This is a genomic window from Microbacterium sp. M4A5_1d (assembly GCF_053345465.1).
In genome coordinates, this window is sequence record NZ_JBKFAD010000002.1 from 445,433 (window position 1) to 557,869 (window position 112,437).

General features: G+C 70.8%; 107 protein-coding genes (2 of these 107 only partly in view). 66 read left to right on the forward strand and 41 right to left on the reverse strand.

What is annotated here, in order from left to right; translation table 11 throughout:
• From ACLBWJ_RS10360 to ACLBWJ_RS10385, 6 genes are all read left to right on the forward strand, one after another.
• Nucleotides 1-336, forward strand: the 3' portion of a protein-coding gene (locus tag ACLBWJ_RS10360) for a hypothetical protein (RefSeq protein ID WP_282501627.1). The gene continues 129 nt to the left of window position 1, outside the view; the window shows 336 of its 465 coding nt (coding positions 130-465); its start codon lies off the left edge, out of view; its stop codon occupies nt 334-336.
• Nucleotides 337-458: 122 nt separating this feature from the next.
• Nucleotides 459-938 carry a hypothetical protein gene (locus tag ACLBWJ_RS10365; protein WP_447660257.1) on the forward strand — a complete coding sequence of 160 codons (480 nt, stop codon included), beginning with the start codon at nt 459-461 and terminating at the stop codon, nt 936-938.
• Between the two features lie 128 nt (nt 939-1,066).
• Nucleotides 1,067-1,459 (forward strand): hypothetical protein, encoded by a 393-nt coding sequence (locus ACLBWJ_RS10370; protein WP_447660258.1) that lies wholly within the window; start codon nt 1,067-1,069, stop codon nt 1,457-1,459.
• Between the two features lie 29 nt (nt 1,460-1,488).
• The gene (locus tag ACLBWJ_RS10375; RefSeq protein WP_447660259.1) at nt 1,489-1,935 is read left to right on the forward strand and encodes a hypothetical protein; all 447 of its coding nucleotides are present in this window, start codon (nt 1,489-1,491) and stop codon (nt 1,933-1,935) included.
• Nucleotides 1,936-1,964: 29 nt separating this feature from the next.
• Nucleotides 1,965-2,429 carry a hypothetical protein gene (locus tag ACLBWJ_RS10380; protein ID WP_282501622.1) on the forward strand — a complete coding sequence of 155 codons (465 nt, stop codon included), beginning with the start codon at nt 1,965-1,967 and terminating at the stop codon, nt 2,427-2,429.
• Nucleotides 2,426-2,950: a hypothetical protein gene (locus tag ACLBWJ_RS10385; protein WP_274179299.1), complete on the forward strand. Its 525-nt coding sequence runs from the start codon at nt 2,426-2,428 to the stop codon at nt 2,948-2,950. The genes ACLBWJ_RS10380 and ACLBWJ_RS10385 overlap by 4 nt, the downstream gene beginning before the upstream one ends.
• Before the next feature lie 43 nt (nt 2,951-2,993).
• Here the strand turns inward: ACLBWJ_RS10385 and ACLBWJ_RS10390 are convergent, their stop codons facing one another.
• Nucleotides 2,994-3,920 carry an SDR family oxidoreductase gene (locus ACLBWJ_RS10390; RefSeq protein WP_274179298.1) on the reverse strand — a complete coding sequence of 309 codons (927 nt, stop codon included), beginning with the start codon at nt 3,918-3,920 and terminating at the stop codon, nt 2,994-2,996.
• Between the two features lie 94 nt (nt 3,921-4,014).
• Nucleotides 4,015-4,857, reverse strand: a complete 843-nt coding sequence (locus tag ACLBWJ_RS10395) for a helix-turn-helix transcriptional regulator (protein WP_447660260.1) — start codon at nt 4,855-4,857, stop codon at nt 4,015-4,017.
• Nucleotides 4,858-5,114: 257 nt separating this feature from the next.
• Between ACLBWJ_RS10395 and ACLBWJ_RS10400 the strand changes: the two genes are divergently transcribed.
• A complete protein-coding gene (locus tag ACLBWJ_RS10400) occupies nt 5,115-6,143 on the forward strand; it encodes a S41 family peptidase (protein ID WP_274179296.1) in 1,029 nt (342 codons plus the stop codon).
• A gap of 20 nt (nt 6,144-6,163) precedes the next feature.
• On the opposite strand, the gene ACLBWJ_RS10405 is transcribed toward ACLBWJ_RS10400, so the two are convergent.
• The 5 genes from ACLBWJ_RS10405 to ACLBWJ_RS10425 form a co-directional block, all read right to left on the reverse strand.
• Nucleotides 6,164-7,021: a hypothetical protein gene (locus tag ACLBWJ_RS10405; RefSeq protein WP_274179295.1), complete on the reverse strand. Its 858-nt coding sequence runs from the start codon at nt 7,019-7,021 to the stop codon at nt 6,164-6,166.
• On the reverse strand, nt 7,014-7,562 hold the full coding sequence (locus ACLBWJ_RS10410) for a hypothetical protein (RefSeq protein ID WP_274179294.1): 549 nt from the start codon (nt 7,560-7,562) through the stop codon (nt 7,014-7,016). Before ACLBWJ_RS10410 ends, ACLBWJ_RS10405 begins: the two co-directional genes overlap by 8 nt.
• Nucleotides 7,555-8,166, reverse strand: a complete 612-nt coding sequence (locus tag ACLBWJ_RS10415; protein ID WP_274179293.1) for a hypothetical protein — start codon at nt 8,164-8,166, stop codon at nt 7,555-7,557. The genes ACLBWJ_RS10410 and ACLBWJ_RS10415 overlap by 8 nt, the downstream gene beginning before the upstream one ends.
• A 34-nt stretch (nt 8,167-8,200) precedes the next feature.
• The gene (locus ACLBWJ_RS10420) at nt 8,201-9,325 is read right to left on the reverse strand and encodes a hypothetical protein (RefSeq protein WP_447660261.1); all 1,125 of its coding nucleotides are present in this window, start codon (nt 9,323-9,325) and stop codon (nt 8,201-8,203) included.
• A 134-nt stretch (nt 9,326-9,459) separates the two neighbouring features.
• On the reverse strand, nt 9,460-9,765 hold the full coding sequence (locus tag ACLBWJ_RS10425; RefSeq protein ID WP_274179291.1) for a hypothetical protein: 306 nt from the start codon (nt 9,763-9,765) through the stop codon (nt 9,460-9,462).
• A gap of 127 nt (nt 9,766-9,892) precedes the next feature.
• Here ACLBWJ_RS10425 and ACLBWJ_RS10430 point away from each other — a divergent pair, with 127 nt between their 5' ends.
• Both ACLBWJ_RS10430 and treS read left to right on the forward strand, forming a co-directional pair.
• Nucleotides 9,893-10,552: a YoaK family protein gene (locus ACLBWJ_RS10430; protein ID WP_274179290.1), complete on the forward strand. Its 660-nt coding sequence runs from the start codon at nt 9,893-9,895 to the stop codon at nt 10,550-10,552.
• Nucleotides 10,553-10,614: 62 nt separating this feature from the next.
• Nucleotides 10,615-12,912 carry a maltose alpha-D-glucosyltransferase gene (treS, locus tag ACLBWJ_RS10435; RefSeq protein WP_274179289.1) on the forward strand — a complete coding sequence of 766 codons (2,298 nt, stop codon included), beginning with the start codon at nt 10,615-10,617 and terminating at the stop codon, nt 12,910-12,912.
• Nucleotides 12,913-13,038: 126 nt separating this feature from the next.
• Here the strand turns inward: treS and ACLBWJ_RS10440 are convergent, their stop codons facing one another.
• A complete protein-coding gene (locus tag ACLBWJ_RS10440) occupies nt 13,039-14,283 on the reverse strand; it encodes a maltokinase N-terminal cap-like domain-containing protein (protein WP_282501613.1) in 1,245 nt (414 codons plus the stop codon).
• Nucleotides 14,284-14,444: 161 nt separating this feature from the next.
• On the opposite strand from ACLBWJ_RS10440, the gene ACLBWJ_RS10445 reads away from it, so the two are divergent.
• Complete coding sequence (locus ACLBWJ_RS10445) at nt 14,445-14,720, forward strand: hypothetical protein (protein ID WP_282501612.1); 276 nt, start codon at nt 14,445-14,447, stop codon at nt 14,718-14,720.
• Here ACLBWJ_RS10445 and ACLBWJ_RS10450 read toward each other — a convergent pair.
• Nucleotides 14,717-16,006 carry an MFS transporter gene (locus ACLBWJ_RS10450; protein WP_282501610.1) on the reverse strand — a complete coding sequence of 430 codons (1,290 nt, stop codon included), beginning with the start codon at nt 16,004-16,006 and terminating at the stop codon, nt 14,717-14,719. The two genes, ACLBWJ_RS10445 and ACLBWJ_RS10450, sit on opposite strands and share 4 nt — an antisense overlap.
• 70 nt (nt 16,007-16,076) lie before the next feature.
• Here ACLBWJ_RS10450 and ACLBWJ_RS10455 point away from each other — a divergent pair, with 70 nt between their 5' ends.
• Nucleotides 16,077-16,685, forward strand: coding sequence for a TetR/AcrR family transcriptional regulator (locus ACLBWJ_RS10455; RefSeq protein WP_282501608.1), 609 nt, complete (start codon nt 16,077-16,079; stop codon nt 16,683-16,685).
• On the forward strand, nt 16,682-17,383 hold the full coding sequence (locus ACLBWJ_RS10460; protein ID WP_447660262.1) for a FadR/GntR family transcriptional regulator: 702 nt from the start codon (nt 16,682-16,684) through the stop codon (nt 17,381-17,383). Before ACLBWJ_RS10455 ends, ACLBWJ_RS10460 begins: the two co-directional genes overlap by 4 nt.
• Nucleotides 17,384-17,390: 7 nt before the next feature.
• Here the strand turns inward: ACLBWJ_RS10460 and ACLBWJ_RS10465 are convergent, their stop codons facing one another.
• The gene (locus tag ACLBWJ_RS10465) at nt 17,391-17,582 is read right to left on the reverse strand and encodes a hypothetical protein (RefSeq protein ID WP_274179284.1); all 192 of its coding nucleotides are present in this window, start codon (nt 17,580-17,582) and stop codon (nt 17,391-17,393) included.
• 186 nt (nt 17,583-17,768) lie between these two features.
• Between ACLBWJ_RS10465 and ACLBWJ_RS10470 the strand changes: the two genes are divergently transcribed.
• From ACLBWJ_RS10470 to ACLBWJ_RS10480, 3 genes are all read left to right on the forward strand, one after another.
• Nucleotides 17,769-19,199, forward strand: coding sequence for a four-carbon acid sugar kinase family protein (locus ACLBWJ_RS10470; RefSeq protein WP_274179283.1), 1,431 nt, complete (start codon nt 17,769-17,771; stop codon nt 19,197-19,199).
• A gap of 20 nt (nt 19,200-19,219) precedes the next feature.
• Nucleotides 19,220-20,116 carry an NAD(P)-dependent oxidoreductase gene (locus ACLBWJ_RS10475; protein ID WP_274179282.1) on the forward strand — a complete coding sequence of 299 codons (897 nt, stop codon included), beginning with the start codon at nt 19,220-19,222 and terminating at the stop codon, nt 20,114-20,116.
• A gap of 370 nt (nt 20,117-20,486) precedes the next feature.
• On the forward strand, nt 20,487-20,696 hold the full coding sequence (locus ACLBWJ_RS10480) for a DUF3072 domain-containing protein (RefSeq protein ID WP_447660358.1): 210 nt from the start codon (nt 20,487-20,489) through the stop codon (nt 20,694-20,696).
• Here ACLBWJ_RS10480 and ACLBWJ_RS10485 read toward each other — a convergent pair whose 3' ends face one another.
• The 4 genes from ACLBWJ_RS10485 to ACLBWJ_RS10500 are packed head-to-tail and all read right to left on the reverse strand — an operon-like array spanning nt 20,697 to nt 23,048.
• Nucleotides 20,697-21,167: a BLUF domain-containing protein gene (locus ACLBWJ_RS10485; protein WP_274179281.1), complete on the reverse strand. Its 471-nt coding sequence runs from the start codon at nt 21,165-21,167 to the stop codon at nt 20,697-20,699. It abuts the gene before it with no gap.
• Nucleotides 21,164-21,406, reverse strand: coding sequence for a hypothetical protein (locus ACLBWJ_RS10490; RefSeq protein WP_274179280.1), 243 nt, complete (start codon nt 21,404-21,406; stop codon nt 21,164-21,166). The genes ACLBWJ_RS10485 and ACLBWJ_RS10490 overlap by 4 nt, the downstream gene beginning before the upstream one ends.
• Entirely contained in the window at nt 21,403-21,759 is a 357-nt protein-coding gene (locus tag ACLBWJ_RS10495) for a DUF6804 family protein (protein ID WP_274179279.1), read from the reverse strand. Before ACLBWJ_RS10495 ends, ACLBWJ_RS10490 begins: the two co-directional genes overlap by 4 nt.
• 59 nt (nt 21,760-21,818) lie before the next feature.
• Nucleotides 21,819-23,048 carry an ROK family protein gene (locus ACLBWJ_RS10500; RefSeq protein WP_447660263.1) on the reverse strand — a complete coding sequence of 410 codons (1,230 nt, stop codon included), beginning with the start codon at nt 23,046-23,048 and terminating at the stop codon, nt 21,819-21,821.
• An 88-nt stretch (nt 23,049-23,136) separates the two neighbouring features.
• On the opposite strand from ACLBWJ_RS10500, the gene xylA reads away from it, so the two are divergent.
• A complete protein-coding gene (gene xylA / locus ACLBWJ_RS10505) occupies nt 23,137-24,324 on the forward strand; it encodes a xylose isomerase (RefSeq protein ID WP_114588790.1) in 1,188 nt (395 codons plus the stop codon).
• Nucleotides 24,325-24,371: 47 nt separating this feature from the next.
• Nucleotides 24,372-25,688, forward strand: coding sequence for a xylulokinase (gene xylB, locus ACLBWJ_RS10510; RefSeq protein WP_274179277.1), 1,317 nt, complete (start codon nt 24,372-24,374; stop codon nt 25,686-25,688).
• A 6-nt stretch (nt 25,689-25,694) separates the two neighbouring features.
• Here the strand turns inward: xylB and ACLBWJ_RS10515 are convergent, their stop codons facing one another.
• On the reverse strand, nt 25,695-26,540 hold the full coding sequence (locus ACLBWJ_RS10515) for an NAD-dependent epimerase/dehydratase family protein (RefSeq protein ID WP_274179276.1): 846 nt from the start codon (nt 26,538-26,540) through the stop codon (nt 25,695-25,697).
• Nucleotides 26,541-26,593: 53 nt separating this feature from the next.
• On the opposite strand from ACLBWJ_RS10515, the gene ACLBWJ_RS10520 reads away from it, so the two are divergent.
• The gene (locus tag ACLBWJ_RS10520) at nt 26,594-27,133 is read left to right on the forward strand and encodes a YaeQ family protein (protein WP_269268216.1); all 540 of its coding nucleotides are present in this window, start codon (nt 26,594-26,596) and stop codon (nt 27,131-27,133) included.
• Here the strand turns inward: ACLBWJ_RS10520 and ACLBWJ_RS10525 are convergent.
• Nucleotides 27,118-27,969 (reverse strand): hypothetical protein, encoded by an 852-nt coding sequence (locus ACLBWJ_RS10525; protein WP_274179275.1) that lies wholly within the window; start codon nt 27,967-27,969, stop codon nt 27,118-27,120. The genes ACLBWJ_RS10520 and ACLBWJ_RS10525 overlap by 16 nt on opposite strands.
• Nucleotides 27,970-28,061: 92 nt before the next feature.
• Between ACLBWJ_RS10525 and ACLBWJ_RS10530 the strand changes: the two genes are divergently transcribed.
• On the forward strand, nt 28,062-30,404 hold the full coding sequence (locus tag ACLBWJ_RS10530) for a helix-turn-helix transcriptional regulator (RefSeq protein ID WP_323986711.1): 2,343 nt from the start codon (nt 28,062-28,064) through the stop codon (nt 30,402-30,404).
• Here ACLBWJ_RS10530 and ACLBWJ_RS10535 read toward each other — a convergent pair.
• The gene (locus ACLBWJ_RS10535; protein WP_274179273.1) at nt 30,311-31,495 is read right to left on the reverse strand and encodes an MFS transporter; all 1,185 of its coding nucleotides are present in this window, start codon (nt 31,493-31,495) and stop codon (nt 30,311-30,313) included. The genes ACLBWJ_RS10530 and ACLBWJ_RS10535 overlap by 94 nt on opposite strands.
• Before the next feature lie 179 nt (nt 31,496-31,674).
• On the opposite strand from ACLBWJ_RS10535, the gene ACLBWJ_RS10540 reads away from it, so the two are divergent.
• The 6 genes from ACLBWJ_RS10540 (at nt 31,675) to ACLBWJ_RS10565 (ending at nt 38,816) form a co-directional block, all read left to right on the forward strand.
• Entirely contained in the window at nt 31,675-34,587 is a 2,913-nt protein-coding gene (locus ACLBWJ_RS10540; protein WP_447660264.1) for a DUF7507 domain-containing protein, read from the forward strand.
• Between the two features lie 190 nt (nt 34,588-34,777).
• Entirely contained in the window at nt 34,778-36,088 is a 1,311-nt protein-coding gene (locus tag ACLBWJ_RS10545) for a hemolysin family protein (RefSeq protein ID WP_274179271.1), read from the forward strand.
• 78 nt (nt 36,089-36,166) lie between these two features.
• Nucleotides 36,167-37,429: a Na+/H+ antiporter NhaA gene (gene nhaA, locus ACLBWJ_RS10550; RefSeq protein WP_354451949.1), complete on the forward strand. Its 1,263-nt coding sequence runs from the start codon at nt 36,167-36,169 to the stop codon at nt 37,427-37,429.
• Between the two features lie 127 nt (nt 37,430-37,556).
• Nucleotides 37,557-38,111 (forward strand): MarR family winged helix-turn-helix transcriptional regulator, encoded by a 555-nt coding sequence (locus ACLBWJ_RS10555; protein WP_240309765.1) that lies wholly within the window; start codon nt 37,557-37,559, stop codon nt 38,109-38,111.
• A gap of 74 nt (nt 38,112-38,185) precedes the next feature.
• Nucleotides 38,186-38,437, forward strand: coding sequence for a hypothetical protein (locus tag ACLBWJ_RS10560; RefSeq protein ID WP_269268212.1), 252 nt, complete (start codon nt 38,186-38,188; stop codon nt 38,435-38,437).
• Nucleotides 38,438-38,498: 61 nt separating this feature from the next.
• Complete coding sequence (locus ACLBWJ_RS10565) at nt 38,499-38,816, forward strand: DUF7882 family protein (RefSeq protein ID WP_112617734.1); 318 nt, start codon at nt 38,499-38,501, stop codon at nt 38,814-38,816.
• Nucleotides 38,817-38,866: 50 nt separating this feature from the next.
• Here ACLBWJ_RS10565 and ACLBWJ_RS10570 read toward each other — a convergent pair whose 3' ends face one another.
• The gene (locus ACLBWJ_RS10570) at nt 38,867-39,211 is read right to left on the reverse strand and encodes a DUF7882 family protein (protein ID WP_112617735.1); all 345 of its coding nucleotides are present in this window, start codon (nt 39,209-39,211) and stop codon (nt 38,867-38,869) included.
• Between the two features lie 88 nt (nt 39,212-39,299).
• Here ACLBWJ_RS10570 and ACLBWJ_RS10575 point away from each other — a divergent pair, with 88 nt between their 5' ends.
• Genes ACLBWJ_RS10575 through ACLBWJ_RS10585 form a run of 3 tightly spaced genes read left to right on the forward strand, consistent with a single transcriptional unit; the run spans nt 39,300 to nt 40,797 of the window.
• Complete coding sequence (locus tag ACLBWJ_RS10575; protein ID WP_162815491.1) at nt 39,300-39,440, forward strand: hypothetical protein; 141 nt, start codon at nt 39,300-39,302, stop codon at nt 39,438-39,440.
• A gap of 10 nt (nt 39,441-39,450) precedes the next feature.
• Nucleotides 39,451-40,314 carry a transposase gene (locus ACLBWJ_RS10580; protein ID WP_447660265.1) on the forward strand — a complete coding sequence of 288 codons (864 nt, stop codon included), beginning with the start codon at nt 39,451-39,453 and terminating at the stop codon, nt 40,312-40,314.
• A 9-nt stretch (nt 40,315-40,323) separates the two neighbouring features.
• A complete protein-coding gene (locus tag ACLBWJ_RS10585; protein ID WP_112617737.1) occupies nt 40,324-40,797 on the forward strand; it encodes a glutaminase in 474 nt (157 codons plus the stop codon).
• Nucleotides 40,798-40,836: 39 nt separating this feature from the next.
• Here ACLBWJ_RS10585 and ACLBWJ_RS10590 read toward each other — a convergent pair whose 3' ends face one another.
• The 5 genes from ACLBWJ_RS10590 to ACLBWJ_RS10610 form a co-directional block, all read right to left on the reverse strand.
• Entirely contained in the window at nt 40,837-41,880 is a 1,044-nt protein-coding gene (locus tag ACLBWJ_RS10590) for a YihY/virulence factor BrkB family protein (protein WP_447660266.1), read from the reverse strand.
• Between the two features lie 146 nt (nt 41,881-42,026).
• Nucleotides 42,027-42,602 carry a DUF3618 domain-containing protein gene (locus tag ACLBWJ_RS10595; protein ID WP_114588803.1) on the reverse strand — a complete coding sequence of 192 codons (576 nt, stop codon included), beginning with the start codon at nt 42,600-42,602 and terminating at the stop codon, nt 42,027-42,029.
• Entirely contained in the window at nt 42,599-43,015 is a 417-nt protein-coding gene (locus ACLBWJ_RS10600; RefSeq protein ID WP_323986707.1) for a phage holin family protein, read from the reverse strand. The genes ACLBWJ_RS10595 and ACLBWJ_RS10600 overlap by 4 nt, the downstream gene beginning before the upstream one ends.
• Nucleotides 43,005-43,835, reverse strand: coding sequence for a hypothetical protein (locus tag ACLBWJ_RS10605; protein ID WP_323986705.1), 831 nt, complete (start codon nt 43,833-43,835; stop codon nt 43,005-43,007). The genes ACLBWJ_RS10600 and ACLBWJ_RS10605 overlap by 11 nt, the downstream gene beginning before the upstream one ends.
• Nucleotides 43,836-44,045: 210 nt before the next feature.
• The gene (locus ACLBWJ_RS10610; protein ID WP_447660267.1) at nt 44,046-45,443 is read right to left on the reverse strand and encodes a DUF222 domain-containing protein; all 1,398 of its coding nucleotides are present in this window, start codon (nt 45,441-45,443) and stop codon (nt 44,046-44,048) included.
• Nucleotides 45,444-45,652: 209 nt separating this feature from the next.
• Here ACLBWJ_RS10610 and ACLBWJ_RS10615 point away from each other — a divergent pair, with 209 nt between their 5' ends.
• The 7 genes from ACLBWJ_RS10615 to ACLBWJ_RS10645 all read left to right on the forward strand — a co-directional run bounded on the left by ACLBWJ_RS10615 (nt 45,653) and on the right by ACLBWJ_RS10645 (nt 55,634).
• Nucleotides 45,653-45,940 (forward strand): WXG100 family type VII secretion target, encoded by a 288-nt coding sequence (locus ACLBWJ_RS10615; RefSeq protein WP_112617469.1) that lies wholly within the window; start codon nt 45,653-45,655, stop codon nt 45,938-45,940.
• A gap of 164 nt (nt 45,941-46,104) precedes the next feature.
• A complete protein-coding gene (locus ACLBWJ_RS10620) occupies nt 46,105-47,421 on the forward strand; it encodes a hypothetical protein (RefSeq protein ID WP_323986701.1) in 1,317 nt (438 codons plus the stop codon).
• A gap of 89 nt (nt 47,422-47,510) precedes the next feature.
• Nucleotides 47,511-48,275, forward strand: a complete 765-nt coding sequence (locus ACLBWJ_RS10625; protein WP_447660268.1) for a hypothetical protein — start codon at nt 47,511-47,513, stop codon at nt 48,273-48,275.
• Nucleotides 48,276-48,402: 127 nt separating this feature from the next.
• Nucleotides 48,403-50,616 (forward strand): glycogen debranching protein GlgX, encoded by a 2,214-nt coding sequence (glgX, locus tag ACLBWJ_RS10630; RefSeq protein WP_114588808.1) that lies wholly within the window; start codon nt 48,403-48,405, stop codon nt 50,614-50,616.
• On the forward strand, nt 50,613-53,018 hold the full coding sequence (gene treY / locus ACLBWJ_RS10635; RefSeq protein ID WP_447660269.1) for a malto-oligosyltrehalose synthase: 2,406 nt from the start codon (nt 50,613-50,615) through the stop codon (nt 53,016-53,018). Before glgX ends, treY begins: the two co-directional genes overlap by 4 nt.
• Nucleotides 53,015-54,751 carry a malto-oligosyltrehalose trehalohydrolase gene (gene treZ, locus ACLBWJ_RS10640; RefSeq protein ID WP_447660270.1) on the forward strand — a complete coding sequence of 579 codons (1,737 nt, stop codon included), beginning with the start codon at nt 53,015-53,017 and terminating at the stop codon, nt 54,749-54,751. Before treY ends, treZ begins: the two co-directional genes overlap by 4 nt.
• 31 nt (nt 54,752-54,782) lie before the next feature.
• Nucleotides 54,783-55,634, forward strand: coding sequence for a tryptophan-rich sensory protein (locus ACLBWJ_RS10645; protein WP_447660271.1), 852 nt, complete (start codon nt 54,783-54,785; stop codon nt 55,632-55,634).
• Nucleotides 55,635-55,752: 118 nt separating this feature from the next.
• On the opposite strand, the gene ACLBWJ_RS10650 is transcribed toward ACLBWJ_RS10645, so the two are convergent.
• Entirely contained in the window at nt 55,753-56,478 is a 726-nt protein-coding gene (locus tag ACLBWJ_RS10650; protein ID WP_282501579.1) for a glutamine amidotransferase-related protein, read from the reverse strand.
• 75 nt (nt 56,479-56,553) lie between these two features.
• Here ACLBWJ_RS10650 and ACLBWJ_RS10655 point away from each other — a divergent pair, with 75 nt between their 5' ends.
• Nucleotides 56,554-56,853, forward strand: coding sequence for a hypothetical protein (locus tag ACLBWJ_RS10655; RefSeq protein WP_274179253.1), 300 nt, complete (start codon nt 56,554-56,556; stop codon nt 56,851-56,853).
• A gap of 28 nt (nt 56,854-56,881) precedes the next feature.
• Here the strand turns inward: ACLBWJ_RS10655 and ACLBWJ_RS10660 are convergent, their stop codons facing one another.
• Both ACLBWJ_RS10660 and ACLBWJ_RS10665 read right to left on the reverse strand, forming a co-directional pair.
• Entirely contained in the window at nt 56,882-57,643 is a 762-nt protein-coding gene (locus tag ACLBWJ_RS10660; protein WP_447660272.1) for a LysR substrate-binding domain-containing protein, read from the reverse strand.
• A gap of 22 nt (nt 57,644-57,665) precedes the next feature.
• Nucleotides 57,666-58,073 carry a UDP-3-O-(3-hydroxymyristoyl)glucosamine N-acyltransferase gene (locus ACLBWJ_RS10665; RefSeq protein WP_023953942.1) on the reverse strand — a complete coding sequence of 136 codons (408 nt, stop codon included), beginning with the start codon at nt 58,071-58,073 and terminating at the stop codon, nt 57,666-57,668.
• Between the two features lie 230 nt (nt 58,074-58,303).
• Here ACLBWJ_RS10665 and ACLBWJ_RS10670 point away from each other — a divergent pair, with 230 nt between their 5' ends.
• Complete coding sequence (locus ACLBWJ_RS10670) at nt 58,304-58,951, forward strand: YitT family protein (protein WP_112617752.1); 648 nt, start codon at nt 58,304-58,306, stop codon at nt 58,949-58,951.
• Between the two features lie 35 nt (nt 58,952-58,986).
• Here the strand turns inward: ACLBWJ_RS10670 and ACLBWJ_RS10675 are convergent, their stop codons facing one another.
• The 4 genes from ACLBWJ_RS10675 to ACLBWJ_RS10690 form a co-directional block, all read right to left on the reverse strand.
• Nucleotides 58,987-59,760, reverse strand: a complete 774-nt coding sequence (locus ACLBWJ_RS10675) for a DNA-formamidopyrimidine glycosylase family protein (protein ID WP_404568942.1) — start codon at nt 59,758-59,760, stop codon at nt 58,987-58,989.
• Complete coding sequence (locus tag ACLBWJ_RS10680) at nt 59,753-64,588, reverse strand: Lhr family ATP-dependent helicase (protein WP_447660273.1); 4,836 nt, start codon at nt 64,586-64,588, stop codon at nt 59,753-59,755. Before ACLBWJ_RS10680 ends, ACLBWJ_RS10675 begins: the two co-directional genes overlap by 8 nt.
• A gap of 189 nt (nt 64,589-64,777) precedes the next feature.
• On the reverse strand, nt 64,778-66,448 hold the full coding sequence (locus ACLBWJ_RS10685) for an ABC-F family ATP-binding cassette domain-containing protein (protein ID WP_447660274.1): 1,671 nt from the start codon (nt 66,446-66,448) through the stop codon (nt 64,778-64,780).
• A 216-nt stretch (nt 66,449-66,664) separates the two neighbouring features.
• Entirely contained in the window at nt 66,665-67,318 is a 654-nt protein-coding gene (locus ACLBWJ_RS10690) for an alpha/beta hydrolase (protein ID WP_282501574.1), read from the reverse strand.
• Nucleotides 67,319-67,375: 57 nt separating this feature from the next.
• On the opposite strand from ACLBWJ_RS10690, the gene ACLBWJ_RS10695 reads away from it, so the two are divergent.
• Nucleotides 67,376-67,987, forward strand: coding sequence for an NUDIX hydrolase family protein (locus ACLBWJ_RS10695; protein WP_269268189.1), 612 nt, complete (start codon nt 67,376-67,378; stop codon nt 67,985-67,987).
• A 26-nt stretch (nt 67,988-68,013) separates the two neighbouring features.
• Complete coding sequence (locus ACLBWJ_RS10700) at nt 68,014-69,933, forward strand: M3 family metallopeptidase (protein WP_404568938.1); 1,920 nt, start codon at nt 68,014-68,016, stop codon at nt 69,931-69,933.
• Between the two features lie 23 nt (nt 69,934-69,956).
• Here ACLBWJ_RS10700 and ACLBWJ_RS10705 read toward each other — a convergent pair whose 3' ends face one another.
• A complete protein-coding gene (locus tag ACLBWJ_RS10705; RefSeq protein ID WP_447660275.1) occupies nt 69,957-70,931 on the reverse strand; it encodes a helix-turn-helix transcriptional regulator in 975 nt (324 codons plus the stop codon).
• A gap of 100 nt (nt 70,932-71,031) precedes the next feature.
• On the opposite strand from ACLBWJ_RS10705, the gene ACLBWJ_RS10710 reads away from it, so the two are divergent.
• Complete coding sequence (locus tag ACLBWJ_RS10710) at nt 71,032-71,487, forward strand: VOC family protein (RefSeq protein ID WP_282501571.1); 456 nt, start codon at nt 71,032-71,034, stop codon at nt 71,485-71,487.
• Nucleotides 71,488-71,568: 81 nt separating this feature from the next.
• Here ACLBWJ_RS10710 and ACLBWJ_RS10715 read toward each other — a convergent pair whose 3' ends face one another.
• Both ACLBWJ_RS10715 and ACLBWJ_RS10720 read right to left on the reverse strand, forming a co-directional pair.
• Nucleotides 71,569-72,696 (reverse strand): threonine aldolase family protein, encoded by a 1,128-nt coding sequence (locus ACLBWJ_RS10715; RefSeq protein ID WP_447660276.1) that lies wholly within the window; start codon nt 72,694-72,696, stop codon nt 71,569-71,571.
• 47 nt (nt 72,697-72,743) lie between these two features.
• Entirely contained in the window at nt 72,744-74,231 is a 1,488-nt protein-coding gene (locus tag ACLBWJ_RS10720) for a DUF6421 family protein (RefSeq protein WP_447660277.1), read from the reverse strand.
• Nucleotides 74,232-74,479: 248 nt separating this feature from the next.
• Between ACLBWJ_RS10720 and ACLBWJ_RS10725 the strand changes: the two genes are divergently transcribed.
• Together ACLBWJ_RS10725 and ACLBWJ_RS10730 are read left to right on the forward strand one after the other, a co-directional pair.
• Nucleotides 74,480-75,163 carry a transketolase gene (locus ACLBWJ_RS10725; RefSeq protein WP_447660278.1) on the forward strand — a complete coding sequence of 228 codons (684 nt, stop codon included), beginning with the start codon at nt 74,480-74,482 and terminating at the stop codon, nt 75,161-75,163.
• The gene (locus ACLBWJ_RS10730; RefSeq protein WP_282501568.1) at nt 75,163-76,035 is read left to right on the forward strand and encodes a transketolase family protein; all 873 of its coding nucleotides are present in this window, start codon (nt 75,163-75,165) and stop codon (nt 76,033-76,035) included. Before ACLBWJ_RS10725 ends, ACLBWJ_RS10730 begins: the two co-directional genes overlap by 1 nt.
• On the opposite strand, the gene soxR is transcribed toward ACLBWJ_RS10730, so the two are convergent.
• Nucleotides 76,030-76,512: a redox-sensitive transcriptional activator SoxR gene (gene soxR / locus ACLBWJ_RS10735; protein ID WP_114588822.1), complete on the reverse strand. Its 483-nt coding sequence runs from the start codon at nt 76,510-76,512 to the stop codon at nt 76,030-76,032. The two genes, ACLBWJ_RS10730 and soxR, sit on opposite strands and share 6 nt — an antisense overlap.
• Before the next feature lie 190 nt (nt 76,513-76,702).
• Between soxR and ACLBWJ_RS10740 the strand changes: the two genes are divergently transcribed.
• The 5 genes from ACLBWJ_RS10740 to ACLBWJ_RS10760 all read left to right on the forward strand — a co-directional run bounded on the left by ACLBWJ_RS10740 (nt 76,703) and on the right by ACLBWJ_RS10760 (nt 81,955).
• On the forward strand, nt 76,703-77,689 hold the full coding sequence (locus tag ACLBWJ_RS10740; RefSeq protein WP_274179239.1) for a diacylglycerol/lipid kinase family protein: 987 nt from the start codon (nt 76,703-76,705) through the stop codon (nt 77,687-77,689).
• 72 nt (nt 77,690-77,761) lie between these two features.
• Nucleotides 77,762-78,958, forward strand: coding sequence for a histidine kinase (locus ACLBWJ_RS10745; protein ID WP_274179238.1), 1,197 nt, complete (start codon nt 77,762-77,764; stop codon nt 78,956-78,958).
• The gene (locus tag ACLBWJ_RS10750; RefSeq protein ID WP_112617765.1) at nt 78,955-79,611 is read left to right on the forward strand and encodes a response regulator; all 657 of its coding nucleotides are present in this window, start codon (nt 78,955-78,957) and stop codon (nt 79,609-79,611) included. The genes ACLBWJ_RS10745 and ACLBWJ_RS10750 overlap by 4 nt, the downstream gene beginning before the upstream one ends.
• A gap of 95 nt (nt 79,612-79,706) precedes the next feature.
• Nucleotides 79,707-80,468, forward strand: a complete 762-nt coding sequence (locus ACLBWJ_RS10755; RefSeq protein WP_114588824.1) for an ABC transporter ATP-binding protein — start codon at nt 79,707-79,709, stop codon at nt 80,466-80,468.
• Complete coding sequence (locus tag ACLBWJ_RS10760; RefSeq protein WP_112617767.1) at nt 80,465-81,955, forward strand: ABC transporter permease; 1,491 nt, start codon at nt 80,465-80,467, stop codon at nt 81,953-81,955. Before ACLBWJ_RS10755 ends, ACLBWJ_RS10760 begins: the two co-directional genes overlap by 4 nt.
• 34 nt (nt 81,956-81,989) lie before the next feature.
• Here the strand turns inward: ACLBWJ_RS10760 and ACLBWJ_RS10765 are convergent, their stop codons facing one another.
• Both ACLBWJ_RS10765 and ACLBWJ_RS10770 read right to left on the reverse strand, forming a co-directional pair.
• Nucleotides 81,990-82,544, reverse strand: coding sequence for an N-acetyltransferase family protein (locus ACLBWJ_RS10765; protein WP_447660279.1), 555 nt, complete (start codon nt 82,542-82,544; stop codon nt 81,990-81,992).
• Nucleotides 82,545-82,551: 7 nt separating this feature from the next.
• The gene (locus ACLBWJ_RS10770; protein WP_447660280.1) at nt 82,552-83,082 is read right to left on the reverse strand and encodes a hypothetical protein; all 531 of its coding nucleotides are present in this window, start codon (nt 83,080-83,082) and stop codon (nt 82,552-82,554) included.
• Nucleotides 83,083-83,114: 32 nt separating this feature from the next.
• On the opposite strand from ACLBWJ_RS10770, the gene ACLBWJ_RS10775 reads away from it, so the two are divergent.
• Nucleotides 83,115-83,762 carry a 2-phosphosulfolactate phosphatase gene (locus ACLBWJ_RS10775; RefSeq protein WP_447660281.1) on the forward strand — a complete coding sequence of 216 codons (648 nt, stop codon included), beginning with the start codon at nt 83,115-83,117 and terminating at the stop codon, nt 83,760-83,762.
• A gap of 89 nt (nt 83,763-83,851) precedes the next feature.
• Here ACLBWJ_RS10775 and ACLBWJ_RS10780 read toward each other — a convergent pair whose 3' ends face one another.
• The 3 genes from ACLBWJ_RS10780 to ACLBWJ_RS10790 form a co-directional block, all read right to left on the reverse strand.
• Nucleotides 83,852-84,340: a SprT-like domain-containing protein gene (locus ACLBWJ_RS10780; RefSeq protein WP_112617770.1), complete on the reverse strand. Its 489-nt coding sequence runs from the start codon at nt 84,338-84,340 to the stop codon at nt 83,852-83,854.
• Between the two features lie 43 nt (nt 84,341-84,383).
• Complete coding sequence (locus tag ACLBWJ_RS10785) at nt 84,384-84,911, reverse strand: hypothetical protein (RefSeq protein ID WP_112617925.1); 528 nt, start codon at nt 84,909-84,911, stop codon at nt 84,384-84,386.
• A 79-nt stretch (nt 84,912-84,990) separates the two neighbouring features.
• Nucleotides 84,991-85,854, reverse strand: coding sequence for a spermidine synthase (locus ACLBWJ_RS10790; protein ID WP_114588825.1), 864 nt, complete (start codon nt 85,852-85,854; stop codon nt 84,991-84,993).
• 173 nt (nt 85,855-86,027) lie between these two features.
• On the opposite strand from ACLBWJ_RS10790, the gene ACLBWJ_RS10795 reads away from it, so the two are divergent.
• The 3 genes from ACLBWJ_RS10795 (at nt 86,028) to ACLBWJ_RS10805 (ending at nt 89,738) form a co-directional block, all read left to right on the forward strand.
• Complete coding sequence (locus ACLBWJ_RS10795; protein ID WP_112617772.1) at nt 86,028-87,701, forward strand: ABC transporter substrate-binding protein; 1,674 nt, start codon at nt 86,028-86,030, stop codon at nt 87,699-87,701.
• Between the two features lie 82 nt (nt 87,702-87,783).
• A complete protein-coding gene (locus tag ACLBWJ_RS10800) occupies nt 87,784-88,788 on the forward strand; it encodes an ABC transporter permease (protein ID WP_447660282.1) in 1,005 nt (334 codons plus the stop codon).
• Nucleotides 88,785-89,738: an ABC transporter permease gene (locus tag ACLBWJ_RS10805; RefSeq protein WP_112617774.1), complete on the forward strand. Its 954-nt coding sequence runs from the start codon at nt 88,785-88,787 to the stop codon at nt 89,736-89,738. The genes ACLBWJ_RS10800 and ACLBWJ_RS10805 overlap by 4 nt, the downstream gene beginning before the upstream one ends.
• A 156-nt stretch (nt 89,739-89,894) precedes the next feature.
• Here the strand turns inward: ACLBWJ_RS10805 and ACLBWJ_RS10810 are convergent, their stop codons facing one another.
• A complete protein-coding gene (locus ACLBWJ_RS10810) occupies nt 89,895-91,586 on the reverse strand; it encodes an ABC transporter ATP-binding protein (RefSeq protein ID WP_282501564.1) in 1,692 nt (563 codons plus the stop codon).
• A 218-nt stretch (nt 91,587-91,804) separates the two neighbouring features.
• On the opposite strand from ACLBWJ_RS10810, the gene pxpA reads away from it, so the two are divergent.
• The 7 genes from pxpA (at nt 91,805) to ACLBWJ_RS10845 (ending at nt 103,996) form a co-directional block, all read left to right on the forward strand.
• A complete protein-coding gene (pxpA, locus tag ACLBWJ_RS10815; protein ID WP_282501563.1) occupies nt 91,805-92,551 on the forward strand; it encodes a 5-oxoprolinase subunit PxpA in 747 nt (248 codons plus the stop codon).
• A 73-nt stretch (nt 92,552-92,624) separates the two neighbouring features.
• The gene (locus ACLBWJ_RS10820) at nt 92,625-94,232 is read left to right on the forward strand and encodes a 5-oxoprolinase subunit B/C family protein (RefSeq protein WP_447660283.1); all 1,608 of its coding nucleotides are present in this window, start codon (nt 92,625-92,627) and stop codon (nt 94,230-94,232) included.
• Between the two features lie 70 nt (nt 94,233-94,302).
• Nucleotides 94,303-94,947 carry a hypothetical protein gene (locus ACLBWJ_RS10825; protein WP_447660284.1) on the forward strand — a complete coding sequence of 215 codons (645 nt, stop codon included), beginning with the start codon at nt 94,303-94,305 and terminating at the stop codon, nt 94,945-94,947.
• 98 nt (nt 94,948-95,045) lie between these two features.
• Complete coding sequence (locus ACLBWJ_RS10830) at nt 95,046-95,654, forward strand: hypothetical protein (RefSeq protein WP_447660285.1); 609 nt, start codon at nt 95,046-95,048, stop codon at nt 95,652-95,654.
• Between the two features lie 250 nt (nt 95,655-95,904).
• Nucleotides 95,905-99,399: a DNA-directed RNA polymerase subunit beta gene (gene rpoB, locus ACLBWJ_RS10835; RefSeq protein WP_447660286.1), complete on the forward strand. Its 3,495-nt coding sequence runs from the start codon at nt 95,905-95,907 to the stop codon at nt 99,397-99,399.
• A gap of 41 nt (nt 99,400-99,440) precedes the next feature.
• Nucleotides 99,441-103,313, forward strand: a complete 3,873-nt coding sequence (locus ACLBWJ_RS10840; RefSeq protein ID WP_112617781.1) for a DNA-directed RNA polymerase subunit beta' — start codon at nt 99,441-99,443, stop codon at nt 103,311-103,313.
• 95 nt (nt 103,314-103,408) lie between these two features.
• Nucleotides 103,409-103,996, forward strand: coding sequence for a hypothetical protein (locus ACLBWJ_RS10845; RefSeq protein WP_112617782.1), 588 nt, complete (start codon nt 103,409-103,411; stop codon nt 103,994-103,996).
• Nucleotides 103,997-104,035: 39 nt separating this feature from the next.
• Here the strand turns inward: ACLBWJ_RS10845 and ACLBWJ_RS10850 are convergent, their stop codons facing one another.
• Nucleotides 104,036-104,683: a hypothetical protein gene (locus tag ACLBWJ_RS10850; RefSeq protein ID WP_447660287.1), complete on the reverse strand. Its 648-nt coding sequence runs from the start codon at nt 104,681-104,683 to the stop codon at nt 104,036-104,038.
• A 129-nt stretch (nt 104,684-104,812) separates the two neighbouring features.
• Between ACLBWJ_RS10850 and ACLBWJ_RS10855 the strand changes: the two genes are divergently transcribed.
• The 8 genes from ACLBWJ_RS10855 to tuf form a co-directional block, all read left to right on the forward strand.
• Nucleotides 104,813-105,928 (forward strand): ABC transporter, encoded by a 1,116-nt coding sequence (locus ACLBWJ_RS10855; RefSeq protein ID WP_282501558.1) that lies wholly within the window; start codon nt 104,813-104,815, stop codon nt 105,926-105,928.
• On the forward strand, nt 105,928-106,401 hold the full coding sequence (locus tag ACLBWJ_RS10860; protein WP_447660288.1) for a hypothetical protein: 474 nt from the start codon (nt 105,928-105,930) through the stop codon (nt 106,399-106,401). Before ACLBWJ_RS10855 ends, ACLBWJ_RS10860 begins: the two co-directional genes overlap by 1 nt.
• A gap of 45 nt (nt 106,402-106,446) precedes the next feature.
• The gene (locus ACLBWJ_RS10865) at nt 106,447-107,109 is read left to right on the forward strand and encodes a spermidine/putrescine ABC transporter substrate-binding protein (RefSeq protein WP_112617786.1); all 663 of its coding nucleotides are present in this window, start codon (nt 106,447-106,449) and stop codon (nt 107,107-107,109) included.
• Between the two features lie 40 nt (nt 107,110-107,149).
• Nucleotides 107,150-108,826 (forward strand): DUF5684 domain-containing protein, encoded by a 1,677-nt coding sequence (locus ACLBWJ_RS10870; protein WP_274179226.1) that lies wholly within the window; start codon nt 107,150-107,152, stop codon nt 108,824-108,826.
• Between the two features lie 261 nt (nt 108,827-109,087).
• On the forward strand, nt 109,088-109,456 hold the full coding sequence (gene rpsL, locus ACLBWJ_RS10875; RefSeq protein ID WP_018187369.1) for a 30S ribosomal protein S12: 369 nt from the start codon (nt 109,088-109,090) through the stop codon (nt 109,454-109,456).
• A gap of 5 nt (nt 109,457-109,461) precedes the next feature.
• On the forward strand, nt 109,462-109,932 hold the full coding sequence (rpsG, locus tag ACLBWJ_RS10880; RefSeq protein WP_023954027.1) for a 30S ribosomal protein S7: 471 nt from the start codon (nt 109,462-109,464) through the stop codon (nt 109,930-109,932).
• 69 nt (nt 109,933-110,001) lie between these two features.
• Nucleotides 110,002-112,116 carry an elongation factor G gene (gene fusA, locus ACLBWJ_RS10885; RefSeq protein ID WP_112617787.1) on the forward strand — a complete coding sequence of 705 codons (2,115 nt, stop codon included), beginning with the start codon at nt 110,002-110,004 and terminating at the stop codon, nt 112,114-112,116.
• Nucleotides 112,117-112,260: 144 nt separating this feature from the next.
• Nucleotides 112,261-112,437, forward strand: partial view of an elongation factor Tu gene (tuf, locus tag ACLBWJ_RS10890; RefSeq protein ID WP_023954029.1) — the 5' end (the start) only. It continues 1,017 nt past the right edge of the window; the window shows 177 of its 1,194 coding nt (coding positions 1-177); it begins with the start codon at nt 112,261-112,263; the stop codon falls past the right edge of the window.

The following is a 112,437-nucleotide window of genomic DNA, read 5'->3' on the forward strand; positions in this document are numbered from 1 at the left end:
CGCGTCGCGGATGAGGTTCCCGGCGGGGTTCCGGAGGTTCGGCCGTCCGACTCGCCCTATTGGAAGTGCGCCGAGAGCTCTTTCTACTACTCAACGCGCTGGACAGTTGCCCCCGAAGAAGGGTTCAACGGTCCGGCCTTTATCGAAGCGCTCCCGGCTCGTCTGGGCGACGGGTTCCGCAAGTTCGAGACGGTCGAGGTATCGGTGCCCGCCATCGCATTGAAGCACTCCAGCGGTATGCTCCTCGACGTCCAAGTGATCGATCTGGATGGCCGCACGGTCGTCTCCCTGCTGGGCGTCTCTGCGTGTGGTGAAGGGAAACCGCCGGCGGAGTAGCCGAAACCGCCTGTCGCGGCGGTTGTCCAGGTGGGACGCAATGCCTCGCATTGCTCCGACCGACAGATGACCCAGTGGGTATTGACCGGCATAACGATGGGGGGTGTGAGGGGATGCCGCCGATGAGCCTTCGCGCGACCTCACCTAGACGCGTCTTCTCGGCCATTGTTGTTCTGGTGCTGGCCGCTATGACGATGGTGGGGTGCGCGATGGCGGATCAACTGACGCTCGAGCAGGCGAAGGCTGAAACCGAGGTTGTCATGCAGCAGATCGCGGACGAGGTCCCGGGCGGCGTTGTGGAGGTCGCCACCCCTGACCCGACCCACCTCGCATGCGGCGACGAGACGTACTACGCCACTCTTCGTTGGGGCGTGACGCCGGGGCCTGAGTTTGACGGGGAGGCGTTTGTCGATGCCCTCCCCGGTCGCGTCGGCAAAGACTTCGTGGTCGCTGAGACCGTGGACATCACATCACCTGCTGTCGCTCTCGATCACGCCAGCGGCGCCCTGCTCGACGTGAAAGTTCTCGAGGTCGACGGAGGCATTGTCGTCGATCTGCTCGGTCTGACTCCCTGTGGGGTGGGGGAGCCTCCGGCGAAATGATCTCGACCTTTGCGACACGACCGGGCGGCGCAGACGCCGCTTCCGCGATGCCTCACTGGAGGCGGGCGAGAGGCGTCGCGCTTTCGGCACTCCTCACGTTGGCGGCGACGACGATGGCGGGGTGTGCGATGGCAGGACGACCGACGCTCGAAGAGGCGCGGGCCGAGACTCAGGCCGTGTTGCAACAGATTGCGGACGAGGTTCCCGATGGTGTTGTCGAGGTCCGTACCCCTGATTCGGCCTACCTGGCCTGTGACGGTGGCGGGTATTACTCGATCAACCATTGGGTCGTAACGCCGGGGCCCGAGTTCGACGGTGAAGCGTTCGTCGACGCGTTGCCCGCGCGATTGGGTGATGGCTTCGTTGTTGCCGAGGTGGTGGACATCAAGTCCCCGGCCGTGGCCCTCAACCACGTCAGCGGCGCGGTCCTCGACGTCGTGGTTCTTGAGTCGGACGGCGGTGTTGTTGTCGACCTTCTTGGACTCACGCCATGCGGCGATGGCGAGCCGCCGACCGAATGAGCAGCGAATCGATGAGGCGGTCCCGTGCAGTGTCGGTCACTGCAGTTCTGACGCTGGCGGGCATGACGATGGTGGGGTGCGCGATGGCAGGAAGACCGACGCTCGAACAGGCGCGAGCGGATACTGAGGCAGCGATGCAACGAATCGCGGACGAGATCCCCGGAGGTGTCGTCGAGGTGCGAACTCCCGACTCGGCTTACCTGGCTTGCGATGGCGGTGGGTATTACTCCATCAACCGTTGGGCGGTCACTCCACAGCCTGGTTTCGACGGCGAAGCATTCGTTGATGCGCTGCCCGGCCGCCTTGGCTCTGATTTCGTGGTCGCCGAGACGGTGGACATCAGGTCCCCAGCCGTGGCCTTTGATCACGCCAGCGGGGCTGTCCTCGACGTCAAGGTACTGGGAGTTGAAGGAGACATTGTCGTGGATCTTCTCGGTCTCGCGCCATGCGGTGATGGCGATCCTGAGGGAGTGTGATGGGGTGTCACCTGCGAACGGATTTTCTTATGACAGCCACGCGCACCTCGTCGGCCGCCCTCATCGGCGCGCTGGCAGCCGTGGCCCTGTCGGGGTGTGCAGTGGCGGAGCGACCGACGCTCGAAGACGTGCGGGCTGAGACCGAGGCTGTCATGCAGCAGATCGCGGACGAGGTTCCGGGTGGGGTTGTGGAGGTCGCCACCCCTGACCCGTCTTACGTTGCGTGCGGCGACGACACGTACTGGGCCACTCTTCATTGGGGGGTCACGCCGGGCCCCGGGTTTGACGGGGAGGCGTTCGTGGAGGCTCTTCTTAGTCGCTTAGGCGAGGACTTCGTGGTCGCTGAGACGGTGGACATCACGTCGCCCGCCGTCGCTCTGGATCACGTCAGCGGTGCCCTGCTCGACGTGATAGTTCTCGACGTCGATGGAGGCCTCGTTGTCGACCTGCTCGGTCTGACTCCCTGCGGGGTAGGACAGCCTCCGGCGAGATGATCCCCACCCTGGAAAGACCACCGTACGGCGCAAACGCCGCTTCCGAGATGCCGCCCTCGAGGCGCGCGAAAGGCGTCGCGCTTTCAGCGATACTCGCGTTGGCAGCGACGACGATCACTGGTTGTGTCATGACAGGTCGGCCGACGATCGATGAGGTGCGTGCTGATACGGACGCGATGATGCAGCGCGTCGCGGATGAGGTTCCCGGCGGGGTCCCGGAGGTCCTGCCGTCCAACTCGCCCTACCTGGAGTGCGCCGAAAACTCCTTCTACTACTCGACGCGCTGGACCGTTGCCCCCGAAGCGGGGTTCAACGGATCGGCCTTCATCGAAGCGCTCCCGGATCGTCTGGGTGACGGGTTCCGCGAGTTCGAGACGGTCGAGGTATCGGTGCCTGCCATCGCATTGAAGCACTCCAGCGGCATGATCCTCGATGTCCAGGTGATCGATCTGGACGGCCGCACGGTCGTCTCCCTGCTGGGCGTCTCTGCGTGCGGTGAAGGGGAACCGCCGGCGGAGTAGCCGAGACCGCCCGTCGCCCATGGCCACCCCGCGCCCGTCCCGCTCAGATCGCGAACCGCTCGCCGATCATCTCGAGCGAGGCATCCCACAGACGCGGTCCGTCGGTGAGGTCGCGGAACGGCGCCCAGAACTCCTGGCGACGCGGTGCACCCGCGATGACGCGACGTGGGCCGTAGAACTCGTCGCCGCGGGAATCGGGGCCGGCTGCCGCGACCAGCGCGGGCTCCGCCGCGCCCGGCACGGTGCCGGCGAGCCCCACGCGCGAGAGCGCGACGATCAGCGCCCGGCCCGGAGACGCCTTCGCCCGGCCCATCCCGGGCTGCGCCGCGAGCAGATTCGTCGGGCTGACGCCGGGGTGTGCGATGTTGCTCGACACGCCCCATCCGCCGGCGCGGCTGCGCGCGTCGAGCTCGCGGGCGAAGAGGGCGACGGCGATCTTCGACTGCCGGTACGCGGCCATGTCGTCGTAGCCGCGCCGCCAGTCGAGGTCGTCCCAGTTCAGCCCGCCCGAGCGGGCCGCGACGCTCGTCTGGTGCGTCACGCGCGCTCCGCCGGCGCGCAGCAATGGCAGCAGTCCGAGGGTGAGCGCCACGTGGCCGAGGTGGTTCACGCCCCATTGCAGCTCGAAGCCTTCCGCGGTGGGTCGCCGTGAGCCGGGGTGCATCACACCGGCGTTGTTGACGAGCAGATCGACGGGTCGGCCCGCCGCCACGAGGTCGCGCGTGAACGCGGCGACCGAGTCGAGCGAGGCGAGATCGAGCGGACGCGTCGTGACCTCGGCGCCCGGCACGGCACGGCGGATGCCGTCGAGGGCTGCCTCGGCTTTGGCGGGGGACCGTGCCGGCAGGACGACGGTCGCTCCGGCGGCCGCCAGCCGTGTCGCGATCACCCGGCCGATGCCGTCGGTCGCGCCGGTGACGACGGCGAACCGTCCATGCAGGTCGGAGAGGGGAGCGGTGCCGCGGGTCATGGTTCCTCCATCGTTCGCGCGGACCGGGCGGTCCGCTCGTCCCATGCTGATCGCGGCGCGCGGCGGCATCCAGAGCCGGCTCATCCACTGATCGTCAGGTCGCCCCTGCGCCGGCGCCGATGACGGCCAGCAGCTGCAGCTTGTCGTGACTCTCGCTCCCGGGCGCCGCGGTGTAGACGAGCAGGCGGTGCGACTGATCGGGGTCGAGGAGGGTCTGACACTGCAGCTCGAGCGCGCCGACCTCCGGATGCCGGAACCGCTTGACCTCGGGCGGAGCGATGCCGACCTGCTGGGCATCCCAGAGAGAGCGGAACTCCGCGCTGCGTTCTCTGAGCGACGCCGCCAGCGCGGCCGCGCGCGACGACGGGCCGCGCCGTGCCACGATCTCGCGCAGACCTCCCGCGTACACCCGGGAGAGGACCTGATGCTCCGCCGCGTCGTACGACTCTCGCGCCGACGGGTCGGTGAACCAGCGGTAGCCGAGGCTGCGGGCATCTCCCGTGTGCCGGGTCGCATCGCCGACGAGAGCGATGCTCAGCGGCGTCTGGCGCAGGGTCTCGCCGAGCTCTGTCACGATCTCCGCCGGAGTGTCGTGCAGCCGATCGAGGATGCGCAGCAGACCCGGGCTGACGTGATCGCTCGCGGGCCCGCGAGGGGGCGGCGCGTGTCCGGCAAGTCGGAAGAGGTGGTCGCGCTCGCCGAGCGTCAGATGCAGCCCCTGTGCGATCGCGGCGAGCATCTGCTCCGACGGGCGGGGCCCGTTGCCGCGCTCGAGACGGGCGTAGTAGTCCGTCGACATGTTGCAGAGGGCGGCGACCTCCTCGCGGCGCAGCCCCGGAGTCCGGCGGCGCTCGCCCCGCTGCAGCCCGACATCCGAGGGCTGCAGCGCCTCTCGCCGCATCCTCAGGAATGCGGCGAGCGTGTCTCGATCGATCATGTGTCCTTCGCCTTCCCGGTCACGCGGTGCGGCCTCTGTTCTACCGGTCGGGGGGCCTCGCAGCCAGGACCTGCTGCTCCACCCCTCGCCGCCCGTCGGCGGTGCTGCGTACGCCTTCGCTCAGGTGGTGCTCGCCGTCACCGACTGATCGCGGATCTCCTCCTCGGGAATGACATCCGCTGGCGCGGCTACATCGCAGTGGCGATGTGCCGAGGCTGAGAGATCGAGACGATCGGTGGGTGCCACGGTCGAGAAACATGACAGCAGCAGGTCCGGAGCGGAAGAGCCGCCGTCGTCGGCGGCGTCTGGTCGGCGCGACCGTCGCGGTGGGTGCGCTCGCGGCGGTGACAGTCGTCGGCGTCTTCGCACTCGACGTCTACGGCCCCCGGTTCGGCGTCTACCTGGTTCCTCCGTCGGTGCAGAAGTACGCGGAGATCGCCGTCGAGCGGCTCGACCGCGGCTATCACACCGACAGCGCCGAGTGGCCGCCGGTTCGCGCCGCGCTCCTCGAGGCCGCGGCGCATGCTTCAACGTACGCCGAGCTGTATCCCGCTCTCGGGGAGGCGGTCGCGGTCGCCGGCGGGCCGCACTCGCGCTTCATCCCCTCGGGCGAGGAGCGATCCGCCGAGGCGACCGCGTCCGTGCCGGCGCCGACGGTGAGTTCCGAGGGCGGCATCACCACGGTCGTGCTGCCGGAGATGCTCTCCACGGATGCGGACGACCAGGACGCGTACGCGATCACCGTCGCAGACGGGATCGACCGGGCTGCGGCGGGCACGTGCGGTTGGATCGTGGACCTTCGCGGCAACGTCGGCGGCAACATGTATCCGATGCTCTCGGGGGTGACGGCGCTGCTTCCTGACGGGCCGGCGCTGTCGTTCCGCGACCGGCACGGCAGTGACGCCCTCGTGACGGTGCGGCCGAACGGGGTGGCACTGGGCGAGAACGTCTTCGTGGACGTCGGCGACCGAGCGAAGGCGACCGGAGTGCCCGTCGCGGTGCTGCAGGACGACAGAACGGCATCGAGCGGCGAGGCCGTGCTCGCATCCTTCCGCGGAGTCGACGGTGTCCGCACGTTCGGCACGCCCAGCGCGGGATACACGTCGGCGAATGCGAGCACGACGCTCTACGACGGGGCCACGCTCGTGCTCACGGAGAGTGCTTACGTCGACCGGACCGGTCGCAACCACGACGAGCGAAGCATCGACCCGGACCAGCCGGCGACGGCATCCGCGTCAGAGGACGAGGCGCGCGCCTGGCTTCGCGAGGAGGGATGCGGTGGATGATCCGCGCCTTTCGCTGACGCTCATCGGCGCTGGCGCTGGCTCACCGGAAGCCACAGCATCGTCTGCTCGTGGATGATGAACCCGCCGGGAGGAGTGTCCGGCTCGTCAGCCTCCATCGCTCCGCCGCGTGAGCGGAGTTCGTCGATCGCGGCGCTGCGCCGCCTGACCAACTCGGCCACATCCGTGCGCCCGTCGAGATCGCGCATCAGCTCGGCCGTCATCCGATCGCGCTCGACGGCGATCTCGGCTGCCACGTCCAAGTGCGCCAACTCGACCCCGTTGTCGATGTCTGTGGTCATCGAGCCACCGCGTGCCCTCATGAGCCGGACGACGATCGCTGCGATCGCTGCGAGCACAGCGCCCAGAAGATAGAGCATCCGGATGCCCCCGTCGGTTACCACCCAGGCCACGGCCGCGGCGGCGATCACGAGGACTGCGAGCAACGTGCTCTGCAGAGCGACCGGTCGCCCGAGCGGTCGGCCACCGGCAGCCGCCACGGCCGTCAGAGCCCCGATCCCCACGACGACGCTGACGATCCCGCCGGGAACCACCGTGTTCTCGACTCCGAGGCGGATGCCGTTGAGCATGCCGATCGGCAGCACCGAGAGCAGCAGCAAGACGAACACGACGCGCAGGATCACTCCGCTGTGCGGGTCACGTGCGCCGAAGCGCTCACGAAGATGTGCTGTGACGCTGCGCCGTGCGGCGTTGCTGGCCGCGGCACCCTCGTGCCAGAGCCGGTCGACCAGGTCGCCCAGGCCCGCCGAGCGCAGAACCGCGGCGTCGACGTCCGCCCGAGTGAGGCGCTGGTGGGGCCGTGCGCCGAAGTCCAGGCCGGCCAGGCCGTTGGGAGACGAATCGGGACGAGATTCAGGCATCTGCCACCTCGATGCTCGCGAGCAGCTCTTCGGCCAATGGCATCGCGAGAGCCGATGCAGCAGGCGGGAGGGGCGACATCTGCGCGACGGCGAGCCTCCCGCCGAGCGCGAAGATGTACATCGCCCGGACGGTCTGGATGACGCGTGGTGCGCCCTCGTTGGGTCCATCGTCGATGACAATCGTCAACCGCCAGGCAGGCATCCCATGGAGCTCGAAGGGAACCGCCACGGGCTCCCACGCCGAGGGGGTGGCGGCCAGAGCGATTCGAACCGCGTCGGACTCGTGCGTGACGGCGGGCAGTCCCGGGACCAGCAGGGTGAGCGCGGCGTAGAGGCCGGCATCGGGTTCGCACAGCAGCAGGACGGAGCCGGACTGGGCAGCCTCGCGAGTGAGGACGGCCAGCTCGGCCGCCGTGAGGATGTCGCGGATGACCGACTCGTCGCGCCCCTCGCACAGATCGTTGAGCCATGGCAGAGCATGCTCGCGATCAGGTACAGCCGACCAGATCCTGCTGTCGGCCGACAGCGACAGCTCAGGCACGTCGTTCCCAACGCACGGTCGAGACGATCGCATGACTCAAGGCCGTCATAGCGGAGATCCCCTCCTCGTCGACTGCAGCTGAATCTGCCGCCGCCAGCATCTCCGCACGCAGGAGCAGACCGTGCGCCGGCTGGTCGGGGACGGGTAGCAGGTAATTCAGGGCGGTCGTGGATATCTGACCGTTCGTCACCGTCACGTTCTCGTTACTACGCCAATGCAGGATTCCGGCGATGTCTCCGAGCGGGGCGGCCCCGCGAGCTGCGATCAGCTGTGCGCCGACCTCCATGATGGACCGGCCGAGCGGCGCGTCCATCCGTGACGCGGTGATCGATAGCGGCAGATAGTCATCGGGAGTGACGTCGACCTGCGCGAACACGCGGATGACGTTCCCCTTGGCCGCAGACGACGTCATGGTCTCGAACAGCTCCTCGAGCTGCGGCGCCAGCACGGCTCGCTGCGCCCCCGGGAGGGCCCGCAGTGAGCGCGTGGCCCGCTCGCGCAGCTCTTCCCCACTGGGCGCGAATGAGCCCCACCCGCCCGGGAGCACCAATGCGAAGCCCGGAACCTGTGGCGACGCGCCGACAAGTTCGGCTCGGAGCGACATCTATGACCTTTCTGGCGGAGGTACGCGGTCGAGCCTATCGAGCCTGCGGGGCCGGGCCCGCCAGCACCGACTTGGCATTCTGTCCGAGGCCGGCGAATTGCTGGATAGCCTGCATCGAGCCCCAGAAGCCCTCGGCAAGGGTCGACGGCATCGTCCCCGGCGCGAAACCCCCGAGATTGCGGAGGCTGTTACCCCAGTTGCCGGTCCACTCGATGGTCTGCCACGCCGCCTTCGGACCGAGAAACAGCCGGAACATGTTGCGGGTGTTCATGCCGTGGTTTGCGAATGCATCCGGCAAACGGGTGCGAAACAGGAGGTCGTCGATCTGTGCGAAGCCGGCGCGGGCATCGATGAACTCCGAGAACGTGAGGCGCATCGTCCGGGTGAACCGAGAGACGTCTCCGGCCGCATCGAACAGGGTCGTCACTTTCGCGAGCTTCCCGAACGGGAGGACCCCGAAGATCGCGAGCCCCACTTCACCCCACGAGCCGCGCCCGGTGTGCAGCCGCGCAAGCTCGCCGAGGAGCGAGATCACGCCGATGATGGCCGCCGCTGCTGCCGCGATCGCCGCCAACGGTCCCGTGACGACCAGTGCGACGACGAAGAGGATGACGCCGACGATCGCCAGGACGAACAGCATCCCCTCGATGAATGGCATGGCGTTGTCCCAGAACCCGTCGGAGACGCCGTCCTCGTTCACGCGCTCCAGACGATCGACGGCGCGGTCATACGCCGCTTCCCACGACTCGACGGGTGCGTCGTAACGCGACCAGTAGCTCTCGAAAGTATCGAGCGCGTTGTCGAAGGCAGCCTGCTCGCCTGCCGTGGACGGGCGCGGACCGAGTTGCTCGACGTCGTTGCGCTCGTCGCGTTCGTAGTCGCGAACCTCGCCTTCGGCGCTCTCCAGCGACCGCGAGGCGGCGTTGACCTCCGCCCATGCCGCGGCGGCGTTGTCGACCAGCGTGTCCGTGCTGGACTTCACCTCTTCAAGGGCGTCCGCGTACCACACGAGCGCCTGGCCGCTGGGCCGATAACGGGACGCGGCGGTGGAGAGATCCGCATGCACCTCTTTGGCTTGATCACGGATCGACGTGAAGGAGTCGCCGCGGCCAACCGTGCCGTCTGCGAACAGCTCGAGCGTGCGAGCGGCCGACGCCATCTTGTCGCCGAGCTCCTGGATCGCTTCGCCGCGTGTCTTGATGCTTCCCGGGGCGCCTGCGATTTTCTCGAGTCGGCGGCCTCCGGGAGTCGCCGGCATCGATTCGGACTGGTAGCGGTAGTCGTCGTGGCTCATCATTCGCTCGATTCCAGGGACGCCGCGAGCTCGAGGTCGACCTCAGCCCATGCCTCGCGGCTGTCGTCGATTCGCTTCTTCATCTCTTCCAGGTGACGACGCTGCGTCTCCCGCTTGTCGTTCCATTCGGACTCGAAGGCGCTGGCCGCCGCGGCGAGCGTGCCGTCCCCCCGCGGCCGGTCGATCGCCTGTTCGAGAAGGTTCGTCTCGGACCCGGCGTCCGCGTACTCGGCGATGATCAGCGCGAGTGCCGTGCTGAGCTCTTCCATCGATGCAAGCGGAATCTCTACCCCGTCGCCTGCCATGTCGTCCCCCTGTTGTCCGTGAACATCGTCCTGCGCGCCGCCTAGCGTATGCGTGGTCGTGGCTTCGGTGCCATGGGGAGTTCTCCCCATGACTCCGGCGATGCCGCGCGGGGAGGAGACTGATGGCATGGTCCGTCAGCTCAGCGCGCGTCGTCTCGCCGTCGCGGTCGCTCTCGCCTCGCTCGCGGGGTACCTCGACGGCTGCGGCTTCATCCTGCTGGGCGGCTACTTCGTCTCGTTCATGACCGGCAACACCACCCGCCTGGCGGTCGACCTCGCGCACGTCGATTGGTCGGCCGCGGGCCTCGCGGCTGCGCTCATCACAGCGTTCGTCATGGGCGTCATGGCGGGCACCGCGCTCACCTCGCCGGCATCCGACCGCACCGTGCACATCCTCGGCGTCATCACCGCCTCCGCGGCGCTCGCGGCCGCGCTGGCTCCCACGACCGCGCCCGCCGCCGCCGGGTCGCTGCTGGCGTTCGGGATGGGGGCGGCCAACACCGTGCTGGCGCAACGACAGGATGTCGCGTTCGGGGTCACCTACATGACTGGAGCGCTGGTCAAGGTCGGCCAGGGCGTCGTGCGGGCGCTGCGCGGCGGGGACCGCTGGGGCTGGTCCCGTCACCTGCTCATGTGGGCGGCCGTCGCCGCGGGGGCGGTGGCGGGAGGCCTCGCCTCGTCGCTTCTCGCGTCGAGCGCGCTGTGGATCGCCACGGGTGCTGCCGGCGTGCTCACGGCGGCTGCGGCCGTGTTCCGGATGCGGCGCGGTCGGGCGCGGACCCCATAATGCTTCGCCCGCTCGGGCACCAGCCCTTTCCGCCGGATCCGCGCCGCCCCTAGCGTTGAGGCATGGCGCGCGACGACGAACAGCCGGAGGACCTCTACACCGCCCCGATCACCCTCCCGGGTGCGGCAGGCGCCGACGGCGAAGACACTGATCTCGAAGTTCCCGAGATCAGCTACGACGAACAGCGCTACCCGGCACGCCCGCGGCGACTGCGGCCGCGCGACCAGTTCCGCGGCGGCAGCGTCCGCCGCAACATGACCGACCCGCGGACCGCGAACGGAAGCAACCCCTCGTACGTCGAGTGGCTCGTGCGGCAGTCGATGCTCAAGGATGCCGACGTGCTGGCGCGTCAGCTGTCGGGGCAGCCCGCCATGTGGCGGAATCCGTACGCCCGCCCCGACGCACGGCGCGCGATCTCGACGACGGACGTGTGGTTCACCGCCTATCCGATCTCGCTCATCACCCGCCCGGGGCAGTCGTTCCTCGCCGCCCTCGGCGACGACGCGCTGTGGTCGGTGTTCGAGCGCATCGGCATCACCGCGATCCACACGGGCCCGGTGAAGCGGGCCGGCGGTATCACCGACTGGCGAGAGACGCCCAGCGTCGACGGTCACTTCGACCGCATCAGCACGTCGATCGATCCCACATTCGGCACCGAGGAGGAGTTCCGGACCCTCTGCGACGTCGCCGACGCGCACGGCGGCAGCGTGATCGACGACATCGTGCCGGGTCACACCGGCAAGGGTGCGGACTTCCGCCTAGCCGAGATGGGCTTCAAGGACTACCCCGGGATCTACCACATGGTCGAGATCCCGCCGGAGGACTGGCACCTGCTGCCCGACGTCCCCGAGGGATACGACAGCGTCAACCTCGACCCCGCGAACGAGCACGAGCTCGCCGAACGCGGTTACATCATCGGAGCGATGCAGCGGGTCATCTTCTACACCCCGGGGGTGAAGGAGACGAACTGGAGCGCCACGGCGCCCGTCATCGGCCCCGACGGCGCGACCCGGCGCTGGGTCTACCTGCACTACTTCAAGCAGGGTCAGCCGTCGATCAACTGGCTCGACCCGACCTTCGCCGGCATGCGGCTGGTCATCGGCGACGCGCTCCACTCGCTCGGAGAGCTCGGCACCAGCGCGCTGCGCCTCGACGCCAACGGCTTCCTCGGTGTCGAGAAGAGCGCGGAGGGCCTTCCCGCCTGGTCGGAGGGGCACCCCCTCTCGCACGCGGCGAACCACATCATCGCGGGCATGGTCCGCAAGGTCGGCGGCTTCACCTTCCAGGAGCTGAACCTGACGATCGAGGACATCCGCGACACCGGAGCGGTGGGCGCCGATCTCTCGTACGACTTCATCGGACGCCCGGGCTACCACCACGCCCTGGCGACCGGTCAGACGGAGTTCCTCCGTCTCGCGCTGACCTCGTCGCTCGAGCTCGGCGTCGCGCCGGTGCAGCTCGTGCACGGCATGCAGAACCACGACGAGCTCACCTACGAGCTCGTGCACTGGGCGACGCGGCACGGCGACGACGAGTACCGCTTCCGCGGACGCGACATCACGGGCGGCGAGCTCGCGGAGGAGATCCGCGCAGACCTCACCGAGCACCTCACGGGCACGGCCGACTACAACCGCGTGTTCACGCAGAACGGCATCGCGTGCACGACGACGTCGCTCATCGCGGCATCCCGCGGCATCGCGCGCCTCGACGACATCACCGACGCCGACGTTCCCGGCATCCGCGACGCCCACCTGCTGCTGTGCGCGTACAACGCCTGGCAGCCCGGGGTCTTCGCCCTGTCGGGCTGGGATCTCGTCGGCATGCTGACGGTGCCCGCCGACGAGGTCGCCGACCTGCTGGGCGCGGGGGACACCCGCTGGATCGAACGGGGCGCGCACGACCTGCTCGACGCCGACCCGACCGCCACGCGCTCGGCATCGGGGATGCCGCGCGGCCGCGCCCTCTACGGAGCGCTGCCCGCGCAGCTCGACGATCCGGACTCGTTCGCGTCGCGGCTGTCGGGCATCCTCGACCTGCGCCGCGAGCACGGCATCGCGACCGCGTCACAGGTCGACATCCCCGAGGTCGCCCATGCCGGGATGCTCGTGCTCGTGCACCGGCTCGACGAGGGCGATCCTTACGCGGACGCCGCGATGCAGGTGACGGTGCTGAACTTCTCGCCCGAGCCGACGGAGGGCACCGTGCGCTCCGAGCAGCTTGTACCCCGCAGCGAGGTCTACGACGCCGCGTCGGGCGAGACCATCGGGCGCGTCGACGACCTGCAGAGCTTCAGCGTCTCGCTGCCCGGCTACGGCGCGAAGTTCCTGGTGCTCCGCGCTCCCGAGCCCGTCGAGGACTGAGTCCGCGATACATCCGTCGGATCGGTGGTGCCGGTGTCGCCTCGGCGGGCCGTTCGGTAGACACGGGCACCGTCGGACCGACGAACGTATCGGCGCATCCGCCGGGGGGCGGCGCCGCAGCCCGGCTCAGGCCAGGGCGGCGTCGATCCCGGCCAGCGGCACGGGTAGCCAGTCCGGTCGGTTCCGCGCCTCGTAGATGGACTCGTACACAGCCTTGTCGAGCACGAGAGCGCGCAGCAGCACCGGGTCGAGGTCGATCGCGCCGGGTGCGGCGCCATAGGCCTCGATGAAGGCTGCGCGGCAGGCCGACGCCCATCCGATCGGGTCGGGGCCGTCGCCGACCGCGCCGGCGTAGTCGAACGACCGCAGCATCCCGGCGACATCTCGCGGCGGCAGATCAGGGATGGCGCGCTCGGCCATGGGCCGCAGCGGCTCGCCCTCGAAATCGACGATGCGCCAGCCCCCGGCCGGAACTGCCAGCACCTGCCCGAGGTGGAGGTCGCCGTGGATGCGCTGGAGCCGCGGCCACGGGCGTGCGAGAGCCGCGTCGTACACGGCTCCGATCGCGTCCACGCGATCGGCCACGGCCGGAACCTCGTTGGCGGCGATCGACAGCCGTCGGCGCCATGCGGCTCCGGTCGCCGTAACCTGCTCCGCCGCGGCCTCCGTCGAATCGAGGGCTGCGCCGAGCGCGCCGTGCACGCCGGCGACCGCGATGCCGAGATCACGGGCCGCGTCGGTGAAATCGCGATCCTCGCGGGCGGCCTCGAGAGCTACGGCCCAGCCGTCGCGGACGCCGCGGAGGAACTCCTGGGCGAACCCGAGCGTGCCGCGAGCTGCGCCCGAGTCGCGCCCGATGTCGGGCCATTCGGCGTCGAGGCTCCCGAAGAAACGCGGGACGAAGGGCGAGCCGGCGTCGCTCAGCACACGCTGCACGGTCACGTCGGGGTTCTCGCCGTGGTGGAGGGTCCGGAAGAGCTTGAGGATGATCGTCGGCTCGCCGTCGACGTCGTAGACGATCGAGGTGTTCGACTGCTCGCCCGTCAGCACGCGGGAGTCGGTCACGCGCGAGACGTCCACGCCCATCTCGGCCAGCGTCCCGATGGTGAACCCGGTGTGCTTCGCGGCGTCGACGAGGTAGTCGTCGCCGTCACGGGCGACCACGTCGTCGCCGTCCGCCGGAGCCGACACGCGGGCGAGCGGCACGTTGTAGAGCGTCGGCAGTGCGCCGGCGTCGTCCATGAGGAGGTAGCGCGTCGCCCCGCCGGGGGCGGGTTGCGCGTCGAGGATGCGGAATCGCGGTTCGTGACTCTTGCCGGCATACCACCGCTGTCGCGCCGCCCAGGCGCCGAGCTCGTCTGTCAATCGCACGGTCCCACACTGTCGGTTCGGAATCTCCGGGCAAAAGGGCTGGACGCGCGCGGGGGAGAGGCGTAATGCTCTGTTCCAACGCCGGCCCGCACATTCGCAGCGACGCGACCGATAGTGACCGGTGGAGCGGGGCACCCGAGAACCCCGCCCGCGGAGAGAGTATGTCCCTGCATGGCACGGTGAGCACGCGGATGCGGCGCGCCCGCCGCATCCGCGTCATGGTCGGTCTCGGGTTGATCGCCGTGATCGCGACCCTCGTCTTCGTTCAGGTGGCCACGGGGTGGCATCTGCGGCAGTTGCGGGTTCTCGCCTTCGCCGGGATCGTGGTGGTCGTCCTGCTCGCCGCGTTCGTCGCCGTGACGTTCGCGAACGGACGCCGCACGTCCGCACGCGCGGACGACGCCGACGGGATGCCGCACCCGCGTCTCGACGTCTAGGGGCGCGCCCCGGTCCCGAGGCCGGCCGGATCATCGATGAGGGGCGCGGGGCGGTTCGTCGCCGCATCGACGATGGGCGCGCGCATCACGGTGGCCGCGGCAATGGCCATGAGCACGGCGCCGAGAGCGTAGGGCGCCGCGTGTGCGACGACGGCGTAGAGCACGCCCGCGAGGATCGGGGCGATCGTGCCCATCGCCGCGGTGAGCGACTGGGTGACTCCGCCGAGCCAGCCCTGCTCGTGCGGACCGACCGCGTTCGACATGACACCGTCGAGCGCGGCCTGCGATGCCCCTTGCCCGGCGGCGAGCGCGAGGGCGCCGAGGACGAAGAGCCAGGGCTGCGCGATGAGTGAGGCGACGACGGCGAGGGCGACGAGCCCGGCTGCCTGGGCGGCGATGCCGGCGACGATGACGCCGCGTTCACCCATCCGGGGCAGCAGGAAGCCGAGAAGGACGCCCTGGACGACGATGTCGATCACACCGACGACGGCGATCAAGAGCCCGATGGCCGTCGGACCCCATCTGATCGAGTCGAGCGCGAGCACGCTGAAATTGTTGACGAAGAAGCCGAAGGGGAGGGCGAGGAGCGCGAACGCGATGAGCAGTCCGCGGAGCTCCGGGCGGACGAAGGCGCGGCGGAACACCGCGAACGGGTTGAGGTCCGATGCCGCGATCGCGGGGATGCGATTTCTGCGTTCGAGGCTCTCGGGCAGGAGGAAGACGCTGAGGGTCGCGATGAGGAACGAGATCCCGGCGGTCACGAAGACGGGCAGGGCGAGGTCGACCGCAGCGAGAAGACCGCCCAGGGCGGGGCCGACCATGGTGCCGATCCCGGAGAGGGCGCCCAGGAGGCCGAATCGCTGCGCGCGCTTCTCGGGTGGGGTGATGTCGGCGAGGTAGGCGAACAGCGCGGGCAGGTCTCCGGCCGTCGCCCCCTGGATGACGCGCGCGAGCAGCAGAACCCAGATCGCGCCGCCGATGCCGAAGAGAAGCATGCTCACCGCGGCCCCGAACGACGCGACGATGATCACCGGGCGGCGACCGAACCGATCGGACAGGCGACCGAGGAAGGGGGCCGCGATGAAGGCGCACAGCCCGTTGACGGCTTCGAGCGCGCCCACCCAGAGCGCGAGGTCTCCCTCGCCGGAGACGTAGCGCAGCACGACGAACGGGAGCACGGGGAGGACGACGGTCATGCCTGCCGTCGTGAGCGTCGTGAGCAGGATGAGCATCACCCATCGGCGGTCGGCGCCGGCGGGCTGCGGGCGCGAGAAAACTGAAGTCATACCGAAACTGTATCGATACCAGGTTTGGTGTCAATACAGTTTTTCGTGCTCGCCGCCTAGGATCGACCTCATGAACGACACTGCGCCGCCGGGACGCCGCGAGCGCAAGAAGGCGGCCACGCGCAAACGGATCTCGGACGTCGCGACGATGATGTTCCTCGAGCGGGGTTTCGACGACGTCAGCATCCGTGAGATCGCCGACGCGGCCGATGTCTCTCCGACGACCGTCTTCGCGCACTTCAGTCAGAAGGAGGCGCTGGTCTTCGACGAAGACGACGAACAGCGCGAGCGCCTCGTCGCGGCCGTCCGGGACCGCCCCCCGGGAACGTCGATCTCCCGATCGATCCGTGACTACTACGCCCGTGAGATCCGCGCCGGGGCCGCCGAGCACGGCGATGACGTGGCGCGCGTGTTCATGGACTTCCTCAACGCCACGCCCGCGCTGCGCGATTACGCCGCGCGCATGTGGCTGCGCCACGAGGAGGCGCTCGCCGAGGCGGTCGCCGCAGAGCTCGGCGAGGCGCAGCCCGACCCCTACATCCGTGCGTTCGCGCGGTTCGTGCTCCAGATCCAGACGATGGTGAACGAGAGCGACGATCCCGAGGCGACGCTCGATGCCGGGTTCGCTGTGCTCGAGAACGGCTGGGCGGGTTTCGAACGGCGAGGTGAGGGGCGGTGAGCCGTCGCAAGTCGCTCGTGAACACCGTCGCCGACGATCTGCTCGACCGGATCATCGGGGGACGCTTCGCCCCGGGCGATGCCCTGCCGACCGAGGCGGAGATCGGCGACGAGTTCGACGTCAGCCGCGTGACCGTGCGCGAAGCGCTCCGCACCCTGTCGGCGCGGGGCATCGTGCGGGTGGTGTCGGGGGTGGGGTCCCGCGTGGCTCCGGTCGAAGAGTGGAGCTCGGTGTCCGACGCTCTCCGGTTTCGGGCCGCACACGGTGATGACGCCCTGGTGGCGGAACAGCTCATCTCGACGCGCCGGATCATCGAATGCGAGGCAGCGGCTCTCGCTGCGCCGCTCATCGACGGCGCCGCCCTGGCGGAGTGCGCGGCGTGCATCGACGAGATGGTCGCGGGAGCGACCGCGGCCGATGTCGATCGCTTCGTGGACGCCGATCTGCGCTTCCACGCCGTGATCCTCCGCGCCTCGGGCAACCTGTTCCTCGCCGTGCTGCTCGCGCCCCTGACCGAAGTGCTCGCCGAGCGCCGGACGCAGACATCGCGGGCGCCGGAGATCCAGCAGCACGCGATCGCCGAGCATCGCGGAGTCCTCGAGGCGTTGCGGACGGGCGACCCGGATGCCGCGAGGGCGGCGATGGACCAGCACCTGCAGCAGACGCTCGACGACTTCCGCCGCTACGTCGCAGGGTGAGCGCGCCTCACTCCGATTCCGGTTCGTCGTCGTCCACCGGCACCTCGTGACGCTGCTCCCACACGTCGGCGGCGTCGGCCTCCGTGCTCGGCGCGGGAATCTCGGGGGCCGCGCTGTCGTCGGCCGTGGCCGGCAGCTGCTGTTCCTCGGCGTCGGCGACAGGAACCTCGGTGCCGTGCTTTCGCTCGATGTCGGGCATGTCTGACTCCTCACGTTCGTGGTACCGGGTGACCAGTGATGCCAGCGTGCGATCCGCGAGGGGGTTGGCGCAAGCCCCGGGGCGATCTCGTCTCCGATGTTGACGGCGATGCCCGGCTGCTGCATGCTGTCATACAGCTGACAGCAGCCGTCATCGGCTGACCTCACTCGACGACGAGGAGAACACGTGGCCCCCACGGTGCCCCTGCCCGATCTGCCGGCCGTCTCGCGCCCCGACCTCGATCTCCTGGCGGAGCGCATGGCCGACGGTCGTCGTGTGTTCGTCGTCCTCGACGACGATCCGACCGGGACGCAGTCGGTCGCCGACCTGCCGGTGCTCGGCGCGTGGGACGTGGCCGATTTCGCGTGGGCGTTCTCGTCCGGCGCTCCCGCGGTGTACGTCCTGACCAACTCGCGCAGCCTCGCGCCGGCGGAGGCCGAGCGCATCAACCGTGAGGTCGTGCGGGCGGCACTCGCGGCCGCGGAGACAGCGCGCGTGCGCGTCGACTTCGTCAGCCGCAGCGATTCGACGCTCCGCGGGCATTTCCCGCTCGAGCCCGACACCATCGCCGACGAGATCGGTCGCTCCGGGGCGCTCGCTCCGACGAACGTCGTCGTCGTGCCCGCCTTCCCGGATGCTGGTCGCGTGACGGTCCGCGGCGTCCACGGCATCCTGTCGGACGAGGGCTTCACTCCCATCGGCGAGACGGAGTTCGCCCGCGACTCGACCTTCGGCTTCCGTGCATCGCGGCTGGCGGACTGGGTGGCGGAGAAGACGGGCGGCGCCATCCCGGCTGCGGACGTCGTCGAGGTCACGGTCGATGACCTCCGCGCGGGGACGGCAGCCGTGGCGGCGGTGCTGCGCGCCGCCCCGGCGGGGGCTCCCATCGTGGCCGATGCGGTCGTGGAGGAGGACCTCGTCGAGCTGGCGCTCGGTCTCGAGGCGGTGGAGGCCGAAGGCCGATCGTTCGTCTACCGGGTGGGACCGCCCTTCGTCCGAGCCCGCATCGGCCAGCGCCGCCGGCCGCCCGTCGACGCCGCCGAACTGAGCGTCGACCATGCGACCCGCGGGGGACTGGTCGTCGTCGGCTCGCACGTCGGTCTCACCAGCCGCCAGCTCGCCGACCTCGTGCGTCGCCGCCCGCTCGAGGCGGTCGTGGAGCTCGACGTCCCGCGACTGCTCGATCCCTCCGAACGGCGAGCCGAACTCGACCGCGCCTGCGCGACCATCGCCACCGCGCTGCTGCGCGGCGATGTCGTGCTGCACACCAGCCGCACGCTCGTCCGCACCGACGACCCCGACGAGAGCCTCGACATCTCCCGTCAGGTCTCGGAAGCCGTCGTCGAGCTCGTCCGAACTGTCGTCGCACGGGTCACGCCCCGTTTCGTGATCGCGAAGGGCGGCATCACCTCGAGCGACGTCGCCACGCGCGGGCTCGAGATCCGGCGCGCGCGGGTCCGCGGTTCGCTCTTCCCCGGCATCGTGTCCGTCTGGGAAGCAGCCGACGGGCCGGCATCCGGAATCCCCTACATCGTGTTCGCCGGCAACGTCGGCGACGACGGGTCGCTCACCGCCGCTGTCGAGCGGCTCTCGCTGACGCTCGCGCATTCCGCCTGAGACGAAGGAGCACGGTCGAAATGAACGACAACACCACGGTTGCGGTACTGGGGCTCGGCGCTATGGGCCTGCCGATGGCCGCCCGCCTGGCGGAGACTTTCCGTGTCCGCGGCTTCGACATCGCCCCCACCCGGCTCGCACTGGCCGCTGAAGCGAACGTGACCCCGGCTGCTTCCGCCGCGGAGGCTGCGGCGGGTGCGCAGGTCGTCCTGGTGGCGGTGCGCGACTCCGCTCAGCTCGCGGATGTCCTGTTCGGGGATGCCCGCATCGTCGACGCCCTCGCCGAGGGAGCGGTCGTCGTTCTCACGAGCACCGTCGGAACCGACGGGGTCGCCGACGTCGCGGCCTCGCTCGCGCAGCGGGGCATCGGCCTCGTCGACGCCCCGCTGAGCGGTGGCCCGGTCCGGGCGCGAGAGGGCGATCTGCTGATCGTCGTCGGGGCCGACCCCCGAGCCCTCGCGGTCGCGAGGCCCGTCCTGGAGGCGCTCGCGTCGACGCTCACCATCGTGGGCGAGCGCGCCGGCGACGGTCAGGCGCTGAAGACCGTCAACCAGCTGCTGTGCGGTGTGCACATCGCTGCAGCCGCCGAGGCGCTCGCGCTCGCCGACCGCCTGGGGCTCGACCTCGAACGCACACTCGAGGCGCTGCAGGTCGGGGCCGCCGCGTCGTTCATGCTCGGAAACCGCGGCCCGCGCATGCTGCAGGCCTGGGACGACGAGGGCGCCGAGGTGCTCAGTCGCCTCGACATCTTCGTCAAGGACATGGGCATCGTCGGCGCCGCCGCGCGGCGGGCGGGACTCCCGGCGCCGCTCGCCGCTGCGGCCGAGCAGAGCTACCTCCTCGCACAGGCTCAGGGCCTCGGTGAGGCGGACGATTCCGCCGTGATCCGGCTCTCCGCCCCTGCGCGCCGCGGCTGAGGCCGATCTTGCGGATTTCTTGAGGTTGCTCGGTGTGCGCGTTGCGTATTCCTTGCGGTCGATCGCCGAACATTGAAGAACACCCGGTCACGGGGACGTTGCCCGAACGACGTCCCCGGGCCGGGTTCTCTCGTTGAGTGCTTTTCGCGGAACGCGCAAGTGCCTCGGCTTCTGGGGCCCGTCGGCCTAGCGTCGAGGAATGAGCGATCAGAGCATCCCCACACCCGACGAGCCGACCTTCCCCGCCCCCGCCGAGCCGACCGTTCCCGTTCCCGCCGAGCCGACGGCGCCGGCGCCCGGCGAGCCGTCGGCCCCGACTCCGCCGGCGTCGCCGGAGCCCGCGGCCGAGACGCCGGGTGCGACCGACACGCTGGGCGGCACCGAGGGCGGCGGCGAGGGCTCGCCGGTCAAGGATCCCGACACGTGGGTCACCGGCGATGAGCCCATGACGGGCCCGCAGCGGGGTTACCTCGACACGCTGGCGCGCGAGGCGGGCGAAGAGTTGCCGGGCACCCTCACCAAGGCCGAGGCGTCCGAGCAGATCGACCGCCTGCAGGACGCCACGGGGCGCGGCGCGTAACTACGACCCGGCGTCCGCGTTCCCCTGCGGGCGAGCCGACCGCACACGGAACCACAGGCTCAGCTCCCGGGCGGCGCGCAGCGTCGCGCTCGGGTCGTCCGAGCCCTCGAGGTCGTCGAAGGTGTCGCGGAACCCCGTCGGGGCGTCGCCCGTCGTCTCGGCGATCGGCTGATAGCCCATCGTCCACTCGCGGAACTCGCGGTGGGCGATGGGCTGCTCGATGAGGACCCGCATGTCGGAGTGGCGGGAGTCCTGCCGGATGGTCGTGAGCAGATCGCGGACGGCGGGCTCGGGTCCCTCGAGCACCTGCACGAACCGGCCGCCGCGGTACAGCAGCATCCCGGTCAGGTCTCGCGCCGCGTTGGACGCCCGGCTCTGCGCGAGGAGCGCCGCCAGGTCGTCGTCGCCGAAGGGCGCGCGGGCGTTGCTCGTGTAGAGGATCGAGAGCAGGCCCTCGGAGGTCGAGGTCATCGGATCTCCCGGAGTTCGATGGGCGGTTCTTCGGCCGCGATGCCGGGCGTCGCTCGCAACGCGAGCGTGCGCATCGCCGCGGTCAGGTCGGAGAACGATCCGGCGCAGGCCGACCGTGAGTCGTAGGCGAGGTACCGGCCGTCGGGCTGCCGGTCGATGTAACCCACGAACTCGCCGGTACGGCTTCCGACGTGGAACCCGTCCTCGACGCGAGCCCAGACGATCCCGGTTCCGGTCACCGGGCGGCCTCGGGCCGGGGCACCCACACGAGGGCTCCCGCTGCAATGAAGGTCGCCGCGCCGGCGACGTGCGCGGCCAGCCAGACCGGCTGGTCGAGCGAGAAGGGGTACACCGGGTTCCACAGCACCGCGATAGCCGCCATCGGCAGCGCCCACCACCACTGCCGCGCCTGGATCGCGAACCACGCGATGATGAGCGCGAGGATCGCGACGACGAACGTGATGACCATCGCGAACTCGCCACCGATGAGCGGGATTCCGGCCACGAGCGCAGCGGCCCCGAGGATGCCGGGGGCGAGCGCGTTGCGCTGGCGCAGCGGCGGGTCGGCGGGGCGGGCGGATCTCGAAGCCATGCGGACGTTTCTCTCGGGACGGATGACGCGAGGTCGCGCGTCTTCTCGATCGTACGAGTTCAGCGCGCGGGCCGACCGGCGCTTGACGCCACGCCGGAATCCGTCATGGCGGCGTCGGTGCCGGTCATGACGGGGACCGGATCCGACAGCAGCGCGGCGAACGCGGTCTCGGCGGCGCCGACGAGCAGGCGGTCGTCTCCCAGCTCGGCGGTGCGCACGAGCGGCGCCGAGCCGGAGATCGTCTGACGGGCGACCGCGTCGGCGAAGCCGTCGACGTCCGTCTCGACGAGCGGCACGAGGAAGCCGCCGAGGACGACGACAGCGGGATCGAGGACGTTGACCGCGCTTGCCACGGCGGACGCGAGGATGCGGCGCTGCCGATGCACCTCGGCGCGCGCCGCCGGATTCGCGGCGCCGTGGACCGCTGCCCGCAGCTCGGCGTCGTCCGCACCGGGCAGCCCGAGCGAGGCGATCAGGCGGTGCCGGCTCACTTCGTCTTCGAGGGCGGCGCGTTCACCGGATCGCCGGTCCGCGGCATCCTCGAAGATCGCCGGATTGTGCCCGAACTCCCCCGCGAGGCCTCGCGCGCCGCCGACGAGTCCGCCGCCGACGACGAGCCCGCCGCCGATGCCGCTCGCTCCGCCGTTGAGGTAGATCACGTCGGCGACGCCGCGCGCGGCGCCGAAAAGGTACTCGGCGTGCGCGCCGTACGAGGCATCGTTGCCCACGGTCGTCGGGGTGCCCGTCGCGGCGCTGACGAGATCGGCGAGCGGGGCGTCCGTCCACCGCAGGTGCGGCGCGTGCACGACCAGGCCGGCAGCCGGGTCGACGAGCCCGGGGACGGCGATACCGACCCCGATGACCCTGGTCGTGGCGAGCGGCCCGCTGCGCCATTCCTCGATCGTCGCGGCGATCAGCGACGCCAGCGCGTGCGGCGTGATGAGGGTCGTCGTGAGCGCGCGGCGGCGCGCGTGGATCCGGCGGTCGAGGCCGACGGCGGCGAGTGTCACCGCATCGACCTCGGGGTTCACGGCGACGGCGACCACATCGGGGCGGGCCGTGATGACGGGGGACGGGCGCCCGATGCGACCCTCGGCAGCGCCGGCGGTCTCGGTGACGAGGCCCAGGCGCGCGAGCTCGGCGGTCAGCGCTCCGATGGTCGAGCGGTTGAGGCCGAGGTCCGCGGTGAGCGCGGCCCGCGAGATCGGACCGTCGCGGTGCACGGTGACGAGCATCCGGGCGAGGTTCACTCGCCGGACGAGTTCGGCGGTTCCGGGCGCGACACTCACGGCATCAGCCTACGAGAACACAGTTTGTTGACGTAATAGACAAACCGACCTACGCTGAGGTCGCAGCAATCGAAGCGAAGGAGCACGCATGCGCACCCCGACCCCGGCCGACAAGTTCACGTTCGGCCTCTGGACCATCGGCTACAACGGAACCGACCCGTTCGGCGGACCGACCCGGCCGCCCCTCGACGTCGTCCACGCCGTCGAGAAGCTCGCCGAGCTCGGGGCCGCGGGGCTGACGTTCCACGACGACGACCTGTTCGCCTTCGGGTCGAGCGAGAGCGAGCGGCAGACGCAGATCGATCGCCTCAAGGGCGCGCTCGCCGACACCGGCCTGACCGTGCCCATGGTGACCACCAACCTCTTCAGCGCCCCGGTCTTCAAGGACGGCGGCTTCACCTCGAACGACCGCGCGGTGCGGCGCTTCGCGATCCGCAAGGTGCTGCGTCAGATCGACCTCGGCGCCGAACTCGGCGCCGAGACCTTCGTCATGTGGGGCGGCCGCGAGGGTGCCGAGTACGACTCGGCGAAGGATGTCCGACAGGCGCTGGAGCGCTACCGCGAGGCCGTGAACTTCCTCGGCGATTACGTCGTCGAGAAGGGCTACAACCTGCGTTTCGCGATCGAGCCCAAGCCGAACGAGCCGCGCGGCGACATCCTGCTTCCGACCGTGGGTCACGCCCTCGCCTTCATCGAGTCGCTCGAGCGTCCCGAGCTCGTCGGCCTGAACCCCGAGGTTGGACACGAGCAGATGGCGGGCCTGAACTTCGCGGCCGGCATCGCGCAGGCGCTGTACCACGGCAAGCTCTTCCACATCGACCTCAACGGTCAGCGCGGCATCAAGTACGACCAGGACCTCGTCTTCGGTCACGGCGACCTGCACAATGCGTTCGCGCTCGTCGACCTGCTCGAGAACGGCGGCCCGAACGGCGGCCCCGCGTACGACGGACCCCGCCACTTCGACTACAAGCCGAGCCGCACCGAGGACGAGACCGGCGTCTGGGACTCCGCCGCCGCGAACATGCGCACCTACCTGCTGCTCAAGGAGCGGGCTGCGGCGTTCCGCGCCGACCCGGAGGTGCAGGAGGCGCTCGAAGCGGCGCGCGTTCCGGAGCTCGCCCAGCCGACCTTCGGCGAGGGTGAGACCTACGACGACTTCGTCGGTGACCGCTCGGCCTACGAGGACTTCGACGCCGACGCGTACCTCGGCGGCAAGGGCTTCGGCTTCGTCCGCCTGCAGCAGCTCGCGACCGAGCACCTGCTCGGCGCACGCTGACGCCGGCGCCGCGAGAGTCCCCTAACCCGAGAGAAGAGGATGCCGGCATGACGCTGGTCATGGGTGTCGACTCGTCGACCCAATCGTGCAAGGTCGTGATCGTCGACGCCGAGACCGGTCGGGTCGTCCGGGAGGGGCGTGCGCCCCACCCGGACGGCACGAGCGTCGACCCCGAGTCGTGGTGGACCGCCCTGCAGGCGGCGATCGAGCTCGCGGGCGGGATGGCGGACGTTCAGGCCTGGTCGATCGGCGGCCAGCAGCACGGCCTCGTCGCGCTCGACCAGCGGGGCGCCGTCGTGCGCGACGCGCTGCTGTGGAACGACACCCGTTCGGCGCAGGCGGCATCCGATCTCGTGGCCGAATACGGCGCCGACCGGCTCGCCGAGCGCACCGGACTCGTTCCGGTCGCCTCGTTCACCATCAGCAAGCTGCGGTGGTTGCGCGAGCACGAGCCGGAGAACGCCGCGCGGACCGCGGCGGTGGCCCTTCCGCACGACTGGCTGACTTGGCGCCTGCGCGGCTTCGGCCCGGTTTCCGACGGCACGGGCGGGGCCGCCGCGCTGGCCGAGCTCGTCACGGATCGTTCCGACGCCTCGGGAACCGGCTACTGGAGTGCGGTCACGGGCGAGTACGACCGGGAGCTGCTCGTAGCCGCTCTCGGGCACGACGCCGTGGTTCCGCGGGTCCTCGCCGCGGACGAGTGGGTCGAGGATCAGGGCGGCCGCCGGGTCGCCGCGGGCGCCGGCGACAACGCGGCATCCGCTCTCGGTGTCGGCGCGGGCGTCGGCGACGTCGTCGTCTCGATAGGCACGTCCGGCACGGTCTTCGCCGTGAGCGAGACGCCCGCGGTCGATGCCACCGGGACCGTCGCGGGCTTCGCCTCGGCGGACGGGCACCACCTGCCGCTCGTATGCACGCTCAACGCCGCTCGCGTGCTCGACGTCGTCGCCGCCCTGCTGGGGGTCGACCACGACGGCCTGTCGCGCCTCGCGCTGTCGGCCGAGCCCGGGGCGGGAGGGCTGACGCTCGTGCCGTACTTCGAGGGCGAGCGCACGCCGAATCTGCCGGATGCGACGGCCTCGCTGACCGGGATGACGCTCGCCTCGACCACGCGGGAGAACCTCGCCCGTGCAGCGGTCGAGGGGATGCTGGCAGGCCTCGGCGCCGGACTGGACGCGCTGCGCGACCAGGGCGTGCCGCTGCGGCGCGTGCTGCTGGTCGGCGGGGGAGCGCGGTCGGCAGCCGTGCAGCAGATCGCCCCCGCGGTCTTCGGACTCGACGTCGAGGTGCCCGCGCCAGGCGAGTACGTCGCGCTCGGCGCGGCCGAGCAGGCCCGCCGCGTCGCCGCGGCGGGTGCCCGTTAGATCGCCTCAGACATGGTCGCGCCAGGAGTGCTTCGGCTCGTAGCCCAGAAGCCGCCGGGCTTTCTCGGTCGAGAAGAGCGACTCGTTCGTTCCGAGGTCGCCGCGGATCTCGACGCCGGGGAACACCTCGGCCACGAGCTCCGCGTTCGGGCGTGACATGACGGTGTCGGCGGCGGCGATGAGGAACCGATCGAAGCCGGCCGGTGCGTTCTCGAGCGCGCGCAGCACGGCCTGGGCGCCGTCGCGCGCGTCGATGTAGCTCCACACGTTCCACTTGCGACGCATCGGGTCGGCGTCGAACGACGGGAACTCGGCGTAGTCCTCGGGCACCATGACGTTCGAGAAGCGCAGTGCGGTGATCGAGAGGCCCGGGTGCCAGCGCACGAGCTCGATCGCGAGCTGCTCCTCGAGGTGCTTCACGAGCGAGTACACCGACTCGGGGCGCGCGGGATACTCCTCGTCGACGGGGATGTACGGCGGCGGCACGTCGAACGGCAGCCCCTGCACCGTCTCGCTCGAGGCGTAGACGACGCGGTCGATGCCGAGTCGCGTCGCGGCGTGGAAGACGTTGAAGGTCGCCGCCATGTTGTTGTGGAACGTCGCGATGTCGGGACGGATCCCGGGAGCGGGCACCGCGCCGAGATGCACGATCGCGTCGACGCCGTCGTGGCGATCGCCGACCGAGCCGAAAGCGTCGACGACCTGGCCGTAGTCGGTCAGATCGATCTGCACGAACGCGGGCCCGCGTGTGCCGATCACGTCGAAGCCGATGACCTCGTGCCCCGCCGCCGTGAGTTCACGAGCGACGACCGTGCCGAGTTTTCCCGATGATCCCGTCAGTGCGATCCGCATGGGAACAGCGTCGCACACGGATGCCCACCCCGGGGCGGCTAGGCTCGATCCTCATGGCTGCCGGGGCGACGATCCACACGTTCGATGCGACGCTCGCCGACGTCGACCGAGGCGTGTACGAGTCGTTCGCGCTGCGCGTCGCGCGGCATCCTTCCGAGACCGACGCCTTCATGCTGACCCGGTTGCTGGCGTACTGCCTCGAGTACGAGGAGGGCATCGACTTCACCGAGGGGATCGCCGCGAAGGACGAACCCGCCGTGCTCGTGCGCGACCTGACCGGATCGATCGTCGCTTGGATCGAGGTGGGGGCGCCGGATGCCTCGCGGCTGCACCTCGGGAGCAAGCAGGCCGACCGCGTCGCGGTCTACACCCAGCGCAACCCCGGCCCCATCGTGGCCGCGTGGGCGGGGAAGAAGATCCACCGCGTCTCGGAGATCGCCCTTCACAGCTTCGAGCCGGGCTTCATCGACACGCTCGTCTCGGCGCTCGACCGCCGCAACACCGTGACGGTCTCGGTCACCGAGCGCCACCTCTACGTCGAACTCAACGGCGTCACCGCCGAGTCCGACGTCATCACTCAGCCCGCGGGCTGAATGCCTGCCTCACCGGGAGCCTCCGGCGCAGCGGAGGAGGTCGGGGCCTCGGACACGAAGACGTCGACTCCGGCATCGGTGAGGACGAACTGCAGCGCCGTGCCGACGGGATAGCGCTCGAGGAGCTCTTCGGGCTGATCGTCCCAGATGATGAAGGAGACGGCCGCGGAGAACGCGCCGGCCGAGCAGCCCTGATACGACGATCCGCTGACGGAGCCGTCGCCCTGGTCGTCGTCGATGCGCGCGACCGACAGGCAGATGTTGTCCCCTCCCCGCCAGATGTCCGTGGTGCGGAATACCGACAGGCCGAGAAACTTCTCGAACGACCCCGCCTCGACCCCGTCGCCATACGGGCGCATGAAGTCGGGAATCTCCTCGCCCGTCGGCAGCAGCGTCGTAACGTGCGAGACTCCCGCGTCCGGCGGCAGCGCGGTCGCGGTCGAGGCGCTGCGGGCCGTCGCGAACGCGGTGATCCCGACCGAGACGACCGCCACCGCGACGAGCGAACCGGCCCAGATGAGCAGCGGGCGCAGCCGTCGCGCGCGGGGAGCCGTCGGCCCCGCGTCGTCATCCCGGGACTCGTCGGTCTGCGACTCGTCAGCCCGCGGATCGTCGGATCGGGGCGTAGCCAGGTCGGGGATCCCATCGATGATCGGCGGACGCACGGGCTCCGGATCGGGTTCAGGCGCGTGCGCGTGCGGCATCCGGTCTTCGCGTTCGCGCGCCTCCAGCTCCGCCAGCCGAGCCAGGGCGGCGGGATCGTCGGCGATGTCGCCGCCCGGCGCGTAGGCGCGGACGCGGAGGGCCCGGAGCTCCGCGGCAACTCCCTCGTCCATCCCTGCATCGTGACATATTCCGCGAGTCGTGGGGGCGGCCAACCTCACCGGTTTCGTCGACTGACGCGCCGCGCTCCGTTAGCATTCCAGCCATGGCACCCCTGCGCGCCCCGGTGCGCCTGGATCGCCCACGTCTCCTCTCGGCGCTCGCATCGCCGGCGCCCCTGGTCGCCCTGCTCGGGCCGGACGGGGCGGGGGCGAGCACTCTGCTCCGGCAGTTCGCAGAGGGGCGTCGCGACGTCACGTGGGCCGGAGACGGGCGGATACCGGACGAGGTCTCACGCACGCTCATCATCGATGACGGCGACTCCCTCTCTCCCGGCGCATGGGAACGACTGCGACAGCTGCGAGCCACCAGGCCCGACCTGATCGTGCGTCTCGCCGTGAGGAGCGCCCGCGCTGTGCCCGTGGCCTGGGACGTGGAGTGGGTGCGCGATCTCGCGTTCACCCTCGACGAGACGATCACCTACGTCGCCGCGCGCGGCTCCCACCTGGATCCTCGCGCGGTGCAGGCGGCGACGGGTGGGCTGCCGGCGGCCGTCGTCGCGGTCGTCGAGGCGAACGTCACCGACCCCGCGGCGGTCCAGCTCGTGCTGGCGCGGCTGGCGCCGCATCCGCTTCCTGCCACGTCGGCGGCGCTGGCCGTGCCCGAGTTCCTCACCCCCCGGCTGGCTGCACAGCTCGGCGGAGGCGACGACGTCATCGAACGGGCCGAACGGACGGGGCACGGCGAATGGCGCACCGACGACGGGACGCTGATCTTCGCCCTCACGGCGCCGATACGAGCCGCCACGCTCGCCGCCGCGCCCATCGCAGCGGAGGACCAGCGCGCCATCCGTCATCGGGCCGCCCGTGCGCTCCTTCAGGAGGGGGCGGGGCTGGGGGCGGTCGTCGAAGGCGCGGCGGCCGACGCGCTCGACATCGTCGATGCTGCGCTGCGCCGCGACGGGCTCAAGCTGCTCTGGGGGAACGGCGCGCGCATCGCAGCAGCCCTCCGTCCGATCCCGTTGCTGCAGCTGCGTCGCTGGCCCGTCATCGCCCTCGCCCAGGCACTCATCCTCAACGCCCGCCGGGAGCACCGGGTACGCGCGGCCGAGCTGCTCGGCGTCGCGCTGCTCGGTGTGCAGACGGGGCAGAGCGAACCGGCCGACCGTGCGCTGCTGCGGATCATCGAGTCGGTCGCCCGCCGCCTCACCGGGGTCGGAGACCGTGGTGTTCGAGCCGCACGTCTGGCCGCGCAGACCCTCGACGAACTGCCTCCCGACGACCTCGAGCAGCTGCGCGGACTGCGGGGCGACCTCCACGCGCACGCGGCGATCAGCCTGCTGTACGGGGGAGACGACCGAGCCGCGGGCGATCAGTTCGAGCAGGCGCTCGCCACGGCGACCCGGCCCAGCGTCGAACTCCTCGCTTACGGCGGGTTGGCCCTCATCCAGGCGAGCGCCGGTGAGCTCCCGGCCGCGCAGAGCTGGGTCGAGCAAACGCTCGCGCGCCCCTGGCCTGACGACATCCTCGACGAGTATCAGGGCAGTCTGCTGCGGATCGCCGAGAGCCGGCTGGCGCTCGAACGCGGCGATGCCGCCGCAGCAGAGGCCGCCGTCGCGACCATCTGGCCGATCATCGACACCATCGAGCACTGGCCGGCGCTCGGCGCCGCGCGCGCATGGGCCGACATCTCGGCGGGGCGCCCCGTCGAAGGCCTCGAGCGGCTGCGGTCGCTGCGGTCGCGACGTGGCAGGAGGATGTCGGCGAGCTCGCCGGCCGCACGCATGCTCGACGCCACCGAGAGCATGCTCGCTCTCGCCGCGGCGGATCTCGCGTCAGCGCGACGCCTCGCGTCACGCCCGTCGGACCGCGCCGAGGTCGTGCTCGCCGCGGCGCGGGTCGCGGTCTTCGATCGGCAGCACGAGCGCGCTCTCAAGCTTCTCAACGCTGTCATGACGCGCACACCTCGGCAGCGGACCGAGGCAGCCGCGCTGGAGGCGATCCTGCTCCACCGTCTCGGTCGCGTCGACGAGGCTCGAGCGCTCGCCGGCCGCGCGGGAGCCCTCGCCCGCACCTACGGGTTGCGCACCCCGTTCCTCATCCTTCCCGCCGCCGAGCACGACCTGTTCCAGGGTGACGTCGACGACCTGCCCGCTCCGGTCACGATCGCGGGCGTCGCCCCGCAGCTCACGACGCGAGAGAGCATCGTCGCTCGTCACCTCGTCGACACGGCGAACATGGAAGAGATCGCCGCGCGCCTTCACGTCTCCATCAACACCGTGAAGTCGCAGCGACGCTCCCTCTATCGCAAGCTCGGCGCCTCGTCGCGTGAGGAGGCCATCGCCGCCGCCCTCGCTTACGGCCTTCTGGCGGGGGCCGATCCGACCCGGGCGATGATCGCGGTCGATGACAGCGCGGCCAGCGCCGCGAGGACGAAGAGGACACCGTAGGAGCCCGAGCCGAGGATCAGCACGAGCCCGGCCAGGGCGGGGGCGAGCGTCTGCGGCACGATGGTCGCCAGACCCAGCAGACCGAGGTCTCGTCCCGAATCGTCCCGTGACGGCAGGACGTCGATCATCAGGGCCAGGTCAGCGGCCAGATACACGCCGCGTGCCGCACCGCCCACCACGGCGAACGCCACGAGCCCTGCGACGTTCGGGGCGGCGACGGGGATCAGCAGGGATGCCGCAAGGACGGCGCTCGCCGCCACGACCCAGGGGACCCGGCGCCGGATCCAGAGTGCCCCGGCGAGCGAGCCGCAGATCAGGCTGACGATGTGGAGACCGATGACGAGGCTCGCGGTCCGGCCGGCTTCCTCGACCGACGCGCCCGTGAAGTCCATCACGATATAGAGCAGATACCCCATCACCAGCTGGTGACCCAGCACCAGGGCGAATCGGGCTGAGAAGACGAGCCGGAGGTCGCGCGACGCCCAGGCCTCACGGGCCGGGACGCGTGTCGTGGTCCCTGCGCTGGACCGGTCGGGGTTGGCCACCACGAACCCGACCGACGCGACGAGCAGTCCGGCCGCCAGTGCCAGGTACACCGCGTGCGGCGCCGCGACTCCCAGCCCGGCACCCGCCGCGCCGGCAGCGAGTCCGCCGGCGGCCCCCATCCCGAAGAACGCCGCCGCTCGGGGCCGCCGCGAAGGCTCCACCCGATCCGCGAGCACAGCATCGAGCGGAGCCTCCACGACGTTGAGCAGCGGTTGCAGCACGAGCCACCCGAGCACCACGGCCCCTGCCGACTCGGCGTATCCCAGCGCCACCATGACGGCGGCGCTGCCCGCTGCCCCCGCGACGATCCACGGCGCTCGTCGGCCCCGCCATGAGCGTGTGCGGTCGGAGGCCGCTCCCGCCAGCGGATGGACGACGAGCGTGAGCAGCGACGACGCGGTGAGCGCGACGGCGAGGATGGCGTCCTTGTTCGCGGCATCCGCTCTCGCGATCTGGGCCGGGACGAGCACGCCCGCCACAGCTCCGTAGACGGCGTTCAGCGCGAGCGCGGCCAGGAGCAGCGACCAGAGGAGCCGGGTGTGCACCAGAGCATTCTGGTGCGCGACGGCGGGTCACGGCGAAGCGGGGATGAAATCCGAGGTGAAGTTCGCCGTCATCGCGCGTCGCCAGCGCGCCGGGGCCGCCAGGGTCGAGCGCGATGCGCGTTCGCTGCGCTCGCACAGTCGCTGCCCGAGCAGCTGTGCCCCCGACCCGAAGGATGACCGTGAAAGACCTGCGTCCAGATTCACCGCCGCCGCGACGACGTCGCGCCCGTCACGCTGCGAGAGGCCTGCTCGCCGCGGCCCTGTCGTCGGCCCTCGCTCTCGGCGGATCCGTCGCCGCTCAGGCCGTCGAGTCGGACGTGCCGCCGTCGACGAATCCGCCGCTGAGCGAACGCTGCGACATGAGCATCGCGATCAGCGTCGACCTGTCCAACTCCGTGACGGACGCGCAGCTCGCGCAGACCCGCTCCGAGCTCGCCGGGCTGGCGCAGGCCCTGGAGGGGTACCCGCTCGCGCTCGCCGTTCACAACTTCGCCTCGAACGCGCCGGCGACCACGGGCGCCGCGAACGCGCCGCTGCCCCTGACCTCGCTCGCCGATGAGGCCGGAGTCGCCGCCGTCAGCACGTACGTCAACGGCATCCAGCGTCCGGCCAGCGCTCAGGGCGGCACGAACTGGGACCGCGGATTCGCCGCCGTCACCGCGTCGCCGGAAGACTATGACGCGCTCATCTTCCTCACGGACGGCAACCCGACTCAGCACGGCAGCCCGGCGCGCGGACCCGGTAACAGCACCGACCGCGCCGTCATGGACGCCTCGGTCCGCAGCGCGAACGACCTGAAGGCGACGGGAACCCGGATCGTGCCGATCGGTGTGAGCGACAACCTCTCCGGCCAGGCGCTCGCCGACTTCCGCGAGCACATCCGCCAGGTCTCCGGGCCGGCGGAGGGCTCCGATTACTACATCGCCGGATTCTCCGCGCTGCAGCGCACTCTGATCGACATCGTCAACGAGAACTGCGTCTCGATCGCGCTGGAGAAGACCGGTGTGCTCGCAGACGGCGATCACGGAGTCGCCGGAGACACGGTCGACTACGCCTTCACGATCACGAACAACGGCGGCGTGACGCTGACCGATGTGACGCTCACCGACCCCAAGCCGGGCTTGTCGTCGATCCGCTTCGGCGCATGGCCGGGTGCCCCCGGCGTGCTCGACCCCGGCCAATCGGTGCCGGCGACCGCGACGTACACGGTGACGGATGCCGATGTCGCCGCGGGCAGCATCGAGAACGTCGCGACCGCGACCGGGACGCCACCCGCCGGTGCCCCCGTGTCGGATGAGGCGCCCGCGCTGGTCGCACTGCCCGACCCGGTTCCCGCGATCTCGCTCGAGAAGACCGGTGCCCTGGTCGGCGACGCGATCGCATACACCTTCACCGCGACCAACACCGGCGACGTGACGCTGACGGACGTGTCGATCACCGACGCCCTGCCGGGCCTGTCCGGCATCTCGTACGGTGCGTGGCCGGGGGCCTCGGGCGTGCTTGCTCCGGGTCAGTCGGTCATCGCGACCGCGACGTACGCGCTGACGCAGGCCGACCGTGACGCGGGTCTCGTCGAGAACACGGCTACCGTGGTCGGCACGCCGCCGACGGGCGATGCCGTGACCGACGAGGACGAGTTCGACCTGCCTCTCCCGCCGAACGCCGGCATCTCGCTGGTGAAGACGGGAGTCCTCGACGGCGACGCGATCTCGTACGAGTTCCGTGCCACGAACACCGGCGACGTGACGCTCTCCGGTGTGTCGATCACCGACGCCCTGCCGGGCCTGTCCGGCATCTCGTACGGTGCGTGGCCGGGGGCCTCGGGCGTGCTGGCCCCGGGCCAGTCGGTCATCGCGACCGCGACGTACGCGCTGACGCAGGCCGACCGTGACGCGGGCATCGTCAAGAACACGGCCACCGTGGTCGGCACGCCGCCGACGGGCGGCCCCGTCACCGACGAGGACGAGTTCGATGCGCCCGTGCCGCAGGCACCCGGCATCCTGCTCGAGAAGACCGGCGCGCTCGAGGGCGACATCGCGACCTACACCTTCGTCGTCCGAAACGCCGGCGATGTCACCCTCCGCGACGTGTCCGTCACCGATGCCCTCCCGGGTCTGTCAGCCGTCGCCTACGGTTCCTGGCCGGACACCGCGGGCGTGCTGGCCCCGGGCCAGTCGGTCACCGCGACGGCGACGTACACGCTGACGCAGGCCGACCGTGACGCGGGGCTCGTCGACAACACCGCCACCGCGACGGGCACCCCGCCGACCGGTGACCCGGTCACCCACGAGGACGAGTTCGAGTTGCCGGTTCCGCAGGCTCCCGGCATCGCCCTCGTCAAGACGGGTGTCCGGGAGGGAGGCGAGCTGACCTACTCGTTCACCGCGACCAACACCGGCGACGTGACGCTGACGGACGTCGCGATCGTCGACGAGCTGCCGGGTCTCTCCGAGCTCTCGTACGGTGACTGGCCTGCTTCGGCCGGTGTGCTCGCCCCGGGCCAGTCGGTGACGGCGACAGCGACCTACACGCCGACGCAGGCCGACCGCGATGCCGGCCTCGTCGAGAACACCGCATCCGTCACCGGCACGCCGCCGGCCGGCGATCCGGTGACCGACGAGGACGAGTTCGACCAGCCGCTCCCGCAGGGGCCCGCCATCGAGCTGACGAAGAGCGGGGAGCTCGACGGCGACCGCATCCGCTACACCTTCACGGTGACGAACGCCGGCGACGTGACGCTGCGCGACGTCGCGATCCAGGACGGGCTCCGCGGCCTGTCGGAGATCGCGTTCGGCGCCTGGCCCGGAGCGCATCACGTGCTCGCGCCCGGAGAGTCGGTGACGGCGACCGCCGTGTACACGGTGACCACGAGCGATCGCGTGGCCGGTGAAGTGATCAACACCGCTACCGTCACGGCGACCCCGCCGGCCGGCGACCCGGTGACCGATGACGACACCGTGCGCACCGCGGTGGGCGCGCTCGCCGCGACCGGTGCCGGGAGCGAGCAGCTGATGCGGCTCGCCCTGTTCGCCGGTCTGACGATCGCTCTCGGCGCGGCAGCCGTGATGCTGCGACGCCGGACGCGGGCCTGACAGCCGCCGAGGCCCCCGCGACGCACCCGACGTCGTGGGGGCCTCGGCCTGTGTCAAGCGTTCAGCGCATCCCGAGCGGATGCCGCTATTTTTATGCGATGACGCATCGAGCCTCGAAGGCCTCCGATTCCGACAGTCCCGGCGCCCGGGTGACCCCGGGCGCGCCACGTCTCGCGAGCGAGGCCCGCCGGTGAACGGCGACCTGCTCCTCAACATCGTCCTCGTCGTCGTCTTCGTGCTCATCGGTGGCGTGTTCGCCGCCACCGAGATGGCGCTCGTCACGCTGCGCGAGAGCCAGGTCAACGCGCTCGCCCTGCGCGGCAAGCGGGGTGAGAAGGTCGCCGCGCTGGCGCGGAACCCCAACACCTTCCTGTCGGCCGTCCAGATCGGTGTGACGGTCGCGGGCTTCGCTTCGGCGGCGTACGGCGCCTCGTCGATCGCGCCCTCGCTCGCTCCGCTGCTGGTCTCGTGGGGGCTGTCCGAGGCGGCTGCGATGACGGTGGCGACCATCGTCCTGACGCTGATCATCGCCTACCTCTCGCTCGTGCTGGGCGAGCTGGTGCCCAAGCGCCTCGCCATCCAGCGCAACGCCGCCTTCGCCTACGGCGTCGCGCCGGTGCTCAACGGATTCGCGAAGCTCATGCGCCCCGTGATCTGGCTGCTCTCGCTCTCGACCAACCTTCTCGTGCGGCTGTTGGGCGGTGACCCGAACAAGACCGGCGAGGAGCTGAGCGACGAGGAGCTCCGCGACATCGTGTCGAGCCACGAGGGGCTCCCCGAGGACGAGCGGCGCATCCTCGACGACGTGCTGTCGCTGCGCGACCGTCAGCTGAGCGAGGTGATGCGTCCGCGCCCTGAGGTCGTGTCATTGCCGGGCGGCGAGACCGTGGGTGCCGCGGCCGCGCTCGTGCGCGATCTGCCCTACTCGCGCTACCCGATCATCGATCAGACGATCGACGATGTTGCCGGGTTCGTGCACGTGCGCGACGTGCTGGATGCCGCGGGCACTGACGACGCGCAGCCGCTCCAGTCCATCGTGCGGCCGATCCGGTACTTCCCCTCGACCGCACGCCTCCTGCCGACACTCACCTCGATGCGGGCGGAGGGCAGCCAGATCGCGGTCGTCGTCGATGAGTACGGCGGCACCGACGGCATCGTCACGCTCGAGGATCTCGTCGAGGAGGTCGTCGGCGAGATCGTCGACGAGTACGACACAGAGGTCATGCCGCATCCGCTTTCGGGTGACGGCGGACCCGTCGACGGGCGGCTGAACCTGCAGGACTTCGAGGAGGCCACCGGCATCTCGATCCCGCGCGGGACGTCCGACACCGTCGCCGGGTTCGTGATCGAGCAGCTCGGGCGCCTCGCGAGGGTCGGCGACCGCATCGAGGTCGACGGCGCGACGATCGAGGTGACGCGGTTGGACCGTCGTCGCATCGCCGAGCTCCATGTTGCGCGCGCGTCGACGGAGGGTCCCGCGGTCGAACCTGCCGAAGGGTAAACTGGGGGTCGGTGCGTCGGGAAGTCTGGTCGACATGTCCGTCGGCGACTGCCGACGGAGGATCGAAAGGCTCCTCGCATGTACGACGCTCTTCCCCGCCGAGCCCGGCTGCGCCGCTGGCTGTCCCGCGAGACGACGGGCGGAGCACTTCTGCTCGGTGCTGCAGCGCTCGCCCTGATCTGGGCCAATTCGCCGCTCGCTGCCTCGTATGCGGCGCTGTCGGAGTTCACGATCGGGCCCGAGGCTCTGCACCTGGACCTCTCGCTGTCGACCTGGGCCGCGGACGGCCTGCTCGCGCTGTTCTTCTTCGTCGTCGGTGTCGAGCTGAAGCACGAGTTCGTCGCGGGCAGCCTGCGCCGCCCGCGCGAGGCCGCGGTGCCGGTGCTCGCGGCCGTCGGGGGGATGCTGCTCCCCGCGATCCTCTTCACCGTCGTGATCCTCGTCTCGGGCGACGCCGACGCGCTGCGCGGGTGGGCGATCCCGACCGCGACCGACATCGCCTTCGCGCTGGCGGTGCTGGCGATCTTCGGCCGGGGGCTCCCGCCGGGGCTGCGCACGTTCCTGCTGACGCTCGCCGTCGTCGATGATCTGCTCGCGATCCTGATCATCGCGATCTTCTACACCGCGACGATCCACATCGTGGCACTCGTGGTGGCGCTCGCGACCGCGGCGGTGTTCGCCGTCGTGGTCCGGCAGCGGTGGGCCCGGTGGTGGGTACTGCTGCCGCTCGGACTCGTCGTGTGGGGCTTCCTCCACGCGTCCGGCGTCCACGCCACGATCGCCGGGGTGCTGCTCGGGTTCGCCGTCCCCGCCCGCCCGGTGCACGGCGAGAGCGTGGCGCGCACCGACACGTACGACGACCTGGTGCGCCCCTTCTCCTCGGGTATCGCGCTCCCGGTCTTCGCATTCTTCGCCGCCGGGGTCAGCGTGGTCGGAACCAGCGACCCCCTGGCGGTCGTCGCGCAGCCCGTCGTCCTCGCCATCGTCGTCGGTCTGGTCGTCGGCAAGGCTGCGGGGGTGCTCGGGACGACCGCGCTCGTCACGCGCGTCACGCCGCTGCGCCTGCCCGGCGGTGTCGGGATGCGTGACCTCCTGCCCATCGGTCTGCTGTGCGGCATCGGGTTCACGGTGTCGCTGCTCATCACCGGCCTGTCGTTCGCCGACGGCGTCCACACCGACGGCGCTCGCCTCGGCGTGCTCCTCGGAACGCTGCTGTCGGCCGCGGGGGCCGCCGTGCTGCTCAGCAGGAGCGCTCGTCGGGCCCGGGCAGAGGCCGGCGCGCCCGCCGCGCACACGATCGACGGCGAAGGCCCCGCGCTCGGCTACGACCGGGACGAGTGAGCGGTGGCGGCCAGTGACCGGCCGCGTCGTGCGTGTTTCGGATCATCCCATCTCACGGATGGGCCATCGAGTCAATCCCTGCGCGCGCCACGTGCACACACCCCTGAGCACGTTTTAGGATGCCGAAGTGCCCGAAGTCCCGACGCCCACGCATTACTGGTATCCGTCGGACTCTGATGATCCCGGCACTCCCCGCGAGCGCGGCATCGCCGTTCTGCAGGCTTTCCGCCTCTACCGCGCCGCCGAAGCCGCCATGCGGCGGCGGACCCGCGACTCGATGTCGATGGGTGAGAACGAGCTGCTCGTCCTCCGCTACCTCATCAAGGCGCAGGGCGAGGGCCGTCTCGTCGGGCCGACCGAACTCGCCCGCTACCTCGGTATCTCGACCGCTTCGACGACGGCCCTGATCGATCGGCTGCAGAAGTCGGGCCACGTCGTCCGCCAGGCGCATCCGAGCGATCGGCGCAGTGTCCACGTCGTGGCCACCGAGAAGTCGGACGACGAGGTGCGGGCGACGCTCGGGAGGATGCACGAGCGCATGATCGCCGCTGTCGACGGAATGACCGTCGACGAGGCGCGAGCCGTGATCGCGTGCCTCGGACGCCTCCAGCAGGCCGTCGACGAGGTCGACGCTCACGCCCATGACCCACGGGCAGAGCAGGCGCGCAGCGACCGCTCCTGACAGGTAGCTAGTCAGCGGAGAAAGCCCGCGAATTGACATTCGTCAGGCGGGGAACCGCATGACACGATGGGAACATGTGTTCCCTCCCGGTGACCCCGATCGAGGAGCGTTTCACCATCGAAGGGCAGGTGGTGACGTCGTTCTCGGGCGTCGTCTCGCGCCTGGCCGCCGCGCACCCGTCGCTCGCCGTCGTGGACGTCGAGCGCGTGGTCCTGCGGGAGTGGGAGGCCTTCAGCGCCAGCCGCCCCGTGGTCGTCCCCATCGGCGTCGAAGAGGGTGCGGCCGAGATGCTCGCGGTCGAGACCTCGGCTCAGATCGACGGTTAGCGGATCACGCGCCCGCGGTCCGTCGTTTATCGGACCGTCCGTTGCGCGTTAGGCTCACTGCGTGGGCCGATTCATCTACGACACGCTGGGGAACTCCGTCGAGATCGACGACCGTACTCTGGCACACCTGCGCATCGTCATCATGAACAAGCTGCGCCGTTCCGAGCCGTTCATGTTCGACATCGATCTGCCCCGCGGGGGTGAGCGTCGCAGCTACTGGATCCACCCGTCCGTGCCGCTGCAGTTCCATTTCTCGGGCAGCAGGCAGCCGCGGATCAACCGGCATTGGGTCGAGGAGCTCATGCAGGTGGCGAGCGGCCCGGCGGGACTCTCCATCGTTCCCGAGCCCGTGGACGACGGCGCACCCGAAGTCGGCTGACGTCGCCTGAGGCAGACCGCTCAGGCAGACCGCCGGCGGCACACAGCCCGTCAGGCAGTCGTGTCGCTTCCGGACGGTGCGACCGTGTCGGGGTCGTCCAGATGCTCGGCGACGATCATGATGCCGCCGGACGAGTTGGCCGAGTTCGCCATCTCCTCGACCCACTCGCGGCTGAGCGTCGTCGGCTCGGGGTCGTCGAAAGCGAATCGGAGCGGGATCGAGGGGTGCAGCCAGATCGTGCTTCGCCCGGTGGGCTCGCCGTCGGGGTGTCGCCACGAGAGCGTGAAGCTCTCTCCGCGCCGCAGCTTCGTGGCGATGACCACCTTGAGGTGCGCCAGCGTGCGGTCTTCGATGTGGATCGGCGATGCGCCGTCTCCGTAGTAGATGGTGCCCACGACACCACATTAAACCGCCGCGAGACGAACCCCAATCTTGTTGTCAAGGCCTCGACGCTCCGTGGATAGCGGAGAAAAGTTGAAGTCGATGACGATCGATCCCCGCCCCGATGACGAGCTCGAGCCGAGAGGTGCCGGCCCGCTCGACGACGATGTGTTCGCGGATCTCCCGGCCTTCGATGTCGTCGACGGCGAGCTGATGCCGCGCGCTCCGAAGCGCCGTCAGTGACAATGGCGGGATGACGGCGAACGGCGCGCGGACCGGCGGCAGCGGGAATGAGGGGTTCGACGCGGTGGCCGCGGAGCTGCTCGTCGTGCCGCCGGGAGACTTCGTCGCGGCCCGTAACGCTCGTGCGGCCGAGGCTTCCGGGGCGCTCGGCTCCCGCATCCGGGGTCTGCGCAAGCCGACGGTGGCAGCGTGGGCGGTCAATCTGCTGGCCCACGACCCCTCGTTCCGTGAGGCGCTCGAACTGTCCACCGCGTTGCGCGAAGCTCAAGACGACCTCGACGCGGCGGAACTCGCCCGGCTCGGCAAACAACGGCGTGCCCTCGTCGCGGCGCTCGCGCGGCGGTCCGCCGACCTGGCTGACGACGCCGGTGTCTCGCTGTCGGCGGCGGCCCGTGACGAGGTGGAGCGGACCGTCAACTCGGCGATCGTCGATGCTGCGGCGGGGGCCGTGGTGGCGGCCGGCCGGCTGGTGCGTACGCTCGAACCGGGCGCGCTCGACTCCGACGCGCTGACGGACCGCGTCGCCGGTTCGATACCCGGCGTTCCCGACGCGCCCGACAGGCCGCGTGACGACCTCGCCGAGCGCCGCGCTCGACGCGAGGCCGAGAAGCGGAGGCGTGAGGCGCAGCGCGAGGCGAGCGAGGCCGGTCGCGTGCTGGCACGAGCGGAGGAGCGTCGCTCGAGCGCCCGGGAACGGGCTGACAGGCTGCACGAGCGGGCCGACGAGCTCCGGCGAGACCTCGAGCGGGTGTCCGAGGATGCCGAGCGGGCCGACGCCGCCGTCGACGAGCTCGACGACGTGGTCGCGTCGGCGCGGGAGGCGCTGGCGGCGGCGGAGCGCAAAGTGCGCGCGGCCGACGACGGCGGTCAATAGCATCGAAGGATGCCGGATGCTGCGACCGAACTGATCTCCGACGCCCGCCGTCGGCTGGTCGGTGTTCCCCGCGAGCGTCTCGGCGTCCGGAGTGAGGGGCGCCGCCTGCTCGGTTTCGGCCGCGCCGCCCGCATCCTGCCGGTCGGGGATGCGTGGCACCTCGGTGTTCTGCTCATCGCCGACGACGAGGTGTTCGCGACCGGGGAGCTGCTGCGAGCCCGGGCCGAGGCGATCCGCGGGTACACCGCCGAGGCGCAGCGTGCCCGCTCCGAGCGCGCAGCGGCGGCGTTCCGCGGTGGCTTCGCCGAAGGCGAGCCGGTGCATCTGGACTGGTCGCCGATCGATCTCGACGTCGTCGATGCGGGCGGGGCTTCGGGTCCGCTCGCGCGCAGCGACGACGGTGTCGTGACCGTCGCGTTCGCGGCGGGCGCCCGGATGCCGCTGGCCGCCTACCTCGACGACCGGATCGCGCTGCTGCCCTGAGGCGTTCTCGGGGCCCCCGGGCAGCAGCGCGGCACAGCCTCAGTCGTCCGACTTGCCTCCCGTCGCGCGCAGGCGCCGCGCTTCCGCGCGCTCCTCGGCCTCTTGCTTCGCGGTCTTCTCGATCCGGGTGGTGTCGCGCGGCGGCAGCTGAATCGTCTCCTCCGCCGGCATCCCGGCCTGCAGTTCGCGTCCGCGCTCGAGCTCGGCGTCGAACTCGGCGCCGAACAGCAGTGCGAGGTTCGTGATCCACAGCCACAGCAGGAAGATGATCACGCCCGCGAACGACCCGTAGGTGCGCTCGTAGTTGGAGAAGTTCGCGACGTAGATGCCGAAGCCCGCGGTCGCGATGGCGAGCACGACGATGGCGATGACGGCGCCCGCGCTGATCCAGCGGAAACGCGGCTGCTTGGCGTTGGGCCCGAAGTAGTAGAGCACGGCGACGAGCAGGATGACGATGAAGGCGAGCACGGGCCATTTGGCGATCTGCCAGATGAGCACGGCGGTGCTGCCCAGGCCGATCGCGTCGCCGATGGCCTCGGCCACGGGGCCGGAGACGACGAGAAGGACGAGCGCGACGACGACGAGCGCGACCGCGAGAAGCGTCACGCCGAGCTGCTGCGGCTTGAGCTTGAGGAACGGTCGGCCCTCGTCGATCTCCCAGATGCGGTTCATGGCGCGGCTGAACGCCCCGACGTAACCCGAGGCCGACCACAGCGCCAGAACGATGCCGGAGACGAGGGCGAAGCCCGCTGCGGGGGAGCCCGCGATCTCCTCGATCGGCCCGCGGAGGGTCTCGGCGGCGCCTCCGGGCGCGATCTGTCCGACGATGTCGAGCACCGCATCGGCGGCCTGCTGTCCCTGTCCGATGACGCCGAGGAGCGAGAACACGGCCAGGAGTGCGGGGAACGCCGACAGAACGGCGTAGTAGGTCAGGCCGGCCGCGAAGTCGGGGCACTGGTCACGGCTGAACTCGCGGATAGTCCGCTTGAGCACGTGTTTCCACGAGGGCTTCTCGACATCGGTGATGGAGTCCGGCTTCGCGGGGTGCTCGGGGTCGGGTCCGTCGGTTCTCTGGTTGCTCATGTCTCTCCTGGGGGATCATGCACGCGGCGGGTGTTCGGCGCCGCGGGGGTGATCGGCGACGCGGGGGGGAACGCGACCGTGCACCGGGCCGGCGACGACGGCCGCCCCGGTGCACGGTTCGTGCAGCGCTCGCGCTGCGGGGGGTGTCAGCTGCCGCTGACGTTGTCGCGGGCCTCCTGGGCGCGATCGGTGACGGTGCCGACCCCGTCCTGGGCGTCGCTCTTGACGTGGGAGACCGCCTCGGAGGCCGTCTCCTTCACCGCTGCCGCGGCATCCTGCACCGGCTCCTTCAGGTCGGAGCCGACCTGCTGGGCGACGCTCTTGGCTTCCTCGACGAGGGGCTGCGCCTGCTCCTTGACGTCGGCCGCGATGCCCTTCTCCTTGCTGGATGCGGGGATGAGCGACGCGACGAGCAGACCGCCGGCGAAGGCCATCAGCCCGACGGCGAGAGGGTTGCCCTCCGCCTTCGCGCCTACCTTGTGGGCAGCTCCGGACACGCCTCCGGCGACGGAGGACCCGGCGTCATGGAGCGACGAGCCGGCGTCGTCGGCCGCGCCCATCACCCGGTCACGGACGGATCCGAGTGCGCCTTTGATCTTGTCGGTCTGACGATGGGCGATCTTCGAGGGCGTCACCTTGTCGACGAGGGCGTCGGTGTCTTGGCTCAGCTCGCGACGCTTGCGCTCGATGTCGGCGCGGATCGCTTCCGGTGAATCGGTCATCGGTTCTCCTCATTTCTCTTCAATGCGTCGGGGATCTTGCCCAGGGTCTCGGCTGTCTTCGGGGCGCCCTGGACCTGCGCGAGCTGCTTGCGCCCGAGGGCGTAGAGCACGGCCGCGATGACGCCCCAGATGACGGCGACGATGACGGCCGACCAGCCGAGTCCGACCAGGTGGCCGAGCGCCCACCAGAGCGCGATCGACAGGAAGAAGATCGCCATGAGCGCCGCGTATCCCGCGCCGCCCAGCATTCCGGCGCCCTTGCCCGCGCGCGTTCCCGATTGCTTCAGCTCGGCTTTGGCCAGGTTGATCTCCTGGCGCATCAGCTCCGACAAGTCGCGCGTGACCTCGCCCAGCAGATCGCCGAGCGACGTATTCGCCGCCTGCTGCTCGGAAGGCGTGGGGTTATCGGTCATCTCGGCGCTCCCCGATGCCCTCGGTGTACGGCTCGTCGGCGGTCCGCCCGACGGAGCTGTCGTACAGCGGGGTGGGCTCGACAGCGTCCGGAGCGACGTCGATCGGCTCGTCGAGCGGAGCTCCGACGGGAGCGTTCGACGGGGCCGACGGCGCTGCGGGGATGCCGGTGGCTGCGGATCCCGGCGTGCCGATCGGCGCGTCGAGCGGAGCGTTCACCGGCGCGGGGGACGGTGCCGACGGTGCCGAGGGCACTCCGCCGGCAGTCCTTCCGGTCGCCCCGGAGACGGGGGCGGAGTCATGCTCCTCCTTCGCGCTCTCGGTGAGGGCGCGGGTGAGGCGGCCAGCGACGACGCCCGCGATCAACGCTCCCGCGATGAACACGCCAGGCTTGCGTCGGGCGAAGCTCTTCACTTCGCTCACCAGCGAGCCCGGGTCGCGCTGCGACAGCCAGTCCGACGCGCCGCTCACGCGGGTCGACACCTGGCGCACCAGGTCGGTGGCGATGCCGGGGTTCTCGGAGTTCTGCGCCAGAGAATCCAGCTCGTCGCCGATGGACCGCAGCCCGTCGGCGACACGCTGCTGCTGCGACGCCGCCTGCTCGGTGAGCTGCTGCTTCGTCTGCGCATAGACCTGCTTCGCCTGAGACTTGGCCTCCGACGCGACACCCGCCGCTTCCTGCTTGGCCGTCTCGACGACGTGCCCGGCCTCGGCCTTTGCGGCGCCCGCGACCTCTCCGGCTTCGTGCTTCGCCGTCTCCGCCGTTCCCGACCCTGATCCTGCCTGCGAGCCGGACGTCGGCTCACCATAGTTCTGCGACATCGGTTCTCCTCTCGGTACCGCTTGCGTTCGTGGGGTGCCGATGTAACGCCTCTTCCCCTCGTCTTGCCCCGGGGCTTGACGACGGCGAAGCGCTGTGGGATGGTCGCGCCTTCTGTACCGGCGCTGCGCGAAACGGATCCGAATCCGGGCCCTGGGGCATGCTCGGGCGCACGCTCTGGCACGCGGGCGCGCGTTTCGGCACGCGCTGGATCAGAACGGTGGGCGCCCCGGATCGGGTGGGTCTGGGATCGTGGTGGCGACGGTGAAGGCGACGAGTGGTGGTGGTGCGTCTTCGCGGTAGATCCGTCCGGTGGGTGAGGTCCAGATCAGCCTTCCGCCCGCGAGTTGTTGGACTCGCCATCGGGTGTGGTGTTTGACGTCGTGATGGCGTTTGCAGAGGTTGGCGAGGTTGCACACGTGCGTCGCGCCGCCGTCGGATGCGGCGATGGTGTGGTCGATCTCGCAGCGGATGGCGGGTTGCCGGCATCCGGGGAACCGGCAGTGCCGATCGCGGGCTCGCAGCAGCCGCACCATCCCTGCGGTGGGCCGGTAGGTGTCGCACTCGAGGACGGTTCCGGTGACGGGGTGGGTGAGCAGCCGATCCCACGAGGTCGCGTTGCCGGCGAGTTCGCGTGCGGTGGCGGCGTCGATGGGCGAGCGTCCGGCCAGGTCAGCCGGCCCCTCGTCCTGACCCATCAGCGTGAGGGCCGATACGGCGACCTGCACGTGAGCGCGGATTGCCCCGAGCGTTCCGCCGCCGTCACCGGTGCCAGTCGGGTCGAGCGCCGGCGATCCAGTCAGGAGGAGGTCGCTGAACACGTCGGCGCGGACCTGATCGATCGTGCGGGCATCGTCGACGAACGACGACCCGTCGCCCTCCGCGCTCTCAGCTTCGCTATCCACCTCGGAGCCCGCCGCACTCTCGCCAGCCGCGTCAGCCGGGGCCCGGGCGTTGATAATCTCCCGGGCCTGCCGGGTCAGCCGGTCCACGATCCCGTCGGCGATCACGGTGGGCAGTGTCGCGATGAGATCCGACATTCCGTCTGGCCCGGCCTGCACCCACACGCACCGCCCCGCGGCGGCGTCTTCGTGCCGCTCGGTGAACGTCCGCGGGTGCATCCGCTCGGCGATCATCCGCAGCGCCTCGCGCACCCGGTTGGGCGTCTCGCCCTCGCACCGCTCGACCGCAACCCGCTCGAACTCCGCCCGCTCCGCCACGGGCACGATGCACCCGACCTCCTGAATGGCCCGCACATGCCCGCGCACGATGCGCCCCGCCTCCCACGCGGCCATCGTCACCGGGTAGTTCTCGACCAGATCGCGCGCCTCGTCGATGCGCCGCTGCAGGGTCCGGTCGGTCGCGACGAACACTCCGGCAAGTTCCGCGGCGATGCCCCGCAACGCCATCTCGCGCGCCTTGACCTTCTCCGATGCCCCAGCAGCCTGCTTCTCCGCGAGCACACCAGCCGCCGCGAGCACCCGAACCTCACGGATCTGCGCCGCCCGCGCAGCATCCGCCGCCCCCTCGGCATCCGCGACGAGCTGAGCGAGGGCGTCGACATCGCCGTCGCTGCCCATCCCGCTGCCGAGCCCGCCATTCGAATGCATGTTCTAATGTTGCCACGAACCCCCGACATCGGCCCGCGACTTTCCACAGGCGCCGCAACGCCGCAAGCGGTGCCTCCGCCACAAGACGCTGATGTCCGAGCGGAGCAGGGTGGGGAGTTCTCCCCATCGACCCGGGCCGATCGGTGCCGATAGGTTTTCTGTGTCGGCTCCGGAGGGGGGTCGGGACATCTACTTTCAGGAGGGCCGTCATGGCTGATTTCGGTGCATCTTATGGCGAGATGGAGCAGGTTGCGAGCTCGCTGGCGCAGGCTCGTGATGACATTCAGGGTCAGCTGGACACCCTGAAGTCGCAGGTCGACACGCTTCTGGGCGACGACTTCAAGACGCAGCACGCGTCGGGCAAGTTCGGTGAGGGCTACTCCGAGCTCACCACCGGTCTGAAGAACGCGGTCGATGGCATCAACGACATGTCCGAGTCGCTGCTGGGCATGATGCGCGCGATCCAGGACCTCGACCAGCAGCTCGCCGGCAGCTGATCGGTTCGCGACATCGATGCGGTGCGGACCGGGCTGCATCCTGGTCCGCACCGAACTGAGGCGGTGTTGCGTTCGATGATCGTCGACGATGTGATCGAGCGGCGACAGGCACCAGACTTCATCCCCGCAGACCTGATCACTGCGAACGCGAAGGAGCAACCCGGGTGGCGCGAGTGACGGCGGAGACGCCGCAGGAACTGGCGCAGCACGCGACCGGCTGGGATCGAGTGTCGTGGTGGAAGCTCGAGGCCACCGCGTTCCGCGCGCACCCCGAGGTGCAGTTGGCGCTGGCCCGGTTGGCGCCGCGTGGGGCCTGGAGCTCGCTCGTGCCCGATCGTCCCGTTTTCGTGCAGCCGCTGCTCGCTTTCGCCCAGATCGCCTCCCTCGTGATCCCCGCCGTCGCCGCTTTCGCCTCGTTGCGAGCGGTGCTCATCGAGGGCGATCAACTGGATCTCGCGGTGGCGGGCACGGCGATGGGCGTCGCCGCCCTCATCGCGTTGTTCGGGGTGCTGTCGCAGCGAGGCCGCCCTGAGAGCGTGCACCCGCGCACCATGCGCACGATCGGCATCGTCCATCTGATCTCCGCGTTGGCGGTGGCGGTCGTCGCGGTGCAGGCACTCCTCGATGATCGGCTCCTCGGCGCGTGGGGCATCGCCGGCGTGCTGGTCGACCTCGCGCTCGGCGCCTTTCTGACGATCCGCCAGCGCCGGATGCCGACGGATGAGAACCGTGACAACGTCGAGCGTGCCGGTGCAGGCTTGAACCGTCGGATCGACGCGCTGCCACCCGCAGCGGCGGCGGCGACCCTCACGACGATCGGGGAGGCCGTCGACATCCTCGCCTCGCGTGGGCTGATCAGTGCTACCGATGCAGCGCGCGCGCGCCGCGCACCGTTGGGTCTGCTCGCGGCCACGATGACCGCCGTGGCGGGCATCGTCCTGACGGGATGTGGAGCGACGGTGGCGCAACCGGCGGGAGACGAGCTGTACCAGGAGGCGGAGAGCCTGTACCTCGACTTCCGCGAGACGACGAATGGCGTGCTGGCCGTCATCAACGAGGGGCCGTGGGAGGTGCGGACGTACGGGATGACCCCATCCGGTGTCGGGTGCGACGACGGCTGGAAGTTCGACCTGACACGCACGACCACGATCGATCCGGCAGAGGTGGCTGGCAGGCGCGACGCTGTCGCGCAGCACCTGGTGTCCGAAGGCTTCGATGTCGACGGCATGGACCTTGCGTCGGGCGAGGTCGCGTCTAGCGACGTGATCGTCCGTGAGCAGGGCGTCTACTCCCTGCTCACGGTGACGCTGGTCGACAACGGGAACGTCGTCGTCACCGCCACGTCGCCGTGCAAGCCCGGCGACAAGTTCGAGCTCAGCCGGATGCTGTTCGGCAAGGGCCCCCTGCCTGAGGGGTATCTCCCCGACCGGGAATCTCCCTCCGACCCCGTGTTCTTCGGCACCGACCGCGGCGAGCGCTGACTCTCAGTCTGAGTAATGTGAGGCTCACGAACAGGGGAGATCATGTCGAGCATGGCCGCCATCGGCGGGGGTCGTTCGGAGCAGGCGACATGACGTCGGGGCCCGCCGCGCGTTTCGCGGCAACGCGCCGCACGTGGGAGCCCATCGACTGGTGGCGTCTCGAAGCGCGTGCCTGGCAGGAAGCGCCCGAGGTGCGCCGGGTCATGACCTTCTTAGCGCCCACCTCGGTGTTCCGGGAGTTGGCTGCCCACTCGGGTCGGCACCCCGTGATGACGATCCTGCTTCTGATCTGGAATCTCGTCGGGATGGCGGCGCCGGTGGTTGGTGCTGCGCTGCTTCTCGGGTGGGTGTTCGGCCGAGCGGATATCGCCGCGGTCGGCGCTGCTGGTGTCGTCTTCGCCGTGGGTGCCGTGGTCGCCGGTGCCGGGCTGCTCGCGAGCGGGAGTGATGGGGGCCGCGTCGACGCGGGATCCGCTCACGCGGTCGGCTGGATACACGCTCCGGCAGCGGCCGGCGCGCTGGTCGTATCAATCCTCGCAGCGACCCAGGATCAGGCCGAGGGCATGTGGGGCATCGCGCCGATCGCGGCAGATCTCATTGTGGGCGCGTTGTACTTCGTGGTCTTCCGGCGCAAGCCGACGGACGGCTCCGCACGCTGGAAGGGGACGGTGGATCGGCTCGCCGCGGCCATCGCCGCCCTCGATGAGGACACACGCGCCCGCATCCTGGCGGATGTCGGCGACGCCATCGATGAGCTCGAGACCGCGGGCCGCATCACGGAGTCCATCGCGACGGACGCGCGGCAGACGCCGCCCGGTATGCTCGGCGCACGCTTCGCGCCCCGCCGCGCTTGACCGGGCGCTGACGCCCGCCCGAGCGACGAGCCTCATTGAGAACGGACTCCCGCCGCGCGCTTGTCAAGGGCACCGGGTCGCGTGATTCGGCCTGAGTAGTGTGAGCCTCACGAACAGGGGAGATCACATGCAGGCATGGCCGGGTTCCGCGTATCCGCTCGGAGCGACCTACGACGGCAACGGGACGAACTTCGCCCTCTTCAGCGAAGGCGCCGAGAAAGTCGAGCTCTGCCTCTTCGATGAGGACGGCACCGAGACGTGCGTCGAGTTGCGCGACGTCGACGCCTTCGTCTGGCACGCCTACCTGCCGAACGTGCAGCCGGGGCAGCGTTACGGCTACCGCGTGCACGGTCCGAACGACCCGGCCGACGGCAAGCGGTTCAACCCGAGCAAGCTGCTGCTCGACCCGTACGCCAAGGCCGTCGAGGGTCAGATCGACTGGGGACAGCCGGTGTTCGGCTACAACTTCGGCGAGCCGGACTCGTTCAACGACGAGGACTCGGCCGCTCACATGATGAAGGGTGTCGTCGTCAACCCGTTCTTCGACTGGGCGGGCGACCGTCAGCCGAAGATCCCGTACGCCGAGAGCGTCATCTACGAGGCTCACGTGAAGGGCCTGACGCAGCTGCACCCCGACATCCCCGAGGACATCCGCGGGACCTACGCCGGGCTCGCGCATCCCGCCGTGATCGACCACCTCAAGAAGATCGGCATCACGGCGATCGAGCTGATGCCGGTGCACCAGTTCGTCAACGACTCCACGCTGCAGGAGAAGGGCCTGTCGAACTACTGGGGCTACAACACGATCGCGTTCTTCGCGCCCCAGAACACCTACTCGGCCACGGGCGACCACGGCCAGCAGGTGCAGGAGTTCAAGGCGATGGTCAAGGCGCTGCACGCCGCCGGCATCGAGGTCATCCTCGACGTCGTCTATAACCACACCGCCGAGGGCAACCACATGGGCCCGACCCTCTCGATGCGCGGCATCGACAATGAGGCCTATTACCGGCTCGAGGACGACGACAAGCGCTACTACACCGACTACACCGGCACCGGGAACAGCCTCAACGTCGGCAACCCGCACGCACTGCAGCTGATCATGGACTCGCTGCGCTACTGGGTGACCGAGATGCACGTCGACGGCTTCCGCTTCGACCTCGCGGCGACGCTGGCGCGCGAGTTCTACGACGTCGACCGGCTGTCGGCGTTCTTCGAGCTCGTGCAGCAGGACCCGATCGTCTCGCAGGTCAAGCTCATCGCCGAGCCGTGGGACATCGGCCCCGGCGGCTATCAGGTCGGCAACTTCCCGCCGCAGTGGACCGAGTGGAACGGCAAGTACCGCGACACCGTCCGTGACTTCTGGCGCGGCGAGGCTTCGACGCTCGGCGAGTTCGCCTCTCGGCTCACCGGCTCGGCCGACCTCTACGAGCACGACGGCCGGTGGCCGGTGGCATCCATCAACTTCGTCACCGCGCACGACGGCTTCACGCTGCGCGACCTCGTGTCGTACAACGAGAAGCACAACGACGCCAACGGCGAGGACGGCAACGACGGCGAGTCGCACAACCGCTCGTACAACATGGGCGTCGAGGGACCCACCGACGACCCGCACGTGCTGACGATGCGCGCCCGCCAGCAGCGGAACTTCCTCGCGACGCTGCTCCTCAGCCAGGGCGTTCCGATGATCTGCCACGGCGACGAGCTCGGCCGCACGCAGCAGGGCAACAACAACGGCTATGCGCAGGACAACGAGCTGACCTGGATCCACTGGGACCAGGTCGACCAGCCGCTCATCGAGTTCACTGCGGCCCTCGCGCGCCTGCGCCGCCTGCACCCGACGTTCCGGCGCAGCCGGTTCTTCGACGGGCGCCCCGTGCGCCGCGAAGAGGGCGCCCCGGTGCCCGACATCATGTGGCTGCGCCCGGACGGCACCGCGATGCAGCCCGAAGACTGGGACTCCGGGTTCGGGCGGGCGGTCGGCGTCTTCCTCAACGGCGACGGCATCCGCGAGCGCGACCGTCGCGGCGAGGACATCTCCGACGACCACTTCTTCGTGCTGTTCAACGCCGGTGACGACGAGGTGGAGTTCACCGTGCCCTCCGACCAGTACGCGGACCGATGGGAGGTGCTGATCGACACGAGCGGCGAGCTCGTCGGCACCGACCCGCTCGAGGGCGGCAACGCGCTGCAGGTCCGTGCCAAGTCGCTCGTCGTCCTGGGGGAGTACACCGAGCCCGAGCCCGAGACCGACCACTCGGTGGCGGCCTCGCTTGCGGGGTACACGACGCCCATCGACATCGTTCCCGCCGAGGCGCCGACCCCCGAGGTCACGGGCCGATGACGGCTCCGATCTCGACCTACCGGCTGCAGATCCGACCGGCGTTCGACCTCACGGCGGCCGCCGAGGTCACGGACTACCTCCGCGACCTCGGCGTGGACTGGGCCTACCTCTCTCCGCTGCTCGCGGCGGCGGAGGGGTCGGACCACGGCTACGACGTCGTCGACCCGACGATCGTCGACCCGCGCCGCGGCGGCGCCGAGGGGCTCGCGCGCTTCTCGGCCGCCGCCCGCGGTGCCGGACTCGGTGTGCTCGTCGACATCGTGCCCAACCATCAGGGCGTCGCGGTTCCGGCCGAGAACCCCTGGTGGTGGGACGTCCTCCGACACGGTCGCGCATCAGTCCACGCCGAGGCGTTCGACATCGACTGGGAGTACGGCGGGGGCAAGGTCGGCCTGCCGATCCTCGGCTCCACGCTCCGCGAAGCCGTCGCCGCCGGTGAGATCGAGGTCGCGCCGGTGACAGCCGACGAGGCGAACGGCGCTGAGGGTGTCGCTCGCTACTACGACCACGTGCTGCCGCTCGCCGACGGAACCGCACCCTCGGCGGCGACCACCGACCCCGCCACCGTGGATGCCGTGCTCGCCGCGCAGCACTGGCGTGCCGCATTCTGGCGCGACGACGCGACCGAGCTGAACTACCGGCGCTTCTTCGCCGTGAACACGCTCGCGGGTGTACGCGTCGACGTGCCGGCGGTCTTCGAGGCGAGCCATGTCGAGATCCTCCGCTGGCTGCGCGAGGGCTTGGCCGACGGCCTCCGCATCGACCACCCCGACGGGCTCGCCGACCCCGGCGGATATCTCGAGCAGCTCGCCGAGGCGACCGGCGGCGCGTATGTCGTGGTCGAGAAGATCCTCGAGCACGCCGCCACGGATCACGCCGAGCAGCTGCCGTCCTGGTGGCCGACCGCCGGTACGACCGGGTACGACGCGATGGCCGAGATCGACCGCGTGCTCATCGATCCCGCCGGCAAGGGTCGACTCGACGAGCTCGACGCCGCGCTCCGCTCGGCCGATGCCCCCGCGTCGTACGACGAGATCGTGCGCGAGGCCAAGCGTGCGGTCGCCGATACGCTGCAGGCCGCAGAGGTGGGGCGTCTCGTGCGCTGCCTGCCCGATGAGGTGCGCGAAGCGCTGGGAGCGGATGTCGCGCGCGACGCGTTCGCCGAACTCCTGACGAGCTTCTCGGTGTACCGCGTCTATCCGCCGGTGGGTGACGAGCTCGTCGCCGAGGCGGTGGCCGCGGCATCCGCATCCCGCCCCGATCTCGCCGACGCGATCGCGATCCTCGCCCCGCTGGTCACGGCGGGCGACACCGAGCTGAGCCGCCGCTTCGGTCAGACGACCGGGCCGGTCATGGCCAAGGGCGTCGAAGACAGTGCGTTCTACCGTTATCCGCGTCTCGGCACGCTCACCGAGGTGGGCGGCGACCCGGGCGTCTTCGCCCTCGACGTCGCGGGCTTCCACCTCGCGCAGGCGAACCGTCAGGCGATGTGGCCGCAGGCCCTCACGGCGCTGAGCACCCACGACACCAAGCGCAGCGAAGACGTCCGCGCCCGGCTGTCCGTCATCGCCGAGCTGCCCGACCGCTGGTCCGACGCCCTCGGGCGCCTCCGGGCGATCGCCTCGACCGGCGACGGACGCCTCGACGACCTGCTCTGGCAGGCGATCGTCGGAGCGTGGCCCGCGTCGCCCGAGCGGCTGCGCGACTACGCCGAGAAGGCCTCGCGCGAGGGCGGGATCGTCACCTCGTGGACGGATCCCGACGAGGATGCCGAGGCTCGCATCGCCGCACTGGTGGATGCCGCGACCTCGGGTGACGCCCGTGCGGTGGTCGAGGAGGTCGTCGGTGAGCTGACGGCTCCCGGGCGTTCGAACTCCCTCGCCGCCAAGCTGCTGCAGCTGACCGCGCCCGGGGTGCCCGATGTCTATCAGGGCTCCGAGCTGTGGGACCTCTCGCTGGTCGACCCCGACAATCGTCGCGACGTCGACTTCGCCGAGCGCCGCGAGCTGCTCACGAAGCTCGACGGCGGATGGCATCCCGAGATCGACGACTCCGGTGCGGCGAAGCTCCTCGTCGTCTCGCGGGCGCTCCGCCTGCGTCGCGATCGTCCCGAACTGTTCACGCGCTACGCCCCGCTGCCGGTCGTCGGCTCCGCCGCCGACCACGCGATCGCCTTCGACCGCGGCGGCGCCGTCACCGTCGCGACGCGCCTGCCCGTCGGCCTCGCCGCGCGCGGCGGATGGGGCGGCACAGTCGTGATGGTTCCGCCGGGGCGCCACGTCGACCAGCTGACCGGCCATGCCTGGAACGGCGGCGCGGTGCGCTTGGCCGACCTGCTCGACACGTACCCGGTGGCGCTGCTCGCCGCCGAACGTCCGACCGCCGAAGGGAAGAACGCATGATCGAGGTATGGGCGCCGCGCCCCGAGCGGGTGCGGCTGCGACGGCCGGATGCCGCGGACGTCGAGCTCTCGCGCTCGGCGGACGGCTGGTGGTCGGCCGACGTCGACCTCGGCCCGGGCGATCGGTACGGCTTCGTCCTCGGCGACGGCGACGACGCGCGCCCCGACCCGCGCTCGCGGCGGCAGCCTGACGGCGTCCACGGTCTGTCGGCGATCGACGACCCGTCGTCGTTCGCGTGGACCGATCAGGCCTGGACGGGAAGGTCGCTCGCCGGCGGCATCATCTACGAGCTGCACATCGGCACCTTCACGAGCGCCGGCACGCTCGACGCCGCCATCGGGCGCCTCGACCATCTCGTCGAGCTCGGCGTGACCCACATCGAGCTCCTTCCGGTCAATGCCTTCAACGGCACCCACAACTGGGGCTACGACGGGGTGCTCTGGTACGCCGTCCAGGAGAGCTACGGCGGGCCGGACGCGTACCGCCGATTCGTCGATGCCGCGCACGGGGCCGGTCTCGCCGTCATCCAGGACGTCGTCTACAACCACCTCGGGCCTTCGGGAAACTACCTGCCCGAGTACGGTCCGTATCTTCGCGACGGTCGCCGCAACACGTGGGGCGACAGCGTGAATCTCGACGAGGATGCCGTTCGCGAGTACATCATCGGCAACGCCGAGATGTGGTTGCGCGACTTCCACGTCGACGGGCTGCGGCTCGACGCCGTGCACGCGCTGCACGACGACGACAGCCCCGTTCACATCCTCGGCGAGATCGCCGACCGCGTCGACGCGCTCGGCACGCACCTCGGGCGCCCGCTGACGCTCATCGCCGAGAGCGACATGAACGACCCCGTCATGATCCTGCCGCGCGAGGCGGGCGGGCACGGGATGACGGCGCAGTGGTCGGACGACTGGCACCACTCCGTGCACGTCGCGCTCACGGGCGAGACGGTCGGCTACTACGCCGACTTCGACGCGCTCGACGCCGTGCCGAAGACCTGGAACTCGGGCTTCTTCCACGACGGCACCTACTCGTCGTTCCGGGGCCGCGAGCACGGCCGTCCGATTCCGGCCGAGTCGCCGTCGTGGCGGCTGGTGACCTTCGCGCAGGATCACGACCAGATCGGCAACCGCGCGGCGGGCGATCGGCTGTCGGCGACGCTCGACGCCGACCGGCTCGCTGTCGCGGCCGTCCTGACGCTGACCGCGCCGGGAACCCCGATGCTGTTCATGGGCGAGGAGTGGGGCGCGTCCACACCGTGGCAGTTCTTCACGTCGCACCCCGAGCCCGAGCTCGCCGAGGCGACCGCTGCCGGACGGAAGCAGGAGTTCGCCGAGATGGGCTGGGATGAGGACCTCGTTCCGGACCCCAACGATCCGGCGACCTTCCTGCGGTCGAAGCTCGACTGGACGGAGGTCGGCGAAGGCGACCACGCTCGCCTGCTCGCGCTGTACCGCGAGCTCGGACGGCTGCGCCGTTCGGTGCCCGACCTGACCGACCCGCGATTCACCGCGCGCGGTGCCGGTGCGGCGGAAGGTGAGGGCGGCCGGCTCTACGACCTCCAGCGAGGTCGTGCACGCGTGCTCGTGAACCTCTCCGAGGCGCCGTGGCGGCTCGAGCCGAACGGCGACGTGGTGTGGCTCGAGACGCTGCCGAGCCGGATCGTCGACGATCTGCTCGTCGTCGAGCCGAACTCGGCCGTCATCGTGGGGCCGGATCTGTCAAGCGGATGACCGGCCGCGGGGTCGGATCTACCGTGAAGGGATGAGCACCACAGCGCACCACGCCGCCCGCCCTCCGCAGAAGTCGTCGGACCTCGTCCGGCAGATCGCGGTCATCTCGGCCGTCGTCTTCATGATCATCGCCGCGATGGTCGGGACCGGGCTCTTCGGCGGGACGAACGTGCGCGATCTGCAGGGCGGCGCGCTCGACGCCGACTCGACGGTGCTCGCGCCGGGAACTCAGGCGTTCAGCATCTGGTCGGTCATCTACCTCTTCATGATCGGCTACACGATCTGGCAAGCGCTGCCCGCGCAGCGCTCCCGCGACCGGCAGCGGCTCGTGGGATGGTGGATCGCGCTGACCGCCGTGCTCAACGGGGGATGGCTGCTCGCGGCGCAGTTCACGACCTTGCCGCTGACCGTCGTCGCGATCGTGGCGCTCCTCGCCGCCCTCGGCTGGACGTTCCACCTGCTGGTGCGCTCGCGGCCGCAGTCGGTCGGCGACCGGCTGCTCATGGACGCCACGGTGGGCCTGCACCTCGGATGGGTCTCGCTGGCGACGGTCGCGAACGTCACGGCGTGGCTCAGCCGCACCGTCCCCCAGTCGTGGGGCATGCAGGCCGACGTGTGGGGTGTGGCCGTGCTCGTGCTCGTGGCCGCCGTCGGCGTGGGCATCGCAGCCTTCTCGCGCGGGCGCCCCTCGCCGATCATCGCGCTGTCGTGGGGCCTGGCGTGGGTGGCCATCGCCCGCACGACCGATCAGCCCCACTCGACGCCGGTCGCCGTCGCCGCCGTCGCGGTCATCGTCGTGGTCGCCGCCGCCGCAGCCGTGACGGCCTGGCGCTCGAACGGCCGCGAGCACCGCGGCATCCTGCGCCGCACCCGCACAGCCTGATCGGTCGCCTGACCGGCCGCGCCGATACATTCGTCGGACCCATGGTGCTGGTGTCGCCTCGAACGTCGTCGGAGGCGACATCCGCACCACCGATCCGACGGTTGTATCGCGCCCGGCGTCAGAACGTCGCGGCGAACGCGGCGAGGAAGCGGCTCGGCTCGGTCACGGGGGCCGCGAGCACGCGGGCCGCGACGCGGTCGTAGTCCGCCGCGTCGAAGTAGCCGTCGTTGCGGTAGATCGTCATGCGCTCGGTGAAGTCCTGCGGCGTCGGCTCGGGGTGGAACTGCGTCGCGTACAGGCGATCTCCCACGCGGTAGGCCTGCACGGGACAGGCGCTGTTCGTGGCGAGGAGCACCGCCCCGGCGGGAAGCGTCTGCGTCCCCTCCTTATGTGCGGTGAGCGCGGCGAAGGTGGGAGAGAGCGAGCCCAGCAGCGGGTCGACCCGGCCGGCCTCCGTCAGGGTCACATCGGTCGGGCCGGTGTCCTCGGGGTAGTCGCGCGAGATCGTGCCGCCGAGGTAGGTCGTGGCCACGCCGATGCCGAAGCAGGTGAACAGCGCCGCCGTCCGAGCGGATGCCGCCGCCTCGACGATGCGCGCGAGGTCGGCCTCTAGGCGCAGCTGGCCCTCCGGCTTCGCGCCGGGATCGTCAGTGGCGTTGAAGGGGCTGCCGCCGACGACGAAGCCGCGCCAGCGCGTGAACGCGTCCGCGGGCAGGGCGTCGCGCGTCAGATCGATGCGCTCGAGCTGGGACTCATCGAGGCCCATGGCGGTGCGGAACGACGCGTACTCCGCGTCCGCGGCCGCCTGCTGCGGGCGCACGCAGACGTACACGAGCGGGGCCATGCCGAAAGTCTATGGTTCCCGCCGAGTCGAGCCGGTGGGGATGACCTTCCGTGACGAGCGGAGGACAATGGCCGGATGACCGCCCGCGTGATCATCTCAGACCCCAGCGAGCTCATCGCGGTGCTCGACCGGCTCGACGTCGCCGCCGCGCGCCGGGGCTGGCGGGTGCGCCGCCCCGTCGACGCGGCCGGCATCGAGTCGCGGGCGCGGGACGCTCGCACGGCGATCCGGTTGCCCGCTCCCGTCGTGGTCGAGCTCGAGGCGGATCCGGATGCCGCCGCGCCGGACGACCCGATCGACGCCGCCGCCCTGCTGAGCCGCGCTCCGGTTGCGGGTGCGATCCCCGACGGGGCGCGGCGGCTGCACGGGGCGTGATTCGGGCGACCGGCGTCGGGGGTGGGTGTTAGCGCGAGGAGTTCGCGGTACGGCCGCGCACGATCCCGATGAACGTCTCTACCAGCGGCGTGGTCGCCTCCGTCGGCCAGGCGAGCGCGACCGTCGACGTCGGAGCGTCGACCACGGGCCGGTACGTGGTGTCTTTGCGGTGATGCAGTCGCGCGAGCGACATCGGCACGAGCACGATGCCGACGCCGGTGGCCGCCGTCGCGACCGCGTCACCCGTCGTGGCAATGGCGGAAAAGGCGGGGGCGATGGCGCCGGGGACCTCGATACCCAGAGCGTCATCACCGGTCACCATGACGACCTCCCCGGCGAGGTCGGCGAGGGTCAGCTCATCGGCGACGGTGAGGGACGAGTCGGCGCTGCACACGGCGACCGTGATCTCGTCGTAGAGCGGGATGATGCTCAACCCAGCGCGTTCGATCGGAAGCCGCACGAGGGCGGCGTCGACCTCACCGCTCGCGAGGGCGGCGGCTTGGTCGACGAACTCGAGGGTGACGAGATCGACCGGGTTCGCGGGCATCCGCTGCTTCCACACGTCGATCCACTTGCCGGGTGTGGCACCCGGGGCCGCTCCGAGGCGGAAAGCGCCGAGGCCGCTCAGGTCCGGTGCGGCGGCATCCGACTCGCGGCGGGTTCCCGAGGTGCGGTCTGCCTTGCGGGCCACGGACCGCTGCCCGGATGCCGGGGCGCCGCGGTGCCCGGGGGCACCGCCGCCTCGGCCGCCGCTACGAGCGGGGCGGCCCGAGGAACGTCCGGGTGTCATGCCTGAAGCGTATCCCGGCGGGTCAGGCGGCCAGACGCAGTCCGCGCTGGTCGGTCGCCACGTGCTCGCCGTCGGCGATGTTCTCGTCGTCGCCGATGAGCGAGCCACCGGCGACGTGCGCGTGCGCTCCGATGAACGCGCGGATGCCGATCTTCGCCCGCGGACCGATGGCGGCGCCGGAGCCGACGTGCGCGTGCGGTGCGATCTCGACGTTCGGGCCGATGACGGCTTCGCGCTCGATCCACACGCCACGGCCGATGTGAACGCCCGCGGCGACCTGGACTCCGGGTTCGACGTAGGCGCCTGCTTCGACCAGTGCGGTCGGGTGCACCTTGGCCCCGTTCGCGATCAAGCCCCGACCGTTCGCGTGCTTGCGGTAACGCAGCGTCTCTCCGCGGTCGTTCTCGATGTCGATGTAGTTCTTGCCCACGATCCCCTCCGACAGTTCCGGGTCCGGTACTGAGTACTGGAAACAACCCCGCGACCCGCGTTTTCATTCCCACGAATCATTCGGAGCGGCAGGTCGACCGGTTTGCTGGAACAAGCGTGCGATGCGCAGCCGCCGAGGTCGAAGGGGTGTGCGAGCTGACCTTCGCGCGATAACATGCCGCCGCCGCGGGGCTTGCTTCCACTCGCGCCCCGGTTTGCGAGGATGGGCGGGTGGAGCCTTCTCGCGCACCGTCGACCGGACCTTCCCTCGTGTTCGAGGCGGCGCTCACGCGCCACACCCGCGCGGAGGATCTGCTCGGCATCGTGACCGGCACATTCGTGGCATCCCTCGGCCTCTACCTGTTGCAGTCGTCGGGCTCGGTGACCGGCGGCACCGCGGGCCTCGCGCTGCTTCTCGGTTATGCGACCGGATGGTCGTTCCCGGTGCTGTTCGCAGTCGTGAACGCGCCGTTCGCCGCGCTGGCCCTGTGGAAGAAGGGGGTGTCGTTCACGATCCGCACCTTCGTCTCGATCGGCCTGGTCTCGGCGTTCACCTTCGTGCACCAGCACCTGCTGCAGTTCGCGAGCATCGAACCCATCTACGGCACGCTGGGCGGCAACCTGCTCGCCGGCGTCGGGCTGCTGATCCTGTTCCGCCACCGTTCGAGCCTCGGCGGGGTGAACATCATCGCCCTCGTGCTGCAGGAGCGCATGGGCTTCAGTGCGGGATGGACCCAGATGATCTTCGACGTCGTGATCATCGCGTCCGCGCTGCTGGTGCTGCCGTGGCCGGCGGTGCTGCTCAGCGCTGCCGGAGCGGTCGTGCTGAGCGTCGTGCTCGTCCTGAACCACCGCCCCGGTCGCTACATCGGCCGCTGAGTGCAAGCGTCGGATCGCTCCAGACCCGGCGGGGTTCAGCTCTGGCAGCGCGGGCACCAGAAGATGTTCCGCTCGCTCGTCGGCAGCGCTCCGATCTCGCCGGCGCGGATCAGCGTCCCGCACCGGCGGCAGGGCTTGTTCTCGCGGCCGTAAACCCACATCCGCTGCCCGGGCCGGTCGTTGCCGGTGAAGGTGCGCGCCGCGCGATCGCGATTGGCGTGGATCATCCGGTACCCGGTCTCGAGCACGGCGGCCGCGTCGATCTCGGTGGCGGGGGTCATGGGCAGGATGCCGCGAACGAAGAGCAGCTCGTTCGCGTAGACGTTTCCGAAGCCGGCGACGTTCCGCTGGTCGAGCAGGGCGACGTGCGCGGCTCGGGGGTCCGCGCTCACGCGACGCACCGCTTCGGCCAGATCCCAATCGGGGCCGAGCAGGTCGGGCCCGAGGTGGCCGACGAGGCGGTCCTCGTCGGCGGTGGGGAGGACCTCGACCATCGCGAGCTCGAAGCCGACGGCATCCCGATCGCGCGTTCCGACGATCGCGCGGGCCTGGAACGCGGGTGCCCGCCAGCGCTCGCCGTGGCGGTAGACGTGCCAGCGACCCTCCATCTTCAGGTGCGAGTGCAGGCTGAATGCGCCCATGCGCAGCAGCAGGTGCTTGCCGCGGGCGATCGACGACGAGACGCTCTCGCCGCGCAGGTCGGCTGTCGCACTGCCGGGAACACGGATGTCGAAGCGCGTGACCTCCTGTCCGACGAGCGCCTCACCCAGCTTCCGCGCGGCTCGGAAGACGGTGTCGCCCTCAGGCACGCTCGCTGCTTCCGGACATCGCCGCCCGTGAGCCCGCGGTCAGCCGGCGCAGCGTGAGGCCGCGCGACGACTCGACGAAACCGCCTGCGCGCAGCGCCCGCCCGGTCGGGGTGTTGTAGACGAACTCGCCGTTGACCTGCTCGACGGTGAGTGTGTCGAGGCGGCGCGCCTGAGCCGTTCTCACGAGATCGGCTGCGGCCGCGGTCAGCACCTCTTCGTCGTCGGTGAAGGCGAGCGCCGAACGCCCACCCCGCTCGAGATAGAGCACGAGCGCACCGTCGACGAGCACCACGACGCCGCCGGCCTTCCGGCCCGGTCGATGCGAGACGCCCTCGAGCGCCGGCCAGCCGAGGGCTGCACCGTAGGGATTCGCCGGGTCGGTCGCGGCCAGCGTGACCGCACGCCGCGGCGGCGGGTCGGGGAGCGCCGCGAACTCACGCAGGCGGTCGACGGTGACGGATGCCGCGAACTGCGCGGCGCCGAGGGTCTCGATGACATAGCCGCGGCGGCAGTGGCCCGCCTCTTCGAAGCCCGCGAGAACGCGATAGACCTGCGCGAAACCGCCGGGAACACCCTCGGACTGCACGCTGCCCCGGGTGACGACGCCGTAGCGGTCGAGCAGGAGCCCCGCCGATGCCGTGACGCGGAGCGACGGATCGGGCTCGACCGTGGGCAGGAGCGACCACCGGCCGCCGAGCGTCGACGGGCGCGGCGCCGCCGGCGTCGTGGGGCGCGCGAGCGGTGTGCCGCGATACAGGCGGGACCGCGGTGTGCGGCGGGCGCTGCGGTGCGCCTGCGAACCGCCCGAGAGGAGGGATCGGACCGGCGTGAACGTGTCGTTCGTCAGGCGGCCCGCCCACGCGAGACGCCAGAGTGCGTCGAGCACGCTCTGCTCGTTGGGGGCGCCGATCGCGGCGACGAGCTGCCCCGCGAACCAGCCGCCGCCGACGGCGAGAGCCTCGAGAATCCGGACGTCGAAGTCGCCCGACGTCGACGACTCGTCGGCCTCGGAGTCGGCGTCGGCCAGCGCCAGGGTGAGCGGCGCCATGTCGGCGGGATGGAGCGCGATCCAGCCGTCGCGCCCCGGCAGGGTGCCGTGCCCCGACCAGACCACCTCGCCCGTCGCGGTCAGCTCGTCGAGCATCCCGGGTGCGTAGTCGCGCACGCGCGAGGGCAGGACGAGCGACTCCCAGGCGCTCGCAGGAATCGGCACACCGGCGAGCTGCTCGATCACGGCGGCGACGCCGTCGACGCCCTCGAGCGGCCGGGTGACGTGCTGCCACACGGGCAGGAACCGCGCGAACGCCTCGGGCGATACCGGCTCGACGCTGCCCCGGATAGCCGCGAGCGACCGCATCCGCAGCCGGCGCAGCACCTCGGAATCGCACCACTCGAGGTCGTCGGCCTCGCTGCCGGAGGTCTCAGGCAGGAAGTAACCGCTCGCGATGCGCCCCTGCGACTCGAGCCGCTGCAGTGTCTGACGCGCGACGGCGGTGCCGATGCCGAGACGCGTCGCGACGTCCGCGGTGCGGAACGGCCCATGGGTGCGGGCGTGCCGTGCGACGAGGTCGGCGAGGGGATCGACGACGGGTTCGAGGAACGCGGTGGGGATGCCCACGGGAAGCGCCGCGCCCAGCGCGTCGCGCAGGCGGCCGGCATCCTCGATCGCCGCCGTCCGCTGCGTGCCTGCGATCGTGACCGGGATCGCGCGGCGGGCGGTCACGAGCTGTTGCAGCAGGTCGGCGGCCTCGGCGACCCGGTGCTCGGGAGGAGATTCGCCGTCCGGCGGAACGGGCGCGGCGCTCGCATCCGCCGCTGTGCCGATTTCCTCCGCTGTGCCGGTGCCGGTCCCGGTGCCCGCGGACTCTTCGAGGCGGGCTGCGACCTCCCCGGGGTCGAGCGGGCCGAGGATGCGGAGCAGATCGGCGACGCCCTCGACCCCGCGCGCGCGTCGGTCGGGAGCGAGACGCTGGGCCTCGCGCTCGAACTGCGCGATGACCTCGGGGTCGAGCAGCTCGCGCATCTCGACCTTGCCGAGCAGCTCCGACAGCAGCGCGGGATCGACGGACAGGGCCGCGGCGCGGCGTTCGGCGAGCGGCGAATCGCCCTCGTACATGAAGGCGCCGACGTAGCCGAAGAGCAGATCGCGGGCGTACGGCGACGGCTGCGATGTCGTCGTCTCGACGAGGCGGATGCGGCGGTCGGCGATGCTGCGGGTGATGCGCAGGAGTGCCGGAAGGTCGTAGACGTCCTGCAGCACCTCGCGAAGCGTCTCGAGGATGATCGGGAACGACGGATGCCGCCGCGCGACCTCGAGCAGCTGCGCCGAGCGCTGCCGCTGCTGCCAGAGCGGCGCGCGTTTGTTGGGGTTGAGCCTCGGCAGCAGCAGGGCCCGCGCCGCGCACTCGCGGAAGCGCGAGGCGAACAGCGCCGATCCGCCGACCTCGTCCGTGACGATCTGTTCGAGCTCGTCGGCGTCGAAGACGAAGAGGTCGGCGCCGGGCGGTTCGGCAGCCGCGTCGGGGACCCGCGCGATGATGCCGTCGTCGCTCGCGACGGCTGCGCCTTCGACCCCGAGACGCTCGCGGATGCGTGCGTTGACGGCCAGCGCCCACGGAGCGTGCACGTGCATGCCGTACGGGGAATGCAGGATGACGCGCCAGTCGCCGACCTCGTCGCGGGAGCGCTCGACGGTCAGCGTCCGGTCGGTGGGTAGACTGCCGGTCGCCTCGCGCTGCTCGGCGAGATGCGCCAGGAGGTTCTCGATCGCGTAGTCGTCGAGCCCCGATTCGCGCAACCGCTCGGACGCCTTCTCGGGACCGGCCGCCGACACCTCGCGGCTGAACTTCCCCAGCGCCTCGCCGAGCTCGGCGGGACGCCCCAGTCCGTCGCCGTGCCAGAACGGGAGCTTGCCCGGCTGGCCGAACGCGGGCACGACGTTGACCCGGTCATGAGTGATCTCGACGATGCGCCAGCTGGTCGTGCCGAGCGTGAAGACATCGTTGACGCGCGACTCGTAGACCATCTCCTCGTCGAGCTCGCCGACGCGCGCGTTACGGCTCTCGCCGGCGACGAAAACGCCGAACAGACCGCGGTCGGGGATCGTGCCACCGCTCGTGACCGCGATGCGCTGCGCTCCTGGGCGCCCCGTGAGCGTGCCCTGATCGCGGTCCCAGACCAGGCGTGGACGCAGCTCGGCGAACTCGTCGGAGGGGAAGCGGCCCGCGAGCAGATCGAGCGTCGCTTCGTACGCCGAGCGGGGGAGCGTGCGGAAGGGGGCGCTGCGCCGCACCGTCTCGAACCAGGCCTCGACCTCGATCGTGCCGGTCGCGCACGCGGCGATCGTCTGCTGGGCGAGGATGTCGAGGGGATTCTGCGGAACCGCGATCGCCTCGATCTTGCCCGCCAGCATCCGCTCGGTCACGACCGCGGTGTGCAGCACGTCGCCGCGGTGCTTGGGGAACAGTGCTGCCCGGCTGACCTCGCCGACCTGGTGGCCGGCGCGTCCGACGCGCTGGAGTCCGGATGCCGCCGACGGCGGTGCTTCGACCTGGATGACGAGGTCGACGGCCCCCATGTCGATGCCGAGCTCGAGGCTCGAGGTCGCCACGACGCAGCGGAGCACACCCGACTTCAGCTCGTCTTCGACCTGGGCGCGCTGCTCCTTCGACACCGAGCCGTGATGCGCCTTCGCGAGTACCGGCTCGGCGCCGGCGGAGGCCCCGGCCTGCGCCATCATGCCCGCAGGGACGGCGGGCTCGGGAAGGTCGCCCCCGAGACGCTCGGTGTAGATCTCGTTGAGCCGTCCGGTCAGGCGTTCGGCGAGCCTGCGCGAGTTCGAGAACACGATCGTCGAGCGGTGCTGCAGGATGCGGTCGACGATCGCCTCCTCGACGTGCGGCCAGACCGACCCCGTGACCTCCGTCGCCTGCGGGGCGCGGTACCAGGCGCCGTCGCCATCGTCGTCGTCCCCCTCGTCGTCTCCGTCATCGCGACCGCCCGCAGCGCCGGGGGCACCCGCATCCTCGGCGCCGGGTGGGGCCGGGGGATGCAGCATGTCGGGGATCGGCACGACGACGTTCAGGTCGAACGCCTTCGACGCCTTCGGTGCGACGATCTCGACGGGGGCCGCGCCGCCGAGGAAGCGCGCCACCTCGTCGATGGGACGCACCGTGGCGGAGAGGCCGATGCGCTGAGCCGGCTTCTCGAGGATCGCGTCGAGGCGTTCGAGGCTTACGGCCAGGTGCGCACCGCGCTTCGTGGCCGCCACGGCGTGCACCTCGTCGACGATGACGGTGTGGACGCCGCGCAGTGTCTCGGATGCCTGCGAGGTGAGCATGAGGTAGAGCGACTCGGGCGTCGTGATGAGGATGTCGGGCGGTCGGGCGACCAGGGCGCGCCGGTCGGCTGAGGAGGTGTCGCCCGATCGCACTCCGACCGTCACGTCGGGGACGGGCTGACCGAGGCGGCGCGCCGACTGTCCGATGCCGACGAGGGGCGACCGCAGGTTTCGCTCGACGTCGACGCCCAGCGCCTTCAGCGGTGAGACGTACAGGACGCGGGTGTCGGCCGGCGCGGCATCCGCCTTTCTGCGCTTCGCCGGTTTGTCGTCGACGGGGCCGGCCGCCACCTTGTCGCGGAAGATGCGGTCGATCGCCCAGAGGAACGCGGACAGGGTCTTGCCCGACCCGGTCGGCGCGACCACGAGGGCGTGCTTGCCGGCGGAGATCGCGTCCCACGCACCGGCCTGCGCCGACGTGGGCTTCGAGAACGCGCCGCGGAACCAGTCCGCGGTGGGCGCGGAGAATCGGGCGAGCACATCGGCCATGCCTTCATCTTCGCGCGGACCTCCGACATCGGCGCGGCCTTGCGCCCGCGGCATCCGCCGTGCCAGGTCCTGCCGTGCCCCGCTGCCCGCGCGCTACCCCGCGAGGTCCCACTTGAGCCGGGAATCGGGCGCACATTCCCGGCCCAAGTGGGACCTCGACGCTGACACCGGCCCAACGGGGACCTCGGTTCACGGGCCAGCCGGCGGGACCTCGCTCAGCCGGCCGTCGCGCAGCTCGAGCATCGGGGTGGGCGCGAGGCGGGCGAGGAAGCCGTCGTCGTGGCTGACCACCAGCACGGCACCGCGGTAGGCGGCGAGAGCCTGCACGAGCTGCTCGACCGTGTCGAGGTCGAGGTTGTTCGTCGGCTCATCCAGCACCAGCAGCTGCGGCGGGGGATCGGCCAGCAGCTCGCAGGCCAGGGCCAGCCGGAACCGCTCCCCGCCCGACAGTGCCGCGACCGGGCGCAGCACGGTGTCGCCGCGCAGCAGGAATCGCGCGAGCCGGTTCCGCAGCTCGACGTCGGTGGCGGCGGGCGCGGCCGCGCGCACGCTGTCGAGCACCGTCGCCTCGTCCCGCAGCCCGTCGACCCGCTGCGACAGGTAGCCGACGCGGTCGGTATGCGCGACCGCCGTGCCATAACTCCTCAGATCGGGCGCGCCGGGGCCGCCCGAGCGACGATCGGATACCGCAGCACCTGATTCTGAGGAGTTAGCGTCCGCCGACCGCACCAGCACCTCGAGCAGCGTCGTCTTCCCCGCGCCGTTCGGCCCGACGAGCGCGACACGCTCGGGCCCTTGCACGACCCACGAGCGTTCGCCGTCGCCGATCGTCGCGAGGCGCCGGCTCGCCGCGACGCCGGGATCGGGCAGGTCGATCCGCACGGCGTCGTCGTCGCGGACCCGCCGCCCTGCCGCATCGAGGGCCGCCCGAGCCGAGGCTTCCCGATCGGATGCCGTGCCGCGCGCGCGACCCGCCGACACCTGCGCGGCCGACGCGCGGTTGCCGGCGACGATCCCGGGCACGCGTTTCTCGCGCTGCGCCTTCGCTCCCATCGCGGCACGCCGCGCGAGCTTCGTCTCGGTCTCGGCCCGGTCGCGCCGCTCGCGCCGGAGGGTCGCCGCCGCGGCGGTCTCCGCGGCGCGCGCCGCCGCCTGCTCGTCGTCGCGCCAGGCTCGCCACTCGGAGTACGGCCCGCCGAACGTATCGAGCGCCCCGCCGTAGAGCTCGGCGGTGTCGTCCATCAGCTCGAGCAGCGCGGTGTCGTGGCTGACGACGATGAGCGCACCCCGCCACGCTCGCACGAGCTCGCCGACCCGCTCGCGCGCGTCGCGGTCGAGGTTGTTGGTCGGCTCGTCGAGCAGCGCGATCTCGGCTCCGCGCAGTCTCACGCCGACGAGTGCCGCGAGAACCGCCTCACCGCCGGAGAGCTCTCCGACGCGGCGGTCGAGCGCTCCCGGCGGCAGACCGGCCGCGGTCAGCGCGGCGACCGCTCGGGCCTCGGCATCCCAGTCGTCGCCGATCGTGTCGAAGTGGCGCGGGTGGACGTCTCCCGACTCGACGGCGCGCACGGCGTCGACGACGGGAGCGACCCCGAGCAGGTCGGCGACGCGCCGCCCGATGTCGAGGGTCAAGCGCTGCGGCAGCAGCTCGACCCGTCCGGACGTGATGACCGAGCCGGAGGTCGGCGCGAGCTCGCCCGCGATCAGCCGCAGCAGCGTGGTCTTGCCCGAGCCGTTGCGGCCGACGAGGCCGGTTCGCCCGGTGCCGAAGGTTCCGGAGGTGTTCCGCACGGCGGGAGTGCCGTCGGGGTGGATGAGGGTGATGCGGTCGAGGACGACCGCGGGAGCGGGATGGGGCATGACTGCCTCCTCGGATGTCGTCGGGCGCGGGCACGACCGACACCGAGGACACCCCGACCGGGGGTGGAACGGTCCAGCGGCCAGCGCGGAAATCGGAGAATGCGCTGGCCAGGTCGGACGCCCGAAGGGTCGACGGATCAGCGCGGGATCACAGCGCGGTCGCGTCGAAACCGATCAACGGTCGTTCCTCACACTCGGGACAGGGGCCCGGGAAGTCTACGCCGACGGGAGCTGCTTGTGCAGGAACGTCGCGACGTCGCGCAGTTCCTCCGCCGAGACGGCGTGTCCGAGATCGGGGTAGACGCGGCCGCTCAGGTCGACCCGGCCGGGCAGCCACTGCGCCGTGTGTGCGACGAGTGCGGGCGGGATGACGTCGTCGAGCGCCCCGCGACCCCAGAACACGGGCGGGCGGCGTTCGGCGAGCTCGGCGTCGGTGTCGAGATCGCCAGGATTGGCGTAGCCCGACAGGGTGACGGCGAACGCGTAGTCGTCCGGGCGCAGGCGAAGCGCCTCGATCGCTATGACCCCGCCCTGCGAGAAGCCGAGCAGCCCGACGGATGCCGCATCGCCCCGCTCCGCGTCGATCCACGCCGTCAGCGCGCGGGCGGATGCCGTCGCCGCGTGCGGATCGCGACCGTTCAGGCCCTCGATCGGGTACCACGACCACCCCGGCGTGGGGAAGCGCGGGGTGAGCGGGGCGCGGACCGCAGCCACGACGTACTCGGCCGGCAGGTGCGGCGCGAGGGCGAACAGATCGTTCTCATCCGAGCCGTAGCCGTGCACCATCACCAGTAACGGGCGGCGACCGCGGTCGGCGGGAGCGGCCGACCAGCGCACGGCCGCAGGATCGAGGACCGGATCGGGCGACATGCGACCATCCTGCCAGCCTCCTCCGACACCGCCGGGGGTCATTGGTATACATGAGGCATGGCCGTGCGCACCCCCGATCCCGATCCCGACGAGCGCGGCGAGTCGTCGCTCCCGGCCGACCCGCTGCGCGGAGCCCCGGGCGGCGGAGCCACGAACCCGGCCTGGCTCAGCGACGTCGAGCTCACCGAAGCGCGCCGCCGGCTGCCGATGCTCTACGTCGAGGCGGTGCCGGTGCGCACCGACGGGCTCGGGGCCGTCACCCAGGTCGGCATCCTGCTCCGTGCCACGCCGGTCGGGGAGATGACGCGCACGATCGTCTCGGGCCGCGTGCGCTACGGCGAGACGATCCGCGACGCACTGTTCCGGCACGTCGAGAACGACCTCGGGCCCATGGCCTTCCCGCTCCTGCCCGCGTCGCCCACGCCCTTCACGGTCGCCGAGTACTTCCCGATCCCCGGGGTCAGCCCCTTCCACGACGACCGCCAGCACGCCGTGTCGCTCGCCTTCGTCGTGCCGGTCACGGGCACGTGCGAGCCCCGTCAGGATGCTCTCGAGGTCACATGGCTCGACCCCGTGGAAGCGGCATCCGACGCCCTCGCCGCCGAGATGGAGGGTGGCCGCGGCACGCTCATCCGCCTCGCGCTCGCCTCGGTGGGTGCTCTTCGCTGAGGCCCGCTCCTGCGTAGGCTCGGGTCATGACCGATCCGAAGCCCCTCGCCTTCCCCGCCGACACCGCCGGATGGCTCGCGTTCGCCGCCAAGCGCCCGGACGCCCGCATCGCCCGCGTCCGCGAGGTCGACTCGCAGCTGATCGCGGGGCGTGAGCTGTCGCCCCTGGCCCGTCTGCAGCTGTGGAACGAGGCGTCGATCGCGATCGCCGAGGCGGCGTCCGAGGCATCCCTGCTGAGCGAGTCGCACCCCGATGCCGACGTCCGCGTTGCCGCCGAGGCCCGGGTGCAGGCCATCGACGCCCTGCTTTCCGAGCGGGCGCTCGACCCCGCTCTCTTCGCCGTCTTCGACGGCCTCGCGACCGACGGGCTGGGTGCCGCCGCCCGCCGCCTGCTCGCTCACATCCAGCGCGACTTCCGCCGCGGCGGCGTCGACCGCGACGAGGCGACACGCGAACGGCTGCGGGCGCTGGCCGAGCGTGACACCGAGCTCTCGCTGACCTTCTCGCGCAACATCCGCGACGGCCGGCGCGAGCTGAAGCTCCCCGCCGACGCGCTGGAGGGGCTGCCGCAGGACTTCATCGACGCTCACCCGGTCGACGACGAGGGCCTCATCACCCTCACGACCGAGTACACCGACCTCATGCCGGTGCGCGAGTTCGCGGTGCGCCGGTCGACGCGCACGGCACTGCTGTCGGTCTACAACGACCTCGCCTGGCCCGACAACGACCCGGTGCTCGCCGAACTGCTCGCCGTGCGCGCCGAGCGCGCGGAGCTGCTCGGCTACGGCGACTGGGCCGACTACGAGACCGAGACGCGCATGATCGGCTCGAGCGCGGCGATCCGGTCGTTCCTCGACGACATCGACGCGGCGACGCGCGAGGCCGCCGCCGCTGAGTACGACCGGCTGCTCGCGCGGCTGCGCGTCGACGAGCCGGATGCCGAGGCGGTCACCGCGGCCGACCTCTGGTACCTCCTCAGCGCGCTGAAGCGCGAGGACTACGCCGTCGACGCGCAGGCAGTGCGCGCCTACTTCGCGTTCGACAACGTCCTGGCGGGCGTGCTCGATGTCACGGCGCGACTGCTCGACGTCGCCTACGTCCCCGTCGACGCGGGTGCCTGGCACGACGACGTCCGCAGCTACGACGTCGTCCGCGGCGAGCGCCGGCTCGGTCGGATCCACCTCGATCTTCACCCGCGCGAGGGAAAGTACAACCACGCCGCGTGCTTCAACCTCGCGCCCGGCATCGCGGGCCGCTCGCTTCCCGAGGGCGTACTGCTCTGCAACTTCTCGCGGGGACTCCTCGAGCACGACCAGGTCGTGACGTTCTTCCACGAGTTCGGGCACCTCGTCCACGGCATCCTCGGCGGCGCCGACGCCGTCTGGGCCGACTTCAGCGGCATCGAGACGGAGTGGGACTTCGTCGAGGCGCCGAGCCAGCTGCTCGAGGAGTGGGCGTGGGATGCCGGCGTGCTGGCGACGTTCGCGCGCAACGCCGACGGCGAGCCGATCCCGGCCGACCTCGTCGAGCGGATGCGGGTGGCCGACGCTTTCGGTCGCGCCCTCGAGGTGACCCGCCAGCTCGGGCACGCCAACGTCTCGTACGGCCTGCACGTCGAGCGGCCGAGCGACCTGCAGGCGGCCGTCGAGGGCTGGTACCGCGCGTCGTCGCCGGTGCACCCGCTGCCGAACGGGCACACGTACGCGGGCTTCGGCCACCTCACCGGATACGGCGCCTGCTACTACACGTATCAGTGGAGCCTCGTCATCGCCCGCGACCTGCTCTCGGCGTTCGGCGACGAGCTCATGGACCCGGCCGTTGCGACCCGCTACCGCGAGCGCATCCTCGAGCCGGGTGGCAGCCGCGACGCGGCCGACCTCGTCGCCGACTTCCTCGGCCGCCCGTATTCGTTCGACGCCTACCGGGCCTGGCTCGCTGGCGCCTGAGCGGCGGCCTCCCCGGTGATCCGTCAGGTGGTGACAGCGCGGGCGTAGCGCGCGGCGAGGAACGCGAACGCGTCGGCGAGCTCGGGCGGACCGACGACCTCGAGCTCGGCGTCGAACCGCCCGAACGAGGCCGCGAGCGCGGTCCATGACCACGACCCGGCTTCGAGCCGACAGTGCCCGTCGTCGAGCGCGGTGACCGTGCCATCGCCCGCGAACGGCGCTACCGCGGATGCCGGCAGGTGCAGCACGACGGAGCCGCGACAGGGCCACTCCGCCGTGTCCGACCCGCGAAAGCGCGCGGAGACGAACGCGTCGACGTCACCGCCGGGCACCGTTCGCCGCGCGAAGCCACCGCCGAGCGGTGTGCGCGGCCGAATGCGGTCGACCCGGTACAGGCGCCAATCGTCGCGGTCGAGGTCCCACGCGACGAGATACCAGCGGCCACCCGACGCCACGAGATGATGCGGCTCCGCGCGTCGGGCCGGCACGGACCCCGCGGCATCGGCATCGCGCGCCTCGCCGTAGTCGAACCGCACCGTGACACCGTCGCGGATGGCGTTCGCCAGCGTCGACAGAACCTCGAGCGAGACGTCCGCGGCGGGTGCATCCCCCGGACGGTCGACGACGGTCGGGGTCAGGGCGTCGAGCCGGTGACGGAGACGCGAAGGCATGACCTGCCGAATCGTCGCGAGCGCCCGGGCCGCCGCCTCGCCGATGCCCGCCCCGAGGGTCGGTGCCGTCCGCAGGGCGAGGGCCACGGCTACGGTCTGGTCCTCGTCGAACAGCAGCGGCGGTAGCTCACTGCCGGACTCCAGCCGGTACCCGCCGTCGAGGCCGGTCGTCGCTTGGATGCGGTATCCCATCTCGCGCAGTCGCTCGACGTCGCGTCGCACCGTGCGATCGCTCACCCCCAGCCGCGAGGCGAGGGCTCCGCCCGGCCAGTCGCGGCGGGCTTGCAGCAGCGACAGCAGGGTCAGCAACCGGGAGGTCGTCGTCATCGCCCCACCGTATCCGCCCTTGCGGACAGAAACTGACCGGAAGGGCTGTCAGGGTGAGGGCGTCGAGCCGATCGGGCCGGCCCTTTCCTCAGGAGCAGCGATGACCATCCACACCACCCCTCACCTCAACTTCCGCGGCGACGCCCGTCGGGCACTCGAGTTCTACGGCGCCGCCTTCGACGGACACGTCTCGATCACGACGTACGCCGAGGTCGGCATGCCCGCAGACCTCCCCGGCGCGGATGCCGTCGTCTTCGGACTCGTCGCCGGGAGCACCGGCTTCCGTGTGATGGCGTACGACATCCCGGGAAGCACAGAGGGATCGATCGCCGGCGGCGGTGCGACGCGCCGTCAGGACAACGCCACCATCACCGATCAGGCGTTCTTCGTCTCGGTCGGTTCCGAAAGCCTCGACGAGCTCCGCGGCCCGTGGGACGCGCTCGCCGCCGATGCCGTCATCGTCGAGCCCCTCGCCGCGTCGGCGTGGAGCGCGGGCTTCGGCATGCTCACCGACCGGTTCGGCGTCACGTGGAGCTTCAGCGTCACCGCCGCCTGAGCGCACGAGAGCCGCGGCCGGTTCGACCCCGCCGCGGCTCTTGTCGTGCGTCGCGTGGATGCCCGCCGACGCGGGAGGTGGTCAGTCGGTCGTCAGGCGCGCGAGCTCGGCGACGAACGCGTCGACGTCGGATGCCGAGGTGTCGAACGAGCACATCCACCGCACCTCGCGGCGTGCCTCATCCTCCCCACCGACACTCGAAGCATCGCTGGCGCGATCCTCCGAGCCTCCGTCGGCGGGGCCCCAATCGTAGAAACGGAACGACTCGCGCAGCCGGTCGGCGACGCCCTCGGGCAGCACCGCGAAGACACCGTTGGCCTGCGTCGGCTGCGTGAACTCCACGCCCCGCACCGAGCCGTCGGCGATGCCCGACTCGACCGCCGAGCGCAGGCGCTGCGCCATCCCGTTCGCGTGCTCCGCGTTGCGCCGCCACAGGTCGTTCTCGAGCAGCGCGACGAGCTGGGCCGAGACGAAGCGCATCTTCGACGACAGCTGCATGTTGAGCTTGCGCAGGTAGGTGAGTCCCTCGGATGCCGCGGGGTCGAGCACGACGATCGCCTCGCCGAGCATCGCGCCGTTCTTCGTGCCGCCGAAGCTCAGCACGTCGACACCGACATCGCGCGTGATGGCGCGCAGCGGCAGGCCGAGGGCCGCGGCGGCGTTGGCGATACGCGCGCCGTCCATGTGCAGCCGCATCCCGCGCTCGTGCACGTGGTCGGCGATCGTGCGCAGCTCGTCGGGCGTGTAGAGCGTGCCGAGCTCGGTCGACTGGGTGATCGACACGACGAGCGGCTGAGCGCGGTGCTCGTCGCCCCAGCCCCAGGCCTCGCGGTCGATGAGGTCGGGCGTGAGCTTGCCGTCGTCGGTGGGGACGTTGAGGATCTTGATGCCGCCGACTCGCTCGGGGGCACCGCCCTCGTCGACGTTGATGTGCGCGGTCGACGCGGCGATCACCGCGCCCCACCGTGGCAGCATCGACTGCAGCGCCGTGACGTTGGCACCCGTGCCGTTGAACACGGGGAAGGCTTCGGCGCCCGCGCCGAAGTGCTCGCCGACGAGGTCCTGCAGCCGGGCGGTGTACACGTCCGAGCCGTAGGCGGTCTGGTGGCCGTCGTTGGCGGCGGTGATCGCCGCGAGGACCTCCGGGTGGATGCCGGAGTAGTTGTCGGACGCGAAGCCGCGCACCGAGGTGTCGTGCAGGGAGGTCATGACCTCATCCTTTCAGCCTCGGGCGCGGCTTCGGGCCCGTGTGCGGGTCAGCCGCGGATGCCGCGCGTGGACGCGATGACGTCGCGCATCTTCTTCTCGAGCGCCTCGTAGAACATCGACAGCGGGAACTCGTCGTCCAGCACCGCATCGGTGTAGCCCTTCGGCGGACCCGCGAGGACGTCGTGGGGCAGACCCCGCGCCCACACCGAGGCGGGGTGAGGTTCGAGCACGGAGCGCACGAGGTCGTATGCCGCCAGCCAGTGCGCGGTCTTCGGGCGGTCGATCGATTCCCAGTACAGGCGGTCGATCGCGTCGCCGAGGGCGACCACGGCATCCGGCACCTCGCCCCATTCGAAGGCGAGCGCGGTGTCGGTCCAGTGCAGCACGCCCCGGCGGTGCAGCCACGCGAACAGCAGCTGGCCGCCGAGTCCGTCGTAGTTGCGCACGCGCGTGCCGGTGATCGCGAACCGGAAGATCCGGTCGAAGATCACGGCGTACTGCACGAGCCGCGAAAGACGCAGCAGCTCGGCATCGACCGGGTCGAGATCCGCCTCGGTGCTCAGCCGCCGGTCGAGCGCGACGCACTCGCGGAACGCCGTCAGATCGCACCGCAGCTCTTCGAGGGAGTACAGGAAGAACGGCATCCGCTGCTTGATCATGAACGGATCGAACGGCAGATCGCCGCGCATGTGCGTGCGGTCGTGGATGAGGTCCCACATCACGAACGCCCGCTCGGTGAGCGCCTGGTCGTCGAGCATCTCGGCCGCCTCGGCGGGCAGGTCGAGCTTCGTGATCTCCGATGCGGCGCGCACGACCCGGCGGTAGCGGGCTGCCTCGCGGTCCTGGAAGATCGCCCCCCACGTGAACGGCGGAATCTCGCGCATCGCGACGGTCTCGGGGAACAGCACCGCCGAGTCGGTGTCGTAGCCGGCCGTGAAGTCGAGCAGTCGCAGCGAGACGAAGAGCCGGTTCGGATACATCGTCTCGAGGCGCGCGATCTCCTCCGGCCAGATCGCCTCGACGAGCAGCGCCTCGACGTGCCGGTCGCGCGAGCCGTTCTGCGTGTACATCGGGAACACGACGAGGTGGCGGATGCCGTCGACGCGGTGGAGCTGCGGCTGGAACGCCACAAGCGAGTCGAGGAAATCGGGCACGCCGAATTCCCCCTCCGTCGAAGCGGCGCCGTCCGGTTGATCGGAGGCGGCCCATCTGTTGAAGTCCCGGATCGACGCGGTGAGATAGTCCGCGTCGTGCGGGAACCGCGGCGCGAGGCGGCCGATCGCGGCGGTGATCGCCGCGACGTGGCGCCGCGCCGTCTCATGGTCCCCGGGGTCGGGCACCGAGCCGTCGGCGGCCTGCAGCTGCTGCAGTGCCGTCGCAGCGTCGCGCAGCGAGATCCAGGCGGGGTCGTGCTCGACGCCGTCGGCGAGCGCGATGCTCAGGGCGTCGACCGCGCCGCCGTCCTCGACGACCTCGGGCTCGCCGATGATCGTCTTCGTGGCACCGGGGGTGGGGTGCGTCTGAGCGATGGACATGGGGAACCTCCGATCTACGAGGTACGGCTCCCGCGCGGGAGCGGTGGTCAGGTTGGCGTCAGCCTAACCGGGCGCCGGGTTTTCGGCGACGGTAGTGGCGGTGCACCGTGCCGATACACCCGTCGGGCGGGTGGGGCTGGTGTCGTCTCGGCGGCGCCGCGACGCGACAGCAGCCCCAGCCGTCCGACGAATGCATCGGTCACCGCGAGCTTGACCTCAACTGAGCTTGAGGTTTTACCGTTCGAACCATGACCATGACTGAACCCGACTCCTTCACCGAACGGCTGCCGACCGCTCTGCTCGACCGCCTCGCGCGGGTGACCGGCGACGAGAAGCACAGTGCCGCCGCGCATTCGACCCTCGATGCGCTGTGGGTGCTGCACGACCGCGTACTCCGCCCCGAGGGCGGTGACCGCTTTCTGCTGTCGAAGGGGCACGGCCCAGCCTCGTACTACGCCGTGCTGGCCACGCGCGGCCTGATGCCCGACCGCTGGCTCGACGATCTCGCGGGCGTCGATTCGCCCCTCGGTCACCACCCCGACCGTCTGCTCATCCCCGCCGTCGAGATCTCGTCCGGGTCGCTCGGGCACGGACTGCCGATCGCCGTGGGCCTCGCCCGCGGCCTCGACATCACCGGCACTCCCGGCCGCGTGTTCGTCCTGATCGGCGACGCCGAGCTCGACGAGGGCAGCAACCACGAGGCGATCGCCGTCGCAGGCCGCCTCGCCCTCGCCCGGCTGCACGCCATCGTCATCGACAACTCCTCCGCGTCGCTCGGATGGCCCGGCGGGATCGCACGCCGGTTCGCGCTGGAGGGATGGGATGCCGCCGAGGCCGACTCGCACGATCACGCTGCGCTCGCCGCAGCTCTCGAGACGCGCGGCGCGGCGCTCCGTGTCACCGTCGTCCGTACCGCTGCGAAGGGATCCTGATGCGCGCCCGCTTCTCCACCGTCATGTCAGATCTGTTGGCCACCGACGACCGCGCGACACTCGTGCTCGCCGACATCGGCCCGCTCGATCTGGCCGCGGGAACCCCGGCCGCCGACCGTGTCGTCAACGTCGGGATCCGCGAGCAGGCGATGATCGGGGTCGCCGCCGGTCTCGCGCTCGCCGGACTGCGTCCTTTCGTCCACACTTACGCGCCGTTCCTCGTCGAGCGGCCCTTCGAGCAGATCAAGCTCGACCTGTCGCACCAGGATCTCGGGGCGGTGCTCGTATCGATCGGCGCGAGCTATGACGCGGCCGCCGCGGGGCGCACGCACCAGTGCCCCGGCGACATCGCCCTGTTGAGCACCCTGCCCGGATGGCGGCTGCACGCGCCGGGGCACCCGGATGAGGTCGAGGCGCTCGTCCGGGATGCGGCGACGACCGACGACCGCCAGTACATCCGGCTCTCGACGCAGGCGAACCGGGCGGCATTCCCGACGGACGGACGCATCCACCTCGTGCGCGAGGGCGCGGGCACGCTGGTCCTGGCCATCGGCCCGCTCCTCGACACGGCGCTCGAGGCGACGGCGGGCGACGGGTTCGCGGTCGCATACACCGCGACGCCCGTGCCGCTCGATCGCGACGGTTTGCGCGCGCTGAGCTCCACCTTCGACCGGGTGGCCGTGCTCGAACCCTTCCTCGAGGGGACGACCGCCGCCGCGGTCGGTGCGGCGCTCGGCGGCAGCGGCATCCTCGTCGAGCACATCGGGGTCGGCGTCGGTGAACAGCGCCGATACGGCACCCCGGCCGACCATGCGCGGCTGCACGGCCTCGACGCGCCGGGGATCAGGCGACGCCTCGACCTGCTCTCATGACGGAGCGGCTGCGTCGTCGTCGAGCGCGTGCCGGAGCGCGGGCGCGACGCGGCGCGGTCCGCTGCCCTCGGCGCCGAGCGCGTCGCCGGGGTTGAGCAGGTCGCACGACCGCATCGAGAGGCAGCCGCAGCCGATGCATCCCACGAGTTCGCGCTCGAGCGATTCGATCGCCGCGCGCCGTTCCTCGAGACGCACCTTCCACGCCCGCGAGACCCGCTTCCAGTCCTCGCTGCTGGGCTCGGCCTCTGCGGGCAGCGACGCGAAAGCCTCGGCGACCTCGGCGAGCGGGATGCCGAGTCGCTTGGCCACGAGGATGAGCGAGATGCGGCGCAGCATGTGGCGACTGAACCGCCGCTGATTACCCGCAGAACGGGTCGACGTGATGAGTCCGTGCCGCTCGTAGAAGTGCAGCGCGGAGACGGACACACCGGTGCGCGCGCTCACCTCGCCGATGGTCAGGAGATCGTTGGACCGCATCACGCCTGCGACTCTACGACGCACCGATACATCCGTCGGGTCGGTGGGGCTGCTGTGGCCTCGGGCCGTCTCGCACGCCTCATCAGCACCGCGGGTCCGACGGTTGTATCGCGGTCAGCCCTGACCGTCGGGGTCGGGCGGGACTGTCAAGCCGTCGCCGTCGCTGCCTCCGCGGCGTTAGCGTCACTCCATGCCCACTGATCGCCACGCCGAATCCGAATCCGCAGCCGGCGCGCCCGCAGCAGACGCCTCCACCTCCGACGGGCGCGGCGTGCTGGTGATCACGAACTCCCGAGCGGGCACGTCGGTGGTCCGGCCCGATCCGCTGCCCGAGATCCGGCGGCGGCTGTCCGAGGCGCGGATCGAGAGCCTGGGCGAGTCGTCGATGGACGACATCGTCGCGTCGGCCATGTCGGCCGCCGATGCGCCGACGGTGCTCGCGGTGCTCGGTGGTGACGGCTCGGTCTCGCGTGCCGCGCACCTCGCGCGTCGTCACGACCTGACGCTGCTCGTGCTGCCGGGCGGCACCTTCAACCACTTCGCGCGGGCCGCCGGCGTGGACACCGTCGAGGCGGCGCTCGATGCGTACGACGCGGGCTCGGTGCGCAGCGTCGTCGTCGCCGAGGCGGTCATCGACGACGGCGATCCCGTGACCGTGCTCAATGCCGTGTCGCTCGGCGCCTATCCCGAGATGCTCGCCGAGCGCGAGAAGCGCACGAGCCTCGGCAAATGGTGGGGTGGCGCGATCGCGGCGTGGCGCGAGATGCACGGAGCCCACCGCATCACGATCGTGCGCGACGGCCGCCGGGCCGTCGTCTGGTCGGTATTCGCGGGTATCGGACGGGGAGACCCCCGCCGCATCGCGATGATGCGTCGAGCGAGCCTCGACGAGCCTGAGCTCGACGTCCGTCTCCACCATGCCCGCGGCACGCGGCTGCGGGCGGTGACCTCCTTGGCCTTCGGCCGGCGCACGCTCGCGGTGATGCGCGCGCTGCGGCTCATGCCGCCGGCATCCGACCTCGAGCGAGCCGTCGTCTCCGAGATCGAGCTGACCGTCCGGCCCGGCGAGGCGACGCCGGTGCTCGCGCACGACGGCGAGCTGGCCGAGACTCCCACCGGCGACTACCGGCTGCGGCTCCGCGCGATCCCGGACGGCCTGCGCGTCTACGCGCGCTGAGCTCGTCGCGCTCGCCGCCGGATACATCGCGAGAGGGATGCCGCGCCTGTGGCGCTCGCGTACCGTCATAGCGTGCTCCGTCCGCTCCGCCGCTACCAGCTGTACGTCGACGTCGCCGTAGCGGTCGCCTTCGCGGCGATCATGCTGCTCGTGACCTGGGTCGCCGTCGTCGGCACGGGCATCCCCGACGATCCGCTCTCCTCGCTCGTCGCGATGCTCCTGGTCGTCCCGTTCGGTGCCGCGGTCGCGCTGCGCCGGCTCTCGCCGCCGATCGCGCTCGCGCTGGCCTGGGTGGGCGCGGTCCTCCAGATGCTGGCGCAGCTGCCACCGCTGCCGGTCGACATCGCCATCTTCGCGGTGCTCTACACGTGTGCGGCGTACGGCACGAACCGGGTCTTCTGGCTCGGGTTCGCCTCCTCGATCGGGGGCGCCCTGGCCATCACCGTGTACCTGCTCATCCCCTCGGCGAGATACTCCATCGCCGTGTCGGGGGGCGAGTTGATGTACTTCCTCGTCATGGGCACGATGCTGTTCGTCGCGGCGGTGTTCGGCTTGCTCCTGGCGTGGACCGTGGGCGCTCTGGTCCGCGTCGGTCTGCGCGCGCGCGACAACGCCGAGGCGCAGCGGAAGGCCGAGGAGCGGGCGACGGCCGAGTTCGAACGCAATCGCATCGCGCGAGACATGCACGACGTCGTCGCCCATTCGCTCGCGGTCGTCATCGCTCAGGCGGACGGCGCACGCTACGCCGCCGCGGCCGACCCCACGGCCGCGGCGGAATCGCTGAAGACGATCTCGTCGACGGCGCGCTCCGCCCTCGCCGACGTGCGGATGCTGCTCACCCAGCTCCGCCACAGCGAGGGCGAGGGGCCGCAGCCGACCGTCGCGGACCTCGAGGTGCTGTACGCGCAGGTGCGCGCCGCCGGTCTCGACCTGCGCGTCGACGTCGACCCCGCCCCTCCGGGCGAGCCGCCCGCGGCCGTGCAGATCGCGGTGTACCGCATCCTGCAGGAGGCCCTGACGAACGCGATGCGCCACGGCGCGGGCGGTACCGTGGACGTGTCCCTGTCCTGGCTGCCCGATCGCGTGGAGGTGCGTGTGAGCAATCCGCTCTCGCCGGTGAACGAGTCCACCGGCCCGGTGCGCACGGGCGGACACGGTCTCATCGGCATGCGCGAGCGCGCCCAGCTGATCGGCGGCAGCATCGAGGTGGGCCCGACGGGCGGCGCGTTCGTCGTCGCGGCGAGTCTGCCCATCGGCGGCCCCGCGTGAGCGCCATCCGGGTCGTCCTCGTCGACGACCAGGCGCTCTTCCGCGCCGGCATCCGCATGGTCGTCGCCTCGCAGCCCGACCTCGAGGTCGTCGGCGAGGCGTCCGACGGCGCCGAGGCCATCGGCGTCGTGCGGGCGACGCGCCCCGACGTCGTCCTGATGGACATCCGGATGCCGGTCATGGACGGGCTCACCGCCACGGCGCAGCTGCTCGACGACCCGGTCTTCGACGGCGCTCCGCCGCGCATCGTGATGCTGACGACCTTCGACCTCGACGAGGCAGCGGCGCGGGCGATCCGGCAGGGAGCGAGCGGCTTCCTGCTGAAGGATGCCGACCCCGAGTTCCTCCTCGCCGCGATCCGCACGGTGCACTCCGGCTCGTCGGTCATCGCGGCTTCCGCGACGCGCGAGCTGTTCGCGACGTTCGCGGCCCCCGAGCAGAAGCCCGTGCCGCCTGCGTTCGCGGAGCTGACCGATCGCGAGCGCGAGATCTTCGGTCTGGCCGCGCGCGGCCTCTCGAACGCCGAGATCGCCCAGCGGGAGTTCCTCTCGGAAGCCACGGTGAAGACCCACATCAGCCGCATCCTCGCCAAGCTCGCCCTGCGGGATCGCGTGCAGCTTGTCGTCTTCGCCTTCGAGCACGGGCTCGCCTGACGTCGCGCTGCGGATGAGGGATCATCCGCGAGATGTACAGGCCCGCGACGAGGGACCGATGCCGGGTGCCCGGCCCGGTTCGTAGCGTCGGAGACATGCAGATCTCGACCACCGACCTCGGCCTCGCCGCCCGGGTCCAGAACCTCTCCAAGACCTACGGAGCCGGCGAATCGGGCGTACGCGCCCTCGACGGCGTCTCGGTCGGCATCCGTCGTGGCGAGTTCACCGCCATCATGGGCCCCTCGGGCTCGGGGAAGTCGACCCTCATGCACATCATGGCCGGGCTCGACGCGCCGACCTCGGGTCGCGCGTGGATCGGCGACACCGAGATCTCGGGTCTGTCGGACCTCGACCTCACGATCCTGCGGCGCCGCCGCGTCGGCTTCGTCTTCCAGTCGTTCAACCTCGTTCCCACCCTCGATGTCATCGGCAACATCACCCTCCCGTTCGAGCTCGACGGGCGGTCGCCCTCGGCGCTCGAACGTTCGCGCATCGACGGACTGGTCGACTCGCTCGGCCTCGGGGCGCGGCTGCGGCACCGTCCGCACGAGCTGTCGGGCGGCCAGCAGCAGCGCGTCGCGATCGCCCGCGCTCTCGCGACGGCGCCCGACCTCGTCTTCGCCGACGAGCCGACGGGGAACCTCGATTCGCGATCGGGGCGCGAGGTGCTCGCCCTCCTCGCCACCGCGAGCCGCGAGCACGGTCAGTCCATTGCGATGGTCACCCACGACCCCGTGGCCGCCTCGCACGCCGACCGGGTGATCTTCCTCGGCGACGGCCGCATCGTCGCCGACAAGCCCCGCCAGAGCGCCGAGCAGATCTCGGCCCACATGCTCGCCGCAGAGGTGTCGGCATGACCGCCGTGACGGCGCCGTCCGCGGCATCCTCATCGGCGCGCACACGACCCGGGTCGGGCCCGTCCGCCGCGGCGTCCGGGCGCTGGGCGTGGTTGCGCGAGCGGGGGATGGGCGCCTCAGTGCTCGTCGCGGCGATCTCGGGCGGGTTCGGCGTGCTGCTGGTCGCGGTGACGGGACTGATCGGCGCGTGGCTCATGGCCGATCCCTTCCTCTCGGGCGGTGAGACCGTCGTGATCGTCGTCGCGATCCTCAGCGTGCTGCTGGTCGCCGTCGCGATGTACGTCGCCGCGATCGTGACGGCCAACACCTTCGCCACGATCGTGGCGGGGCGCACCCGCCAGATCGCCTTGATGCGCCTCATCGGCGCGTCGGCGCGATCGCAGCGGTCGCACATCGCGCGGCAGGGCCTCGTCGTCGGCGCGATCGGCGCCGTGATCGGGCTCGTCGGCGGAACCGCGGGCGCTCTGGGCCTCCAGGAGATCGCCGCGCGAGCGTGGGGCCTGAACGTCGACTACAACGTCGTGCAGCCCGTGCTGCTGGCGCCGGCTCTCATCGTGGCGCTGACGACGTGGATCGCCGCGTGGTCGGGGTCGCGTCGCGTGCTCGAGGTCACGCCGCTCGCCGCGCTGGCAGGATCCGCGCCGCGCACGGCCGAGGAGGCTGCCGGGCGCACGCGTCGTCGCGTCACCGCGGTGTCGCTGTTCGGCGTCGGGGCGGTGCTGCTCGCGCTCGGCATCCTCGCCGGCTTCGTCACCCCCCTCGGCGTGGTCGTCGCGTTCTTCGGCGGGCTCGCCTCGTTCACCGGGCTGAGCCTCGGCGCCACGCTCGTCATGCCGCCGCTGCTCCGCCTGACGGGCCGGCTCTTCGGCCGCTCGGCCTCGGCCCGGCTCGCGGCCGAAAACGCGCTGCGCTATCCCGAGCGGTCGAGCCGCATGGCGATCGGCGTCGTCATGGGCGTCACGCTCGTCACGATGTTCGCCGTCGCCAGCGAGTCGGTCAAGGGCGTCATGGCGGCGTCGGGCGGCGGCGAGGTGTCGGGCGACATGGCCCGTCTGCTCGACACGTTCAGCGCGGTCATGATGGCGCTCGTCGGGGTCTCTGCCGTGATCGCGGCCGTCGGCCTCGTCAACCTGCTCACGATCGGCGTCGTGCAGCGCACCCGCGAGCTCGGGTTGCTGCGCGCGCTCGGCCTGACCGGACGTCAGATCCGCTCGATGGTCCTGTTCGAGGCGGCGCACATCACGATCACCTCGGTCGTGTTCGGCCTGCTCCTCGGCATCGCCTACGGCTGGGCGGCCGCGCAGTCACTGCTGGGCTCGGTGCGGGTTCCGCCGCTGTGGCTCGCCCCGACCTTCGTGCTGCCGGGCATCCCGTGGCTCACCGTCGCCGGGGTCGTCGTCGCCACCGCCGTGCTGACGCTCGTCGCCGCCGTCGTCCCGACCCGCCTCGCGACCCGGGTCTCGCCGGTGGAGGCGCTCGCCGAGTGACGCGGCTGCGTCGTCGGCCGGTCCGGCTCGTCCCTCATTCGCGGACGAGCCGGACCTCGCTGATGCTCTCGCCCCAGCTGGTGTCGTCCTTCTCGGCGCCGTCGGGGCGGAACCCGTTCCGGGCGTAGAACGCGCGGGCGCGCGCGTTGTCGGCGAGGACCCACAGCGACGCGGACTCGTCGCCGAGCGCGGCGTCCAGCAGCGCCTGCCCCGCGCCGGTGCCGTGATGGGCGGCGAGCACGTAGATCGCGTACAGCTCGACAGGCGCGACGGGAGGGTCGTCGCGGGACGACCCGCTGACCGCGAAGCCCACGATCGACCCGCCCGTCACCGCGACCCACGTCCGGCCGAGGTCGTGCGTGCGCTCGGTGTGGTTCGGCCTCGCGGCACCCGACGACTCCCGCTCGTCGAGACGCTGCTCGTGCCCGAGCAGCTCGCGCCGCACGCGCGTGAGACGGTCGAGATCGAGCCGGTCGAGGATGCTCTGCGGCATCCGTCCGGTGTAGGCCTCATGCCAGCCGCGGACGTGCACGCGCGCGATCGCCGCGGCGTCTGCGGGCACCGCCCGCCGCACGGCGACCGCGGTCACGACGCGGTCACGATGCGGGCGCGGAATCGTCTTCAGGGTCGTAGGCCCAGGTCGGCGCAACCTGCCGCAGGCGCGTCGACCGCCACTGCCACGTCGCCCAGAGCATCGGCCACAGCGCCGACGCGGCGAGGCCTCCGATGACCAGGCGCTCGCGCCAGAGCGTGCGGGTGGGGTCGCCGGGTGCGGGCGACACCGCCATCTGGTGGTCCCAGACGTCGAGCACCGAGAGGGGCCCGGTCAGCGGGATGCCGCTGTCGCGCAGGATCCGCACCGTCGACGCGTCCGTCGCGCCGGGCCGCCGCTCTTCGACCGCGCGGTCCGACACATGGATCAGCTGCCGGCCGACCGGCACGCCGAGAGCCGACAGCTGCACCGGTACGTCGGCGCCCGGCTCGAGCGAGGTCGGCATGCCCTCGGCGGCGAGAGGCGCGAGCCCCATGAGTGGTGCGTAGAGCTCCGCGAGTGCGCGGGGGGAGTGCAGGGCACGCCAGGCGGCGTCGGCGTCGCAGTCGAGCACGAGCTTCTGGAGGATGCGCATGAGCCCAGTCTGCCCCGTCGTAGGCTGATCGGATGCCGTCGCCCGCCGCATCCTCGCCGTTCGACCAGTCCCGGTATCAGGTTCGTCTCGACTGGGGGGTCGCCGGCCTTCGCCGGGTGGCGCCCGCCGATGTCGTCGTCGTGGTCGATGTGCTGCGCTTCTCGTCGACCGTCTCGGCCCGGGTGGCCGCGGGGGATACCGTCGCGCTGGATGAGGCCGCGCGTGCGGTCTCGCGCAACGGTGCGGCCATCGCCGGCGCGGCATCCGACTCGGTGGTTCTGCTCGGCTGCCTGCGCAACGCCGACGCCGTGGCCGCCGCCGTGCTCGCGGAGCAGCAGCGGCGCGGAGCCCGCACGAGCATCGCGGTGATCGCGGCCGGTGAGCTCGCCGGCCCGGAGGGCGAGACGGAGCTCCGGTTCGCGGTGGAGGATCTGCTCGGCGCGGGTGCCGTCGTCGACGCGCTCTCGCGGCTCGGGATCGACCACACCTCACCCGAGGCGGCTGTGGCGTGCGAGTCGTTCCGCGGGTTGGGCGGCGCGGTGCGTCACCTGCTGACGGCGAGCGGCTCGGCGCAAGAGCTGCTCGAGCGCGGGCTGCGCGACGACGCGCTCGCCGCCGCGCAGATCGGCGTCGACGAGGTCGCCCCGCTCCTCCGCGGCGGCGTCTTCACCGCCGCCTGACGCCAACTCCTCAGAATCCGCGGGTCTCGAGCCCGCAGCGGCCGGGTCCGACGGCTCGGCGACCGAAATTGAGGAGTTGGTGCAGCGGGTCAGCGCGGGGTCGCGGCGGCGCGACGGTCGGCCGAGGAGATCTCGCGGCGCACCCACCGGAAGAGGAAGCGCTCGTCGTACGACGACGCGCACATCCGGCACGACGCGGCGCGGGTCGGGCGCCGGTGACGGTAGGCCACGTGGCCGGCAGGGCAGTGGCCCACCCACGGTGCCAGCTCGACGGCCGTCTCGCCGCGATGGGTCGTGCCGCCGACGTACCCGAGCTCGCGGGCCGTGCGCAGCCAGTCGCGACCGTGGCCGGCGGCCGGTCCGGCGATCGCATGGGCGACTTCGTGCAACAGGGTCTGGTGGTTCTCGTCGTCGTCGAACCGCGCCGCGAGGTATCGCGAGACGCTGATGCACCGGCGCGTGTAGTCGCACTGGCCCGCGCGGCGCTTGGCGTTGTCGAACCGGAACGTCCACGAGTCGTCGAGGTGCGCTGAGATCAGCGCCTCGGCCCAGACCCGGACCCGATCGAGATCACTCATACGGTCGACGCTACGCGCGGGGTGAGACAGCGGGACGCAGCGCTCAGCTGGCGACGATCGAACGCGAACGGCGCCGCTCGGCGGCATCGACGGCGAGCAGGGTCGACTCGAGCTGATCCTCGGGAGCGCCGCCCTCCTGGCGGAGGAAGAGCGCACGCTTGAAATCGGTGCGGGCGTCGGAGTACTCCTCGGCGTCGTACGACACCTTGCCGCGGTGCTGGTACGCGAACGCGGCGAGCAGCGGCCAGTTCTGGCCCTCCGCCTCTTCCGCGCACGTCGTCAGCTCCTGGATCGCCGCGGCGAAGGCACCGCGGTTCTGCAGGATCGTCGCGTGCAGCACCCGGGCGCGCAGCAGATCCTTGCGGGTTCCGGCCATGCGGGCCACCCGCACTGCCTGCTCCGCGACGACGAGTGCCTCATCGAGCCGGTCGAGCACCTTCAGCAGCCAGACGCGCTCCAGAAGCGCGGGCAGGCTGCGCTGCTCGCCGATCTCGGCGAGGCGCTCTGCGCACTGATCCGGGTCGACGATCTCCCGCAGCGTGTCCGGGTCGTACCCGAGGATGTAGCCCACCGTCATCCACCTCCGCGATTCGAGAACGGTGGATCCCAGTCTCGTCCAAAGCGGTGCAAGCACCCGCCCGCCGCGCCGGTCAGCGTTCGAACACGGATGCCGACGGCTTCGGCGACGGGGTCGCGTCGGCATCGGTCGCGACCCGCGCCCCGCGGGCGAACTCGTCGATCTCGGCGCCCTGCGCGACCTTGGCCGGGAACGGTCCGGCGGCCATCAGGCGCGGCAGCCACTCCGACGGCAGGGGCGAGGCCGATGCCGCGATCACGATGTTCCCGAATCGCCGTCCCTTCAGCAGCTGCACCTCGGCGAGCAGCAGCACCTCAGGGAGCACCTCGCGGACGGTGGCGACCTGTCGGCGGGCGAACGCGAGGCCGGCGCCGTCGGCGACGTTGACCAGGAGCACGCCTGTCGGGGCGAGCAGCCGCGCGAGCGAGCGGTAGTACTCCACCGTCGTCAGGTGAGCGGGCGTCTGCGCGCCCGCGAACACGTCGGAGACGACGAGGTCGGCGGCGCCGGTGAGGCCCGGGGGGAGCTTCTCGGCGACGGCGCGGGCATCGCCGATGCGTACGCGCACCTGCGCGCCCCGGGGGAGGGGAAGCGCCTCGCGCACGAGGTCGACGAGGGGCTGCTCGAGTTCGATCACCTGCTGACGCGATCCCGGCCGCGTGTGGGCGATGTACCGGGGGAGGGTCAGCGCGCCGGCGCCCAGATGGACGGCGGTGAGCGGCTGTCCCGGCATCCGCAGGCGGTCGATGACGGCCGCCATCCGGGCGATGTACTCGAAGTGCAGGTGCGTCGGATCGTCGAGGTCGACGTGCGACTGGGGGGTCCCGTCGACGTCGAGCTCGAAGCCGGACGTGAATGATGACGTCACGATGCGCGCGATCGTTCCGTCGGACAAGCGTGCCTGCGGACCGGACTCCTCGACGCGCGCTCGTGCCATTCCTCAACGCTATCGGCACGGGTCGGCATGCGCGCGAGCCGGTCTGCGCAGTCGAAACACGATCGAGACATCGATGTAATGACTTCGACCCTCCTGCCCGTATAGGTTCGGACCCAATTACCTCGGAGTGCGCCGCGGTGGGCCCGCTCCGGACCTCAGAAAGGGACACCCCCATGCTCTCCACTCCTCGCAAGCGCGCGCTCGCGGGACTGGCGGCGGTCGCCATCGGCGCCCTCGCCCTCTCGGCGTGCACCAGCCAGCGCGGAGGTGGCGGCGAGACGGATGCCGCGACCGACGTTGACGGCACCTTCGTCTTCGCCGCCTCCGCCGACCCCGCCAGCCTCGACCCGGCGTTCGCGCAGGACGGCGAGACCTTCCGCGTCTCCCGCCAGATCTTCGAAGGCCTCGTCGGCACCGAGCCCGGCACGGCCGACCCCGCGCCGCTGCTGGCCGAGAGCTGGGAGTCGTCCGACGACGGGCTGACGCACACCTTCCAGCTGAAGGAGGGCGTGACCTTCCACGACGGCACGCCCTTCAACGCCGAAGCGGTGTGCGCCAACTTCGACCGCTGGTACAACTGGACGGGCCTGGCGGCGAGCGAGGCGCTCTCGTACTACTACGGCAAGCTCTTCCGCGGCTACGTCGAGACCCCCGACACCGCCGTCTTCGAGTCGTGCAGCGCCGATTCCGACCTCGAGGCCACGATCCAGCTGAAGCAGCCCTTCGCCGGTTTCATCCCGGCGCTGTCGCTGCCCGCCTTCGCCATGCAGAGCCCCACGGCGCTCGAGGAGTACGGCGCCGACGAGATCGGCGGCACCGAAGAGGCCCCCTCGCTCTCGGAGTACGGCGCCGGGCACCCGACGGGCACCGGTCCGTACAAGTTCGACGAGTGGTCGCCGGGCGAGGAGCTCACGCTCTCGGCCTACGACGACTACTGGGGTGAGTCGGGCCAGGTGAACAAGATCATCTTCCGTGTCATCGACGACCCCACCGCCCGCCGCCAGGCCCTCGAGGCCGGATCGATCGACGGCTACGACCTCGTCGGCCCCGCCGACACCGCCGCGCTCGAAGAGGCCGGCTTCACGATGGTCTCGCGCCCGCCGTTCACGATCCTCTACCTCGCCTTCAACCAGGCGCAGCCCGAGCTGCAGGACGTGCGCGTCCGTGAGGCCCTGTCGCACGCGATCGACAAGGAGGCCCTGATCTCGCAGGTGCTCCCCGAGGGCACCGAGGTCGCGACGCAGTTCATGCCCGACACCGTCAACGGCTACAACCCCGACGTCACCACCTACGACTACGACCCCGAGAAGGCCAAGTCGCTCCTCGCCGAGGCCGGCTACACCGAGGCCAACCCGCTGACGCTGACCTTCAACTACCCGGTCAACGTCTCGCGCCCCTACATGCCGGACCCCGAGCAGATCGCGACGGTCATCTCGACGCAGCTGACCGACGTCGGCGTGCAGCTGACGCCGCAGACGGATGCCTGGAGCCCCGACTACCTCGACAAGATCACCGGCACCCCCGACCACGGCATCCACCTGCTGGGCTGGACGGGCGACTACAACGACACCGACAACTTCGTCGGCGTGTTCTTCGGTGCGCCCTCGGCCGAGTGGGGCTTCGACAACCCCGAGCTGTTCGCAGCGCTCAACTCCGCACGCGGCGTGCCGAACCTCGAGGAGCAGACCGCGCTCTACGAGCAGATCAACGAGCAGGTCGCCCAGTTCATCCCGGGCGTCCCGCTGGCCCACCCCGCCCCGACGCTCGCGTTCGATCCGCGCGTCGAGAGCTACCCGGCCAGCCCGGTCAACGACGAGGTGTTCACGGACATCGTCCTGACCGAGTGACGACGACCCGCTGATCCTCGCGGGGCGGGCCACCGCCTCGGGCGCGAGCCCGCCCCGCACTCCTCGACCGAAAGATTCCGCGTTGCTGCGAACCATCGGCCAACGGCTGCTTCTGCTGATCCCCACGCTCCTCGGGCTCAGCATCCTCCTCTTCCTCTGGGTCCGCGCCCTGCCCGGCGGCCCCGCCGTCGCCCTCCTCGGCGAGAAGGCGACCCCCGAGGCGATCGCCCGGATCAACGAGCTGTACGGCTTCAACCGGCCGATCCTCGAGCAGTACGCCACCTACATGGGGCGGTTGCTCACCGGCGACTTCGGGTCGTCGATCGAGACCGCGCGCCCCGTCGTCGAGGAGTTCCTCCGGCGCTTCCCGGCGACCGTCGAGCTCTCGATCGCCGCCCTGATCTTCGCCGTCGGAATCGGCATCCCGCTCGGGTACCTCGCCGCCCGCCACCACGGCAAGATCAGCGATCACGTCGCTGTCGTGCTGAGCCTCGTCGGCGTCACGATCCCGGTGTTCTTCCTGGCGTTCATCCTCAAGTACGTCTTCGCCGTCCAGCTCGGCTGGCTGCCCTCGGACGGCCGCCAGGACCCGCGCATCGACGCGACCCACTACACGAACTTCTACGTGCTCGACGGTCTGCTCACCGGAGAGTTCGACGCCGCCTGGGATGCCGTCCTGCACCTCATCCTGCCGGCGCTCGCCCTCGGCACGATCCCGCTCGCGATCATCGTGCGCATCACCCGCGCCTCGGTGCTCGAGGTGCAGAATTCCGACTACGTGCGCACCGGCCGGGCCAAGGGCATCGCCCGCCGCACGCTCCGCGGCCGCTTCATCCTGCGCAACGCCATGCTGCCGGTCGCCACGACCGTCGGCCTGCAGGTCGGGCTGCTGCTGGCCGGGGCGATCCTGACCGAGACGGTGTTCGCGTTCCCCGGAATCGGCTCGTTCCTGGCCCGGGCCATCAGCGCCCGCGACTTCCCGGTGCTGCAGGGCTTCATCCTCTTCATCGCCGTCATCTACGCGCTCATCAACCTCATCGTCGATGTCTCGTACAGCCTGATCGATCCGAGAGTGAGGGTCTCATGAGCACCAACGCGCTCCCGCCCGCCCCCGGCGACGGACCCGCCACCGCCGTCGCCGAGCACGAGGTGCTCGAGGCCCGCACCGGCGGCGGGTTCTGGCACGACGTCTTCGCGCGCCTGCGCCGCAACCCGGTGGCCTGGATCGGCGCCGGCATCGTGCTGGTCTTCCTCCTCGTGGCGATCCTCGCACCCTGGCTCGCGCCCTACCCCGAGACGGCCCTCCCCGGCGCGCGCGAGGTCACCCCGACCCACATCCCCGGTCCCGGCGAGATCGCCGGCTTCCCGCTCGGCCTCGACCGCTTCGGCGGCGACGTGCTGTCGAAGCTCATCTGGGGTGCGCGGGCCTCGCTGCTCATCGGCGTCATCTCGACCGCGTTCGGTCTCGCCGGCGGCATGCTCCTGGGCCTGATCGCCGGCATGTTCGGGGGCTGGGTCGACACCGTCGTCATGCGGTTCGTCGACATCCTCCTGTCGGTCCCCAACCTGCTGCTCGCCGTCTCGATCGCGGCGATCCTCGGTCAGTCGCAGCTCGCGATCATGATCGCCATCGGAGCCTCGCAGGTGCCCATCTTCGCGCGCCTCCTGCGAGCGTCGATGCTGCAGCAGCGCAGTGCCGACTACATCCTGTCGGCGCAGACCCTCGGGCTCGGCCGCGGCAAGATCACGATGAGCCACGTGCTGCCCAACAGCCTCGGGCCCGTCATCGTCCAGGGGACGCTCACTCTCGCGACCGCCGTCATCGACGCCGCGGCGCTGTCGTTCCTCGGCCTCGGCGGCGGCGGAGCGGCGACCGCCGAGTGGGGCCGCATGCTCACCTACGCGCAGAACGAGCTCGCGATCGCCCCGTGGCTCGCGTTCCTCCCGGGCCTGTGCATCATGATCACCGCGCTCGGCTTCACGCTGCTCGGCGAATCGCTGCGCGAGGCCATGGACCCGCGCACCCGCGCCCGCTGACCCGGCCCGGGGTCGCGGCTCTGCGATACACCTGCAGGACCGGTGGGGCTGCTGTCGCCTCACCGGTCTTCGCTGGCTGCACCAGCCCCAGCGGTCCTACGGCTGTATCGCCGCCGGGCGCGACGGGGAGCCCTCGGGGTGGCAGGAGGCGCCGGGTCAGGAGGCGATGTCGAGCTCGTTGCCCGGGATAGAGGAGAGCAGCCGCCGCGTGTACGGGTCGCGCGGGTTGGTGAAGATCTCCTCGCTCGACGCCGCCTCGACGAGCGCTCCGTCCTTCATGACGCAGACGTAGTCCGAGATCAGGCGCACCACGGCCAGGTCGTGGGAGATGAAGAGGTAGCTCAGTCCGTACTCGCCCTGCAGGTCGCGCAGCAGCGTGAGGATCTGATCCTGCACGAGCACGTCGAGCGCCGACACCGGCTCGTCGCAGACGATCAGCTCGGGGTTCAGCGCGAGGGCACGCGCGATCGCGACGCGCTGACGCTGGCCGCCCGAGAGCTCGGACGGGTAACGGCGCAGCATCGTCTGCGGCAGGGCGACGTCGTCGAGCAGCTTCCGCACGCGACCGGCGCGGTCCTTCGCGGTGCCGCGCTTGTAGAACTCCAGTGGCTCGGCGATGATCCGCTCGATCGTGAACATCGGGTTCAGCGACGAGTACGGGTCCTGGAAGATGGGCTGCACCCTCTGACGGAACTCGCGCAGCTGCGCACCCTTCAGCCCGGCGACATCCTGCCCCTCGAAGCGGATCGTCCCCGACGTCGGCTCGATCACCTTCAGCAGCATCCGGGCCGTCGTCGTCTTGCCCGATCCGGATTCGCCGACGATCGCGACCGTCTCGCCGCGCGGGATGGCGAGGGAGACGTCGCTCACGGCGGCGAAGTCGTCTTTGCGCCCGCGGATCTTGTACAGCTTCGTGAGGTTCTCGATCTCGACGATGTTGTCGCGCCGTGCCGCCGTCTCCGCAGGCGCGGCGGAGGCGGATGCCGCGCGGTCGGCCACCGCAGCCGGGGGCGGCGTCGCCCGGTAGGCCTCCGGGCGCAGGCGCACCGCCGCGACCGAGGGGGCCGCCTTGACCAGGGCCTGCGTGTAGGGCTGCTGCGGGTCCTCGAGGATCTGGCGGGCCGGACCTTGCTCGACGATCCGGCCGCGGTGCATGACGACGACGCGGGCGGCCCGCTCGGCGGCGAGGCCGAGGTCGTGGGTGATGAGCAGCACCGACGTGCCCAGCTCACCCGTCATCCGGCCGAGCTGATCGAGGATCGTCTTCTGCACCGTCACATCGAGGGCGCTCGTGGGCTCGTCGGCGATGAGCAGCCGCGGGTTGCACGCCAGCCCGATCGCGATGAGCGCGCGCTGCCGCATCCCGCCCGAGAACTCGTGCGGGTACTGCTTGGCGCGCTCGGCGGCATCCGGGAGGCCCGCGGCGGCGAGGGTCTCGACGACCTTGGCGTCGACGTCCTTCGAGGTGGCGAGGCCGTGCGCGAGCAGGGTCTCGGCGACCTGGGTGCCGATCTTCGACACGGGGTTGAGGTTCGACATGGGGTCCTGCGGCACGAGTCCGATCGACCCGCCGCGGATGCGGCGCAGCGTGCTCTCCGGTGCGCCTACGAGTTCTTCGCCGTCGAGGCGGATGCTGCCGCGCACGACGCGCCCGTTGCCGGGGAGGAGCCCGATCACGGCCATCGCCGTCGTCGACTTGCCCGAGCCCGATTCGCCGACGATCGCGACCGTCTCGCCCGCTGAGATCTCGAGGTCGACGCCTTCGACCGCGTGCACCGGGCCCTCGAGCGTGCGGAAGTCGACGGCCATGTCGCTCACCCGCAGCAGGGGAGTGGAGGAGTCTGCCATTGGCCCATCCTGCCTGCCAGCGGCGCCGAGCGCACCGTGTCGGGCCCACCCGTTACATCGACGTAACGCCGGCCCGTCGTGTCGCGTCGTATCTCGGACCGGGTGTGCTCGCGCCGTGGACAGGCTGAGCCCCCCGGGGTGCCGTTCGCGGGGCTGGTGAAGGTGTTCAGCCTGTCGACGGCACAGCCGGGTACGGCGGCGCGGGCTAGCGTTGGTCCATGGACCTCAACGCAGACCTGGGCGAGACGGTCGAGGGTGTCGCAACGGCGGACGACGCCGCGATGTTCGCCCTCGTGTCGAGCGCGTCGATCGCCTGCGGCGGGCATGCCGGCGACGCGGCGTCGATGCGGACAGCCGTGGCCGGAGCGGCTGCCGCCCGCGTCGCGGTCGGGGCCCACCCCTCCTATCTCGACCGGGCCGGGTTCGGGCGGGTGCGGGTCGCCGTCGAGCCTGACGTGCTGCGGCCGCAGGTCGTCGCGCAACTGCGTGCGCTCGCCGCGGCGGGCGGCGACATCCGCTACGTCAAGCCGCACGGGGCGCTGTATCACGCCGCGACCGAGGATGCCGCGACCGCGCGAGCCGTCGCCGCTGCGGTGGCAGACCTGTCGGCCGAGCTCGGCCGGCCGGTCCCGGTGCTGGGTCTCGGTGGTGCGATCGCGTCGGCCGCGTCGGATGCCGGCCTGCCGTTCCACCGCGAGGCCTTCCTCGACCGCGGCTATCGCGCCGACGGCTCGCTGGTCCCGCGCGGGGCTCCCGGCGCCCTGCTCGACGACCCGGGCCTCGTCGCCGAGCGTGCCCTGCGCCTCGCGTCCGAGGGGGTCGTGGTCGCGGTCTCGGGCGAGACGGTGCACACCGACGCGACATCGCTCTGCGTGCACGGCGATTCCCCCGGTGCCGTCGCGATGGCTCGCGCGGTGCGGTCGGCGCTCGATGCCGCGGGGATCGAGGTGCGCTCGCCGTGGTGACCGTCAGGCCCGCTTCGCCGGCAGGATCGCGCAGACGGGGTCGCCGTGGGCGTGCCGAACCCGGGACGCCGGCATGAGGATGCTGCCGATGGGGCCCGACGCGGTGCTCGTCGAGGTCTCGGACCTGGCGGAGGTGATGGCGCTGCACGCGCGACTCACCGCTGCGCCGCCGGCGGGCGTCATCGACGTCGTGCCCGCGGCCGCGACGGTCCTCGTCCGCGTCGATCCCGTCGCGCTGTCCCTCGCCGCGGCCCGCACCTGGGTCTCGACCGCTGCCTCGTCAGCGGCGCCGCCGGCATCCGCCCCCGCGCCCGTGACGCTGCCGATCCGGTACGACGGCGACGACCTCGGCGACCTCGCTGCGGCGCTCGGCGTCAGTCCCGAGGCGCTCGCGGCCCGCCATGCCGCGACGGACTGGACGGTCGCCTTCACGGGCTTCGCCCCCGGGTTCGGTTATCTCGTCGGTGCGGGCTGGGATCTCGACATCCCGCGCCGGCCCTCGCCGCGGACGAGGGTGCCGGCGGGGTCGGTCGGTCTGGCCGGAGCCTTCTCGGGCGCGTACCCCCGCGAGACCCCGGGAGGGTGGCAGCTCATCGGCACGACGGACGCGCCGCTGTTCGATCCGGATGCCGCCCAGCCCGCGCTCCTCGTTCCCGGTGGCGCGGTGCGATTCGATCCCGCGCGCGCCCGCGCCGTCGGGTCGGATGGCGCCCTGCCCGGTCGCGCCGCGTCGCCGACTGCGGGGGAGCCGGGCGCCCGCTCGGAGCCTGTCACCGCTCCCGGCGGCATCCGCGTCATCTCGCCGGGCCCGCAGGCGACGATTCAGGATGCCGGCCGCTCGGGTCGTGCCGCCGAGGGCGTTGGCGCGGCGGGCGCGGCCGACCCCGCCGCCTGGGCGCTCGCCAACCGTCTCGTCGGCAATCGTGACGGGGCGGCCGCGATCGAGATCGCCGTCGGCGGTTTCCGGGCCGTGGCGGAACGCGATCTGACGGTGGTCGTGACGGGCGCGTGGGCGCGGGTCGAGATCGACGGCCGGACCGGTGACCCGTACGTCGTGCATGCGTGGCCCGCCGGGACCGAGCTGCGCCTCGACGGATTCCTCGCGGGCACCCGCGCCTACCTGGCGGTGCGCGGCGGATGGGACATCGCCCCCGTTCTGGGCTCCCGGTCGACCGACACGCTCTCGGGGCTCGGCCCGCCGCCGCTTCGGCCGGGTGACGTCGTCGCCGCCGGACGCGAGACCGCCGGGCCGGTCCCCGCGCTGCCGCTGCATCCGTGGGGTCTGCCGCCGACGGGCACGGATGCCGTTCCCCTCGACATCCCGTTCACGACCGGCCCGCGCGCGGACTGGCTCACCTCTTCGTCCCGCCGCCTGCTCGCCGAGGCGACCTGGGTCGTGTCGGCTGCGGCCGACCGGGTCGGCATCCGCCTGGAAGGGCCACGCCTCGAACGCGCGCGCGGCGAGGAACTGGCGAGCGAGGGGACGGTGCCGGGGGCGATCCAGGTTCCGCCGGCCGGCCAGCCCGTCGTGTTCGGAGTCGACGCGCCCGTGACGGGCGGGTACCCGGTCGTGGGTGTCGTGACACCGACGGGCCGGAGCCGGCTCGCGCAGGCCCGCCCCGGCGATCGCGTGCGGTTGCGTCCGACGGTTCGAGGTGCGGGTACCGCTCAGCGAGGCTGATTCGTCAAGGGGGAGAACTCCCCGTGTCAAGACCCCGTGCGGATGCGGCGGGTCCCCTAGCGTCGAAGCCATGACTCGCACCAAGACCACCACGTCCGCCGCGCTGCTCTTCTCCGCGGCTCTTCTCCTCGCCGGATGCGGCGGGCAGTCGGGCGACACCGCGGCGTCGGGGGACGCCGGCGCGTCGTCCGCCCCCTCGTCCTCGTCCTCGTCGTCGTCCGCTCCGGCCGCCAGCGCGCCCGATGTCGCGCCCGCGTCGGGCGAGATGATCACCGGAACGGGCTACAGCTTCTCTGTGCCCGAGGGCTGGGCGATCCCCGAGCAGCAGCTCCCCGGCATGGAGAAGGTCGACGTCTTCGTCGCCGATCTCTCCGACCCCTCGGCGACGTTCGCCGACAACGTCAACGTCGTGCTCTCGCCGGCGCCGCAGGCGATCTCCGCCGACGACGTCGAGAAGTACGGCGTCGAGGAGCTCGAGGGGCAGGCGGGCGCGACCGACGTCGCCGTCCAGGAGCGCACCTCGATCGCCGGCGGCGAGTCGGCCCACATCTCGGCATCCGTCACGCAGCAGGACGTCACCTACAACGTCGACCAGTTCTACCCGTCGCACGACGACCAGACCTACGTCGTGACCTTCTCGTTCAGCCCCGACGTCTCGGAGGCGGACCGTGCGGCGGTCTACGACGCCGTGCTCGCCTCGTGGGCGTGGGCCTGATCCTCACCCCCGCAACGCGCCGTCCGCTCCCGCAGCGGGCGGCGCGTTGCCGTGTCAAGGGGAGTGCCGGCGCGACGGATTCGCCTAGCGTGTGATGCATGATGCGCTCCCGGATCGCTCCGATCGCCGCCGCGCTCATCTCGGCGGCGCTGCTGCTCGCGGCGTGCGACGCGCGGCCGGGCGGGATCGGCGGGGCCTCCGGGTCCTCCGCCCCCGGCTCGGCATCGGCGACTCCGACGCCCACCGCGACCTCGTCGAGCGACGCCGCCCCCGGCGAGACGGTACGAGGGACCGGATACAGCTTCGCCGTGCCGGCTGGCTGGGCGGTGCCCGCCGAGGACCCGACGGGCGGGCAGGTCGACGTCTTCGTCTCGGAGTCCGCCGACGCCGACGGTCGGTACATCAGCGTGGTCGTCTCTCCCGGCGTCATCACGCCGGCCGATGTCGAGGCCGACGGGGCCGCGAGCCTCGAGGCGGTCGGGGCCACCGACGTCTCGCTGGAGGATCGTGTCGACATCGCGGGCAGCGAGTCGGCCCACCTCGTGGCGACGCTCGCGCAGGACGGCGCGGAGACGCTGATCGACCAGTACTACGCGACGCAGGACGAGCAGACCTTCGTCATCACCATCGCGTCTCCGGGCGACACCACCGACGACGATCGACGTCGCCTCGCGGACACGGTGCTCTCGAGCTGGGCCTGGGAGTGACCCACGACCTCGGGTGGCGCGCATTTATACCGCAGCATCCGGGGGTCGTCAAGGATTGCGCTGGACATGGCGCGTCGCGACGCCTATAGTTGGTAGTTGCGCTCCCGTCCCCCTTGCCCTCATATGGTGGTCGGCTTGTGCTCTGCGCGATTCCGCCCCGTCCGACGGCGTGAGACGCGAGAGCTCGGACCGGGAGCACTCCACCTGACGACAAGGAACCGGCCCCACCCGGGCCACGGAGGTAATCCCCTTGGCTGCTGCGAGCAACGCATCCACCACCACCCCCAAGAACGGTCGCGGCGCTTCCCGCCTCTCGTTCGCGAAGATCTCCGACAAGCTGACGGTCCCCGACCTGCTGGCGCTGCAGACGGAGTCTTTCGACTGGCTCGTCGGCAACGACGCCTGGAAGGCCCGCCTCGCCGAGGCGCAGGCCGCCGGCCGCACCGACGTCGCCCTCCAGAGCGGCCTCGAGGAGATCTTCGAGGAGATCTCGCCCATCGAGGACCTCGGCGAGACGATGCAGCTCTCGTTCACCAACCCGTACCTCGAGCCCGAGAAGTACTCCATCGAGGAGTGCAAGGAGCGCGGCAAGACCTACGCGGCCCCGCTCTACGTCGAGGCCGAGTTCATGAACCACCTCACCGGTGAGATCAAGACCCAGACGGTCTTCATGGGCGACTTCCCGCTCCAGACCGGCAAGGGCACCTTCATCATCAACGGCACCGAGCGCGTCGTCGTGTCGCAGCTCGTCCGTTCGCCCGGTGTCTACTTCGACAAGACGCCCGACAAGACCTCCGACAAGGACATCGTCTCGGCGCGCGTCATCCCCTCGCGCGGCGCATGGCTCGAGTTCGAGATCGACAAGCGCGACCAGGTCGGCGTCCGCATCGACCGCAAGCGCAAGCAGTCGGTCACCGTCTTCCTCAAGGCCCTGGGCCTGACCAGCGAAGACATCATGGCGGAGTTCGCCGGGTACGACTCGATCGAGGAGACCCTCGCGAAGGACACGATCCTCACCAAGGAGGACGCGCTCCGCGACATCTACCGCAAGCTGCGCCCGGGCGAGCAGGTCGCCGCCGAGGCAGCGCGCGCGCTCCTCGACAACTTCTACTTCAACGCCAAGCGCTACGACCTCGCCAAGGTCGGCCGGTACAAGATCAACCAGAAGCTGGGTCTCGACACCCCGATCGAGGAGTCGGTGCTCACCGTCGCCGACATCGTCGCGACCATCAAGTACCTGGTCCGTCTGCACCGCGGCGACGCCACGTTCAACGGCATCCGCGACGGCAAGCCCGCCGAGATCCGCCTCGACACCGACGACATCGACAACTTCGGCAACCGTCGTATCCGCGCCGTCGGCGAGCTCATCCAGAACCAGGTCCGCACCGGTCTCTCGCGCATGGAGCGCGTCGTCCGCGAGCGCATGACCACGCAGGACATCGAGGCCATCACGCCGCAGACCCTGATCAACGTGCGCCCCGTCGTCGCCGCGATCAAGGAGTTCTTCGGAACCTCACAGCTGTCGCAGTTCATGGACCAGAACAACCCGCTCGCGGGTCTGACCCACAAGCGCCGCCTGTCGGCGCTGGGCCCCGGTGGTCTGTCGCGTGAGCGCGCCGGCGTCGAGGTCCGCGACGTCCACCCCTCGCACTACGGCCGCATGTGCCCGATCGAGACGCCGGAAGGCCCGAACATCGGTCTGATCGGCTCGCTCGCCTCGTTCGCGCGCATCAACGCGTTCGGCTTCATCGAGACCCCGTACCGTCGTGTCGTCGACGGCAAGGTCACCGACGAGATCGACTACCTCACCGCCAGCGAGGAGAACGACTACGTCGTCGCGCAGGCCGGTGTCGAGCTCAACAAGGACGGCTCGTTCGTGGCCGACCGCGTCCTCGCCCGCCGCGGTAAGGGCGGCGAGGTCGACCTCTTCCCGAACGAGGAGATCGGCTACATGGACGTCTCGCCGCGCCAGATGGTGTCGGTGGCGACCTCGCTCATCCCCTTCCTCGAGCACGACGACGCGAACCGCGCCCTCATGGGTGCGAACATGCAGCGTCAGGCCGTGCCGCTGCTGCGCAGCGACTCGCCGCTGGTCGGAACCGGTATGGAGGGCTACGCCGCGATCGACGCCGGTGACGTCATCACCGCGCAGAAGGCGGGTGTCGTCTCCGAGGTCTCGGCCGACGTCGTCACCGTGCAGCTCGACGAGGGCGGCACGCAGGACTACTTCCTCCGCAAGTTCGACCGCTCGAACCAGGGCACGTCGTACAACCAGCGCGTCGTGGTCTCGGCCGGTGAGCGCGTCGAGGTCGGCGAGGTCATCGCCGACGGCCCCGCGACCGAGAACGGCGAGCTCGCGCTCGGCAAGAACCTCCTCGTCGCGTTCATGACGTGGGAGGGCCACAACTTCGAGGACGCGATCATCCTCAGCCAGGAGCTCGTGAAGAACGACACGCTCTCCTCGATCCACATCGAGGAGTACGAGGTCGACGCCCGCGACACCAAGCTCGGCAAGGAGGAGATCACCCGTGACCTCCCCAACGTCGCGCCCGACCTGCTGAAGGACCTCGACGAGCGCGGCATCATCCGCATCGGCGCCGAGGTGCGTCCCGGGGACATCCTCGTCGGCAAGGTCACGCCCAAGGGTGAGACCGAGCTGTCGGCCGAGGAGCGCCTGCTCCGCGCGATCTTCAACGAGAAGAGCCGCGAGGTCCGCGACACGTCGCTGAAGGTCCCCCACGGTGAGCAGGGCACCATCATCGCCGTCAAGGAGTTCAACGCCGAGGACGGCGACGACGAGCTCGGCTCGGGCGTCAACCGCCGCGTCGTGGTCTACATCGCCCAGAAGCGCAAGATCACCGAGGGCGACAAGCTCGCCGGCCGCCACGGCAACAAGGGTGTCATCGCGAAGATCCTCCCCGTCGAGGACATGCCCTTCCTCGCCGACGGCACGCCGGTCGACGTCGTGCTCAACCCGCTCGGCATCCCGGGTCGAATGAACTTCGGCCAGGTCCTCGAGCTGCACCTCGGCTGGATCGCCGCGCAGGGCTGGAAGGTCGAGGGCAACCCCGAGTGGGCCGAGCGCCTGCCCGAGATCGCTCGCGAGGCCGCTCCCGGCACGAAGGTCGCCACCCCGGTGTTCGACGGCGCGTTCGAGTCCGAGATCGCAGGGCTCCTCGACTCGACGAACCTCACCCGCGACGGTGAGCGTCTCATCGACTCCTCGGGCAAGACGAAGCTGTTCGACGGTCGCTCCGGCGAGCCGTTCCCGGCTCCGATCTCGGTCGGCTACATGTACATCCTGAAGCTCCACCACCTCGTCGACGACAAGATCCACGCGCGTTCGACGGGCCCGTACTCGATGATCACCCAGCAGCCGCTCGGTGGTAAGGCGCAGTTCGGTGGCCAGCGCTTCGGTGAGATGGAGGTGTGGGCCCTCGAGGCCTACGGCGCCGCGTACGCCCTCCAGGAGCTCCTGACGATCAAGTCCGACGACATCGTCGGTCGCGTGAAGGTCTACGAGGCCATCGTCAAGGGCGAGAACATCCAGGAGCCCGGCATCCCCGAGTCGTTCAAGGTGCTCATGAAGGAGATGCAGTCGCTCTGCCTGAACGTCGAGGTCCTCTCGGCCGACGGCACCGAGGTCAACCTCCGCGACACCGATGACGAAGCCTTCCGCGCAGCGGAGGAGCTCGGCATCAACATCTCCAGCCGCTTCGAGTCCTCGTCGATCGACGAGATCTGATCCGGCCAGGCAACGAACAGAATTCCGACACAGGAGAATCAGTGCTCGAGTCACACACCTTCGATCAGCTTCGCATCGGCCTGGCCACTGCTGACGACATCCGTCGTTGGTCCTTCGGCGAGGTCAAGAAGCCCGAAACCATCAACTACCGCACGCTCAAGCCCGAGAAGGACGGCCTCTTCGGCGAGCAGATCTTCGGCCCCTCCCGCGACTGGGAGTGCGCCTGCGGAAAGTACAAGCGCGTCCGCTTCAAGGGCATCGTCTGCGAGCGCTGCGGCGTCGAGGTCACCAAGTCCTCGGTCCGTCGTGAGCGCATGGGCCACATCGAGCTCGCCGCTCCCGTGACCCACATCTGGTACTTCAAGGGCGTGCCCTCGCGCCTCGGGTACCTGCTCGACATGGCGCCGAAGGACCTCGAGAAGGTCATCTACTTCGCCGCGTACATGGTCATCTCGGTCGATGAGGATGCGCGTCACCGCGACCTCCCCACGCACGAGAACAACCTCCGCCTCGAGATCAAGAACCTCGGTGACCGCCGTGACGCCCGCGTGGCGACGCGTCTGGCCAAGCTGGAGGAGGAGCTCGCGACCCTCGAGGCCGACGGCGCCAAGGCCGACCAGAAGAAGAAGGCCAAGGACTCCGCCGAGAAGGACATGGCGACGGTCCGCAAGAACTTCGACGAGCAGATCTCGCGCCTCGAGCGGGTGTGGGAGGAGTTCCGCTCCCTCGAGGTCGGCCAGCTCAAGCAGGAGGACGACGTCTTCCACGAGCTGCAGGACCGCTTCGGCCAGTACTTCGAGGCCTACATGGGCGCCGAGGGCATCCAGCGTCGCCTCGCGGCGTTCGACCTGGCCGCCGAGGCCGACTCGCTGCACCTGCAGATCTCCGAGGGCAAGGGCCAGCGCAAGATCCGTGCGATCAAGCGCCTCAAGGTCGTCAACTCGTTCCTGCAGACCGGCATGTCGCCGGCCTCGATGGTGCTCGACGTCGTCCCGGTGATCCCGCCGGAGCTGCGTCCGATGGTTCAGCTCGACGGTGGCCGCTTCGCGACCTCCGACCTCAACGACCTGTACCGCCGCGTGATCAACCGCAACAACCGTCTGCGTCGTCTGATCGACCTCGGGGCTCCCGAGATCATCGTCAACAACGAGAAGCGGATGCTGCAGGAGGCCGTCGACGCGCTCTTCGACAACGGCCGCCGTGGTCGCCCCGTCACCGGAACCGGCAACCGTGCGCTGAAGTCGCTGTCCGACATGCTCAAGGGCAAGCAGGGACGTTTCCGTCAGAACCTGCTCGGAAAGCGCGTCGACTACTCGGGTCGTTCGGTCATCATCGTCGGACCCCAGCTGAAGCTGCACCAGTGCGGTCTGCCCAAGCAGATGGCCCTCGAGCTCTTCAAGCCGTTCGTCATCAAGCGCCTGATCGACCTCGGCCACTCGCAGAACATCAAGGCGGCCAAGCGTGCCGTCGAGCGCACGCGTCCCGAGGTCTGGGACGTGCTCGAGGAGATCATCCGCGAGCGTCCCGTGCTGCTCAACCGTGCACCCACCCTGCACCGCCTGGGCATCCAGGCCTTCGAGCCCCAGCTCGTCGAGGGCAAGGCGATCCAGCTGCACCCGCTCGTCTGCGCCGCGTTCAACGCGGACTTCGACGGTGACCAGATGGCCGTCCACCTGCCGCTCTCGGTCGAGGCGCAGGCCGAGGCCCGCATCCTGATGCTCGCGTCGAACAACATCCTCAAGCCCTCGGACGGCCGTCCGGTCACCCTGCCCTCGCAGGACATGATCATCGGTCTGCACCACCTGACCACGGTCATCGAGGGTGCCAAGGGCGAGGGCCGCGTGTTCGGCTCGGTCGGCGAGGCGATCCTGGCGAAGGACGAGGGCACCCTCGACCTGCAGGCCAAGGTCCGCATCCGCATCCCGGGTCTCGCGTTCCTCGAGGGCGACGCCCCCGAGGGCTACGAGCGCCACGGTCTGGTCGACGCGTCGCTCGGACAGGCGATCTTCAACGACACCCTGCCCAAGGGCTACCCGTTCGTCCGCGAGCAGGCCGACAAGGGCAAGCTGTCGCAGATCGTCAACAAGCTGGCCGAGGAGTACCCCAAGACCGAGGTCGCGGCATCCCTCGACCGGATCAAGGACGCCGGCTTCCACTGGGCGACCCGCTCGGGCGTCACGGTGGCGCTCAGCGACGTCCTGACGCCGCCGAACAAGGCCGAGATCATCTCGAAGTACGAGAAGCTCGCCTCGAAGGTCCAGGGCCAGTTCGAGAAGGGTCTCGTGACCGACGCCGAGCGTCGTCAGGAGCAGATCAAGATCTGGACCGAGGCGACCGACGAGGTCCAGGCCGCCATGAAGGCGAACTTCCCCGCCGAGAACACCATCAACCGCATGGTCTCGTCGGGCGCACGTGGTAACTGGCTGCAGATCCGTAACATCGCCGGTATCCGAGGCCTGGTCAACAACACCAAGGGTGAGATCATGCCGCGTCCGATCATCTCCTCGTACCGCGAGGGGCTGTCGGTGGCGGAGTACTTCACCGCGACGCACGGTGCCCGTAAGGGTCTGGCCGACACCGCTCTGCGAACCGCCGACTCGGGTTACCTGACCCGTCGTCTGGTGGACGTCTCGCAGGACGTCATCATCCGCGAGGACGACTGCGGCACGTCGAAGGGCCTCGAGCTCCCGATCGCCGCACCCGGTGCCGACGGCGCCCTCATCAAGGACGCCAACGTCGAGAACTCGGTGTTCGCCCGTACCCTCGCCGCAGACGCTGTCTCGCCCTCGGGCGAGGTGCTGGCCGCAGCCGGTGACGACGTGGGCGACGTGCTGATCAACAAGCTCGTCGAGGGCGGGGTGACCTCCATCAAGGTCCGCTCGGTCCTGACCTGCGACTCGGCCGTGGGTGTCTGCGCGAAGTGCTACGGCCGTTCGCTGGCCACCGGCAAGATCGTCGACATCGGCGAGGCGGTCGGCATCATCGCCGCCCAGTCGATCGGTGAGCCCGGTACCCAGCTGACGATGCGTACCTTCCACACCGGTGGTTCGGCCTCGGCCGACGACATCACGCAGGGTCTGCCCCGCGTGCAGGAGCTCTTCGAGGCCCGTACCCCCAAGGGTGCGTCGCCGATCGCGGAGGCCAGCGGCCGCATCACGATCGACGAGACCGAGAAGGCCAAGAAGGTCATCATCACGCCCGACAACGGCGACGAGCCCTTCGTCTACCCGGTGCTGAAGCGTGCGACGCTCCTCGTCGAGGACGGGCAGCACGTCGAGGTCGGCGACCCGCTGCAGGTGGGCACGCTCGACCCGAAGGACATCATGCGCGTGCAGGGTGCCCGCGAGGTGCAGAAGTACCTCGTCGGCGGCGTGCAGGGCGTCTACCGCTCGCAGGGTGTGCCGATCCACGACAAGCACATCGAGGTCATCGTCCGTCAGATGCTGCGGAAGGTCACCGTGGTCGACCACGCCGACACGACGCTGCTCCCGGGTGAGCTGGTGGACTTCAAGAAGTACCAGCAGATCAACCGCGAGGCCGTGGCCGAGGGCAAGCGTCCCGCGTCGGGCCGCCCCGAGCTGATGGGTATCACGAAGGCGTCGCTCGCGACCGAATCGTGGCTGTCGGCCGCGTCGTTCCAGGAGACCACCCGCGTCCTCACGCAGGCGGCCATGGAGGGCAAGAGCGACCCGCTCGTCGGCCTCAAGGAGAACGTCATCATCGGAAAGCTCATCCCCGCCGGAACGGGCCTTGCGAAGTACCGCAATGTGGCCGTCGAGGCGACGGAGGAGGCGAAGAGCGAGCGGTACCCCAACCGCATCTTCGCGTCGGACGGTGCGTACAGCGACGCCGACCTGAGCTACGTCGACTTCGACAGCTTCTCCACCGACGGCGACTTCACCAGCTACAACTGATCGATCGCTGATCTCGCGAAGGGCCCCGGGCATGTCCCGGGGCCCTTCGTCGTGTCGGTGGGCGAGAGCGCTGCCCGCCGGATTAGCGTGGAGACGTGGCACGGATCGGTGGTCGGAATGTCGTCTTCGCGTGGATCGTCGGGGTCCTCTGCGCGGGCGTCATTGGGGTGCTGGCAGTGCTGACCGTGCCGCTCGTGTCGACGGGCATGGGACTGCTCGGCGGCAGCGGAGCGGGCGCCGGCGGTGAGGCCGCTGCGGCGGACGGCCCGCAGGAGTGTCGGGATCTGTACCCCGAGGCGCTCTGGGTGACCCTCCAGTACGCCCCCGGCGCGAAGCTCGAGCAGTCGCAGGACGCCCCCGTGTCGACCGCCGTGGCCCTCGTCGAGGCGCTCGCGCCCGAGGTGCGCTTCACCTGCAGCTGGACCTCCGACGCGGGGTCGATCTCGACCACGGTCGGAGCGGTGGGGACGGATGCCGGTTCGATCGCGGCATCCGCGCTGCCCGCTCAGGGCTTCACGTGCGACGAGCGCGGCGCGCGCACGCTCTGCTCGCGCACCGCCGGCGACCTCGTCGAGACGATCGAGGCAGGGGGAGGGCGCTGGGTGTCGACGTCGCAGTCGGCGTGGCATCCCGAGCAGTACGCCAGCCGGGTCGGAAACGCGGTCTTCACGTCGGGCGATTGACCTCGTTGCGCGCCCGGTCGCCCCGGGTCGTGCGACCCCTCAGGGAGCGGGTGTGGGCGCCCCCGCCGGCCACACCGAGGCGATGATGCCGGTCGTGTACCCCTCGGGGGCGAGGTGCGAGAACTGGGTGTCGATGAGCACGCCGTCGCGGAAGAAGAGCGTCCGTCCGTCGGTGACGGGGTAGCGCGCGTTCTGCCAGGTCTTCTCGCAGCGCACGCCGCCCGCCGGCTCGTAGCAGGTGAACCCGATCTCGGTGAGCTCGTTGAAGAAGTCGATCACCGGGTTGCGCTCGGCGTAGGCGATCGTGGTCTCGATCTTCGCGGTGTCGGCGGCCGGGTCGGCCCAGACGCAGCGCAGCGACCCGTCCGGAAGCGACCCGCTCTCACCGAAGGCCGCGTCGTTCAGCGGCACCGACGCGAGCGCGGCGCGTGCGGGGGCGCCCAGGATGCCGGCGCAGTCGCGGGGGAGGACCGTCGTCGAGACGACAGAGCCGGATGCCGTCGGCGGCGGGCCGCCCGCTTCGGCGGAGACCGTCATGGCCGGGGTCGGGCTGGGGGCATCTGCGGACGCGCTCGTATCGGGTGCCGGCCCGGCGGCGGTCCCCGGTTCCGGGGCGCATCCCGCGAGCAGTGCGGCCGCGATGAGGAGAGCGGCCGGCGCGAGGCGGGGAAGGGCGCGCGAGGTCATGGCACGACGATACGTCCGCCCGCACGCACGGGTGCGCAGACACGTCGGCACGCCTGCGCGGCACGCCCGCATCGCCGGGATATCCTCGCCTCTGCGGCGGCACCGGCCACCGCGTGAGGAGCACATCGCATGAGCGACCCCAAGTACGGCGAGCCGGTCGAAGAGCCGAAGCCGGTGGACGACGTCGTGGGCAGCGCCCGGGCCGGGCTCGCCGACGCCGAGGCGTCGCGCGATGCGGTCTCGGCCGACGACTGGGATGCCGCCTACGCCGGTTCCGGAACTCTCCCCGAGCGGTCCGCGAGCGCCGACGCCTCGACCGACCGACCCGTCGCCGACGGAGCGACCTCCGACGCGGATGCCGCTCGGATCGATGCCGCCGCAGCGCGCGACGAGCGCACCGACACCGTCGGCTCATCGTCGGACGATGCGTGGAACTCGCCGAGCGAGTGGGACACCCCGCGCGACGCCGAGGCGGATGCTGCGGCGACGACTGACCGGGATGCCGCCGCGGGCGGGGCAGCAGGCGCCGCCGCCGCTACGACCGCCGCGGGCGGAGCAGCCGCGAGCGACACCGCCACGCGCGCCTACCGTGCCGATGACACCGACGCCGGCGCCACGCGCACCGTGAGCGCGAGCGAGCCCGTCGCCGAGACGCCGGCGGCTGCGGCCCCGAGCCCGCAGCCGATCTTCGTCCAGGCCCCCGAGGCGCCGACTCCGCGGGGCAACCGTGGAGCGGCCGGCGCCATCGGCCTCCTGGCGGCCATCGCCTTCGCGCTGATCTACCTCGGCGCGGCCCTGGGCATCGACGCCGTACGCGGCGAGGTGACGACGGCCAACATCGGCGATCAGGCCCTCGCAGCCGCCACCTCGTGGTGGTTCTGGGTTCCCGTCGTGGTGTTCTTCCTCGCCTTCTGGATCCTGGGCGCGTTCATCAACCGCGGCCGCTGGGGCCTGTGGGTCCTCCTCGGACTCCTCGTGGGCCTCGCGTCATACGCGGGGCACATCGCCGGACAGCTCTTCCAGGCGCCGTTCTGGACGATCGCCCCGAGCCAGGCCCTGACCATCGTCGGAGAGCAGGCGTTCGCGCCGCTCGCACTCGTCGCTCTGGTCGCGGGTCGCGAGCTGACGATCTGGTTCGGCGCGTGGGTCGCCGCCCGCGGACGCCGAGTCACCGAGCTCAACGCCGAGGCGCAGCGCGAGTACGAGCGCACCCTCGAGGCGGGGCCTCAGCTGCACCGCTACTGATGTCCACCCCCTCCGGCGGGATGCGCCCCGGGCTCGCCACCGCATTCGCGGTCGTGGGCTTCGGGGCGCTCGCCATCTGCGGCCTCGGCATCCTGAGCCTGGTGACCGGCCAGGACGTCGTCGCCGTCCGCGGTCTCGGGCCGATCCCGGGCGCCGTCGGCTTCGGCGCCGCGGTCATCGCGATCGCTGCCACGCTGGCCACCGTGCTGCGGGTGCCGCGCCCCTCGTACGCGATCTCGGTTCCGGTGGGCATCGTCGCGCTGCTGTCGTACCTCGCCGGCATGGTCGTGGCCGCGCTGCTCGTCGGGGTCGACGCGGCGCGAGCCCTGGCCGCGGCCGGCGGTTTCGCGGTCTCCTGGTTCGGCGTGCTCCTCGTCGCCGCGGCGGCGATCTCGGGCTGGACGGCCGTCGCGCTGGTCCGCACGCGCGCGACGCCGCCACGGTGGGCCTGGGAACGCGACGAGGACGAATGACGCGAAATCCCGGACCGACCGGCTCGGATCGGTCACAATAGGCCCGTGGAGCGGTCGCTCGAGACCCAGGTCAGCCAGGCGGTGGATGCCTGGCTGCGATGGCTGCCGCGCTGGCAGCCCGCGACGCACCGAGGGCGCATCGCTCCCTGCCGTCGCTGCATCGGTTCGCCGGTGCTCTCGGCGGTGGGTCTCGGGTCGGACGTCCCGCACGGCGTGCAGCACGGACTCTCCACACGCATGAAGGCGATCGTGGATGCCGCCGTCGCCGAGTACACCTCGCGCAACCTGCCGATGCTGCAGGCCGAGCTCGACCAGCAGGCCGCACGCAACCGCGCGCGTACGTACCGGCCCTCCGAAGGGCTCGAGCCCGAGTTCGACGGCCTGCCGCTCGATCCGGAACCGGTGGCCGGGGCGCCGTTCCTCTTCACCATCTCCGGCCTCGCGCAGGAGTCCGACGACGCCGTGCCCGAACTGCCGCCGCTCAGCAGCGAGGCGAAAGCCGCCCTGCGGCAGGAGGTCGGTCTCGCCGACGACTACGCCAACATGATCGGGCGCGAGGTCTGCGCGGTGCTGCTGCACCACCGGCTGCGCGTGCAGGCCGCCGTCGCCCAGCATGTCGAGCCCCAGATCGAGGCGATGCTCGCCGAGCTCACGCGGTCGCTCGATGCGCCCTTCGAGCCCGGCGCGGAGCGGGGTGGTGAACCGTGACGGCGGTGACGGGGCGTCGCGGGCCCTATCGTGGGATGCGATGACCACCTCCGGCAACGAATCGCTCCTCATCCTGCTCGTCGTCCTCTCGACGGTGCTGGGTGCGGTCCTCTATGTCTGGACGGCGCTGGCGCTGGCCGGGCTCTTCCGCAAGACCGACGAGGAGCCGTGGCAGGGGTGGGTGCCGCTGCTGAACATCGCGGTGGTGCTGCGCATCGGCGGCTTCAGCCCGTGGCTCGTCCTCATCGGCCTCGTCCCGGTGCTCGGGCCGCTCGCGGTGTACGTGCTGCTGGTGATGGCGGCGCACCGCATCGGCCGCGGCTTCGGCGCCGGTCCCGGCATGACGGTGCTCGCCGCACTGCTCTTCGTCGTGTGGGCCAGCATCCTCGGTCTCGGTCCCGCCCGCTGGCGGGGCGAGCAGGCCGCCGAGGTCACGGCGCCGCCGTGGGTCTTCACCCCGCCGCTGTCCGAGTCGGAGCCGCAGCGCGACCCGCAGTTCCGCCCGGCCCGCTCTCCCGAGCCGGCGGCGCCCCCGACGCTGGCGAGCCCGACCCTGTCGGCACGTCACTTCAGCCCCGAGCCGCATGCCGCCAGCGGTGAGGCCGATGCGGCCGCCGTACCCGAGCGCGAAGAGGCGCCGACCGACCTGCAGCCGTCGCCGTGGGCGCCGCCGTCGCCGTTCGCCCCCGCCGCGTCCACCCCCGCCGCGTCCACCCCCGACGTTTCCGCGCCGGCACCCGATCGCAGCCGGTCGGCGACCGAGCCCGCCGCCGAGCCGGCCGCTCCGGACGTTCACCCGGTCGAGCCGGAACCCGTGGCCGCCGAGCCCGCCGCGGCATCCTCTCCTGAGCAGCAGCCCGACGACGCCCCGGCGCAGCCCGAGGCCCGGCCCGCGTTCTCGGAGCCGGCCCCGAGAGAGGCGCGCGAGCCGATCCTGCGCGAACCCGCCCCGCAGGTCGAGACGCGGCCCGATGAGGATGCCGCCATCCGCGACGCGGACGCCGACGAAGACGGATCCGACGACGCGCGCTGGCCGTCCGAGATCGACGACGTCTCGGCGATCTCGCCGTCGCCGTTCCCGTCGCGGGCGGCATCCGATCGTCCCGGTGTGGTCCCGTCGTTCGCCGACCCCGACTCCGCGTCCGGCTTCGGGGCGGGTCGCCGCACCTGGGATGCCGTCTCGGCGACGCCGATCGCCCGCCGCGCCTTCGCGCGCACGCCCGACGAGTTCCCGGAGCTGTCCGACGAGGTCTCCGCGGTCGCGAGCGCTCCGGCGGCGGGGGCTCCGCGGACGGCCGAAGCGGCGGTCCCCGCCCAGCTGCGCCGCGCCGAGGTCTCCGACGACGGCGACATCGACCACACCGTCGTCGTCGCTCGGCGCCGGGTGTACTGGCAGTTGGTGCTGCCCGACGGGGAGATCGCACCGCTCACCGGTGACGTCGCGATCGTCGGGCGTCAGCCCGCGCCCGACCCCGCCTACCCGCGTGCCCAGCTCGTGGCCATCGAGGACCGCACGCGCACCGTCTCCAAGACGCACGCCCGTCTCGAACTGCGCTCGGGGCTGTGGCACATCACCGACCTGCACTCGACGAACGGCGTCGTGCTGACGAACTTCCTCGGCACCGAGATCGAGCTCGAGCCCGGGTCGGACGCGCCGGCGGGCGAGCGCTTCCTCCTCGGCGACGCCGAACTGCGCATCGAACGGCCCGGAGCCTGACGCCGATACCACCGGCTCGCATCGGCGTTTGCCCGCCTCGCCGGAGAGGCGTATCATTGATCGGGTGTGCGCTCGTGCGCGCCCTGCGTCGTGCCTCGGTCCGATGATCAGGTCGAAGCGGAGCACGCGAATCGGGATCGTTCTGCGAACAGGACGCCCCCACGGCATATCCACCCTTCGAAAACGCAGCATTCGTGACGCGCCGGTGGATCTGTGGTGAAACCACGACGCTGTCACCGTGCAGCACTACAAGGAGAGAACGTGCCAACCATTCAGCAGTTGGTTCGCAAGGGTCGCTCGCCGAAGGTCACCAAGACCAAGGCGCCCGCTCTGAAGGCGAACCCCCAGCAGGCGGGTGTCTGCACCCGCGTGTACACGACCACGCCCAAGAAGCCGAACTCGGCCATGCGCAAGGTCGCCCGTGTCAAGCTCCGCAACGGCACCGAGGTCACCGCCTACATCCCCGGCGAGGGCCACAACCTGCAGGAGCACTCGCTCGTGCTCGTCCGCGGCGGTCGTGTGAAGGACCTCCCCGGTGTCCGCTACAAGATCGTCCGCGGTGCGCTCGACACCCAGGCCGTCAAGAACCGTAAGCAGGCTCGCAGCCGCTACGGCGCGAAGAAGGGTTGAGTTAGATGCCTCGTAAGGGACCCGCACCCCGCCGCGTCGTCGTCAACGACCCGGTCTACGGTGCTCCGATCGTCACGCAGCTCGTCAACAAGATCCTCGTCGACGGCAAGAAGTCGATCGCCGAGTCGATCGTCTACACCGCCCTCAAGGGTGTCGAGGCCAAGAACGGCCAGGACGCCGTCGCGACGCTGAAGAAGGCGCTCGACAACGTCCGTCCGACCCTCGAGGTCAAGAGCCGCCGCGTCGGTGGCTCGACCTACCAGGTGCCCGTCGAGGTCAAGCCGCACCGCGCGAACACGCTCGCGCTGCGCTGGCTCGTCTCGTACGCCAAGGGCCGTCGTGAGAAGACGATGACCGAGCGCCTGCAGAACGAGATCCTCGACGCCTCGAACGGCCTCGGTGCCGCGGTCAAGCGCCGCGAAGACACCCACAAGATGGCCGAGTCGAACCGCGCCTTCGCGCACTACCGCTGGTAAACAGCTTCTCGGCGCCGGCCGGGGAAACCTCCCCGGCCGGCGCTCCCGACCAAACGTAAGGAACAGCCCGTGGCACAAGAAGTGCTCACCGACCTCAACAAGGTCCGCAATATCGGCATCATGGCGCACATCGATGCCGGCAAGACGACGACGACCGAGCGCATCCTGTTCTACACGGGCGTCAACCACAAGCTCGGCGAGACGCACGACGGCGCCTCGACCACCGACTGGATGGAGCAGGAGAAGGAGCGCGGCATCACGATCACGTCTGCCGCCGTGACCTGCTTCTGGAACAAGAACCAGATCAACATCATCGACACCCCCGGCCACGTCGACTTCACGGTCGAGGTCGAGCGTTCGCTGCGCGTCCTCGACGGCGCGGTGGCGGTCTTCGACGGCAAGGAGGGCGTCGAGCCCCAGTCCGAGACCGTCTGGCGTCAGGCCGACAAGTACGACGTCCCGCGCATCTGCTTCGTCAACAAGATGGACAAGCTGGGCGCCGACTTCTACTTCACCGTCGACACCATCGTCAGCCGCCTGGGCGCCAAGCCGCTCGTGCTGCAGCTCCCGATCGGCGCCGAGAACGACTTCGTGGGCGTCATCGACCTCGTCGAGATGCGCGCGCTGGTCTGGCCCGGCGACGCCAAGGGTGACGTGACCATGGGCGCGAAGTACGAGATCCAGGAGATCCCGGCCGACCTCGCCGACAAGGCCGCCGAGTACCGTCAGCGCCTCCTCGAGACCGTCGCCGAGTCCGACGACGCGCTGCTCGAGAAGTTCTTCGGTGGCGAGGAGCTCAGCGTCGCCGAGATCAAGGGCGCCATCCGCAAGCTCACCGTCGCCGGCGAGCTGTACCCGGTGCTCTGCGGCTCCGCGTTCAAGAACCGCGGTGTGCAGCCCATGCTCGACGCGGTCGTCGACTTCCTCCCGTCGCCCCTCGACGTGCCCGCCATCGAGGCGCACGACCCGAAGGACGAAGAGAAGATCATCGAGCGTCACCCCGACGCCAACGACCCGTTCGCCGCGCTGGCCTTCAAGGTCGCGGTGCACCCGTTCTTCGGTCGCCTCACCTACGTCCGCGTCTACTCGGGTCACCTCGACTCGGGTGCGCAGGTCATCAACTCGACCAAGGGCAAGAAGGAGCGCATCGGGAAGATCTTCCAGATGCACGCCAACAAGGAGAACCCGGTCGACTCGCTCACCGCGGGCAACATCTACGCCGTCATCGGCCTGAAGGACACCACCACCGGTGACACCCTCGCCGACCCGGCCGAGCCCGTCGTCCTCGAGTCGATGACGTTCCCCGAGCCCGTCATCGAGGTCGCGATCGAGCCGAAGACCAAGGCCGACCAGGAGAAGCTGGGCGTCGCCATCCAGAAGCTCGCCGAAGAGGACCCGACGTTCCGCACCGAGCTCAACCCCGAGACGGGTCAGACCGTCATCAAGGGCATGGGCGAGCTGCACCTCGACATCCTCGTCGACCGCATGAAGCGCGAGTTCCGCGTCGAGGCGAACGTCGGCAAGCCGCAGGTCGCGTACCGCGAGACGATCAAGAAGGCCGTCGAGCGTCACGACTACACCCACAAGAAGCAGACCGGTGGTTCGGGTCAGTTCGCGAAGATCCAGTTCGCGATCGAGCCGCTCGAGGTCACGGCCGACAAGACGTACGAGTTCGAGAACAAGGTCACCGGTGGCCGCATCCCGCGCGAGTACATCGAGCCGACCAACCAGGGCTTCCAGGACGCGATGAACGTCGGCGTGCTCGCCGGCTACCCCATCGTGGGTGTCAAGGCGATCCTCATCGACGGCGCGTCGCACGACGTCGACTCGTCCGAGATGGCGTTCAAGATCGCCGGCTCGATGGGCTTCAAGGAGGCGCTGCGCAAGGCCAACCCGGTCATCCTCGAGCCCTTGATGGCTGTCGAGGTGCGTACGCCCGAGGAGTACATGGGCGACGTCATCGGCGACCTGAACTCGCGTCGTGGCCAGATCCAGTCGATGGAGGACGGCTCGGGCATCAAGATCGTCCGCGCTCTCGTCCCCCTGTCGGAGATGTTCGGCTACATCGGCGACCTGCGCTCGAAGACTTCGGGCCGCGCGGTCTACTCGATGGAGTTCGACAGCTACTCCGAGGTCCCGCGCGCGGTGGCCGACGAGATCGTCCAGAAGAACAAGGGCGAGTAAGCCCTCGGGATGCCGGGGGCCCAGGCTCCCGGCATCCACTCAAACTGAATATCGACCTCTCTACTAGAGTGAAAACATCCCCGTAGAGAACCGGTCGCAATCCAGCGCCCGGAGATCTACAACGACAGTCCTGAGGAGGACCCAGTGGCTAAGGCCAAGTTCGAGCGGACCAAGCCGCACGTCAACATCGGAACCATCGGTCACGTCGACCACGGCAAGACGACGCTCACCGCGGCGATCTCGAAGGTGCTCGCCGACAAGTACCCGTCGGCCACCAACGTGCAGCGTGACTTCGCGTCCATCGACTCGGCGCCCGAAGAG

Coding starts and splice junctions, on each gene's coding strand:
- ACLBWJ_RS10365 (WP_447660257.1), top strand. CDS start 459: ATGAGCCTTCGCGCGACCTCACCTAGACGCGTCTTCTCGGCCATTGTT.
- ACLBWJ_RS10370 (WP_447660258.1), top strand. CDS start 1,067: ATGGCAGGACGACCGACGCTCGAAGAGGCGCGGGCCGAGACTCAGGCC.
- ACLBWJ_RS10380 (WP_282501622.1), top strand. CDS start 1,965: ATGACAGCCACGCGCACCTCGTCGGCCGCCCTCATCGGCGCGCTGGCA.
- ACLBWJ_RS10385 (WP_274179299.1), top strand. CDS start 2,426: ATGATCCCCACCCTGGAAAGACCACCGTACGGCGCAAACGCCGCTTCC.
- ACLBWJ_RS10390 (WP_274179298.1), bottom strand. CDS start 3,920: ATGACCCGCGGCACCGCTCCCCTCTCCGACCTGCATGGACGGTTCGCC.
- ACLBWJ_RS10395 (WP_447660260.1), bottom strand. CDS start 4,857: ATGATCGATCGAGACACGCTCGCCGCATTCCTGAGGATGCGGCGAGAG.
- ACLBWJ_RS10400 (WP_274179296.1), top strand. CDS start 5,115: ATGACAGCAGCAGGTCCGGAGCGGAAGAGCCGCCGTCGTCGGCGGCGT.
- ACLBWJ_RS10405 (WP_274179295.1), bottom strand. CDS start 7,021: ATGCCTGAATCTCGTCCCGATTCGTCTCCCAACGGCCTGGCCGGCCTG.
- ACLBWJ_RS10415 (WP_274179293.1), bottom strand. CDS start 8,166: ATGTCGCTCCGAGCCGAACTTGTCGGCGCGTCGCCACAGGTTCCGGGC.
- ACLBWJ_RS10420 (WP_447660261.1), bottom strand. CDS start 9,325: ATGGCGTCGGCCGCTCGCACGCTCGAGCTGTTCGCAGACGGCACGGTT.
- ACLBWJ_RS10425 (WP_274179291.1), bottom strand. CDS start 9,765: ATGGCAGGCGACGGGGTAGAGATTCCGCTTGCATCGATGGAAGAGCTC.
- ACLBWJ_RS10430 (WP_274179290.1), top strand. CDS start 9,893: ATGGTCCGTCAGCTCAGCGCGCGTCGTCTCGCCGTCGCGGTCGCTCTC.
- treS (WP_274179289.1), top strand. CDS start 10,615: ATGGCGCGCGACGACGAACAGCCGGAGGACCTCTACACCGCCCCGATC.
- ACLBWJ_RS10445 (WP_282501612.1), top strand. CDS start 14,445: ATGTCCCTGCATGGCACGGTGAGCACGCGGATGCGGCGCGCCCGCCGC.
- ACLBWJ_RS10450 (WP_282501610.1), bottom strand. CDS start 16,006: ATGACTTCAGTTTTCTCGCGCCCGCAGCCCGCCGGCGCCGACCGCCGA.
- ACLBWJ_RS10455 (WP_282501608.1), top strand. CDS start 16,077: ATGAACGACACTGCGCCGCCGGGACGCCGCGAGCGCAAGAAGGCGGCC.
- ACLBWJ_RS10465 (WP_274179284.1), bottom strand. CDS start 17,582: ATGCCCGACATCGAGCGAAAGCACGGCACCGAGGTTCCTGTCGCCGAC.
- ACLBWJ_RS10475 (WP_274179282.1), top strand. CDS start 19,220: ATGAACGACAACACCACGGTTGCGGTACTGGGGCTCGGCGCTATGGGC.
- ACLBWJ_RS10485 (WP_274179281.1), bottom strand. CDS start 21,167: ATGACCTCGACCTCCGAGGGCCTGCTCTCGATCCTCTACACGAGCAAC.
- ACLBWJ_RS10495 (WP_274179279.1), bottom strand. CDS start 21,759: ATGGCTTCGAGATCCGCCCGCCCCGCCGACCCGCCGCTGCGCCAGCGC.
- xylA (WP_114588790.1), top strand. CDS start 23,137: ATGCGCACCCCGACCCCGGCCGACAAGTTCACGTTCGGCCTCTGGACC.
- xylB (WP_274179277.1), top strand. CDS start 24,372: ATGACGCTGGTCATGGGTGTCGACTCGTCGACCCAATCGTGCAAGGTC.
- ACLBWJ_RS10515 (WP_274179276.1), bottom strand. CDS start 26,540: ATGCGGATCGCACTGACGGGATCATCGGGAAAACTCGGCACGGTCGTC.
- ACLBWJ_RS10520 (WP_269268216.1), top strand. CDS start 26,594: ATGGCTGCCGGGGCGACGATCCACACGTTCGATGCGACGCTCGCCGAC.
- ACLBWJ_RS10525 (WP_274179275.1), bottom strand. CDS start 27,969: ATGGACGAGGGAGTTGCCGCGGAGCTCCGGGCCCTCCGCGTCCGCGCC.
- ACLBWJ_RS10530 (WP_323986711.1), top strand. CDS start 28,062: ATGGCACCCCTGCGCGCCCCGGTGCGCCTGGATCGCCCACGTCTCCTC.
- nhaA (WP_354451949.1), top strand. CDS start 36,167: ATGTACGACGCTCTTCCCCGCCGAGCCCGGCTGCGCCGCTGGCTGTCC.
- ACLBWJ_RS10560 (WP_269268212.1), top strand. CDS start 38,186: ATGTGTTCCCTCCCGGTGACCCCGATCGAGGAGCGTTTCACCATCGAA.
- ACLBWJ_RS10575 (WP_162815491.1), top strand. CDS start 39,300: ATGACGATCGATCCCCGCCCCGATGACGAGCTCGAGCCGAGAGGTGCC.
- ACLBWJ_RS10580 (WP_447660265.1), top strand. CDS start 39,451: ATGACGGCGAACGGCGCGCGGACCGGCGGCAGCGGGAATGAGGGGTTC.
- ACLBWJ_RS10585 (WP_112617737.1), top strand. CDS start 40,324: ATGCCGGATGCTGCGACCGAACTGATCTCCGACGCCCGCCGTCGGCTG.
- ACLBWJ_RS10590 (WP_447660266.1), bottom strand. CDS start 41,880: ATGAGCAACCAGAGAACCGACGGACCCGACCCCGAGCACCCCGCGAAG.
- ACLBWJ_RS10595 (WP_114588803.1), bottom strand. CDS start 42,602: ATGACCGATTCACCGGAAGCGATCCGCGCCGACATCGAGCGCAAGCGT.
- ACLBWJ_RS10600 (WP_323986707.1), bottom strand. CDS start 43,015: ATGACCGATAACCCCACGCCTTCCGAGCAGCAGGCGGCGAATACGTCG.
- ACLBWJ_RS10605 (WP_323986705.1), bottom strand. CDS start 43,835: ATGTCGCAGAACTATGGTGAGCCGACGTCCGGCTCGCAGGCAGGATCA.
- ACLBWJ_RS10610 (WP_447660267.1), bottom strand. CDS start 45,443: ATGCATTCGAATGGCGGGCTCGGCAGCGGGATGGGCAGCGACGGCGAT.
- ACLBWJ_RS10615 (WP_112617469.1), top strand. CDS start 45,653: ATGGCTGATTTCGGTGCATCTTATGGCGAGATGGAGCAGGTTGCGAGC.
- ACLBWJ_RS10625 (WP_447660268.1), top strand. CDS start 47,511: ATGACGTCGGGGCCCGCCGCGCGTTTCGCGGCAACGCGCCGCACGTGG.
- glgX (WP_114588808.1), top strand. CDS start 48,403: ATGCAGGCATGGCCGGGTTCCGCGTATCCGCTCGGAGCGACCTACGAC.
- treY (WP_447660269.1), top strand. CDS start 50,613: ATGACGGCTCCGATCTCGACCTACCGGCTGCAGATCCGACCGGCGTTC.
- treZ (WP_447660270.1), top strand. CDS start 53,015: ATGATCGAGGTATGGGCGCCGCGCCCCGAGCGGGTGCGGCTGCGACGG.
- ACLBWJ_RS10645 (WP_447660271.1), top strand. CDS start 54,783: ATGAGCACCACAGCGCACCACGCCGCCCGCCCTCCGCAGAAGTCGTCG.
- ACLBWJ_RS10650 (WP_282501579.1), bottom strand. CDS start 56,478: ATGGCCCCGCTCGTGTACGTCTGCGTGCGCCCGCAGCAGGCGGCCGCG.
- ACLBWJ_RS10655 (WP_274179253.1), top strand. CDS start 56,554: ATGACCGCCCGCGTGATCATCTCAGACCCCAGCGAGCTCATCGCGGTG.
- ACLBWJ_RS10660 (WP_447660272.1), bottom strand. CDS start 57,643: ATGACACCCGGACGTTCCTCGGGCCGCCCCGCTCGTAGCGGCGGCCGA.
- ACLBWJ_RS10680 (WP_447660273.1), bottom strand. CDS start 64,588: ATGGCCGATGTGCTCGCCCGATTCTCCGCGCCCACCGCGGACTGGTTC.
- ACLBWJ_RS10685 (WP_447660274.1), bottom strand. CDS start 66,448: ATGCCCCATCCCGCTCCCGCGGTCGTCCTCGACCGCATCACCCTCATC.
- ACLBWJ_RS10690 (WP_282501574.1), bottom strand. CDS start 67,318: ATGTCGCCCGATCCGGTCCTCGATCCTGCGGCCGTGCGCTGGTCGGCC.
- ACLBWJ_RS10695 (WP_269268189.1), top strand. CDS start 67,376: ATGGCCGTGCGCACCCCCGATCCCGATCCCGACGAGCGCGGCGAGTCG.
- ACLBWJ_RS10700 (WP_404568938.1), top strand. CDS start 68,014: ATGACCGATCCGAAGCCCCTCGCCTTCCCCGCCGACACCGCCGGATGG.
- ACLBWJ_RS10705 (WP_447660275.1), bottom strand. CDS start 70,931: ATGACGACGACCTCCCGGTTGCTGACCCTGCTGTCGCTGCTGCAAGCC.
- ACLBWJ_RS10710 (WP_282501571.1), top strand. CDS start 71,032: ATGACCATCCACACCACCCCTCACCTCAACTTCCGCGGCGACGCCCGT.
- ACLBWJ_RS10715 (WP_447660276.1), bottom strand. CDS start 72,696: ATGACCTCCCTGCACGACACCTCGGTGCGCGGCTTCGCGTCCGACAAC.
- ACLBWJ_RS10720 (WP_447660277.1), bottom strand. CDS start 74,231: ATGTCCATCGCTCAGACGCACCCCACCCCCGGTGCCACGAAGACGATC.
- ACLBWJ_RS10725 (WP_447660278.1), top strand. CDS start 74,480: ATGACCATGACTGAACCCGACTCCTTCACCGAACGGCTGCCGACCGCT.
- ACLBWJ_RS10730 (WP_282501568.1), top strand. CDS start 75,163: ATGCGCGCCCGCTTCTCCACCGTCATGTCAGATCTGTTGGCCACCGAC.
- soxR (WP_114588822.1), bottom strand. CDS start 76,512: ATGCGGTCCAACGATCTCCTGACCATCGGCGAGGTGAGCGCGCGCACC.
- ACLBWJ_RS10740 (WP_274179239.1), top strand. CDS start 76,703: ATGCCCACTGATCGCCACGCCGAATCCGAATCCGCAGCCGGCGCGCCC.
- ACLBWJ_RS10755 (WP_114588824.1), top strand. CDS start 79,707: ATGCAGATCTCGACCACCGACCTCGGCCTCGCCGCCCGGGTCCAGAAC.
- ACLBWJ_RS10760 (WP_112617767.1), top strand. CDS start 80,465: ATGACCGCCGTGACGGCGCCGTCCGCGGCATCCTCATCGGCGCGCACA.
- ACLBWJ_RS10770 (WP_447660280.1), bottom strand. CDS start 83,082: ATGCGCATCCTCCAGAAGCTCGTGCTCGACTGCGACGCCGACGCCGCC.
- ACLBWJ_RS10775 (WP_447660281.1), top strand. CDS start 83,115: ATGCCGTCGCCCGCCGCATCCTCGCCGTTCGACCAGTCCCGGTATCAG.
- ACLBWJ_RS10780 (WP_112617770.1), bottom strand. CDS start 84,340: ATGAGTGATCTCGATCGGGTCCGGGTCTGGGCCGAGGCGCTGATCTCA.
- ACLBWJ_RS10790 (WP_114588825.1), bottom strand. CDS start 85,854: ATGGCACGAGCGCGCGTCGAGGAGTCCGGTCCGCAGGCACGCTTGTCC.
- ACLBWJ_RS10795 (WP_112617772.1), top strand. CDS start 86,028: ATGCTCTCCACTCCTCGCAAGCGCGCGCTCGCGGGACTGGCGGCGGTC.
- ACLBWJ_RS10805 (WP_112617774.1), top strand. CDS start 88,785: ATGAGCACCAACGCGCTCCCGCCCGCCCCCGGCGACGGACCCGCCACC.
- ACLBWJ_RS10810 (WP_282501564.1), bottom strand. CDS start 91,586: ATGGCAGACTCCTCCACTCCCCTGCTGCGGGTGAGCGACATGGCCGTC.
- pxpA (WP_282501563.1), top strand. CDS start 91,805: ATGGACCTCAACGCAGACCTGGGCGAGACGGTCGAGGGTGTCGCAACG.
- ACLBWJ_RS10820 (WP_447660283.1), top strand. CDS start 92,625: ATGAGGATGCTGCCGATGGGGCCCGACGCGGTGCTCGTCGAGGTCTCG.
- ACLBWJ_RS10825 (WP_447660284.1), top strand. CDS start 94,303: ATGACTCGCACCAAGACCACCACGTCCGCCGCGCTGCTCTTCTCCGCG.
- ACLBWJ_RS10830 (WP_447660285.1), top strand. CDS start 95,046: ATGATGCGCTCCCGGATCGCTCCGATCGCCGCCGCGCTCATCTCGGCG.
- ACLBWJ_RS10850 (WP_447660287.1), bottom strand. CDS start 104,683: ATGACCTCGCGCGCCCTTCCCCGCCTCGCGCCGGCCGCTCTCCTCATC.
- ACLBWJ_RS10855 (WP_282501558.1), top strand. CDS start 104,813: ATGAGCGACCCCAAGTACGGCGAGCCGGTCGAAGAGCCGAAGCCGGTG.
- ACLBWJ_RS10860 (WP_447660288.1), top strand. CDS start 105,928: ATGTCCACCCCCTCCGGCGGGATGCGCCCCGGGCTCGCCACCGCATTC.
- ACLBWJ_RS10870 (WP_274179226.1), top strand. CDS start 107,150: ATGACCACCTCCGGCAACGAATCGCTCCTCATCCTGCTCGTCGTCCTC.
- rpsG (WP_023954027.1), top strand. CDS start 109,462: ATGCCTCGTAAGGGACCCGCACCCCGCCGCGTCGTCGTCAACGACCCG.